Here is a 108442-nt window from a genome sequence, read left to right as displayed (position 1 = left end):
GGCCAATCCGGGAATCCCTAGAGTCCACAGGACCTAGGCGCCCCGCCATAAGAAAAACCGCCGCGGCAGCGCCACGGCGGTTCCATCCCGCGCAACCACCGAACCACCGGGCCTCGCGGCCCGGCGGCGGATCAGCCCTGGCGGGCCTTCAGGCGGGGGTTCTTCTTGTTCAGCACGTAGATGCGGCCGCGACGGCGCACGACCACGCAGTTCTTGTCGCGCGTCTTGGCGGATTTGAGGCTGTTGCGGATCTTCATGACGCGGACTCACTGATAGGCGAAAGGGTTGCGGCGGGCGCGAGGGCACCTGTCGGGGAGGGCGGGGGATAGGCGAAGCCCGGCGTCGAGTCAATCACGGGCGGCTCAATCCGCCGCCAGCCGCCCGGCATCCGCCGCGGCCTGACGGAGGAACCCGTCCCGCGTCTGCGGCAGCTTCCGCCCCAGGATCTGCTCCGCCACCTGGGTCCGCAGCACCTGGGCGGTGCCACCGGCGATGGCGAACATCCGGGCGTCGCGCAGGATGCGCTCCATCGGATTCTCCCGGCTGTAGCCGGCGGCGCCCCAGACCTGCAACGCGGCATTGGTCACCTCGATGGCGGCATCGGCCGCCATCACCTTGGCCTGGGCGGCGGCCAGCCGGTCCGGGAAGCCGTTCGGCCCGGCGCTGCGGGCGGCCCGCCAGACCAGCGCGCGGGAGGCCTCCAGCCTGATCGACATGTCCGCCAGCATCCAGCCGAGTCCCTGGAATTCGGCGATCGGCCGGCCGAACTGATGGCGCGTCCGGGCGAAGTCCAGCGCCCGCTCATAGGCGCCGGCGCCGAGGCCGAGGGCGACCGTCGCGGCGCCGACCCTCTGGCCGTTGTAGGCGTCCATCAGCTTGCCGAAGCCCCGGGCGAAGCCGCCCGGCGGGGCGAGCAGCATGTCGTCCGCGACACGCAGGTCCCGGAAACGGATCTCCGCTTCCGGCATGCCCTTCAGCCCCATCGAGGGGATACGGCGGTGGATCACCAGCCCGGCCGGGTCGCGCTCCCCGCTGCGGACCACCAGGAAGCCGCCGATGCCGAGTTCCCGCCCGTCCTCGAAGGCGCGGGCGAAGATCAGGTGCAGGCGGGAGATGCCTCCCCCCGTGATCCAGTGCTTCTCGCCGTTGATGACCCAGCCGTCGCCGCGCCGGTCGGCCCGGGTCGCCATCTCGGTCGCGGCCGAGCCGGCGCCCGGTTCGGTGATGCAGATGGCGGGCTTGTCCCCGGCCAGGACGAGGTCGGCGGCGATGCGCTTCTGCGCCGCCGTGCCATAGGCCATGATGGCGCCGAGCGCCCCCATGTTGCTCTCGACCGCGATGCGGCCGCAGACGGCGCAGGCCTTGGAAAGCTCCTCGATGACCAGGGCGGCATCGAAATAGGTCAGGCCGGGGCCGCCCCATTCGCGCGGAATGGTCAGGCCCATCAGGCCGGCGTCCCGCATGCGGGCGACCATCGGCCAGGGATACTGCTCGGTCCGGTCGGTCTCCGCCGCCTGGGCGGCGGCGGCCTCGGCCACCGCACGGGCACGGTCGAGCAACGCCTGCTGATCCTGCGTCAGGCCGTCATCCATGGCGTGCTGCCTCCCCGGGATTGCAATCCTGTTATGCCACCTGGATCGCAGCGGCAATGGCGGGGGCGAGGCTGCGGAATTCCGCGGCCCTCGGGCTGCGGGCCCGCCAGGCGAGGGCCAGGCTGCGGCTCGGAGGGGCGGTGGCCCCATCGGGCAGCGCCAGCGGCCGGACCTCCACCGCCGCCCCGGCGAGGACCCCGCCTTCCAGCGACAGCCGCGGCAGCAGGGTGACCCCGAGGCCGCTGGCGACCATCTGCACCAGGGTATGCAGGGAGGTGGCGGCGAAATTATCCTCGGCCGGCACGACCCCGCGCGGCAGGCCACAGGCATCCAGCGCATGGTCCCGCAGGCAATGCCCGTCCTCCAGCAGCAGCATGCGCTCCGCGGTCAGCGCCCCCACCGGCACCCGGTCCCGTGCCGCCAGCCGGTGCCCGGCCGGCAGCGCCGCGAGGAAGGGGTCGGCGGCGATCGGCAGGGTCTCGGCATCGCCGCAGGCGCAAGGCAGCGCCAGCAGCAGCAGGTCCAGCCGCCCGGCCTCGAGCTGCGCCACCAGCCTCTCCGTCTGGTCCTCCCGCAGCCACAGCCGCAACCGCGGGAAGGCGGAGCGCAGCGCCGGCATCAGCCGCGGCAGGAGGAAGGGGCCGATGGTCGGGATGACCCCGAGCCGCAACGGGCCCGAGAGCGGGTCGCGCGCCGCGGCGGCGGTCTCGGCCACCGCCTCCAGGGCCGACAGGGCGGTGCGGGCGCGGCTCACGACCTCGAGTCCCAGCGGCGTGAAGACCGGCCGCTTGGCGGTGCCGCGTTCCAGCAGATGCGCATCCAGCTGGCGTTCCAGGGCGATGATGCCGGCCGAGAGGGTCGACTGGGTGACCGCGCAGGCCGTCGCGGCGCGGCCGAAATGGCCCAGGTCGGCCAGTGCCAGGAGATAGCGGAGCTGCTGCGGGCTGGGCAGGGAGATCATCGGGCGGGGCGATCAGGCATGGGCGCTGCGCGTTGGGGGCGTCCCCAGGGCGCCATGGCGGGAAGCGACGCGCTCGCCTCCCCTTCGTGCCCGCCGGCCGCACGGTCGAGACGAGACTGCCTTATTGATCGATGCATTCAATCATAATGCCAAAAACTATTCATTAGACCGATGAGCTGGCGGAGTCCATATATGGTGCAGCGCAGTACGAGATGCGCGCCCACATCGAAGGGACCTCCTGCATGCTCACCGTTGGCGACAAGTTTCCCTCCTTCGCCCTGACCGCCGTCAAGGGCGGCGCCGAGGGCCTCAAGGGTCCCGGCGTCTCCTTCGTCGACATGACCAATGCGACCGATGCCGGCAAGTGGAAGGTCGTCTTCTTCTGGCCGAAGGACTTCACCTTCATCTGCCCGACCGAAATTGCCGCCTTCGGCAAGCTGGCCGGCGAGTTCGCCGACCGTGACGCTGTGGTCTACGGCGTCAGCACCGACAGCGAGTTCGTCCACCTGAACTGGCGCGTGCACAACGAGGACATCCGCAACCTCGAGATCCCGATGCTCGCCGACCTGAAGCGCGAGCTGTCCGAGGCCCTCGGCATCCTCGACAAGGACGCCGGCGTGCCGTTGCGCGCCACCTTCATCGTCGATCCGGACGGCACCATCCAGTGGGCCTCGGCCAATGGCCTGAACGTCGGCCGCAACCCGCAGGAAGTCCTGCGCGTGCTCGACGCTTTGCAGACCGACGAGCTCTGCCCCTGCAACTGGACCAAGGGCCAGGAAGCCCTCGACGCCCAGAAGCTGTTCGAAGCGGCCTGATCGCCCTTCCGACCGCCTCCTCCCGCGCTCCGGCGCGGGAGGGGTGCGCCGAGCCGGTCCGCCAGGCCGCCTCCGCCCACCCCGACAATCAGACCCCATTGGAAGGAATCCCGCCATGTCGCTGGAAGCCCTGCGCAACCGCCTGCCCGATTATGCCAAGGACCAGAAGCTGAACCTGGGCAGCCTGGCCACCGAGCCGACCCTGACCGAGCAGCAGCGGGCCGGCACCTTCATCGCCTCCGCCCTCGCCAGCCGCAACACCGAGGTGATCCGCGCCATCGTCGCCGAATTCGGCCCGAAGCTGAGCCCGGATGCGCTGACCGCGGCCAAGGCGGCCGCCTCCATCATGGGCATGAACAACGTCTACTACCGCTTCACCCATCTGGTGCCCGGCACCTACGGGACCATGCCGGCCAAGCTGCGGATGAACATCATGGCCAAGCCGGGCGTCGAGAAGGCGGACTTCGAGCTTTGGTCGCTCGCGGTCTCCGCCATCAACGGCTGCGGCATGTGCATGGAATCGCACGAGAAGGTCGTGGTCGGCCACGGCGTCTCGAAGGATGCGGTCCAGGCCGCGGTCCGCATCGCCAGCGTGGTCCACGCCGTGGCGGCGACGCTCGACGGCGAGGATGCGATGGCCGCCTGATCCCCGGCCCGGCAAGCCTTCCAGGCGCCGGCTCCCGAGGCTTAAGCCGGTCTTAACCCGCCTCCCCCATCCTTGGACCCGATCCGAGGATGGGGTGTTCAGATCGATGGTTTCCGACGCTGCGACCCTCGCTCCAGCGACGCAGCGCCGCGTGACAGATCGGGAACGCTTCCTGACCTTCGCCCTGGCCGCGGCCGAGATGCTGCTCGAAGCCTCGCCGGATGGCCGGATCGCCTTCGCCGCCGGCGCCTTCCAGAGCCGGCTCGGTCAGCCGCCGGAGGCCTGGATCGGCCACCACGTCCGGGAACTGGTGACCCTGCCGGACCGGGCCAGCTTCGACCTCGGCTTCCATACCCTGCTCGCCAGGGACCGGCTGGCGCCGACCGGCTACCGCCTGGCCAATGCCCAGGCCACGCCGGTCTCGATCGGCGGCCTGCGGTTGGTCGGCCCGGATGCCGACCGGCTCTGCCTCACCATCGCCGTGACGCCCGGCCATGGCGTCCGGCCGAACCTGGCCGATGGCCCGGCCTTGCGCGAGGCCGCGGAGGCGGAAGCCCGAGCCGACCAGCCGCGCGGCACCCTGGGCCTGCTCGAGATCCAGGCCGCCGGCCCCATGCCGGCGGCCGAGATCGATGCCGTCCTCCGTGGCAGCCTGGCGGACTGCCTGGGCTCGGACAGCCTGGCGGGGGAGTTGGGCGGCGGGCGCTTCGGCGTCGTCTGCGCCTCCGCCGCGGATGTCGGGGCGCTGGGCGAACAGGTCGCGCGGATTCTGGCCGATGGCGGACATGCCGCTGCCGTCGCCACCCGTGCGCTGCCGCTGGACGACAGCGGGCTGACGCCGATGCAGGCCACCCGCGCGCTGCGCTATGCCCTGGCCGCCTTCGCCAAGGGCGGCATGGCGAAGGTCGCCGCCGCCGGCTTCGACGACGGCCTCTCCGGCTTCGTGGCCGCCGCCTGCGCCCGCGGCAACTGGCTCCGCCGCGCCATCGCCGACCGGCGCTTCAGCCTGAGTTTCCAGCCGATCGTCGCGCTGCAGTCCGGCGACACCCACCACTACGAGGCCCTGCTGCGGCCGGAGGCTGAGCCCGATGCGCCGGTCCAGGACCCGCAGGACTTCGTCACCTTCGCCGAGACCATCGGCCTGTCCGAGGAGCTGGACTGGGCCGTGCTGGGGGCCGTCTGCGGCGCCGCCCGCACGGCCCGGGGCACCCGCATCGCCGCCAACCTCTCCGGCTTCTCCCTGCAGAGCCCGGGGTTCCGCGACCGTCTGCTGGCGCTGCTGGACGCCGAGCCGCTGCTGGCCCAGCGCCTGCTGCTCGAGATCACCGAGACCGCCGAGATCGACGACGAGGCGGAGGCGATGCGCACGGTCGCGGCCCTGCGCGAGCGCGGCGTGCCGCTCTGCATCGACGACTTCGGCGCCGGCGCCGCGGCCTTCCGCTACCTGCGCATCCTGCGGGTGGACTACGTGAAGATCGACGGCCTCTACGTCACCAATGCGATGCGCAGCAGCCAGGACCGCACGATCGTCGCCGCGATGGTCGACCTGGCCCGCGGCCTTGGCGCCAGGGTGGTCGCCGAGCACATCGAGACGCCGGAGGAAGCCGCGCTGATGCGCGACCTGGGGGTGGACTACGGCCAGGGGTGGCTCTTCGGCCGGCCGGCGCCGCTGCCGCCGCAGCGCTGACGCGGCCTTCCCGCCGCGGTCGCAGCAAGGCGCCGGTCAGGCCCATTCCGCCGCGACGTAGCGGTAGCCTTCGCCGTCGCGGGCGATATGCCCGGCCGCGGGGAAGGGGAAATGGTAGCCCACCACCTTCACCCGGTCCGTCGCCACCCGGTCGAGCACCCGGCGCCGCGCCGCCTCCGCCATGACGGCGTCGAATTCGAACAGCGAATGCAGCCCCGGCTGCCGGGCGAAGAGCTCCGGCCGGTGCGTGGTATCGGCCAGGATCGCCAGTTCCTCCCGCCCGTCGGCGACGTGGAAGACGCTGTGGCCGGGGGTGTGACCATGGGCCGGAATCGCATGGATGCCCGGCACCACCTCGGCATCCGGGGCGAAGCGGCGGATGCGGCCCCGGTAGGGGGCGAAGCGCTTGGCGACATTGGCGAAATTCACCCGCTGTCCCTCCGGGCTACGGGTCTCGTTGCCCGGGTCGGCCCACCAGTCCCACTCCCGATCTGCGATGGCGATCTCGGCGTGGGGGAAGACCGCCGTCCCCTCCCGCGTGGTCAGGCCATGGATATGGTCCTGGTGGCAGTGGGTGACGATCACCAGCCCGACCTTCGCCGGATCCAGCCCCGCCGCGGCCATGTTCGCCGGGACGAGGCCCGCGGTCGCGCTCATCTGGCCGCCGGTGCCGGCATCGAAGGCGATCAGCTGGCGCCCGGTGTCGACGAAGGTGACGGTATAGGCGCCGTCGTAGGTGTCGGTCGGCAGGAAGCTCTCCGCCAGCACCTCCCTCACCCGCTCGACCGGGGCGTTCCGCACCAGCCCCTGCACCGGGCGTCGGTTGAAGCCGTCGTAGACCGTGGTGACGGTGAAACCGCCGACCGCGAAGCGGAAGAAGCCCGGCGCCTGCGGCAGGGGCGCGGCCTGGGCCTGGGCCTCGGACCCCGTGGCCCGGATCAGCGCCGGCGCGGCAAGCGCCGCGGCCAGCGCAGTACGACGTGAATTCGGCATGCCATCCTCCCGCAATCGGCGAGAGGATGGCATGGTCCCGCCGGCCTAGGCCACCCGGTGCGGCGGCTCGGTCCCCTTCAGCAGCACCGCGTCGAGATTCTCGAGCGCCCGGTTGCCCATGGCGTCCCGTACCTCGATGGTGGCGCTGCCGAGATGCGGCAGCAGGGCCACGTTCTCGAGCGTCAGGTAGCCCGGGTTCACCTTCGGCTCGCCGTCGTAGACATCGAGGCCGGCGCCCCGGATATGGCCGGACTTGAGCGCGGCGATCAGCGACTCGTCGTGCACGGAGACGCCACGGCCGGAGTTCACCACCAGGCTGCCCTTCTTCATCTTGGCCAGCCGCGCCGCGTTCAGCCAATGGCGGTTGGCATCGCCGCCCGGCACATGCATCGAGATGATGTCGATGGCGCCGAGGAAGCTGTCCTCGTTGTCGTGGTAGATGGCGCCCTGCTCCACCTCGGGCGGCAGCTTCTGGATGTCGCGGTAGTGGATCTCCATCCGGAAGCCGCGCGCCATGGCCGCCAGCTCCCGGCCGATCCGGCCGAAGCCGAGGATGCCGAGCTTCTTGCCCTCCAGCGTCACGCCCAGCAGCTGGGTCGGCGCCCAGCCCTTCCACTGCCCGGCGCGGACCATCCGCTCCCCCTCCCCGGCCCGGCGGGCGGCCATCAGCATCAGGGTGAAGGCGGTCTCGGCGGTGGCGAAGCTCAGCACCTCCGGCGTGTTCACCACCGTGATCCCGCGCGCCTTGGCGGTGGCGATGTCGATATGGTCGAAGCCGACGCTGAAGGTGGCGATCACCTTCACGCTGTCCGGCAGGGCCTTGATGCAGGCGGCATTCAGCTGGTCGCCGGCGGCGCCGAAGACGCCGACGGCGCCGGCCTCCTTGGCCCGGCGGGCGATCTCCGCACCGTCGGTGGACCAGGGCTCATCCCGCGGGTTCAGCTTAGCGTCGTAATCGCGGGAGGCACGGGCTTCGATCGCCTCGGGCAGCTTGCGGGTCACCAGCAGGACGGGCTTCGCCATGGTTCGTCTCCTCGGATTATCCCCTGTCCTAGCAATCCGGCGGCCGTCTTGCCAGCCGGGGCGGCCGGAGGCAGGGTCGCGCCACGCATTACGGGAGCAGACGGACATGGATCTGGGATTGAAGGGGCGCCGCGCGCTCGTCATGGGCGGCACCAAGGGGCTCGGGCGTTCCATTGCCGATGCCCTGGCCGCCGAGGGCGCCAGCATCGTCATCAGCGGCCGCGACCAGGGGCGGCTGGATACGGCAGCGGCCGAGCTGAAGGCGGCGGGCGCCGCCGCCGCGAGCGGCGTGGTGGCCGACGTCGCCACCCTCGCCGACATGGACAGGCTGGCCGATGCCGCGGTCGCGGCACTCGGCGGCATCGACATCCTGGTGCTGAACCACGGCGGCCCGCCGCCCTGCACCGCGTCGCAGATCACGGTGCCGGCGTTGCAGGAATGGTTCCAGCACATCGTCGCCTCGCCCATCCACATCACCAACCGGCTGCTGCCGGCGATGCGGGAGCGCGGCTGGGGCCGCATCATCGTGGTCGGCAGCACCGGCATGCAGCACCCGATCCCGACGCTGGCGCTGTCCAACACGCTGCGCGCCTCGATCTGGGGCTGGCTGAAGACGCTCTCGGGCGAGGTCGCCAAGGACGGCGTGACCATGAACGTGCTGGCCCCGGGCACCATCCTGACCGACCGCGTCACCCAGACCACCACGGTGCGGGCGAAGCAGCTGAACGTCTCCTTCGACGAGGCGCTGGCCAAGGCCTCGGAGGAGATCCCGGCCGGGCGGCTCGGCACGCCGGACGACTACGGGCCGATGGGCGCCTTCCTCGCCAGCGAGAAGGGGGCCTATATCACCGGCAGCATGATCCGGGTCGATGGCGGCCGCGTGCGGGGGATGGTCTAGCCAAGGCTGCCACCGCGGCGCGGGTCTTGCTCGGCCCGCGCCGCCAGGAGACCAGAGATGCTGCCCAATCTGATGCCCGATGTCGAACTCGCGGAAAAGCTGTTTGCGGAGCTCAAGGCCCGCAGCTTCGACGGGGTCGGCATCACCCGCGAGGCCTATGGGCCGGGGGAGCGCATGGCGCATGCCCTGGTCAAGGATGCGGCAGAGGCGATCGGGCTGGAGAGCAGGGCCGACCCGGTGGGCAACCTCTTCCTGACCCTGCCGGGGACCGACCGCGCGGCGAAGCGCGTCATCCTCGGCAGCCACCTCGACAGCGTGGCGCAGGGCGGCAATTTCGACGGCGCGGCCGGGGTGCTGGCCGGGCTCGCGGCGGTCGCCGGCATGCAGCGGGCCGGCTTCACCCCGGCGCGGGACATCACCGTCATGGCGATCCGCGCCGAGGAAGCCGGGGCCTGGTTCCCCACCAGCTACCCCGGCAGCCGCGGCGCCCTCGGGACCATGCCGGCCGCCGACCTCGCGGTGCGGCGCATGGACAATGGCGTGCCGCTGCGCGATGCCATGCGGGCCGAGGGCTTCGACCCCGGCTTCGTCGAGCGCGGCGAGAAGAGCATCGGCCCGGAGAGCGTTGCCGCCTATCTCGAGGTGCATATCGAGCAGGGGCCGGTGCTCGACGCCGAGGAGATCCCGGTCGGCATCGTCACCGGCATCCCCGGCAGCCGCCGGCTCCGCGCCGGCCGCGTCACCGGCGAGTACAACCACTCCGGCGGCACCCCGCGCAAATATCGCAAGGACGCCGCCATCGCGCTCGCCGACCTGGCCGTGGCGCTCGACGATGCCTGGTGCCGGCTGGAGGCCCAGGGCCACCGCATGGTCTGCACCTTCTGCACCCTGGCGACCACCGCCGAGGCCGGCTTCACCAAGATCGCCGGCGAGGCCACCTTCATGCTCGATGTTCGGGCGGTGAACCTGCACAGCTGCGACCTGCTGTTCGAGGTGCTCTACGCCAAGGTCGCCGAGATCGAGGCGCGGCGCGGGGTCAAGTTCGACCTCGGGCCGGAGGGCGGCAGCCGGCCCAGCCCGATGGATGCGGGCGTGCAGGCCGGGCTCACCCGCGCCGCCGCGGCGCTCGGCATTCCGGCGCTGGTGATGGCGTCTGGCGGCGGGCATGACGCGGCGGCCTTCGCCCAGACCGGCATTCCCGCCGGGATGCTCTTCGTCCGCAACCAGCACGGCAGCCACAACCCGCATGAGGCCATGCGGATGGACGATTTCGGAAAGGCCTGCGCCGTCGCGCAGCGCTTCGCAGCGGAGTTCGGGATTTGAGCGCCAAGCTTGCCGTCGATATCGGCGGGACCTTCACCGACCTGGCCATCGAGGATGGCGACCGGCGCTGGACCGCCAAGGTGCTGACCACCCCCGCCGCGCCGGAGCTCGGCGTGCTGGAGGGCGTCCGCGTGGTGCTGGCCAATGCTGGCCTCGCCGCCTCGGACATCACCCTGGTCATCCATGGCACGACGCTTGCGACCAATGCCGTCATCGAGCGCAAGGGTGCGAAGACTGCGCTGATCACCACCGAGGGCTTCCGCGACGTCCTCGCCCTCGGCAACGAGAGCCGCTACGACCAGTACGACCTGAACATCGAACTGGCGCAGCCGCTGGTCCCGCGCCGCTGGCGCCTGCCGGTGACGGAGCGCCTCGACAATACCGGCCGCGTGCTGCTGCCGCTCGATGAGGCGGCCGTCGCGGCCCACGTCGCCTTCATGCAGGCGGAGGGCATCGAGGCCGTTGCCATCGGCTTCCTGCATGGCTTCGTGAACCCGGCGCATGAGAAGCAGGCGGCCGCCATCATCCGCCGGCTCTGGCCGGGGGTGCCGGTCTCGCTGAGCTGCGAGGTCTCGCCGGAGATGCGGGAATGGGAGCGCTTCAGCACGACGGTCGCCAATGCCTATGTGCAGCCGCTGATGGCCAGCTACCTGAAGCGGCTCGAGGTCGGGCTGCGGGAGGCAGGGCTCGGCTGCCCGCTCTTCATGATGCTCTCGGGCGGCGGGCTGACCACGCTGGAGACGGCGGCGCGCTTCCCGATCCGCCTGGTCGAGAGCGGCCCGGCCGGCGGTGCCATCTTCTCCGCCCATGTGGCCAAGCAGCGCGGGCTGACCAAGGTGCTCTCCTTCGACATGGGCGGCACCACGGCGAAGATCTGCCTGATCGACGATTACCAGCCCCAGGCCAGCCGCACCTTCGAGGTCGCCCGCGTCGGCCGCTTCAAGAAGGGCTCCGGCCTGCCGCTGCGCATCCCGGTGATCGAGATGGTGGAGATCGGCGCCGGCGGCGGCTCGATCGCCGCGGTGGATAGCATGGGGCGGATCACCGTCGGGCCGGAGAGTGCCGGCGCCGATCCGGGCCCGGCCTGCTACGGCCGCGGCGGCACCAAGCCGGCGGTGACGGATGCCAACCTGACGCTCGGCCGCTACGACCCGCTGCTGTTCGCCGGCGGCAACCTGCGGCTCTACCCCGAGCCCTCGCGCGATGCCCTCGCCGCCGAGGTCGGCGGCAGGCTCGGCCTCTCCGGCGAGATGGCGGCGCTCGGCGTGGTCGAGATGGTCGACGAGAACATGTCGAATGCCGCGCGGGTGCATGCGATCGAGAGCGGCAAGGGCTTCGGCGGGCGGACCATCATCGCCTTCGGTGGCGGCGGACCGGTGCATGGCTACCGGGTCGCGGAGAAGATCGGGGTGAAGCGGATGCTGGTGCCGAGCGGCGCCGGCGTCGGCAGCGCCATCGGCTTCCTGCGGGCGCCGGTCGGCTATGAGGTGGTGAAGTCGCTGTATCAGCGCTTCGCGTCCTTCGACGTGCCGGCGGTGAATGCGCTGCTGGCCGGCATGGCCAACGAGGCGGCGGCGGTGGTCGCAGAGGGCGCCTTCGGGGCGCCGACCCGCCAGATCCGCATCGCCTACATGCGCTACGTCGGCCAGGGCCACGAGATCGCCGTGCCCTTGCCACCGCGCGACCTGACCGAGGCCGATGTCCGGGACATCCGCGCGCTCTACGACGTCGAGTATTCCCGCTTCTACGACCGCCCGGTGCCCGGCAGCGACGTCGAGATCATGAGCTTCGCCGTCACCGTGGCGACCGTCGCCGAGCCGGTGGTACCCGCCGCCGCGGTGGAGGACGCCCCTTCCCCGGCGCCGATCCGCTACCAGGCGGTGCGCGACACCACCAGCGGCGAGGTGACGGACTGGGCGGTCTATGACCGCGGCCAGATGGCGCCCGGCTGCACCGTCCCCGGCCCCTGCATCGTGGCGGAGGCGGAGACCAGCACCCTCGTGGGCCGCGGCTGGGTGTGCCGCATGGATGGCCTTGGCTACCTCGACCTGACGCAGGAGGCTTGAGCATGAAAGATACCGGGGCCCTCGCCAAGATCCAGCGCCAGATCCAGTGGAACCGCCTGATCGCGGTGGTCGAGGAACAGGCGCAGACCATGATCCGCACCGCCTTCAGCACCACGGTGCGCGAAGCCGGTGACCTCTCCGCCGGCATCTTCGACCTGCAGGGCCGCATGCTGGCCCAGGCCGTCACCGGCACGCCCGGCCACGTCAATTCCATGATGGAGAGCGTGGGCCATTTCCTGGCCAAATTCCCGGCCAGCACGATGCAGCCGGGCGACCACTACATCACCAACGACCCCTGGCTCGGCACCGGCCACCTGCACGACCTGACGGTGGTCACTCCGGCTTTCCGGAACGGCCGGATCGTCGGCCTCTTCGCCAATACCGCCCATATCATCGACATCGGCGGCCTCGGCATGGGTCCTGAGGGCCGCAGCGTCTTCGAGGAGGGGCTCTACATCCCCATCGTGAAGTGCTTCGACCGCAACGTGCCGAACGAGACCTTCTTCGACTTCATCCGCGTCGGCAGCCGCACGCCGGTCGAGCTCGAAGGCGACATCTACAGCCTGTGTGCCTGCAACGACGCCGGCGCCAAGCGGCTGGTCGAGATGCTGGACGAGTTCAGCATGGACAGCCTGGACCCGCTGGCGGAGTACATCTTCTCGAGCTCGCTGCAGGCGACGCTGGAGGAGATCGCCAAGCTGCCGCGCGGCACCTTCAGCGGCTCCATCAGATCGGACGGCTACGAGTTCGAGGTGACGCTGCAGGCGGCGATGACCATCCAGGATGACCGCATCGTGGTCGACTACGCCGGCACCTCCGGCCTCTCGACCCGCGGCATCAACGTCCCCCCCGCCTATTGCCGGGCCTATTCCTGCTTCGGCATCAAATGCGTGGTCGCCCCCGAGGTCCCGAACAACTGGGCCTCGCTCAGCCCCTTCCACATGGTGATCCCGGAGGGCTGCATCCTGAATGCCCCCCGCCCCTATCCGGTCAGCGTCCGCCATGTGGTGGGCCAGCTGCTGCCCGACCTGATGATGGGCTGCCTGCACCAGGCGGTGCCGGCGCGGGTCAATGCCGAGGGCTCCTCCGCACTGTGGAACCCGCCGCTCCGCGGCGGCTCCCAGGTCTCCGGCCAGAATGCCGAGACCGAGGATTTCGAGATCATCACCTTCAACTCCGGCGGCACCGGCGCGCGCCCGACCAAGGACGGGCTGGACGGCATCGCCTTCCCCTCGGGCGTCCGTACCATGCCGGTGGAAGCCACCGAGAACGTCGCCCCGGTGATCTTCTGGAAGAAGGAGCTGCGCCCCGACAGCGCCGGCGCCGGCCGCACCCGCGGCGGCTTCGGCCAGATCATGGAGATCGGCGCCAAGGGCGATGCCGAATTCGCGGTGAACGCCATCTTCGACCGCGTGGCCAACCCGCCCAAGGGCCGCGAGGGCGGCGGCGAGGGCGCCGCCGGCTGGGTCGGGCTGAACGACGCCAATGGCACGCCGCTGCGGACCAAGGGCTTCCAGATCATCCCCAAGGGGAAGCGTCTGCTGCTGAAGCTGCCGGGCGGCGGCGGCATGGGCGACCCCAAGGCACGCGACCCGGCGCTGGTGGCGCGCGACGTGGCGGATGGGCTGGTGAGCCCGGCTGCCGCCCGCGACATCTACGGCGTGGATGCCTGACACCCGCGCCGTGAACCATCACCACCGGGCGCGGCCAGTCTAACGATACTTTGTTGTTACGACGCGCCGCATTCGTGCAGGATCATGGAGAACACTGCTGGGCCCCAGCGGATAGCCCGGCGATCGACCAGACCGGGGAGACCCGTCCATGATTGCGATTTCGCGCCGCGACCTAGTCCGTGCCAGCGCAGCACTGGCTTGCGTCGGTTTCGCCCGGGATGCGGCCGGGGCGACAACGCCCCGCATCGCCGCCCCGGTGGTGGACAGCCTCACGATCCAGGTGGTCACCGATGGCAACCACGACATCTTCATCAGCGGCGCCCAGGTGCCGGGGGTGCGGATCGAGCGGGTACGCGGGCAGGGTGGCCGCAACGAGCGCCGGGCATTGCGGAGCGAATGGGGCCTTTCGCTCTGGATGACATCAATGTGCGGGACGGAGCAGAAGCGGTTCCTGCTCGATTTCGGCTGGACCGGGGAGACGCTGAACAACAATCTCGAGCTGCTCGGCCTCGATCCGGCAACACTCGACGCGCTGATCCTGAGCCATGGGCATCTCGACCATTTCGGCGGCCTGGACGGTTTCCTCGAGCGGCACCGCCCGCGCATGAAGGAGGATATGCGCCTCTATCTCGGTGGGGAGGACGCCTTCTGCCAAAGGATGATCGCAGCCGGAAACGGCGCCTTCAGCACCTTCGGCCGGCTGGACCGGCCAGCCCTGGCCGCCGCTCGCATCCGGCCGATGCTCTCGGAAGACCCGCAGGTGATCGAAGGCCATGCCTTCACCACGGGTGCGGTGCCGAGGGTCAGCCAGGAACGCGTCCTGCCGAACAGCTATGTTGTCTTTGGCCAGCAGGATGGCCTCGGCTGTGATCCGGCCCAATACGCCGGCCATCATTTCACCCCGGCCGAGCTTGGCGGGCAGCCGCTTCCCGACCAGCACCTGCACGAGCATGGCACCTGTTTCAACCTGCGCGACCGAGGCTTGGTGGTCGTCACCTCCTGCGGCCATGGCGGCCTGCTCAACACCATCCGCCGCGCCCGGGCAGTGACCGGTATCGAAAAGGTGCATGCGCTGATCGGGGGCTTCCACCTGGCGCCGGCGCCGCAGCCCTATCTCGACAGCATCATGGCCGAGCTCAAGACGATGGATGTGGACCACGTCTTCCCCATGCACTGCAGCGGCCCGAATTTCCTCGAGACTGCGAAGCGCGAAATCCCGCAGGCTCTGGTGCTCTGCACCACCGGCAGCCGGTTCAGCTTCGGCGTCTGAACCGGCGATGGAGGCATAGCTGCCAAACATGTGCCTGCTGCGTCATCACCCCCGCCGCAGGCTCTCCACCATCGCCCCATAGACCAGGTTCTTCCAGATCATCCGGGTCCTGACCCGGTTGCTCGGCCCCTGCGCCATCAGGATCGCCACCAGCCCCTCGGCCCGGTCGATGGTGAAGCTGGTGCCCCAGGCGCCGGCCCACATCGCATCCCCGGCGCTGCCCGGCGCGGTGCCCATGCCATCGGCCAGCCGCACCGCGAAGCCCAGGCCGAAGCCATAGCCCGGCCCGGTCGAGGCCATCGGGCTGCCCGCCATCCCGACCGTATGGTTGGTCTGCATGAAGTTGACCACCGGCGCCGCCAGGTAGCGCCGCCCGTCCAGCGTGCCATTGTTGCCCATCATCAGGGCGAAGCGGGCGTAGTCGGCGGCGGTCGAGACCAGCCCGGCGCCGCCCTTGAGGTAGCTCGTCTCCCGCTCATCGCTCAGGATGCGATAGGCGCGCCACATGCTTTCCTTCTGCGGGTCGCTGTCCGGCGCTTCGGCCAGCCTTGCCCGCTTCGCCTCCGGCACGAACCACCCCGTATCCCGCATGCCGAGGGGGCCCAGCAGCCGTTCCTCCAGCGCCGCATCCAGCCGCTTGCCGGCCACCCGCTGCACCAGCAGCCCCAGCACGTCGACCGCGATGGAGTAAAAGAATGTCGTACCAGGCTGGAAGGCGAGCGGGATGGTGCCGAGCCGCTTCAGCATCTCGTCGCCGGTGATCGCCTCGCGCCCCGCCTCGATGTTGTTCTCCTCATAGGCCGACTTGATGGCCGGCGAGGGTGCCGCGTTGGAATAGACGAAGCCGGCGGTATGCCGCAGCATGTCGTGGATGGTCGGTGCCCGGCTTGGCGCCACCAGCTCCGTCTGGCCGTCGCGCGTCACCTCCACCTTCAGGTCGCGCAGTTCGGGCAGCACGCCGGCGATCGGGTCGTCGAGCTTCATGCGGCCTTCCTCGACCAGCATCATCGCCAGGGTCGAGACCAGCGGCTTGGTCATGGAGGCCTGAAGGAAGATCGAATCCCGCGCCATGCGCTTCGTCTTCGCCGCATCCTGGTGGCCATGCGCTTCGTGATGGATGATCTCGCCCTGGCGGGCGATCAGCGTGACGGCACCGGGGAAGGAGCCGCGCTCGGCCTCGGCCTGCATGACGCCGGCGATGCGGGCCAGGCGGTCGCGCGCGAAGCCGCGGACCAAGGGACTCGGCGGCATGGCGCCCGGCGGCCGTGGCAGGGCGGTCTGCGCCGCGGCCGGCAACGCGGCGGTGGCCAGGCCGGCCATAGCGCCGGCGAAGGCCGGGCGCCGACCGAGGTTGGTGGTGCTCATGGACGTCTCCTCTCCTGGCCGGGTCTGCGCCCCGCCGGGCATGATGCTGCGCCCGGCGGGGGTGCCGGGCAAGCGGGCTGGCGGCGGGACGCCCGCCGCCCGCTGCCCTCAGCCGCGCACCAGCGGGCAGCCGCCCTCGCCGATCGGGCGGAAGGCATCCTCCGCGCCGACGCTGCTGACCAGCTTGTAGTAGTCCCAGGCGCCCTTGCTCTCGCCCGGCGCCTTCACCTCGAAGAGGTGCGCGGGGTGGATCTTGCGGCCGTCCTCGCGCACCCGGCCGGGGCCGAAGCAGTCGTCGTCGGTCGGCATCGCCTTCATCCGCTGCACCACCTCGAGCCCGCTGGCCCTGGCCCGCTCGGCGCCGAGGTCGGCCACGGCCTTCAGGTAGTGCAGCGCCCCGGAATAGGTGCCGGCATGCTCCTGGTTCGGGTAGTTGGCCGGCGTCTTGGGCTTCACCCGCTCAAGGAAAGCGCGGGTGCGGTCGTTCATGTCCCAGTAGAAGGTCTCGCAGACCGTCAGCCCCTGCGCCACCTCGAGGCCCATGCTGTGGATGTCGGTGACGAACATCGGGATGCCGACCAGCCGGGCCCGTCGCGTCACGCCGAATTCGCGGGCCTGCTTGATGCAGTTGATCATGTCGCCGCCGGCCATCAGCAGCCCCACGACCTTCGCCCGGCTCGACTGCGCCTGCAGCAGGAAGGAGGAGAAATCCGCCGTGCCCGGGAAGGGGAAGCGCGTCCCGCCGACGATGCGGCCGCCGGCGGTGCCGACGAAGCGGGTCAGGTCGCGCTCCATCTGGTGGCCGAAGGCATAGTCGGCGGTGATGAGGAACCAGCTGTCGCCGCCGGCCTTCACCGTCGCCTGGCCGACCGAGTTCGCCAGCATCCAGGTATCGGCGGTCCAGTGGATGGTATTGGCCGAGCAGCGCTCCCCGGTGATCGCCGCGCTCAACGCGCCGCTGTTCATCTGGACCTTGTTCTTCTCCTGCACCAGCCCGGCCAGGGCGAGCGCGATGGAGGAGTTGTTCACCTCGCAGATCATGTCCACGCCGCGCTGGTCGATCCATTGCCGCGACATCGCCATGGCGACATCCGGTTTGTTCTGGTGGTCGCCCTGGATCACCTCGACCGCGATCCCGCGCGCGGCCAGGCCGCTGTCCTCAACCGCCTGCTGGACGCAGGCGACGGCGGTGGGGCCCGAGGTATCCCGGTAGGGGCCGGAGAAATCCGCCAGCACTGCGATGCGGATGGGCGCCGCGGCCTGGGCGCGTGCGCCGCCGGCGGTCAGGAGCGAAGCGCCGGCGGCGCCAAGGCCGCCCAGCAGTTGGCGGCGGTCAAGTTGCGTCATGATGGTTCGTTTTCTCCCTTGGACGGGGAGCTACCTGCCTTCGGCCGGGCGGGAATGGCAAGCGGCGATCCGCTGCGGCCTTTCCCCCGCAGGCGCGGCCGGGTAACCCTACAGCGGACCGATCCCGCCCGACCACCTTGCCAGGAGCCCCGACGCATGGCCCTCCGCTGCGACCTCATCATCCGCGATGCCACCCTCTTCGACGGCACCGGCGCCCGCCGCAGCGTCGGCGATGTCGGCGTCACCGGGGACCGCATCACCGCGGTCGGCGACCTCGGCGCCGCCAGCGCAGACCGCGAGGTGATCGCCACGGGCAAGGCGCTGGCCCCGGGCTTCATCGACGCCCATACCCACGACGACCGCGCCGTGCTGATGGGCTGCGAATGCCTGCGCTGCAAATCGAGCCAGGGCGTCACCACCGTCGTCGTCGGCAATTGCGGCGTCTCGCTCGCCCCTCTGGTCACCGACAAGCGCCCGGTCTCGCCGCTCGACCTGGTGGGGGAGGATGGCTGGTTCCGCTTCGGCAGCTTCGGCGATTATGCCGAGGCGGTGCGCCGCAGCCCGGCGGCCGTGAATACCTATGCCCTGGTCGGCCACCAGACGCTGCGCTACCGCGTCATGGGCGACGACCTCTACCGCCCGGCGCGGGACAACGAGATCGCCCAGATGCGCCAGATCGTCGCCGAATCCCTGGCCGAGGGCGCCTCCGGCTTCTCCACCGGCCTCTACTACAAGCCCAACATGCATGCGACGACCGAGGAGGTGATCGCCGTCGCCGAGCCGCTGCGCGCCGCGGGAGGCATGTACTTCACCCATATGCGGGACGAGGCCGACCACGTCTGCGCCTCGATCGAGGAGACGCTCAAGATCGGCAAGCGGCTCGGTGTGCCGGTGTGGATCAGCCACCACAAATGCTCGATGCCGGAGAACTACGGCCGCAGCGTGCAGACCCTGGCGCTGCTGGAGGCCTCGGTCGCGCTGCAGGAAGTCGCCTACGACATGTACCCCTACCCGGCCGGGTCGACCGTGCTGATGCCGGACCGGCTGCGGGACGACGTGCGGGTCATCATCACCTGGTCGGTGCCGCATCAGGAATTCGCCGGCAAGGACCTGTCCGAGGTCGCCCGCGGCTGGAACATGGACCAGCGCGCCGCGGCGGAGAAGCTGATGCCCGCCGGCGCCATCACCTTCCAGATGGACGAGGATGACGTCCGCCGCATCATGGCGCATCCGATGTCGGTCATCGGCTCGGACGGCATCCCGCATGACGCGCATCCCCATCCCCGCCTCTGGGGCACCTTCCCCCGGGTGCTCGGCCTCTATTCGCGCCAACTCGGGCTGTTCGACCTCGAGACCGCCATCCACAAGATGACCGGCCGCACCGCGGCGCTGTTCGGGATGGAGGATCGCGGCGTGCTGCGCGCCGGTGCCTATGCCGACCTCGTGCTGTTCGACCCGCACAAGGTCATCGACCGCGCGACCTTCGAGGACCCGAAGCAGGAATCCGAAGGCATCGAGGAAGTCTGGACCAATGGCGTCCCGACCTTCCGCGCCGGCACCGGCCTGACCGGCGAGGCCCCCGGCCGGCTCATCCGCCGCCACCGGGCGTGAGCCTGGCGCCCGGCCCGGCGCCGGTCACCGGTGCCGGCGGGTGACGATGCAGCCGCCCCCCCTGCCGCGCGCCCTGATCCTCCGCACCGGCCTCCTCGCCGCCGTGGCGATCCTCGCCTGGCTCGGCCACGGCGGCGTGGCGACCCAAGGGCGCCGATAGCGCGGCGGCTTGGCGATCCGGCGCGGCGGCGCTAGGCATCGGCAACCGAGGAGACACCCCGACCATGGCCACCGCAGCCGAACGCATCGTGGAATTCCTGGCCGCCCAGGGCATCGACCGCGCCTTCTGCGTGCCGGGGGAGAGCTACATCGCCCTCCTCGATGCGCTGCATGCCCATGCCAGCCTGGACCTCGTCACCTGCCGCAGCGAAGGCGGCGCCGGCTTCATGGCGGTCGCCGATGCCAAGCTCACCGGCCGCCCCGGCGTGGTGCTGGTCTCGCGCGGCCCCGGCGCCTGCAACGCCTCGATCGCCGTCCATACCGCCGAGCAGGATGCGGTGCCGCTGATCCTGCTGGTCGGCCAGGTGGAGAAGCGCGACCTGCGGCGCAACGCCTTCCAGGAGATCGACTACGCCAACATGTTCCGCGGCGTGGCGAAATGGGTGGGCGAGGTGACCGACCCCGACCAGGCCCCGGAGTTCATCGCCCGGGCCTATGCGCAGGCCATGGGCGGCGTGCCCGGCCCGGTGGTGCTCTCCCTGCCGGAGGACGTGCTGGCGATGGCCTGTGCCGCCCCCCTGATGGCCGCGACCCTGCCGAGCCCCCTGCCCCCGGCCCCGGCCGATGCCGCCCGCCTCGCCGCCCTGCTGCGCGGCGCCGCGCGGCCCATCCTGCTCGCCGGCCACGGCTTCGAGGCGCCGGGCGGGCGCGAGGCCTTGCTGGCCTTCGCCGAGGCCTGGCAGCTTCCCGTCGCCGTCTCCTTCCGCCGCCAGGATCTCTTCCCGAACGACCACCCGCTCTATGCCGGCGATCTCGGTCTGCGGAACCCGGATGCCCAGCGCGCCGCCTTCGCCGAGGCGGATCTTGTCCTGGCGCTGGGCACCCGGTTGACCGACATCACCACCCAGGGCTGGAGCTGGCCGGCGGCCGGCCAGCGCCTCGTGCATGTCTGCGCCGACCCACACTTCCTCGGTTGGCTCTTCCCGGCCGAGCTGGCCATCGCAGCCGATGCCCGCGCCACCATCGGCGCCCTCGCCGCCGAGGCCCCCGCCGCCGCCCCCGGCCGCGCCGCCTGGTGCGAACGGCTGCGCGCCCTCCATGTCGCCGATTGCGGCGTCGTCCCGCGCGACTTCGCCGATGGAATCGCCTTCGCGGAGGTCGCCAAGCTGATCGAGCGCGTCGCCGCGCCGGATGCCATCGTCACCCTCGATGCCGGCACCTTCGGCGCGCCCTTCTACCGCAAGGTCGGCTGGGTGCCGCCGCAGCGGCTGGTGGTGCCGGTCTCGGGCGCCATGGGCTTCGGCATCCCGGCCGCCGTCGCCGCGGCGCTGCGCTGCCCGGGGCGGCAGGTGATCGGGTTGGTCGGCGATGGCGGGGCGCTGATGACCGGCGCCGAATTCGCCGTCGCGGTGGCGCGCGGGGCGGCGGTGAAGCTCATCCTCTCCGACAACGGCAGCTACGCCAGCATCCGCATCCACCAGGAGAAGGCGCATCCGGGGCGGGTCTCCGGCACCAGCCTGATCAACCCGGACTTCGCCCAGTGGTGCGCCGCCTTCCGGGTGCCGGTGACGGTGGTGGAGAGCAAGGCGGATTTCCCGGCCCTGGAGGCGGCGCTGGCCGCGCCCGGGCCGGCGGCGGTGGTGGTGCGGACCTCGCTGGAGGCGGTGCTGCCGCAGCGGCTGGCCGCCGAATGAAGGCCGTGCGGCCAGGCATGCCCGGCCGCACGGCGTCAGTCCCGGATCAGGAGAAGAACCACTGCCCGGTCTCGGCGTAATTCGCCAGAACCCGCTCGGCGGTCGAATTCCAGTCGATGGTCTCGCCGAGCTGGAACTGCTCCAGCACGTAGCGGCCCAGCTCGGCTTCATCGGTATAGGTGCGCCCGCTACCGGCCACGGCCTGCCCCTCGGCATTCAGCACCACGTCGCGCTGGTCCGACAGGGCCAGCGTATCCTCGGCATTGGCGCCGGCGGTGTAGAGCGGCACCAACTGGTTCGAGTGGTTGTTGCTGAACCAGGCATATTCCGGCACGCCATCGCCATCCTGGTCCGGCAGCACGGACTGGTAGGGAATGGTGGCACCATCGGGGCCGAACAGCAGATGGTCATGGTCGGCGGTGACGATGAGCAGCGTATCCGCCCAGGTCGCGCGGCTCTCCCCCGAGCCGACCCAGTCGACGACGTACTGCACGGCATCGTTGAACTCGATGTATTCCTCGATCATGCGGCCGAAGTTGTTCGCATGCATCGCCCGGTCCACCGCGCCGCCCTCGATGGAGATGTAGAGGCCATCCTCATCGGCATTCAGCCGGTTGAGCGCCGCGGCCGAAAGCTCGGTCAAGGTGGGCGAGGTATCGAGCCGCGGCACGGAGAAGGGGATTTCCGTCTCGCCCGCCGGGCTGGCGCCGGAGCGGTAGAAGTTGCTGCCGGTGAAGGCCTGGACCAGCATCGCCAGGCGCTCGTCCGTCGGCTCGCCGCTGCCGGCGGCGATGATCTCCGCGCGGTCCTGCAGCAGATCCCACGTCCCGCCGTCGGAGGAGGCGTAGCTGCCGTCCCTCAACGCATTCCAGACCTCCGGGCCGACCCACTGGTAGTTCGGCGTCGCGCGGAGCTGGCCATCGTCGTTGTAGTCGGGATTGCCGGTTCCGGCGATCACGTCGAGGACGCCGGCGCCGAACATCTCGGCCGCGATATCCTGGGCGTTGGAGCGGGCTACGTTATGGGCGCCGCCACCCGCCGCGGGAGTCGCATCCGAGAACTGGACCGTGGACACGACGCCGGTCGCCTTGCCCAGCGAATGCGCCAGCTCCGCGGTCGAGCGCTGCGCATCGCCGCTGCCGTCGACGTTGATGGCGTTGTTGTAGGTCTTCTGGCCATCCGAGATCGCCGAGGCGGTGTTCCCGGAATCCGGATAGGTCGCACGGTTCCAGTCGTAACCGGCGAAGCCGCGCTGATAGCCGGCGGCATTGGTGCCGGCCACGGGCGTCGCATCGTAGTTCTGCGCCGGGTCGTAGACCACATCCGGGTTCTGCTCATCGCTGCCCGGCACCGTGCGGGTATCGAGCGGATAGACCGACTGCATGGCGTTGGTGAAGCCGGGTCCGTCGACGACCAGCGACCCCACCGCGCCGCCGCGCGCATCGCCGGGCTGCAGGCCCTGGAGGTAAAGCCGCGTGGCCTCCAGCGTATTGGCGCCGGCCCCGTCCGCAATCATCAGGATCACGTTCTTGATCGGGCTTAGCGTGGGAAATGCAATGTCCGCACCTGCGGTAGTGATGTCGCTCATGTCTGCTCCGGTTCGGTGCGCCATCCACGGGGCCTCCGAACCACTATTCATGGGAACAGCTGATCTAGTCTGACGAAGTTGATCCCGTGGCAGTTTTATGATGTTCCATGCTTGAACTATGGGAACTTGCTTCTTTGACTATCTTCAGTTGTATGTCCGGCCCCAAATTTAAATCCGGACTATTGCCGATGCACTGAATGCCGCTTCACCGAACAGCGCCCGAACCCGGTCGGGCCGCGGCCCTTGCCGCGAGCACCGGAGTCGCGGCGCCCCCGTCCCACGCGCGCCTTGCCCTCACCGCATCCCCCGCCAATCCCCCGCCGCCGCCCGCAGCGCCACCTCCTGCTCCAGCAGCCCCAGCACCACCGTCACCGCCCGGGACGGCACCCGGTCCGGCGGCAGTGCCAGCACCACCTCCCGCCGCGGCACCGGCCGCACCAGCGGCGCCACCCGCAGCCGCCCGGCCGCCTCCTCCACCCGGATGGCGGAGCGCGGCAGCACTGCCTGGCCCAGGCCACTCTCCACCAGCTCCTTCAGCACCCCGAAGCTATCGGCCTCGAAGGCCACGTTGAGCGCGATCCCGGCCCGCCCAGCGGCGGCCTCGACGATGCGGCGGAGGCCATGCTGGCGGCTCGGCAGCACCAGCCGTTGCCCGGCAAGCTCGACGAAGGGCACCGCCTCCGGCCCGATCCCGCTCCCGGCAGCGCCGACCAGCACCATCTCCTCGATCAGCAGCGGCATCACCCGCAGGTGCAGCGCCGGCGCCGGGCCATAGAGCAGGGTCGCATCGGTCACCCCGCGCTGGACCCATTCGATGAGGTGCCCGGTATAGCCCTCGACGATCCGCAGCGAGATGCCGGCATGGTCCCGCGCCACCCGGCGCGCCAGCGGCCCGGCGAGGACCGAGCTGATGGTCGGCATCATCCCCAGCGCCACCTGCCCGCTGACCGCGCCGGCAAGGCTGCGGACCTCGGCGATCGCGCCCTCGAGCTGCCGCACCGGCCCGTCGATCCGTTCCAGCAGCGCGCTGCCCGCCTCGGTCAGCTGCATCCCCCGCCCGTGCCGGGCAAACAGCGGCACCCCCACCTCCGCCTCCAGCAGGCGGATCTGCCGGGACAGCGCCGGCTGCGCCAGGTGCAGGCGGTCCGCCGCGCGGCTCAGCGAGCCCGCCTCGGCCACTTCGCGGAAGGTACGGAGTTGCTTCAGGTCCATAGGACCAAGGTATAGCAGCCGACTATAGGTGCTATCGGCGTTTTCGAATTCCTCGATGCCTCCAGAAAGCCCAAGGTGCGCTGCCTTGCCACCAGGGTGGCCCCGCCCTAATCCCGAAGCCGGAGGACACGCCATGGACCAGCACATCAGCACCGCCGATCCGCATGCCGAGATCCGCGAGGAGGTCGGCAAGCTCTGCGCCCGCTTCCCCGGCGAGTACTGGCGCCAGGTGGACCGTGACCGCGCCTACCCGACCGCCTTCGTCACCGCCCTGACCGAGGCCGGCTACCTCGGCGCGCTGATCCCGGAGGAGTTCGGCGGCGCCGGCCTGCCGCTGTCCGCCGCCGCGGCCATCCTCGAGGAGATCCACCGCTCCGGCGGCAACGCCGGCGCCTGCCACGCCCAGATGTACATCATGGGCACCATCCTGAAGCACGGCAGCCCGGACCAGAAGAAGCGCTACCTGCCGAAGATCGCGACGGGCGAGCTCCGCCTGCAGGCCTTCGGCGTGACCGAGCCGACCAGCGGCACCGACACCACCGCGCTGCGCACCTTCGCCAAGAAGGAAGGCGACAAGTACATCGTCAACGGCCAGAAGATCTGGACCAGCCGCGCCGAGCATTCCGACCTGATGCTGCTGCTGGCCCGCACCACGCCGCGCGGCGAGGTGGCGAAGAAGACCGACGGGCTCTCGACCTTCATCGTCGACATGAAGTCGGCGCTGGGCCGCGGCCTCACCATTCGCCCGATCCGCACGATGATGAACCACAACTCCACCGAGGTCTTCTTCGACAACATGGAGGTCCCGGCCGAGAACCTGGTCGGCATCGAGGGCAAGGGCTTCCGCTACATCCTCGACGGCATGAACGCGGAGCGGCTGCTGATCTCCTCCGAGAGCATCGGCGACGCCAAGTGGTTCATCAAGAAGGCGGTGGACTACAGCAAGGAGCGCGTGCTGTTTGGCCGGCCGATCGGGCAGAACCAGGGCGTTCAGTTCCCGATCGCCAAGGCCTATGCGCAGATGCGCGCCGCCGAGGCGCTGCTGCGGCTGGGCCTCGCCAAGTTCGAGGCCGGCCAGCCCTGCGGCGAGGAGGCCAACATGGGCAAGATGCTCTGCGCCGATGCGGCCTGGGCCGCCGGCGAGGCCGCCATCCAGACCTTCGGCGGCTTCGGCTTCGCCGAGGAATACGACGTGGAGCGGAAGTACCGCGAGGCGCGGCTCTATCAGGTGGCGCCGATCAGCACCAACCTGATCCTCTCCTACGTCGGCGAGCACGTGCTCGGCATGCCGCGGAGCTACTGAGCCATGGCGAGCCAACCGCTGAAGGGCCTGCTCGTCGTCTCGATGGAGCAGGCCGTCGCCGCGCCCTATTGCGCCAGCCGGCTCGCCGATGCCGGCGCGCGCGTCATCAAGATCGAGCGGCCCGAGGGCGACTTCGCCCGGGCCTACGATGCCGTCGCCCTCGGCCAGTCCAGCTACTTTGTCTGGCTGAACCGCGGCAAGGAGAGCCTCTGCCTCGACATCAAGGCCCCCGGCGACAAGGCGCTGCTGGAGACGCTGATCTCGAAGGCCGATGTCTTCATCCAGAACCTCGCCCCCGGCGCCATGGGCCGGGCCGGCTTCGGCAGCGCCCAGCTGCGGGAGAAATACCCGCGGCTGATCACCGTCGACATCTCCGGCTATGGCGACGAGGGCGAATACGCCTCGATGAAGGCCTACGACCTGCTGGTCCAGGCCGAGAGCGGCCTCGCCGCCATCACCGGCCGGGCCGAGGGGCCGGGCCGCGTCGGCGTCTCCGCCTGCGACATCGCCTGCGGCATGCACAGCCACGCGGCGGTGCTGGAGGCGCTGATCGAGCGCGGCATCACCGGCCGCGGCAAGGGCATCGCCGTGTCGCTGTTCGACGGCATGGCCGACTGGATGACGGTGCCGCTGCTGCAATTCGAGGGCACCGGCAAGACGCCGCCGCGCATCGGTCTGGCGCATCCCTCCATCTGCCCCTACGGCGCCTTCGAGACGAAGGATGCGCAGCTGGTACTGATCGCCATCCAGAACGAGCGCGAATGGGCCAGCTTCTCGGAACATTTCCTCGACGAGCGGGACCTGCCGAAGCAGGAGGGATTCCGCTCCAACAACGAGCGGGTGGCGCACCGGCCGATGGTGGACGCCCATATCGCCCGGATGTTCGCCAGCCTCGACCGCGATGCCTGCGCCGCCAAGCTCAAGCGTGCCAATGTCGCCTATGGCTTCGTGAACGACTGCGAAGGCTTGCGCGACCACCCGGCCCTGCGACGCGTGACGGTTGAGACTGAGCAGGGGCCTATCGCCATCGGCGCACCACCGGCTCGGCTCTCCGACGGGGCGCGCAACCTCGGGCCGGTGCCGTCCCTCGGCCAGCACAGCCTGGCCATCCGCGCCGAATTCGCGGCCTAACCGGTTGATTTCAGTAAGAAAAAAGACCCAAGGCCTGGGCGTCCCGACCTATGCGCTCATTCGAATGCTGCACTGCAAAAAGGCTCTTGCCAAAAGGCCGGGCCGGACCTAGATTGTGCATCGCAGCAACACGGCGGTTGCCGGGTTGTCTGTCTTTCTTGGACGTTTCCTCCCTAAACTCGGCGGTGGCGAAAGCCACCGCCCTTTTTTTGTCCGCAGACCGGGCTGCTCGGTGGCACGGCGCGGGCCCGGAGGCTCAGCGCAGGAAGCGCCAGTCCGCCGCCGCGAGCGTGGCGATCAGCCGGGTCAGATCCGCCTGCAGGCTCAGCATGCGGGGGAGCCGCTCGATCCGCGCCTCATCCATGTAGAGCGGCCTGGCGATCTCGATCTGCAGGGCATGCACGCCTTCGCGCGGACGGCCGTAGTGCCGGGTGACGTAGCCCCCGGCATAGGGGTCGTTGCGCCGCACCCGGTAGCCCATGCCCGAGAGGGCCTCCTCCACCAGCCGCGTCGCCCGGGGCGCACAGGCCGTCCCATGCGCATCGCCGAGCACGAAATCCGGCGGCGAAGCCGCCTGGGCCGGATGGGTCGGCATGGAGTGGCAGTCGATCAGCAGGCAGGTACCGAACTCCGCCCGGGTCTCGGCGATCAACGCCGCCAGCGCGGCATGGTAGGGCTGCCAGTACCGGCGGATCCGGTCCTCCGCCTCCTCGAAGCGCAGCTTGTGGCGATAGACGGGCTCCCCCGTCGCCACCACCCGGGCAATGGTGCCGAGGCCGGCGCCGACCCGCGGGCTGGCGGTATTCACCCAGGCCGGCAGCGGCCCGTCGAACATCCCGGGATCGAGCTCCCAGGGCTCGCGGTTCACGTCGCAGAAGACGCGGGGGAAGGTCGCCGCCAGCAGCGGCGTGCCATGCTCCGGCGCGGCGGCAAAGAGCTCGTCGACGAAGCCATCCTCGGACTTGCGCAGCGCCAGCGGGTCGAGCCGGGCGGCGGCGACGAATTCGGCGGGATAGGCCCGGCCGGAATGCGGCGAGGCGAAGATCACCGGGGCGCCATGCACGGCCGGGCGAGCCAGCCAATAGGGTGCCTGCCCCGCCTCGAGCGGTGGAATGCTGGTGAGATTGAGGGGAAGGTCCATTGGCACCCCGATCAAGCCACAGGTGCCGAGAACTGTCATCCTTTCTCGGCGGGAGTGGCTTGCCCCGGCGCAAAGAGCGGGCTAAACAGCCGCTCCGCGAGCGTGGGCGCATAGCTCAGCGGTAGAGCACTACCTTGACACGGTAGGGGTCACAGGTTCAATCCCTGTTGCGCCCACCACGCCGCGCTCTCCTTCCGACGTGGGCGTGGCCTAGCGGATCTGGCGGTCTGCGGCCGATCCCATTGGCATGGTGCCCGACCTGCTGCGGACCATCATCGCTTCCGCGGCAGCCATGTCCTGACGCCCTGCTCGCCCTGAAGACCAATTCCAGCGATCGGCTCTTCTTGCCCTGTTCGATTGCAGCAGGACTGGCGATTCCTAAAGGATACGGCAATCTATGGTTGTTTTTTAGAGATTTAGTTCGCGTCTACGCCCTGTCCGCGGTACACACCTCGCCAGGACATGGTCGGATCGTGACGATGCTCGCATCGACGACAGCGCAGGGCGGAACGGACGAGGCTCCACGCGGCGACCCGCTGCGGCGATGGCGCTGGGTCGTTCCCTCGCTCGCTGCCATCCTCATGCTCGGTGCGGCCGCGGCCACCTGGGGATACGTCGAGGCACAACGGATCGACGGCCAGGTCGACCAGGCGATGGCGGAGCGCGACAACGCCCGGCGCATCCTGCAGGCGGCCGTCGACCTCGAGAGCTCCTCGCGCGGCTTCCTGCTGAGCGGCAAGCAGGATCAGCTGGCCGACTACCACGCGGCGCTGCAGTTCTTCCAGCGCGAGCGCAACCAATCCATCGCCAGCATCGACCGCGGGCTGAACGAGCTGCGCGAGACCTCCCTGGTCGACGCGCTCGAGGTCGCCATCCGGACCCGGGCCCGGCGGATCGAGCACTACGCCTCCGGCGGCAGGGAGGCCGCGGTCAGCGGCACCCAGGCGGGCGAGGGCAAGCGGGCCACCGACGACATACGCCGCTTGGTTACCGTCTTCGTCTCCGACCGCGAGGCCAAGATCGCCCGGTGGCGCGCGGCGCTGGGCTGGCGGCAGACCGCGGTCGTCATCCTCGTGCTTCTCGGCACGCTGATCTCCATCGTCGCCCTCGGCGTCGCCCATCGGATCATCCGGCGCCGGCAGAGGGCGGCCGAACTGGCCCGCACCGCCTCGGACCGGCGCGGTCGCGAACTGGCGGCGCTGGTCGAGATGAGCGAGCTACTGCAGAGCGGGGTCGAAGCCAGCGACGTCCGCGCGGTGGTGGCCCATGCCGCCAAGCGTCTGCTGCCCGGCCTGTCCGGCTGGCTCTTCGCCTTCAACAACTCCCGCGACCGGCTGGACCTGGCCGCCTCCTGGAAGGGCGGCGACCAGCCCCTTGGCGTGGCCGCCTCCGAGCCGCCGGACCACTTCGCACCCTCCGAATGCTGGGCGCTGAAGCGTGGCCGGCCGCACCACGGCGACCCCTCCTCCGCCGACGGCGGGCTGGGCTGCGTCGCCTGTGCGGCCACCGGCAGCGGCCTCTGCGTTCCCATGGCGGCCCGGGGCGAGGTGCAGGGCGTCCTCCGAATCGCCTTCGGCGCCAATGCCCCGGCCCCGAGCGCCGAGCAGACGGCGCTCGCCACCGCACTGGGCGACAGCGTCTCCCTCGCCCTGGCGAACCAAGCGCTGCGGGAGCGGCTGCGCGGCCAGGCCCTGCGGGATGCGCTGACCGGCCTGCACAACCGGCGCTTCCTCGAGGAGGTGATGCCGCAGATCGAAGCGCAACTCGCCCGCGATGGCCAGCCCGTCGCCGTGCTGATGCTGGACCTCGACCACTTCAAGTCGATCAACGACACCCATGGCCATGCGGTGGGCGATGCCGTGCTGCACGCGGTCGGCGCGCTGCTGATCGACCAGCTCCGGCGCAGCGACGTCGCCTGCCGCTACGGCGGGGAAGAGCTGGCGGTCCTGCTGCCCGGATCCGACATCGAGCAGGCCGCGGAGCGGGCGGATGTGCTCCGCCAGGCGATCGCCGGGCTCAGCGGCTCGGCGGCACGGGCGCCGGGCAGCCTGCCCCTGCCCCCGATCACCGTCTCGATCGGCGTCGCCGCAGCCCCGCAGACGGCGCTCCGGCTGACCGACGCGCTGAAGGCCGCCGATGCCGCGCTGTACGAGGCCAAGCGCTCGGGCCGCAACAAGGTGACGGTGGCGACCGCCCGCAACGCGGTCACGCCGCCGCAACCCAAGCTCGGGATCGTCCGCAGCCTTTCGGCGGAATGACGCCCGGCCCGTGATGGATGGGCTTGCGGGGCAGCGCCGCTGGCGCCGCCCCGCCGCCCCTCAAGGCCTCTCGTTCGAGAAGACCACCGTGCCGCTGGCGCTGAACATGCCACCGACGCCATGGCAGACCGAGATCTTGGCACCCGCCACCTGCGCCGGTGCGGTGCCGCGCATCTGCCGCACGCTCTCCTGCAGGGCGAACATGCCGTACATCCCGGTATGGGTGTAGGACAGACCGCCGCCATTGGTGTTCAGCGGCAGCTTGCCGCCCGGCCGGGTATTCCCTTCGCGGATGAAGCCCGCCGCCTCGCCCGGCTTGCAGAAGCCGAGGTCTTCCAACCCGTACAGCGGCAGGTGGGCGAAGGCGTCGTAGATCATCAGGTGATCGACATCCTTACGGTCGATCCCCGCCGCCTCGATGGCCGTCGGCCCCGCCACGCGGAAGGCGCGCGAGGAGGAGAAGTCCTCCATCTGCGAGACCATGTTGGTCTCCACCGATTCGCCGGTGCCGAGGATGTAGACCGGCTTGGTCGGGAAGTCCTTGGCCCGGTCGGAGCTGGTCAGGATCAGCGCGCCGCCGCCGTCCGTCACCAGGCAGCACTGCAGGATGCGGAACGGGTAGGCGATCATCCGGCTGCCGAGCACGTCGTCGACGGTGATCGGGTCGCGGAACATGGCGCGCGGGTTCTTGCCCGCCCATTCGCGGGTGACGACGGAGACGGTCGCCAGGTCCTCGTGCGTCACGCCACGCGTCTTCATGTAGCGCAGCACCGGAATCGGGAAGAGCGTCGGCGGGCCGAAGGGGCCGTAGGGCACCTCGAACTGGCCGTTCAGGCTCTCCGGCTCGGGCGGGCGCGGCGTCGCGTTGATGCGCGAATTGCCGCTCTCGCCGTGGGTGATCAGGATGGTCTTGGCATAGCCCGCATGGATCGCCGCCGCGGCATGGCGGACGTGCAGCATGAAGGAGCAGCCGCCGACGCCGGTGCCGTCGACCCACTTCGGGGTGATGCCGAGGTAATGCGCGATCTGCTGCGGCATCATCGGGCCGACGCAGGCGACGCCGTCGATGTCGGACGGCTTCAGGCCGCATTCGGCCATGGCGTTCAGCGCCGCATCGGCATGCAGCATGATCTGCGACATGCCCGGCACCTTGCCGATCTTGGTCGATTCGGCGGCGCCGACGACGGCGATCTCTCCGCGACCGATCATCACTTGGACTCCTTCGCGGGCCGGAACAGCGGCAGGGTGATGGCCTCGTCCAGCGGCGTGAAGGCGACCTCCATCCTCATGTCGAGCACCAGCGCCTCGGGCGTTTGCGGGCAGTCGACGATGTTGGTCATCATCCGCGGCCCTTCCTCGAGCTCGACCACCGCGATGGCGTAGGGCGGGGTGAAGCCGGGCACCGGGCGGTGGTGGATGACGTAGCTGTGCAGGGTTGCGCGGCCCGAGGCCTCGAAGACCTCGACGTTGCGGGTTCCGGTATAGGGGCTGAAGGGGCGCGGCGGGAAATAGGCCTTCCCGGTGTCGCCGCAGCGCTGCAGCAGCAGCTTGCCGTCCTTGCAGCCATCCCAGAAATGCTTGGTTTCCGGCGTGGCCTTCGGCTTCGGCCGATCGGGTGCGAGCATGCCCGCGTTCCTCCTGTGGTTTGGTTGCGACGCGGCGCAGCCTGCCATGCCCGGCCGGGCGCGGCGAGGGGGCCACTGGGGATGCGGGGGTGCTACAGCGCGGTGGCGAAAGCCTCGGGCAGCATGGCGTAGCCTTCGCCGCGGCGCAGCAGATGCAGGAAGCCGGGGAAATGCATGTGCATCCCGGCGGTCGCCAGCCCGTCCGTCGCCACCATGTCGAAGACCCGCCGCCGCGTCGCCGCCGCCTGCACCGGGTCCACGTCGAAGGCCATGGTCACCTCGGGCCGCGGGATCTGGATCTCCGGCACATGGATGATGTCGCCCCAGATCAGCAGCGTCTCCCGGCCGGAGGCCAGCAGGTAGCCGCTGTGCCCCGGCGTGTGGCCCGGAAAGGGCATGGCGGTCACGCCCGGGAAGACCTCGCCGCCGGTGAAGGTCCGGGTGCGCCCGCGATAGGGTGCGGCCTGGTCCCGCGCCGCCTGGAAGTTCCGCTGCCGCCCCACCTCATCCGCCCGGGCCATAGCGGCGTCGTCATGCCAATGAGCCAGCTCGGCCGCATGCATCACCAGCTCGGCATTCGGGAAGAGTGCCTGCCCGTCCCGCGACAGCCCGTTGGAGTGGTCGGGATGCATGTGGGTCAGCAGCACGGTGTCGATGCTGCCCGGGTCGACGCCGGCCGCCGCCAGGTTGTCGAACAGCTTGCCGCCGGTCGCCGCCATCGCCGGGCCGCAGCCGGTATCGACCAGCGCCGTACGGCCGCCGGCATGGATCAGGAAGGTATTCACCGCGGTCCGCCGCGGCACCGGGCGGAAGGCGTCCCGCAGCAGCTGCGCCGCCTCCTCCGCCGGAATGTTCTGGATGACCGCCATCGAGCCGTCCAGGTGGCCGTCGCCGATGGCGGTGATGGTGATGTCGCCGACGCGGCGGTGATACACCGCCGCCACCTGCTGGGTCGGGATCGTCATGGGCTGCTTTGCGCCTCCTCCGGGAGGCGGCAGGCTAATCCGCCCTCCCGCTCCCGGCTATGCCCGGCGGATGTTGGCCAGGAATTCCCCGGCCCGCTGCCGCAGCGCCCCGGCATGGCCGGTCAGCCCTTCCGCCGCCCCCAGCAGCCCGGCCGAGGCCTCCCCCGTCTCCCGCGCGGCGCGCTGCACGTCCTGGATCCGCAGCGCCACGGCGGAGGTGCCTTCCGCCACCTGGCCGGCGCTGCGGGCGATCTCCTCGGTGGCGCTGCCCTGCTGCTCCACGGCGGCGGCGATCGCCGTGGTTACCTCGTTGATGCGCTCGATGGTGCCGCCGATCGACCGCAGCGCCGTCACCGCATGCCCGGTCGCCGCCTGGATGGCGCCGATCTGGCTGGAGATCTCCTCGGTCGCCTTGGCGGTCTGGCCGGCCAGCGCCTTGACCTCGCTCGCCACCACGGCGAAGCCCTTGCCGGCTTCCCCGGCCCGCGCCGCCTCGATGGTCGCGTTCAGCGCCAGCAGGTTGGTCTGGCCGGCGATGTCGCCGATCAGCCGCACCACGTCGCCGATCCGCTGCGCCGCCTGGGCCAGGCCCTGCACCGTCTCGTCGGTCGCCCGCGCCTCGGCCGCCGCGGCGCGGGCGACGGTCGCGCCCTCGGCCACCTGGCGGCTGATCTCGGCGACGCTCGCGGCCAGTTCCTCGGCGCTCGCCGCCACCGCCTGCACATCCCCGCCGGCCCGGTTGCCGGCCTCGGCCACCGCCCCCGCCTCCCGGTCGCTGGTCACGGCTGCGCCGGACAGCGCCTGGGCGGCGCCCTGCACCTGGGCCGCGGCCGATGCCACCGCCTGGACCACGCCGCCGATATCCGCCTCGAACCGGTCGGCCAGCCGGGCCTGGGCGGTGGCCAGGGACCAGACAAGCATGCTGCTGACGTAGTCGCCCCTGGCATCCCGGATGGGGCTGATCAGGAGATCGATCGTCTCCTCTCCCAGACGGATCCGCGCCTGGTGCGGCAGCCGGGCCGGGTCGGCGAGGATGCCGCGAATCCGCCCCGGGTGCCGGTGCATGACGTCGATGCTCTGGCCCAGGAGCTCGTGGGCCTTGCAGGGCAGCAAGTGCTCGATCGTCCCGAGCAGCGCCCGAGTCGCCGGGTTCATGCTGGTGACCCGGAAGTCGTCCCGCGGATCGGCGGTCATCACCGCCGAGGGCATCTGCTCCAGCATCTGCTGCTGGGCGAAGGCGCGCTGCACCGTCCCGCGCAGTTCCTCAAGCGCTCCGGCGATGCCGCCGATCTCGTCGGCGCGGTCCCGGTCCGGCACCACCACGTCGGCATTGCCGCCGGCGATGGCGCGGATGGTGCCCACCAGCCGCCGCAGGGGGGTGCCGATGGCCCGCGCATTGAGCCAGCCCGACAGCGCCAGCATCAGGGCGACCGCACCGCCGATCCAGAAGACGCTGCCCGCCAGGGCGGCGCCGCTCGCCGCGCTGGCCGCGGCCCGGGCCTGGGCCTCCGTCGCCAGCAGGGCCCCGACGTCGTTCACCGCCGCCTCGAGCCGTTCCCGCGCCGGGGTGCTGTGCGCGGTGCGGGCAGTGTTCGCCGCCTCCGCCAGCTGCACCATCCTGGTGGCCGATGCCGCCACCGCCGCGGCCACGGTGGTGATCCGCTGCAGGTCGTTGGCCGCGCCCGGCGCCACGGTGATGGAGCCCACCGCCCGCTGATGCACCCGCAGCTGCGCCGCCGCCCGCCGCACCCGCCGGGCCTGGCCTTCCTCCCCGGTGGCGAGGAAGCGCTGGGCGCCGAGCCGCACCTCGGCCACCACCGCATGGAAGACCGCCAGCCGCTGGCGCGCATCCTCCCGGGCCTCGGGCGGCACATCCAGCTCCATCATGCTGGAGACGGCCTCATAGGCCTGGTCGTAGTCGGCCCCGGCGCGGGCGAAGGTCTCGTCCCGCTCGGTGATGAGCTGCTGGCGCAGCGCCGACTGCTCCTGCGCCGAGGCGAGGTAGTCCGCCAGCGCCGTGGCCGCCTGCGCCAGCCTCTCCTGCACCGCCGGCTGCGGCGCCAGGCCCGCCGCCGCCGCCATCCGCCCCCGTGCCGCCTCGGCCTCCGCCACCATCGCCGCCGCACGGTCGTTCGCCGCCGCGACGGTCTGCGCCATCACCACCTCCCGCAGCAGGGTGGCGGTGCGGCCGGCATGGGTCGCGCCTTGCTGGGCGGCGAGCTGGGCTGCGGCGGCAGCCCGTTCCGCCTGCTGCTGTTCCCGGGCGGCATCGAGGTTGACGCTGACCAGGCCCACCATGCCCGCAAGCAGCAGCACGGCAAGGATGACGCTCGCGGCCAACTTCCGCCCGACCGATTGATCTCGCAACAGCCGCATGGATGGATCCCCTTGATTCGGCGACCCTGCACCTGGCCGCTTTAACAAGCGGCAAACGGCCACTCGACAGTGCTGCCGCCGCGCGGCACCTTCCGCCGCGCCGCCCATACCGCCAGAAGGACCTGTCATCGATGTTGTTCGACTTCGAGACGCTCTCGCCGCAGGACTGCTACAAGCTGGTCGTGTCCTCCGTGGTGCCCCGGCCGATCGCCTGGGTGGTGACGCAGGATGCCGCGGGCGTCACCAATGCGGCACCCTATTCCTTCTTCAACGCCTTTTCCTCGAATCCCGTGGTGGTCGGCATCGGCTGCGGCCCCAAGGCACCGGACGCGCTGAAGGACACCGCGGCGAATATCCGCGCCACCGGCGAATTCGTGGTCTGCCTGGTGCCGGAGACGGCGGTCCACCAGATGAACGCCACCGCGGTCGACTTCGAGCCGGGGGTGGACGAGATCGCCGAGGCCGGCCTCAGCCGCCTGCCTTCCGCCAAGGTCAAGCCGCCGCGCATCGCCGAAAGCCCGGTGGCGCTGGAATGCGTGACCTACCAGCTGGTTCCGGCGGGGGAGCATACCATCGTCCTCGGCCGCGTGGTCGCCGTGCACATCGCCGACGACTGCGTGCTGGATGCCGCCCGCTGCTACGTCGACACGCCGAAGATGAACCTGGTCGGGCGCATGCACGGCCGCGGCTGGTATGCCCGCACGACCGACCGCATCGAGGTGCCGCGCCTGTCGCTGGCGGAGTGGGAGGCGAAGAAGGCATCGCGCTAGCCGGCCCCGCCCTGCCGGCAGGCGCCTGAGGCTCGCCCGCGGTTGCCGAGTGCCCCCCTCGCCCCCGGAACGGCGCCCCGCGTGACAGCCAGCCATCCGCCGCGGCCTGCCGCGACCCGGGCGCCGCCCTGGGCGATGCTCGCCCTGCCGCTTGCCGGGCTTGTCGCCGCCCCGCTGCTCGCGGTCCTGGTCGCCGCCGCCGTGCCCGCGGGTGCGGTCTGGCGTCATATCGCCAGCACCACCCTGGCCGAGATGCTGGCCAATTCGGCCATGCTGGCGGTGCTGGTCGGGCTGCTGACGGCCTCCACCGGCGCCCTCGCCGCCTGGCTGGTCACCGCCTGCCGCTTCCCTGGCAGCCGGGTGCTGGAGCTGGCGCTGCTGCTGCCCATGGCCATGCCCGCCTATGTCTGCGGCTATGCCTATACCTGGGCCCTGGATGTCGCCGGGCCGGTGCAGACCGCGCTGCGCGACGCGACCGGCCTGCGCTGGGGCCAGTACTGGTTCCCCGAGATCCGCAGCCTGCCCGGCGCGGCCCTGGTGCTGGGCATGGTGCTCTACCCTTATGTCTACCTGCTCTGCCGCAGCGCATTCCAGCAGCAGAGCGGCGGGCTGATCGAGGCCTCCCGCACCCTCGGCCAATCCTTGACGGGGTGCTTCCTGCGCCTGGCCCTGCCCATGGCCCGGCCGGCCATCATCGGCGGCATGGCCCTGGCGCTGATGGAGACCCTGGCGGATTTCGGCACCGTGCAGCACTTCGGCCTGCGCACCTTCACCACCGGTCTCTACGAGGCCTGGTTCGGGCTCGGCGACCGCGGCGCCGCCAGCCAGCTCGCCGCCTGCCTGATGGGGCTGGTGACGCTGCTGCTGCTGCTCGAGCATCTCTCGCGCGGCGGCCGGCGCTTCCATCCCACCACCAGCCGCACCGCAGCGCCGCGGCCGGTGGCGCTGCGGGGCTGGCCGGCCGCGGCCGCCTTCGCCGCCTGCGCCCTGCCGGTCGCGCTCGGCTTCCTGGTCCCGGCCGGCGTGTTGCTGGTGCTGATGCTGCAGGTCGGCGACCCGCTCGCCCCCGGCCGCTTCCTGCCCTTCGCCCGGAACTCGCTGCTGCTGGCCGCCGGCGCCGCGACGCTGGCGGTCCTGCTCGCCGCGCTGCTGGCCTGGGCGGCCCGGCTGCACCCGCGCCCGGCGCAGCGGGCGGCGCTGCGCCTGGCCGGCCTCGGCTATGCCATCCCCGGATCGGTCATCGCGGTCGGGACGCTGGTGCCGCTCGGGCTTTTCGACAATGCGCTGGATGCCTGGATGCGCCACCATCTCGGCCTCTCGACCGGGCTGCTGCTGTCGGGCGGGGTGGCAGCGCTGATATTCGCCTATCTCGTGCGCTTCCTCGCCGTCGCCCTCTCCGCCGTCGAGGCCGGCCTGGCCCGCATCCGGCCCAGCCTGCGGGAGGCTGCCCGGGTGCTCGGCGCGACGCCCGGTGCCGCCGTGCTGCGGGCGGAGCTGCCGCTGGCCCGCGGCAGCCTGCTGACCGCCTTCCTGCTGGTCTTCGTCGACACCATGAAGGAGCTGCCCGCCACCCTCATCATCCGCCCCTTCGACTTCGACACCCTGGCCGTCCGGGTGCATAGCCTGGCAGCCGACGAACGCCTGGCCGAGGCCAGCACCGCGGCGCTGCTGATCGTCGTGACCGGACTCCTGCCGGTGCTCGCCCTGACCCGGGCGATGCGGCGCGGCTGAGAGGGAGGCAGCCTCCTGGCGCGGGCGCCAGGATCCCAGCGATCAATTCGCCCTGCACCATTCTACTTTTTGTTGCCATACCGATCCGAGTGCGGCATTCAGCCTTGTAACAGTTCGGATAGTTAAAGCATCGGTGCTTGTTTTGGTGGTTTACTCGCGCTTAGGTTGTGTCCGGTTTGGGAGTTGAAGCAATCTGGGACGTTTCATCAGACCTGTACTGAACGGTGGTGCCCAACCCCATGCCCAACCTGGCGACAGATTTCAGCTTTGGCCTATTCAACGTCGATTCCCTGGCCCCGCATGGCGTCTGCCTGCTCTGGCGGCCAGAACTGATCTGGCTGCATTTGGTCTCGGATGCGCTGACGGGCCTCGCGTACTGGTCCATCCCGATCGTCCTCCTCGTTGTCGCCATCCGTCGCCGCGACCTCGTCCTCCCCTGGGCGATCGAACTCTTCGCCCTGTTCATCCTGGCCTGCGGCGCCACCCACTTCCTGTCCATCTGGACCCTCTGGCATCCGGATTACGGCGTGCAGGGCGCGGTGAAGGCGATCACCGCCCTGGTCTCCGTGGTGACCGCCATCGCCCTTTGGCCGATGCTGCCGCGGGTGCTGGCGCTGCCCTCCTCCGCCGCCCTCGCCGCCGCCAACGCCGCCCTCTCGGCGGAGATCGCCGAGCGTCAGGATGCCGAGAGGCGCCTGGCGGGCTTTTTCGAGCATTTGTCCGACGCGCTCTTCGTGGTGCGCGAGGACGCCGGCGGTTTCCTCTTCGAGACGGTGAATCCCAGCTTCTGCCGCCTCTTTGGCACATCGCGCGAGGCGATCGAGGGGCGCGAGCCGGCCCGCCTGCTCGAGGACGCGGCCGCCGCCGAGCTGCTGGCCGCCTTCGCCGGCTGCCTCGCCTCCGGGATGGCGCGGGATTGGGACAGCACCGTCGCCACCGCCTCCGGCACCCGGCATTGGCACACCGTCCTGGTGCCGCTCCCGGCCACCGAGGGCGAGCCGAGGCGCCTGCTCGGCAGCCTCCGGGACGTGACCGCCGTGCGCCGGCTCCAGGCCGACCTGGTCGAGGCCGCCCGCCGCGCCACCATCGGCGCCATGTGCGCCGGCGTCGCGCATGAGATGAGCCAGCCGGTCAATATCATCAGCCTCTGGGCCGACCGCGCCCGCGGCACCATGGATGCGGCGGCCGACCGCCCGCGCAAGGCGATCGGCGTCATCCTCGGGCAGACCCGCCGGCTCGGCGCGCTGCTGGAGCGCATGCGCGAGCTGTCGCGCGAGACGCCGGGCGAAGCCGGGACCTTCGATGCCGCCGTCGCCGCCGGCGCAGCGGTGGAGGTGGCGCGCCGCGCCTGGGCCCTCGACCGGGTCGAGATCAGCTACGAGGCCACGGGCCCGGTGCCGGTGCATGGCCGCGCCGCGCAGTTCGAACAGGCGTTGCTCAACCTGCTGGAGAATGCCAAGGACGCGGTCCTGCGCCGGCGCCGCAGCGAGCCGGAAGCCCCGGCCCAGATCCAGGTCACCCTGCAGGCCGGTCCGCAGCCGGGCCAGGTCACCCTGGCGGTGCAGGACAGCGGCGGCGGCGTGCCGGCTGCGCTCGGCAGCCGCATCCTCGAGCCCTTCGTCACCTCGAAGGACCCCGGCGAGGGCACCGGGCTCGGCCTGCCCATCGCCGCCGGCATCCTCCGCGACATGGGCGGCCGGCTCGGCTGGCTCAACCGCGGCGCCGGCGCCGTCTTCCAGGTGGCGCTGCCCCTGGCGACACCGCCCGAGGAGCGTCCGGCATGATGACCCCGTTGCGCGTGCTCATGGCCGAGGACGAGTGGCTCGCGGCCGAGGTGATCGAGGAGGGGCTGGTCGATGCCGGCTTCGAGGTCCTGCCGGCGCAGGACGGCGAGGCGGCGATGGAGCTCGTCTCCGCCGGCGCCGGCTTCGACGTGCTGCTCACCGACCTGCGGATGCCGCGGCTGGACGGGCGGGAGCTGATCGCCCGGCTGCGGGCCAGCCGGCCCGACCTGCCGGTGGTGGTGATGACCGGCTATCCCCCCGTCGGCGGCACCGCCGGACTGCACGACGGCAGCGCCCCGCTCACGCTGCTGACCAAGCCCATCGAGCTCGGCACGCTGATCGATGCCCTGCGCTCGGTGGCCGGTCAGGGCTGACCCGGCCGGCCGGAAGGCCTCAGTGCTGGTCGGGAGCCGGGGCGCTGTTCAGCAGGATGTAGCGCTCGATCCCGATCAGCTTGATCAGGTCGAACTGGCGGTCGAGGAAGTCCACGTGCTCCTCCTCGTTGGCCAGGATCTTGAGCAGCAGGTCGCGGGAGACGAAGTCGCGCACGCTCTCGGCGTAGGCGATGCCCTCGCGCAGGTCGGCGGTCGCCTTGTCCTCGATCGCCAGGTCGGCGCGCAGGATCTCCTCCACCGACTGCCCGACCATCACCTGGTTCAGCCGCTGCACGTTGGGCAGGCCGCCGAGGAAGAGGATGCGCTCGATCAGCCAGTCGGCGTGATGCATCTCCTCGATCGATTCCTTGTATTCATGCTCGCCCAGCTTGGTCACGCCCCAATGGCGGAGCACGCGGGCATGCAGGAAGTACTGGTTGATCGCGGTCAGCTCATTGGTGAGCTGGGTGTTCAGATGCTCAATGACCTTGGGGTCGGCTTTCATCGGGGTCAGCTTTCACGGCGGGGCCGGTACGAATTGAAGCCACGGGCGACGCGGCCCGTGGCGATGGTGGCACCTTAGCAGGCGGCGGCGCTCAGGAGGCCTGGGATTGCGCGGCCGTACCGTTCGTCGCGAGGTCGCGGATCATGCCGAGGATCATCCGGGTGCAGGTGCCGCACTGCGCCTTGCAGGCGCAATGGGCATAGACGTCGCGCGGCTTGCGGGCGCCCTTGGCCACCGCATCCGCCAGCTGCGTGTCGCTCAGGGCATTGCAGAGACAGAGGATCATCGGCTCGTCTCCCGCCCGCTCAGCGCCAGCCCGCGCGCTGCATGATCTGCAGCGCCGGCCCGGCATTGGTGTTGGTCCGCTCGGCATCCACCGGCTCGGGCCGGAAGCTGCCCATGGCGGCGAGCGCCGGGTGCAGCGGCGCGGCGGCCACCGCCGGGTACTCCATGTTGCCCAGGGCAAAGGTCGCCTGCGCCGAATCGCCGGTGAGATACTCGAGGAAGCGGGTGGCCGCCGCCCGGTTCGGCGCCGTCTTCACCAGCCCGGCGCCGGAGACGTTCACGTGGGTGCCGCGGTCCCCCTCGCCCTGGTTCGGGAAGATGACCCCGATCCGGGCGAACAGCGCCTTGTCCTCGGGCCGCTCGGAAGCGCCGATGGCGGCGAGGTAGTAGGTATTGGCGATGGCGAGCCGGCACTGCCCGGCCGGGAGGGCGCGGAACTGGTCGCGGTCGCCGCCCTGCGGCGGGCGGGCCAGGTTGGCGGCGAAGCCGCGGGCCCAGGCCTCGGTCCGCTCCGCCCCGTCGGCGGCCAGGATCGAGGCCGCGAGGCTGGTGTTGTAGGGATGGCTGGAGCTACGGACGCAGATCTGCCCCTTGAAGCGCGGCTCGGCCAGATCCTCGTACCGCGTCAGCCCTTCCGGGGCACCGCGCTCGCGGTCGTACATCACGACGCGGGCCCGCTTGGAGACGGCGAACCACATGCCCTCGGGATCGCGCAGCCCGGCGGGGATCCGCGCCTCGATCACGCCGGAGCGGAAGGGCGCCAGCACGCCGGCATTGGCGGCCCGGGCCAGCCGGGCGGCATCGACGGTGATGAAGACATCGGCCGGGCTGTTGGCGCCCTCGTTGCGGATGCGCTCGATCAGCTGGTCGGCATCGCCCTCGATCAGCCGGACCCGGATTCCGGTCTCCTTGGTGAAGGCCTCGTACAGGGCCCGGTCCGAGTCATAATGCCGGGAGGAGTAGAGGTTCACCTCCCCGGCCGCCGCGGCGGGGCGGGCGCCCCAGGCCAGCAGGGCGGCGGCGGCGAGGCCGAGCAGGCGGCGCGGCGGACAGGCGGGCATGCAGTCTCTCCGGGCTGATGCGGCAATTGATAAAGCTAATGAGAACCATTCGCAAGCGCTTCCCGCCGTCCAGGGCAGTATGCGGACCGGGACCCTCGCCGCCCGGATTGGCCCGGCGCAGGCCGCGCCTCAGCCCGGATGCAATCCCCGCAGGAAATGCGACCGCCCGGCGGCGGCGGCCATCAGCAGGGTATGGTCGGACCCGCTCAGCAGGAACCGCGCCCCGAGCCGGACATAGGCGGCCGCCCAGGTCTCGTCGTAGACCCCGCCCATGCCCATCACCTTGCCCGCCCCGGCGCAGGCCGCCGCCACCGTGGCATAGGCGGCCTGGACATCGGGGTGGCCGATCTGCCCGGCGATCCCCATGGAAGCCGTCAGGTCCGAGGTGCCGATCAGCAGCACGTCGATTCCCGGCACCGCGGCGATCTCGGCCGCATTGGCCACCGCCTCCGGCGTCTCGATCATGCAGGCGACCAGGATGTTCCGGTTCAGCTCGGCCTGCGCCTCGGCGGTGCCCGGCGGCCGCAGGTTGTAGGCGAAGGGCGGGCCGCCCCAGGACCGGGTGCCGAGCGGCGGGAAGCGATAGGCCGCGGCCACCACCCGCGCCTCGGCCGCGGTATCCACATGCGGCACCACCACGCCCATGGCGCCGTTGTCGAGCGCCCGGGTGCCTTCGAACAGCGCATCCTTGCAGCAGCGGACGATGGGGGTGATGCCCTGGCCGAGCGCGGCGATGGCGATCTGCGTCGCCTCCTGCACCGAGGTCGCGCCATGCTCCATGTCGATGAAGAGCCAGTCGTAGCCGGTGGCGGCGGCGATCATGCCGACCGCGCTGCCGCGCAGGTGGTGCACCCCGAAGCCGAGCGCCAGCTCACCCGCGGCCAGCCGCAGCTTGGCGTGATTGGGCACGATGGCCATGGCGGTTCCCCCGTTCGTTGGGGGAAGCGCACCACGCAGCCGGCGCCGCGTCAATCGGCCCCCTCGGGCCCCGGCCGGTCAGGCCGCGCGGCGGCGCTTGCCGAGCCGCGCCACCCCCGCCAGCCGGCGGTCGAGGAAGGCCATGGCCGCGGCGATGTCGGGATCGTCGTCGCGGGTCCAGAAGGCGAGGGTCGCGCCATAGACCGCGGCCAGGGTCGCCCGCCGGGTATACCAGGAGAAATCGGCCGAGCTGTCGCCGGCGGCATGCCACATGGCATCCACCGTCGCCGCCGTGGTCCGCAGCGCGACCGGGGCATTCCAGGGCAGCGCCAGCAGGCTCAGCGCCCGGCGCAGCGCCGGCTTATGCGGCGCGGTGGCGGCCAGCCGGAGCTCGACCACCCTTCGGATGCGCGCGGGCACCCGCAGCGCGGCGACGTCCTCGGCCGCCGCGGCGGCGGCCATGTCCCGGTTCGCCAGATCGATCCAGCCGGCGACGGCACCGGTGGCGCCGGTCGGGAACCAGCTCTCGGCCAGGGCCGGATCCTCGCCGGCGGCGGCCAGGCCGGCGCGGATGGTCGTCCAGTTCCACCCCTCCGTCCCGGCCAGCGGCAGCATGGCGCGGATGGCGGCATCGCGGGCGGGGCTGCTCTCGGTCATCGCGGCTGGCTCCCGGCCGCCCGGGCCAGTTCGTCGGTGAAGCCGAAGAGCGACAGGTCGGGCATGCGCATGGGGTAGAGGATGCCGTCGAGATGGTCGGTCTCGTGCTGCATGACCCGGGCGGTCATCGCCTCCGCCTCGCCCTCCACCGGCTCGCCCTCGGCATCGAGTCCGCGGTAGCGGATCCGCCGCGGCCGCAGCACCGAGCCGCGCAGGCCAGGGATGGACAAGCAGCCCTCCCAGGCCTGCTCCGTCTCCTCGCCGACCGGCGTCAGCTCCGGGTTGACCAGCGCGGCGACCCCGGTCGGCCCGCGCCAGACGAACAGCCGCAGCGGGACATGCACCTGCGGCGCCGCCAAGCCGATTCCGGCGGCATCCAGCATGGTTTCCGCCATGTCGGCGATCAGCCGGCGGATCTCCGGATGGGTCGGGTCGTCCACCGCCTCCGCTTCCCGCAGCAGGACCGGGTGCCCCATGCGGGCGATCTTCAGTATGGCCAAGGCGCGCCTCCGTGCGGCAGCAGGTGGCAGCAAGTTAGGGATGCCGGGCAGACTGCGGGAGGGGGCTTCCACCGCCACCGGCACCTATGTTAGGCTCAACCTCTCCGCATCAGGGTGGGGATGGCGAAGGTGGTCCGGGTGATCCGGGCCGCCTGCAGCTGCGCTCCTGACGCGGCGATTCTTATTTCCCGCCAAGCCACAGGAGGTTGGGCCGCGTGCAAGTCGTCGTCCGTGACAACAACATCGACCAGGCGCTGAAGGCGCTCAAGAAGAAGCTGCAGCGCGAGGGTGTGTTCCGCGAGATGAAGCTGCGCCGGCACTACGAGAAGCCGTCCGAGCGCCGCGCCCGCGAAGCCGCCGAGGCCGTCCGCCGCGCCCGCAAGGTCGAGCGCAAGCGGCTGGAACGCGAAGGCTTCTGAGCTTCCGACGCGGCGCGAGCCGGGTCCTGACGACGACTATGCAACCGCGGCACGGGGCAACCCGGGGACCGCGGTTTTGCATGTTCGGGCTGCTGCTGGCCCTGGCCGGACCCGCTGCCGCCGAGCCGCCTCTGACCGGCTACCTCGTGCAATCCGCCTGCCTCGACGAGGCCGGCACGCCCATCCCCGGCCGGCTGCCCTTCGAGCCCGGCTGCGACCGGACCCGGCCGCTGCGCATCGGCGAGCCCCTGCCCTACCGCAAGCACGACTGGCCCGGCACCGCCGAGGCCGCCCTGCCGCAGGGCTACCAGGCCAGCGACTCGCTGCTGGGAAGCCTGCGCGGCGTCCCGGCGGCCATCCAGACCTTCGACTTCGGCAATGCGCCGCGCGCCTTCGGCCGCCAGGACCCGGGCGACGGCGGCCAGGTGATCCCGCTGCCCCCCGGCGGGGAGGCCGCCGTGGCCATGACCGAGGACGGCGGCGGCGGCGCCCAGTGGTTCCAGTCGGCCGAATGCCGGCCCGGCTGGCTCGTCGCCATCCCGCCGCTCCCGACGGAATGGCAGCAGCGGCTGGTCGGCCTCGCCATCACCACCGGGCCGGAGGCCTGTCCCGCCCGCGTCAACCCGAGCCTCACCCGCTGGCGCCGCGCCGCCATCGACCTGCCCTGGCGCGAGGCGGCCGATGGCCGCACCGGCGCCGCCCGGGTGGAGGTGCTGGTCTCCGAGCATTTCAGCGGCACCGCCATCCCCCTGGCCGATCACCTCGAGCGCTTCTGGTTCGCCCAGGGCCTTGGCCTGGTCCGCTGGGAGCGCTGGGAGAATGCCGCCCGCAGCGCCCTGGCCGGCCGGGACGCGATGGCCGAGCTCATGGCCCGCTCCCGCCGCTGCCCGCCGATCGCCCATGGCGAGGCGCCCGATGCGCGCTGGCAGATGGTCGATTGCCGCAGCTGGACAAACATGGTGCGGGCGCCCTCCGCAGCGCTGGACTGGCCGGCGCCGGAGCTCCGCTGACGGGCGCCGCGGCAGCGGGGGCTTCAGTTGGGGGGCCATGCGGGGCAGAGTGTCCCGGGGACTCCAGGAGAAGCAGATGTCGGCATCGCAGGCGGCCATGCAATTGCATTGGTCCTCCCGTTCACCCTTCGTGCGGAAGGTCATGCTGGCGGCGCATGAGCGCGGCCTAGCGGACCGGATCGAGCGCATCCCCACCGTGGTGGCCCTGACCCGGACCGACCGCGAGCTGCTGCCGCGCAACCCGCTCGGCCGCATCCCGACCCTGGTGCTGCCGGATGGCCGCGTGCTCTTCGACAGCGTGGTCATCTGCGAATACCTCGACACCCTCGGCGAGGCGCCACCGCTGTTCCCGGCCGGCCCGGGACGCCTCGACGCGCTGCAGCGCCATGCGCTCGGCACCGGCTTCATGGAGATGCTGCTGCTCTGGCGCGGCGAGGTGCTGCGCGAAGTGCCCTCCCCGATCATCATCGAGGGCTTCGGGCTCAAGCGCGACGCGGTGCTGGCGGCGCTCGAGCCGATGGTCCCGGTGCTGGAGGCGACGCCCTACGACATCGGCCACCTGACCATCGGCGCCAGCCTCTCCTACCTCGACTTCCGCTGGCCGGAGGCCGGCTGGCGCGCGACGCATCCGGCGCTGGCTGCCTGGCACGCCGGCTTCAGCGCCCGCCCCGCCGTCGTCGCCACCGCCCATATCGACGCCTGAGGAGCCACGCCGTGCAGGAGCTGCGGATCGGCGACGTCACCATCACCAGCATCGTCGAACGGGACGGTCCCTGGCGAACCCCGGACAGCATGTTCCCGGCCTACGACCCCATCATCGGCGCCCGGCACCTGGCCGAGATGGACCCTGTCGTCTTCGACCAGGCGAGCGGCCGCATGGTCATCACCTACCAGACCTTCGTCATCCGCACCCCGAAGCACACCATCCTGGTCGATACCTGCACCGGCGAGGACAAGGGCTATCCGCCGCCGATGGACTTCCCGAAGCAGCCCTGGCTCGACGGCTTCGCCGCCGCGGGACTGCGCTTCGAGGACATCGACTACGTCTTCTGCACCCACCTCCACATCGACCACTGCGGCTGGAACACAAGGCTGGTGAACGGCCGCTGGGTGCCGACCTTCCCACGCGCGAAGTATGTCTTCCACAAGGGCGAATACGCCGCCTGGGAGGAGGCGACGGCGCGCGGCGCGCAGCCGCCCGGCAATGTCTGGACGTACAATTGCGAGCCGGTCGTCGCCGCCGGCCAGGCGCTGCTGGTCGACGATGATTTCTCGCTCGACGATACCGTCTGGCTCTCCCCCACCCCGGGCCATTCGCCCTGCCATTGCTGCGTGAACATCTCCTCCGGCGGCCAGCGCGCCGTGGTCACCGGTGATCTGATGCATCACGCGCTGCAGGTCCGCGAGCCCGGCTGGTCCACCATCTTCGACTGGGATGCGAAGCAGGCCGCCGAGAGCCGCCGCGGCTTCCTCGCCGAGGTGGCGGAGACGCCGGTCGTGGTGCTGCCGATCCACTTCCCCGGCGCCACCGCCGGCCGGGTCAGCGCCGGCGCCGACGGCTTCCGCTACAATTTCCTGAAACCATAAGAAGCGAGGAAACGCCCATGGCCCGCCTGCCCTACCTGGAGAAGGCCGACCTCAAGCCCGAGGACCAGGGGCTGCTGTCGCGCGACATCAACCTGTACAAGACGCTGGTCCACAACCCGGATGCGATGCGGGCCTTCTCCGGGCTCGGCCAGTACATCCGCTACAAGACCAAGCTGGATGCGCGGCTGCGCGAGCTCGCCATCCTGCAGGTCGGCTGGCTGGCGCGCTCGCCCTATGAATGGTCGCATCATGTGAAGATCGGCTACGACTTCGGCGTCACCGATGGCGACATCGAGGCCCTGATCCTCGAGAGCGGCGGCGGCACCAGCGGCCTCGAGCCCCTGGCGCGGCTGGTGCTGAAGGCGGCGCGGGAGATCCACGACGGCCCCGGCGTCCACTACGACACCTTCGCCGCGCTGCGCGCCGAGCTGCCGAACGACTGCATCATGGACCTGGTGGTCACCTGCGGCTTCTACTGCGCCGTGGTCCGCACCCTCGCCTCCTTCGAGATCGACGTGGAGGAGAGCTACATGCCCTATCTCAGGAAGTACCCCTTCCCGGTCTGAGGCCGGGCTGCGGGGGCGCCTCCCCCCGGGCAATTCTTCCCTGGGCAACCGCCGCAAGCCATGGGATGACCAAGCACCGAAGCCGTACCCCAAGGGAAATGGACGCCATGAGCGCGACGCAGCCTGCCCGGAAGCCCCGAGGCCGCCAGTTCTTCGCCAATCCCGGTCCGACCAACATCCCGGATTCCGTGCTGCTCGCCGGCGCGCACCAGACCATGGACTTCAACGACCCGAACTTCATCGAGGTCTACGACGGCTGCATCGCCGGGCTGAAGCGCATCCTCAAGACCGAGCAGAACATCTTCCTCTACACCGGCTCCGGCCACGCCGCCTGGGAAGCCTGCCTAGTCAACCTGCTCTCGGCCGGCGACACCATCCTGATCATCGAGAGCGGCTACTTCTCGATTTCCTGGGCCAAGATGGCCGAGGACCTCGGGATGGAGGTCCGCACCGTCGAGGCCGACTGGCGCCGCGGCGTCGACATCGCCGCGGTGAAGGCGGCGCTCGCCGCCGACACCGGCCATGCCATCAAGGCGGTCTGCGTCGTCCACAACGAGACCGCGACCGGCATGATGATCCCGGTACCCGAGGTCCGCGCCGCGATCGACGCCGCCGGCCACCCGGCGCTGCTGATGGCCGACACCATCTCCTCGCTCGGTTCGCTCGACTTCCGCATGGATGAATGGGGCGTCGATGCCGCGGTCGGCGGCAGCCAGAAGGGCCTCATGCTGCACACCGGCATGAGCTTCAACGGCGTCTCGAACAAGGCGATGGAGGTCCACAAGACCTCGAAGCTGCCGAAGCACTACTTCAACTGGACCAACATGCTGGCCCGGCCGCACAAGAGCTTCGTCGGCACCGTGCCGATCAGCTTCTTCTACATGCTGCAGGAAGCGCTCCGGCTGATCGAGCAGGAGGAGGGGCTGGAGAACGTCTTCCTTCGCCATTCCCGCCTGGCCCGCGCGGTGCGCGCCGCGGTGCAGCACTGGTCCGGCAACAACGGCCCGCAGCTCTTCTGCCTCAACCCAAGCCGCTACTCCGACAGCGTCACCGCCATCATGATGCCCGAGGGCGTCAACGCCGATGCCCTGCGCGCCATCGCCCTGCAGAAGTACAACGTCTCGCTCGGCGGCGGGCTGGGGCCGCTCGGCGGCAAGGTCTTCCGCATCGGCCACCTCGGCGACCTGAACGAGCCGATGATCCTCGGCACCCTGGCGACGGTGGAGCTGGCGATGAAGGTCGCCGGCGTGCCGCATGCCCCGGGCGGCGTGGCGGCGGCGATCGCGTCGCTGGCGGAGTAAGTTAGGGTCGGGGCGGGACCGGTATTCCCGCCCCGACCTGTCCGCTCACTTCAGCACGAAGTCCTTCATCACCTCCGGCTTGAACGCCAGCCCATGCCCCGGCGTCTCCGGCGCGGTGATCATGCCGTTGCTGATCTTCGGGTGCCTCACCCAGAGGTCGTCCAGCAGCCCCATCTGCTCCGCCCAGATCCCGTTCGGGATGCTGGCCAGGATGTGCACGTTCAGCTCCGGGAAGAGGTGCGGCGCCATGGTCATGCCCCAGGTCTCGGCGACCGTGGCGATCTTCCGCAGCTCGGTCAGCCCGCCGCGCATCGGGTCCGGCTGCAGGATGGGCAGGCGGGGGTTCTCGAAGAAGGGCTTGAGGTCGGCGCGGCCGAAATGCGTCTCGCCGCCGACCACGCGCAGGTCCAGCGCCTCGGCGCAGCGGGCATAGCCGGCGAAGTCGTCGGCCAGCACCGGCTCCTCGAGCCAGTAGACGTCGAACGCCTCGAAGGCGCGGCCGGCGAGGATGGCGGTATCGGCGCTCCAGCCCATGTTCACGTCGATCATGATCTCGACGTCGGGGCCGACCGCATCGCGCATGCGGCGGACGTTGTCGATGTCGGTGCGGACGTCGCCGACATGGGCGACCTGCATCTTGATCGCCCGGTAGCCCTGCTCGACGTAGTATTTCGCCTTGGCGATCATCCCGTCGCCCAGCGCGCCGCGGAAGCAGCCGCTGCCGTAGATCGGGATCTCGCTGCGGTAATGGCCCCAGAGCCGGTGCAGCGGCAGCCCGGCGGATTTGCCGACCGCATCCCAGAGCGCGATGTCGATCGCCGACTGCGCCATCATCGCCACGCCGCCGCGGCCGCCCGTCAGCGTGGTGCGCCAGAGGTCGCGCCAGATCGCCTCCACGTCGGTCGCCTGCCGGCCGATGATGCGCGGCGCCATCGCCTCGGCGATGCAGGCGCCGATGGTGCGCTGCAGGGGCAGGCTCAGCAGGTGCAGGTAGCCCATGCCGGTGATGCCGGAGGCGGTGACCACCTCGACCACCACCAGGTCCCGCGTGGCGCCCAGCGCATGGCCGAACAGCCAGGGGTCGTCCTGCCACGGGAGTTGCAGCAGGGTCGTGCGGACGTCCTTGATCGTCAGGTCATTCATTGGCCGTTGCTCCCTGGATAGGTCGCCACAGCCTGCGCGTGAGCAGCATGGCCAGCAACCCCTCCGCCCCGCTGATGACGCAGGCCCATTGCGCCCCGAGCGCATCGGCCAGCAGCCCGATATGGACGAAGCCGATCGGCCCCAGCCCGATGCAGACCGAGAGCAGCCCGAGCACCCGGCTCCGCACCTCCGCCGGCGCCAACAGGTAGACCAGCGTCGCTTGCATGATGCTGAACCCGGCCTGGCCAAAGCCGGTGAAGAACAGCGCTCCCCCCGCCAGCAGCGGATGCGGCGCCAGGGCGAAGGCGACCTGGGTGGCGAAATAGATGCTCACCCCGCCGAGGTAGCAGCGGGCGTAATTGGTGGGCTTCGCCCAGGCCGCCATGGCCAGCGCCCCGGCGAAGGCGCCGACGCCATCCATGCTGGCCAGCAGGCCGATCCCCTGCGGCGCCAGCAGCAGGTGGTCCTGGCCGACCACCGGGATCAGGCTGGTGAAGGGCCAGCCGAAGATGTTGAAGATGACGGTGACGGCGAGCGTCCCGACCAGCCGCGGGTCCCGCCGCACCACCGCGACCCCTTCGGCGATGCGGGCGAGGACGCCCTCGCCGCCCGCCGGCTGCACGCCGCTGCGGTAGCGCAGCCGCCAGGCGGCGACCATGCCGAGGCCATAGAGCAGCACCGAGACGACGAAGGCGCCCTCGATCCCGACCGTGGCGAAGATCAGCCCCGACAGCGTCGGCCCCAGCATCCGGCTGGCGTTGTTGCTGCCGACGTCGGCGGACATGGCCGCGCCCATCCGCGCCGGGCCGACCACCTGGCCGATCATCATACGTCGCACCGGGTTGTCGGCCGCCCAGCCGAGCCCGTTGATGAAGCTGGCCACCGCCAGGTGCCAAACCGCCAGCATCCCGCCCCAGGCGAGGCCGGCCAGCACGAGCGAGGTCAGCAGGCTGGCGAGAACGATGCCGAGCAGCGCCGTCCGTGCCTCCACCCGGTCCGCCACGGCCCCCAGCAGGGCGCCGAAGAGCCCCATCGGCAGGATGCGCAGCATGCCCATCATTGTGACGAGGAAGGCCGATCCCGTCGCCTGGTAGACGAAGAGGCTGACCGCCAGCAATTCCAGCCAGCGCACCAGGAAAACGACCAGGCCGACGCACCAGAGGCGGCGGAAGTCGGGCACGTCGATCAGGCGCGGCGATGCCGCCGCGGATGCGGTCACTCCGGTCGTTTCCCCCAGGTCTTGCCCGCAGGATGGCGCCAAACCGCGGCCGCGGCCATAGTCGCCCGACCAAGAAGAGGGAGAAACGAGCCATGCGGCCATTCGAGGGCATCCGCATCATCGATATCACCCATGTGCTGGCCGGCCCCTTCGCCGCCTACCAGCTGGCCCTGCTCGGCGCCGACGTGATCAAGGTCGAGCATCCCGACGACCCGGACCAGAGCCGCGACAGCGGCCCCGACCTCGCCGGCAACCTGGCCAACATGGGCAGCTACTTCGTCACCCAGGGCGCCAACAAGCGCTCCGTCACCCTCGACCTCAAGACCGAGGCCGGGCGGGAGGTACTCCGCAGGCTGGTGTCGACCGCCGACATCCTGGTCGAGAATTTCCGCCCCGGCGCCTTCGACACCCTCGGCCTGGGCTATGACGTTCTCTCGGCGCTCAACCCGAAGCTGATCTACTGCTCGATCTCGGCCTTCGGCCATGGCGGCCCGCGCGGCAGCCAGACCGCCTATGACCACGTTATCCAGGCGACCTCGGGCATCATGGCGGCGACCGGCACGCCGGAGGTGCACCCGATCAAATTCGGCGCCCCGGCGATCGACTATGCGACCGGCACCATGGGGGCCTTCGCGCTGTCGGCCGCGCTGTTCCAGCGGGAGAGGACCGGCCGCGGGCAACGCATCGACCTCGCCATGCTCGACGTGGCGCTGATGATGCAGGCGAGCCACGTCGCCGCCTTCCTCCGCACCGGCAAGGGCGCCAAGCCCTCCGGCAACAAGCATGTCCATGCCACCAACAGCGCCTACCAGACCAGGGACGGCATGGTGATGCTGGGCGCCAGCAACCTGCGCCAGCAGAAGCGGCTATGGGAGGCGCTTGGCCGCCCGGAGCTGACCAAGGCCGACAACCCCGCCCGCACCGCCGACCGCGACCGGGAGGAAGCGGTGCTGGCCGACATCATGCTGACCCGCACCGCGGATGAATGGGAGACCTACCTGCAGTCGAAGCACGTCCCCGCCGCCCGGGTCCGCCGGATGGAGGAGACGCTGGCCGACCCCCACCTCGCCAGCCGCGGCGTGGTGCACATGTTCCCGGATGGCGCACCCGGCCTGCCCGGCCCCTTCGGCGTGCCGGTCGCCGCCTTCAAGCTGGCGCATGGCGGCCCGCGGGTGGACAGCCCGCCGCCGGTGATGGGCGCCGACACCCAGGGCGTGCTGCAGGAGCTCGGCTACGGCCCGGGCGAGATCGCGGCGCTGCAGGCGCAGAGGGTCGTCTGAGGCGCCTCCCCGGCCCGGCGCCGCCGGGCCGGGCCAGGCCCGGCCGGCTGCCTATTCCGCCGGCACCGGCTTCCGCCGCGGCTGCTCCAGTGCCGGGTCGTGCCCCATCGCCAGCACCAGGAACCCGGCCGCCATGGGCAGCGCGGCCAGCACCAGCAGCGCCAGCGGAAAGCTGCCGGTCGCCTCCCGCACCCAGCCGACGGCATAGGGGCCGACGAAGCCCGAGAGGTTGCCGATCGAGTTGATCAGCGCGATGCCCCCCGCGGCGGCGGTGCCCGACAGCAGCGCGGTCGGCAGGGTCCAGAAGGGCGGCAGCGCGCCGAAGATGCCGAGCGCGGCGAAGCAGAGCAGCGCCATGGTCACCACCGGGCTGACGCCCAGCGCCCCGGCCCCGAGTCCGATGGCGGCGACGAAGGCCGCACCGGCGGTATGCCAGACCCGTTCCCCCTTACGGTCCGAGTGCCGGCCCCAGAGGACCATCGCCACGGCGCCGAACAGGTAGGGCAGCGCGGTGACGAAGCCGGTCGCCACGTTCGAGAGGCCGAAGCCCTTGACGATCTGCGGCAGCCAGAAGGACAGGCCATAGTTCGAGGCGACGATCCCGAAGTAGACGAAGCCCAGGCCGATCACCCGCGGATTGCGCAGCGCCTGGCCGAGGGTGAAATGCACCACGGATTCCTTGGTGCGCCGCTCCTCCTCCAGAGTCCTGGCCAGCCACTGGCGCTGGTCAGGCCGCAGCCATTCGGCCTCGCTCGGGCGGTCGGTCAGGAAGGTCAGCACCACGACAGACAGCAGCAGGGCCGGCAGCGCCTCGATAATGAACAGCCACTGCCAGCCGGCCAGCCCGGCCAGGCCGTCGAGCCCCAGCAGCATCCCGGAGACCGGGGCGCCGATGACGGTCGAGACCGGGATCGCCACCATGAAGGATCCGACGATCCGCGCCCGGTAGGCGGCCGGGAACCAGTAGGTGAGATAGAGGATGATGCCGGGGAAGAAGCCGGCCTCGGCGATGCCCAGCAGCGCCCGCACCGAATAGAGGCTCCAGGGGCCGACCACGAAGGCCATGCAGCCCGAGAGCAGGCCCCAGGTGAACATGATCCGGGCGATCCAGCGCCGGGCGCCGACCTTCTCCAGGATGACGTTGCTCGGCACCTCGAACAGGAAGTAGGCCAGGAAGAAGACGCCAGCGCCCCAGGCATAGACGGTGGGCGACAGGCCCAGGTCGCGGTTCATCTCGAGGGCGGCGAAGCCGACGTTCACCCGGTCGAGATAGGCGATGAAGTAGCAGAGAATGAGAAAAGGGATCAGGCGGCGCGACACGCGCGCCATGGTTTCCTTCTCGATGGCCGAAGCCGTGGTGGCAGACATTCCTGGTTCCCTCCGGTGGTCGCGCGGCAACGCACGAGGCCGGGGAATGTTCGCCGCCGGCTACTCGCCCCGGATGCCGGCCTGCGCCGCCGTCGCCCGGGTCCGTGCCCGCTCCTCGCGCAGCCAGGCGGCGAGCCCGGCCGGGGACCGCACCGCCGCCTCGGAGAGCTGCGCCCCGACCTCGGCCTGGCGCGCCTGGTAGGAGGGATCGGCCAGCGCCGCATTCGCCGCGGCCGCCAGGGTCCGGATCGCCGCCTCCGGCGTGCCGCCCGTCGTCATCAGCGCCGCCCAGCTACCGCCGTCGAGCCCGGGAAAGCCCTGCTCGATGAGGGTGGCGACATCCGGCACCAGCGGCGAGCGGGTCAGGCCGGTGGTCGCCAGGATGCGCACCAGCCCGCCGCGCCAGACCGGCGTGGTGGTCGAGACTTCCCCCATCACCACCTGCACGTTGCCGGCAATGAGGTCCGGGATGGACTGGCTGCTGCCGCGGTAGGGGACATGGGTCAGCCGGATCCCGGCCGCGGCCATGAATTGCTCGATCAGGAAATGGGTGGCGCTGCCCTGGCCGGAGGAGCCGATGGTGATCTCCCCCGGCTTCGCCTTCGCCGCCGCCACCAGCTCCGCCAGGCTGCGGATCGGGCTGTCCGCCTTCACCGCCAGGGTCAGCGGGCTGCGGCTGACCAGGGCGATGGGCGCCAGTTCGGTGTCCACGTCGTAGGGCATGCGGGGCTGGATGACCGGGTTCACCGTCAGCGGCCCATTCGAGCCGAGCAGCAGGCTATGGCCATCCGGCCGCGCCTTGGCCACCGCCTCGGCCCCGAGGGTGCCGCCGCCGCCGGCGCGGTTCTCCACCACGACCGGCTGGCCCAGCGTCTCGCCCATGCGGCTGGCGATCAGCCGGCCCTGGATATCCGAGCTGGTCCCGGCGGCGAAGGGCACCACCAGCCGCAGCGGCCGGTCGGGGAAGGCCGGCTGCGCCCGGGCGGCCAGCGGCAGGGCGGCCCCGGCCAGCAGCAGATCTCGACGCCGCATACGGCCATCCTCCCCGGTCTGGTCGCGGCATCCTGCGACGCGGCCGCCGCCCGGTCCAGCCGGCCCCGGGCCCGAGCATCGTCAACGCCTTCTTCAGGACTTGGCGCCTAGGTTGGTGGTTGCGGTCGGGGCCGCGCCCACACGCCAGCGAGTACCGATTGAGGCATGTCCGGACCGACCGATGAGGTGAAGAGCTGGATGACCATGTTCCGCTGGATCGTGAAGGTCATCCGCGACGAATACGGCATCGACGAAGCCCGGCTGACCCGCCATGCCGCGCTCGAAACCGAGATCGGCCTCGGGCCGGAACAGGTCGAGGATGTCCTCGGCATCATCGGCCAGAGCTTCGGCATCCGCTTCCCGCCGGACACCCTGGACGAGGTGCTGAGGCTCGAGGAGCTCTGCATGCTCGCCAGCTGGCTGAAGGGCCTCTACAGGCGCCCCGAATTCATCTCGGACCGCTTCGCGGCGGCCTGCGACGCCGCCAATCCGGGGCCGGGCTAGGGCGTCGGGCGGATCCCCATGGCGATGGTGCGCTCGTCCATCCGCGGCTCGTGCCGGAGGCCGCGCCGATGCGCCCAGGTGTTCACGTACTGCACCAGCTGGATCATGGGCATCTGCTCGGCATAGAGCGCCACCGCCTCCCGCCACACCGCCTCCCGCGCCGCATCGTCCATGGTCGCCGCGCCCCGGGCCAGCAGCGCGTCGAAGCGCGGGTCCGAATGCCGCGTCATGTTGGAAGCCCCGGTGAGCTTCTGCCGGTCGTAGGTCGAGACGATGGCCAGCAGGTAGTTCGACCCCTCCCCGCTCGAGCTGCCCCAGGCGCCGAGCTGCATCGCATGCTCCTGGCGGGAGCGCTTCGGCACGAAGGCGGCGAAGGGCATGGCATCCACCTGGGTCCGCACGCCGATCCGGGTCCACATCTGCGCCACGGCCTGGGACAGCCGGCTGTCGTTTGGCCAGCGGTCGTTCGGCGTCGCCAGGGTCAGGCGGAAGCCCTCGGGGAAGCCGGCCTCGGCGAGCAGCGTCCGGGCGGCCTCAGGATCGAAGGGCGCCGGGCGCACCTCCGGGTTGTAGCCGAAGGCGCCGCGCGGCAGCCACTGGCCGGTGGCCTTGGCCGCGCCCTCCATCACCCGCTCGACCAGCGCCTCGCGGTTGATGGCCAAGGACAGCGCGCGGCGCACCCGGACGTCGAGGAAGGGGTTCTTCGGCAGCGGCACGCCCGCATTGTCGGTGACCAGCGGCGATGCGCCGGGGCGGGAGTAGTCCGGGGAGAGGAACACCGTCCGCACGCTCGGGATATCCGTCACCACCAGCTTCGGGTCGCGCCGCAGCCGCGCCAGGTCGCTGGTCGGGATCTGCTCGATCAGGTCGACGTCGCCGGCCAGCAGGGCCGCGGTGCGGGCGCCGTCGTTCAGCAGGAAGCGGACATTGACCCGCGCCCAGGGCTCCTTCTCGCCCCAGTAGGCCTCGTTGCGCACCAGCTCGACCCGGTCGCCCGACCGCCAAGCACCGAGCCGGTAGGGGCCGGTGCCGATGCCGGCGCGGCCGCCGTTGTACTCCTCGGTCGCCGCGCCCTCGGCGGCATGCCGGGCGATGATGCTGACCGAGGCGAGGTCGAGCGGCAGCAGGGGATGCGGCTGATGGGTATGGATGCGCAGGGTATGGCTATCCACCACCTCGGTCCGGGCGATGGCGCGCAGGAAGCCGCCGAAGCCGCCGGGGCTGTTCGGCACGTCGGGCGCGCGGCCGAAGGTGAAGACGACATCATCCGCGGTGAAGGGCTTGCCGTCGTGCCAGGTGACGCCCCGGCGCAGGCGGAATTCCCAGAGCGTGTCGCTGAGCGCGCGGTAGCTCTCGGCCAGCGAGGCATAGGGGCGCGCCGCCCCGTCCCGGTCGACCAGCCGGTCGAAGACCTGCATCCCCAGCGCGTTGTTGGGGCCGAGGTTGTGGTAGTGCGGGTCGATGGTGGTGACCACGGCGGCATTGCCGATGGTCAGGGTCTGGGCACCCGCGACCGGCGCCCAGAGGGCACAGGTCGCCAGCAGGATGGATCGCAGCATGGAACGCTCCCGGGCTTTTGCCCGGGAGCCTACATCAGATCATCCCGCATGCCAGCAGCATGGGCGCCAGCGGCCTCAGCTCTGGCGTTCGACCATCATCTGCTTGATCTTGCCGATCGCCGCCGCCGGGTTGAGGCCCTTCGGGCAGGTGCGCGAGCAATTCATGATGGTGTGGCAGCGGTACAGCCGGAACGGATCCTCGAGGTTGTCGAGCCGTTCGCCGGTCGCCTCGTCGCGGCTGTCGGCGATCCAGCGATAGGCCTGCAGCAGCACCGCCGGGCCAAGGTAGCGGTCGCCGTTCCACCAGTAGGACGGGCAGGCGGTGGAGCAGCAGAAGCACAGGATGCATTCCCACAGCCCGTCGAGCTGCACCCGCTCCTCCTTCGACTGCCGGCGCTCGGCATCCGGCGGCGGCGGGGTCTCGGACTTCAGCCAGGGCTCGACGCTGCGGAGCTGGGCATAGAGCTGCGACAGGTCGGGCACGAGGTCCTTCACCACCGGCAGGTGCGGCAGCGGGTGGATCTTCACCGAGCCGACCGAATCCTCGATCGGCTTGAGGCAGGCCAGCGTGTTCAGCCCGTCGATGTTCATCGAGCAGGAGCCGCAGATCCCCTCGCGGCAGGAGCGCCGGAAGGTCAGGGTGGTGTCGACCTCGTTCTTGATCTTGATGAGCGCGTCGAGGACCATCGGGCCGCACTTGTCGAGATCGATCTCATAGGTATCGGTGCGCGGGTTCTCGCCGCTGTCCGGATCCCAGCGATAGATCTTGAAGGACTTCAGGTTGGTCGCGCCCGCCTCGGCCTTGTAGGTCTTGCCCGGCTGGATGGTGGAATTCTTCGGCAGCGTGAAGGTGGCCATCTCGGCTTCCCCAAGCGGGCCCGGTCGGGCCCGCGCTAAAACAACAGGCGGTTCGGACGGAAGCGGCGACTAGTAGACCCGCGCCTTGGGCGGGAAGACCTGGACCTCGTTCGTCAGGGTCCGCATCTTCACGTCGCGGTAGTCGAGCTTCACGTCACCATTGTCGCCGACCCAGGCCAGCGTGTGCTTCATCCAGTTGACGTCGTCGCGCTCGGGATGATCCTCGTGGCTGTGCGCGCCGCGGCTCTCGTGCCGGGCATCGGCGCCGACGATGGTCGTCACCGCATTGCCGATGAGGTTGTCGAGCTCGAGCGCCTCGACCAGGTCGCTGTTCCAGATCAGGCTGCGGTCGGCGATGCGGATGTCGCCGTAGCCGGCCTGGATGGCCTTCATCTTGTCCACGCCCTCGCGCAGCAGGTCCGAGGTGCGGAACACCGCGGCATGGGTCTGCATGGTGCGCTGCATGTTGGCGCGGAGGTCGGCGACCGGGGTGCCGCCCTTGGCGTTGCGGACGCGGTCGAAGCGGTCGAGCGACTTCTCCCCGGCGCCGGCCGGCAGCGCCGGCTGCGAGGCGCCCGGCTTCAGCTTCTCCGCCGCGCGATGCGCCGCGGCACGGCCGAACACCACCAGGTCGAGCAGCGAGTTGGTGCCGAGCCGGTTGGCGCCATGGACCGAGACGCTGGCCGCCTCGCCCACCGCCATGAGACCCTGGACCACGCGGTCCTGGTCCCCGGGGATCGGGTTCAGCACCTCGGTGTGGATGTTCGTCGGGATGCCGCCCATGTTGTAATGGACGGTCGGCAGCATCGGGATCGGCTCCTTGGTCACGTCCACGCCGGCGAAGATCTTCGCCGTCTCGGAAATGCCCGGCAGGCGCTCATGCAGCAGGTCGGCGCCGAGGTGCTCGAGGTGCAGGTGGATGTGGTCCTTCTGCGGCCCGACGCCGCGGCCTTCGCGGATCTCCATCGACATGGCGCGGGAGACGACGTCGCGCGAGGCGAGGTCCTTCGCGGTCGGGGCATAGCGCTCCATGAAGCGCTCGCCCTCGGAGTTGGTGAGGTAGCCGCCCTCGCCGCGGGCGCCCTCGGTCACCAGGCAGCCCGAGCCGTAGATGCCGGTCGGATGGAACTGCACGAATTCCTGGTCCTGCAGCGGCAGCCCGGCCCGCAGCGCCATGGCGTTGCCGTCGCCGGTGCAGGTATGGGCCGAGGTGCAGGAGAAGTAGGCGCGGCCGTAGCCGCCGGTCGCCAGTACCACCTGCTGGGCGCGGAAGCGGTGGATGCTGCCATCCTCCATGCACCAGGCGGTGACGCCGCGGCAGACGCCTTCCTCATCCATGATGAGGTCGAGGGCGATGTACTCGACGAAGAATTCGCAATTGTGCTTCAGCGACTGCTGATAGAGCGTGTGCAGGATGGCATGGCCGGTGCGGTCGGCCGCGGCGCAGGCGCGCATCGCCGGGGTCTTGCCGTAGTTCTGCATGTGGCCGCCGAAGGGCCGCTGGTAGATGCGGCCATCCTCGGTGCGGCTGAAGGGCACGCCGTAATGCTCAAGCTCGATGATCGCCGGGATCGCCTCGCGGCACATGTATTCGATGGCGTCCTGGTCGCCCAGCCAGTCCGACCCCTTGACGGTGTCGTACATGTGCCAGCGCCAGTCGTCCTCGCCCATGTTGCCGAGCGCGGCGCCGACGCCGCCCTGGGCCGCCACGGTGTGGCTGCGGGTCGGGAAGACCTTGGTGATGCAGGCGGTCTTGAGGCCGGAAGCCCCCATCCCGAAGGTGGCGCGCAGCCCGGCGCCGCCGGCACCGACCACCACCACGTCATAGGTGTGGTCGACGATCCGGTAGGCACCGCGGCTTGGCATGGTGATGGCGTTCATCGCATCGATCCGTTCATATCCAGGGCGCCCGTCAGACCGCGATCTTCAGGACCGCGAGCGCCGAGGCGAGCGCCAGCATCATACAGATGGCCTTGATCGCCAGAATGCCACCCACTTTGACCCATTCCACGTTGGCATAATCTTCCATCACCACCTGCAGGCCGGAGGCGGTGTGGTGGAAGGTCAGCCCGATGGTGGCCAGCAGCAGCACGGCATTCCAGGGCCGGCCGATCCAGGCCACGGTATCGATATAGGAAGCCCCTGCCAGGGATGCCGCGGCCAGGGCGAACCAGATGGTCAGCGGCAGCAAGGCGATCGAGGTGACCCGCTGCAGCCACCAGTGATGGGTGCCGCCCTTGGCGGAGCCCAGGCCCCGGACCCGGCCGAGCGGGGAGCGGAGGACGGTTTCAGCAGTATGTTCGTTGGTAGCCACGGTCGTGCTCCTCAGGCCCAGGCGATGACGGCGATGACCCAGGTCAGCACCGTCAGCACAGCGGTGCCGATCAGCACCATGCGACCGGAGCGGTAGGTGGTCGGGATGTCGTAGCCGTAGCCCGCATCCCAGGCCAGGTGGCGCACCCCGTTCAGGGTATGGAACCAGGCCGCCGCGGTCATGCCGAACAGGCCCAGCAGCCCCAGCCAGGACGACATGAACCACTGGACCCGGGCGAAGGCCTCGGGGCCGCCGGCGGCGGCCACCAGCCACCAGACCAGCAGCACCACGCCGAACGACCAGGCGATGCCGGTGATCCGATGGCTGATCGAAAGCGCGCTGGTCATCTGCAGCATGTCGTAGACCTGCAGATGCGGTGACAGGGGCCGCTTCACCGCCGAGCCGTCCGACCGGCGGCCGGCCATGGTCGCCTCGCGATTGTCCTTCATGATGGACATAGGGTGATCCACTCCGGGGGTGCAGGGCGCCGCTTCGGCTGCGGCGCGCCTCGTCTTCCGGGTATTTATTGTGCCCTGCGGCAAAGCGTCAATTGCACGGGACCGTGGAAGGAAGACTGGCCTAGCAGGCTATAGGAATGTTATCCTTTTCCCATGGCCGATTCCCCGTCTTCCCAGCCGCCCCGCCGGCCGCTGTCCCAGCGCCTGCAACCCGTGCTGGACGTGCTCTACAAGCTGCTGGTCGCCAGCGCGGCGGCGATCGCGGTCTGGAAGGGCCTGCGGTGAGCCGAGGCCCACCCTTCCACCGGCCTAGCCCGAGAGCTTCAGCCCCGCGACTCCGGCCAGGATGAGCGCCAGGCAGAGGATGCGCGCGGCGCTCGCCGGGTCGCCCTCCACCGCCATGCCCCAGATGGCGGTGCCGGCGGCGCCGATGCCGACCCAGACGGCATAGACCGTGCCCATCGGCAGCAATTGCAGCGCCCGGGACATGCAGTAGAAGCTGACCGCCATGGCCGAGACGGTTGCCAGGCTCGGCCAGAGCCGACTGAACCCTTCGGTGTACTTCAGCAGCACCGCCCAGACGACCTCCAGGCTGCCGGCGATCGCCAGCCACACCCATGCCATATCATTCGTACCCCGGCTTGACAGGCACCCCCGGCCGGCGCGCCCTGATGCGACAGCAAACGCAGCGCGGGGCCGATGACCACTGCCATTTTCTTCGCCCTGCTCTGCAACCTGCTCTATGCCATCGGCTATGCCCTGGCGAAGCTGCTCACGGCCGAGCTCGACCCGCTGGAGATCACCTTCCTCCGCAGCGCCCTGGTGCTGGCCACGGCCGCCGGGCTGTCGCTCGGCCGGCCCGCCCCGGCCGCCGCCTGGGCCCATGCCGCCGCCCCACCGCGGGCCTGGGACCAGCGGCTGGCGGCGCTGGCGCTGATCGCCTCCACCACCATCAGCGTCTTCGGCTATGCGCTGCTGCCGGTGACGGAAGCCTCGGCGCTGGGCTTCTCTGGCCCCATCATCCTCACCGCCTGCGGCGCCCTGCTGCTGCGGGAGGCGGTGCCGCCGCGGCGCTGGCTGGCCGTCGGCCTCGGCTTCGCCGGCATGCTGGTGATGCTGCGGCCGGGCGGCAGCCTGTTCGGCTGGCCCGCCCTGGTGCCGATCGCCGCGGCGCTGTCCTATGCGCTCTACCAGGTGCTGGTCCGCCGGCTGCGCGGCGTGGCGGATGCCAAGGACGCCATGGTCCAGGGCGCCATCGCCGGCGTGGTGCTGCTGGCCCTGCCCGCGCTGGTGGTCTGGCGCTGGCCCGCCTGGCCGGTGCTGGCGCTGGTGCTGGTCTTCACCGCGGTGCAGACGGCGGCCCTGGCGGCGCTTTCGGCCGCGGTGCAGCGGGCGGAGGTCTCGGCCATCGCCCCCTGGCACTACTCCCGGCTGGTCTTCGCCCTGGCGATGGATGCCATGCTGTTCGGCCGGCTGCCGCCGCCGGAAGCGCTGGCCGGCGCCCTGCTCATCGCCCTCGGCGGGCTGCTGCTGCTGCGGCGCTCCGCGCCCGGCTGAGGCGGCCGGCGGTCGCTTCTCCGCGTCAGGCGACCTTCTCGGGCTCGGGCGCGCCGAACTGGGTTCGGACCAGCCGGGCATAGAGGCCATCCTCGGCCATCAGCGCCGCATGGCTGCCCTGCTCCACCGCGCGGCCCGCCTGCATCACCACGATCCGGTCGGCCTCCCTGACGGTTGCCAGCCGGTGGGCGATGACCAGGGTGGTCCGCCCCTGCCGCAGCCGGGCCAGCGCGGCCTGGACCAGCGCCTCGTTCTCCGCATCCAGGGCGCTGGTCGCCTCATCCAGCAGCAATACGCGGGGGTCCCGCAGCAGCGCCCGGGCCAGCGCCACCCGCTGCTTCTGCCCGCCCGAGAGCCGCCCGCCGGCCGGGCCCAGCGGCGTCGCGTAGCCCTGCGGCAGCGCCGCGATGAAGTCGTGCGCGGCCGCCGCCCGTGCCGCATCCTCGACCTGCGCCTGGGTCGCCCCCGGCCGGCCGCAGGCGATATTGGCGAAGACCGTGTCGTCGAACATCACCGCATCCTGGCCGACATAGGCGATGGCATCGCGCAGGCTCGCCAGGGTCACCCCGCGCAGGTCGGCGCCATCCATCCGTACCGCGCCCGCGGTCGCGTCGTGCAGCCGCGGCACCAGCGCCAGCGCCGTCGACTTGCCGGCGCCGGAAGGCCCGACCAGCGCCACCGTCTCGCCCGGCTCGGCGACGAAGCTGAGCCCTTCCAGCGCCGCCTCCGCCGTGCCCTCGTAATGGAAGCCGACTTCGGCGAATTCGACGCGGCCCCGCCCGGCCGGCAGCGGCTGCGCCCCCGGCGCATCCAGCACCCGCCGCGGCGTATCCATCACTGCAAACACCCGGGACAGCCCGGCCAGCCCCTCCTGCAGGGCCGCATTCAACGAACCCAGCGCCCGGACCGGGCGGGAGGCGATCAGCAGCGCCGCGACGAAGCCGGTGAACTCGCCGACCGTCCCCTGCCCCTGCGCCACCCGCCAGCCGACGAAGGCCAGCACGCCGGCGACGGCGATGCCGCCCAGCGCCTCCAGCATCGGGTCCAGGCTGGCCCGCGTCCGGGCGATGCCGAAGAGCGCCTCCCGCAGCTGCGCGAAGGTCCGCCCGGCCCGGGCCTCCTCCTGCGCCTCGAGCCGGTAAGCGCGGACGACACGGGCGGCGCCGAAGCTCTCGGTCAGCTCGGCCGCGGTCTGGCCCATCCGTTCCTGCATGCCGCCCGAGGCGCGGCGGATGCGCTTGCCCAGCTTGAGGATCGGCACGATGGCGATCGGGTAGAGCACGGCTGCGATCAGCGACATCTGCCAGTCGAGCCAGACCATCGAGGCGATCAGCCCGACCACCGTCAGCACGTCGGCCGCGCCGTTGATGGACTTGGTCAGCGCCTCCCGGATGGCGGAGGCATCCACCGTGAAGCGGCTGGCATGCCGGGCCGGGGCATCGCGGGTGACGCTGGCGAGGTCGGCCCGGGTCAGCGCCCGGAACAGGTCGCCCTGGATGCCCTCGATGACCCGCAGCACCACCGCCTGCACCGCGACGGCCTGGCCGTATTGCGCCAGCGCCTTGAGGCAGGTGACCACGATGATCACCGGCGGGATCAGCCAGGCGATCGAGGTGTCCCCGGCGGAGAAGCGGTCGAAGCCCTGCTGGATGACGATGGGATAGAGCGCCGTCAGCCCCGCCAGCGCCAGGGTGCAGACCACGGCGAGCGCGATGCCGCGGCGGTGCCGGGCCAGGTAGTCGCGCGCCAGGCGGGCGATGAGGAGGCGGGAGGAGGCAGGGTCGAGGGCCATGCCGCCGGTTTAGCCGGATGGTTCGGCGGCGGCCAATTCGCGGAGCTTGGCGAGGCAGGCCTCGCGCGGGGCGGTGCCTCCACCGGCTTGCCACCAGGCCTCGAGCGCCTTGAGCAGCCGGCCCACCTGCGGTCCGGGACCGATGCCGATGGCCAGCGCGTCGCGCCCCATCACCGGCAGCCGCGGGAAAGGGGTCTGCTCGATCCAGCGCCGCAAGGCGGAGCGATCCTGCTGGTCCCGCGCCTCGGCCAGCCATGCCTCGAGCAGGGCCATTCGCTGGCTTGTCCGGGTCGCATACCATTGCCGGCGCATCGGCTCGGTCCGGTCGGGGATGAAGGGACGCGATGCCAGCTCCGTATGGAGGTGGACCAGATCGTCCCTTTCCTCACCCGACAGGCGCAGGCGCCGGGCGATGTCGCCCGCCAGATCCGCCGTCGCCGGCGGCAGCAGGACGGTCAGCCAAAGAACGGGCTCGTGCGGCGCCGCGGCGCGCACCAGGCAGCCCAGGTCCTGCAGCTGCGGCGGCTGGGCCTCGGGCAGCACCGCGCCCAGCACCCCGGTCTCGGCCATCAGCGCCACCGCCTCCCGCGGGTCCGGTGCCGCCAGCAGCCGCTTCAGCTCCATCCAGACCCGTTCGACCGAGAGCCGCGCCAGCCCGGGCACCGCCGCGCGGATCGCCGCCACCGCCTCCTGGTCCGGCGCGCCCCGGCCGTAGCGGGCCTGGAAGCGGAAGAAACGCAGCGCCCTAAGATAATCTTCCTGCAATCTTATGCAAGGCTCGCCGACGAATCGCACCCTGCCGGCCGCCAGATCCGCCCGGCCGCCGAAATAGTCCCAGAGCGCGCCGCCGGCCGAGAGCGACATGGCGTTGATGGTGAAGTCCCGCCGGGCCGCATCCTCGCGCCAGTCCTCGGTCCAGGCGACCTCGGCATGGCGCCCGTCGGTGACCACGTCGCGCCGCAGGCTGGTGACCTCGACCGGCTCGTGGTCCAGCACGGCGGTGACGGTGCCATGCGCCAGCCCGGTCTCGAAGACCTTCAGCCCTGCGGCCCGCAGCCGGGCCGAGATCTCCTCCGGCGGCAGCGGCGCGGCCACGTCGACGTCGTGCAGCGCCAGCCCGGCCAGCGCATCCCGCACCGCGCCGCCCACCGCCCGGGACCCGGGGAGGGCGGCCAGCACCGCCGCCGGCGCGCCCTGGCGCAGCGCCACGGGCAGCGCGATCCGCGCCACCGGCGGATCTCCCGCCGGGCCGCAGGCCGCATCGCCGGTCACCGCGGCGGCGCCCCGCGCCCGGGCACCACCCGCCCATCCACCCCGAGCCGGGCCGGCACATAGGTCTCATCGGCCTCGATGCGGACCGAACGGGCATAGAAGACCGCCCCCGCCATGCCCAGGCCGACGCCGGCCAGCAGCAGCCAGACCACGGCCCCGGGCACCTCGCGGCCCGGATTCAGCTTCCGCCACAGCCCGAAGCCGGCGAAGGGCGTCAGGAACAACAGAAACTCGATGAGATAGGGCAAGGCACCTCCGGCATCCGACGCAACGATTCAGCCCCGCAGCACCCGGGCCAGGTTCACCAGGATCGCCGCGGTGGCCCCCCAGATGTAGTGCCGGTCATGCGGCCATACCCAGAATTCCCGCCGCTGGCCCTTCCATTCGCCATGCCGGCGTTCCGGCGCCGCCGGATCGAGGATGAGCGAGAGCGGCACCTCGAAGGGCTCCTCGACCTCGCCGGCGTCGGGGGTCAGCAGCAACGGCGCCGGCACCAGCCCGACCACCGGGATGATGCGGAAACCGGTGCCGGTCGCATGTTCGGGCAGCCGCCCGAGCAGCTCCGGCAGCCGCGGGTCGAGACCGACCTCCTCGGCCGCCTCCCGCACCGCGGCCGCCTCCGGCGTCTCCCCGGCCTCGATCCGGCCACCGGGGAAGCTCACCTGGCCGCCATGCGCGGAGAGCCTGGCCGAGCGGAGGGTCAGCAGCACGGTCGGCTGCGGATGCAGCACGATGGGCACCAGCACCGCGGCGGCGATCATGCGCTCGGGGCGCAGTGCCCAGGCGCCGTCGGCCTCGCTCGGGCCGGCCAGCGCCAGGGCGGCCGGGTCGCGCAGCCGGCCGGCGATCTCGGCCGGAGTCACTCGGCGGCGGTATCCAGCGCCCGGGTCTCGTCGATCGGGAAGAAGACCCCCTCGGACCAGACCCCGAGCATCTCCCGCCCGTCGACCATCTCGGTCTCGCCCAGCGCGACCAGTTCGTAGAAGACGGCGCGGTTGATCTTGGCCTCGAGCCCCGGCCGGATGGTGATGTAGGGCCGCGGCTCCCGCGTCTTCGGGCAGAGGTGGATGCGGATAGGATGCTCCGCGTTGGCGGTCACGATCTCATCCAGGTTGGTGCGGAAACTCAGGCACTGGCTGGCCCGCCCGTCGCCGCAGTCGCAGTGCTTCCAGCACATCTCGACGGCGACGAAGGGCGCGTCCTCCACCTCGATCCGGCCACGCTCGACCGGCGTCTCCAGCCAGTAGCTGCCGTCCGGCTCGCGCCGCAGCACGCTGGCGAAAAGGCAGACCAACTCCTTACGGTTGATCGGACTGCCCTGATAATACCAGGTTCCGTTGCGGTCGATCCGCATCCGGAAGTCCTGCGGCTCGGGCCTCGGCCGGGCCTTCCCGCGCCCGGCCGGACCGCGTCCGCCGGGGCCATGCCCTTCCGGGCCTTGCACGACGGCCTGGCCGATCACCCCGTCCTGCATGCCACCCTCCCTATGGCCCGGCCACTCGCGGCCATGACCCTCAGTCCATTCACTGCCCAAGGTCATTCACTGCTTTGTCCATGCCCTGCGACGCCATAGGCTGACCCGAACTCCTGCCCCGTGAACCGGTCCGGGGACGCCTTCGGACGCCGGGCGAATGCCATCTCGTCTTCGGTGCGCGGAAAGCCATATAGGGATCATGCCTGGGATGATTGAAGTGGCGGACGCAGCATTGGGCGATAATGACCCTGCAACCATGGTGGCGGAGGTCGAACGGCTGGGCGAAAGGCTGGGCCAGGTCCGCCGATCTGTCGGCCGTGTCATCTTCGGCCAGGAAGCCGTGGTCGAGCACACGCTCATCACCCTGCTGTCCGGTGGCCATGCCCTGCTGGTCGGCGTCCCCGGCCTCGGCAAGACCAAGCTGGTCGAGACCCTGGGCGCGGTGCTGGGCCTCGATGCCAAGCGGGTGCAATTCACCCCGGACCTGATGCCGGCCGACATCATCGGCTCCGAGGTGCTGGACGAGGTGCCCGGCGAGGATGGCCGCGGCCAGCGCGCCTTCCGCTTCCTGCCCGGCCCGGTCTTCTGCCAGCTGCTCATGGCCGACGAGATCAACCGCGCCAGCCCGCGCACCCAGTCCGCCCTGCTGCAGGCGATGCAGGAGCACCGCGTCGCGGTCGCCGGCCAGGTCCATCCGCTGCCGGGCCCCTTCCACGTGCTGGCGACGCAGAACCCGATCGAGCAGGAGGGCACCTATCCCCTGCCCGAGGCCCAGCTCGACCGCTTCCTGCTGGAGGTCGAGGTCGGCTACCCGGACGAGGCGGCCGAGCGCGCCATGCTGCTGGCCACCACCGGCGCCCGCGAGGCCCGCCCCGCCCAGGTGCTGAACGGGGCCGAGCTGATGGCGGCGCAGGCGCTGATCCGCCGCATCCCGGTGGGCGAGAGCGTGCTCGACGCCATCCTCACCCTGGTCCGCGGCGCCCGGCCGGAGACCTCGCCGGTCGAGGCCATCCGCCGCCAGCTCGCCTGGGGCCCCGGCCCGCGCGCCGCCCAGGCGCTGATGCTGGCGACCCGCGCCCGGGCGGTACTAGACGGCCGCCTCGCCCCCTCGGTCGAGGACGTGCTGGCCCTGGCCGAGCCGGTGCTGCGCCACCGCATGGCGCTGACCTTCTCCGCCCGCGCCGACGGCATCCAGCTCGCCGAGGTGATCGCCACGCTGAAGGGCCGGATCGGCTGACCGCGGCCGGGACCCTCCGCGCCGAGGCACTCGGCGCCCGGCTGCCGCCGCTGGTCGTCGCCGCCGACCGGGTGGCGGCGACGGTCCTCCAGGGGGTCCATGGCCGCCGCCGGTCCGGACAGGGCGATGCCTTCTGGCAGTTCCGGCCCTTCCTGCCGGGCGACAGCGCCACCCGGATCGACTGGCGGCAGAGCGCCAAGTCGGACCGCCTCTTCATCCGCGAGACCGAATGGGAGGCGGCGCAGACGGTCGCGCTCTGGTCCGATGCCTCCCGGTCGATGGAATGGACCTCCGCCCCCGGGCGCCCGTCGAAGCGGGACCGGGCCGACCTGCTGCTGGCGGCGCTTGCCTCCCTGGTGCTGCGCGGCGGCGAGCGGGTGCGGCTGATCGGCGGTCCCGGCCGCAGCCATGCCGGCCGCGCCGGCCTGACCTCGCTGGTCGAGACGGTCACGGCGGTCAGCAAGTCGCGCTCCCTGCCGCCCAGCGATCCCAGCCTGCCGCGGCACGCGCGGGCGGTGCTGATCGGCGATTTCCTCGCCCCGCTCGAGGAGATCCACCAAGCGGTCGCCGCCCTGGCCGCCCGTCCGGTGCGGGGCCATATCCTGCAGGTGCTGGACCCGGAGGAGGAAACCCTCGGCGAGAGCAACCGTAGTTACAGCGGCCGCGTCCTGTTCGAATGGGCCAGCGAGGCTGGCGTGCTGGTCCCCCGGGTGGAGACGGTGCGCGGCGCCTATGCCGAGCGGCTGCGCCAGCACCGCGCCGGGGTCGCCGCCATCGCTGCCGCGGCGGGCTGGGGCTTCCTGACGCACCGGACCGACCAACCGGCGGCACAGGCCTTGCTGGCGCTGTGGCAGGCCCTCGCACCGGAGTGATAGGCACCAGATGGTGGATGTGATGCCGAGCGCCGCCCCGTGAGGCCCGCATGCTGAGTCTGGGTCCCGTCGCCTTTGCCGCCCCCTGGTTGCTGCTCGCGCTGCCGGCCCTGCCGGTGCTGTGGTGGCTGCTGCGGGTCACCCCGCCGGCGCCGCGCCGCATCGCCTTCCCCGCGCTCCGCCTGCTGCGCCACCTCCCGGTCGCCGAGGAGACCCCGGCGCGGACCCCCTGGTGGCTGCTGCTGCTGCGCATCCTGGCCGCCGCCCTGCTCATCCTCGGCCTGGCGCAGCCGGTGCTCGGCCCTGGCGCCGGCGCCGGCGGCGAGGGGCCGCTGCTGCTGGTGATCGACGACGGCTGGGCCGCGGCGCCCGACTGGCCCGCCCGGATGGCCGCCGCTGGCGGTGCGCTGGACCGGGCCGGGCGGGAGGGCCGCCGCGCCGCCCTGCTCGCCACCGCTCCCGGCGAAACCGCCGAGCCGCCCCGGGTCCTCGGCCCGATGCCCGCCGAGGACCTGCGCACGCGCCTCGCCGCGCTGCGGCCGAAGCCCTGGGCTCCCGATCATGCCGCGGCGCTGGCCGCGCTGCAGGCCTGGCGCGCGGCCAACCCCGGCGGCATCGCCAGCCTGCTGGTCGGCGACGGGGTCGAGCATGGCGCCGAGGCCGCCGGCCCGCTGCAGCGCGCCCTGGCCGAAGCCGGCCCGCTGACCCTGGCCCGGGCCGAGACGCAGCCGCTGCGCCTGCTGCCGCCGCCGGTGGCGGAGGCCGACCGGCTCCGCCTCAAGCTGCAGCAATTGCCGCTGCCGGTCGCCACCGAGGCCGCGGTCCTCGCCCGCACCGGCGACGGCCGCGCCCTGGCCCGCGCCGCCATCGCCATGCCGGCCGGCGCCACCGAGGGCGAGGCGGCGCTGGAGCTGCCGCTCGAGATCCGCAACCAGGTGGTCCGGCTGGAGCTGGAGAACGAGGCCGGCGCCGGCGGCGTGGTGCTGCTGGACGAGCGCTTCCGCCGCCGCCCCGTCGGCCTGCTGCCGGGGGTCGAGGACAGCGCCGACGCGCCGCTGATCGGCGATCTGTTCTACCTCGACCGCGCCCTCGGCCCCTTCACCGAGCTGCGCCGCGGCCCGCTCGACCGCCTGCTCGCCCGCCCGCTGGCGGTGCTGGCGCTGGCCGACCGTCCGGTCGCCGACCGCGCCGAGCGCGACCAGCTCACCCGCTGGGTCGAGGCCGGCGGCACGCTGCTCCGCTTCGCCGGCCCCCGGGTCGCCGAGCACGCCGACAGCCTGCTGCCGGTGCCGTTGCGGGCCGAGCGCCAGCTCGGCGGCTCGCTCTCCTGGGAGCAGCCGCAGCATCTGGCGCCCTTCCCGGAAACCTCGCCCTTCGCCGGCCTGCCCATCCCGGCCGAGGTCACGGTCGAGCGCCAGGTGCTGGCCGAACCCTCGCCGCGGCTGAGCGAGCGGACCTGGGCCCGGCTCACCGACGGCACGCCGCTGGTCACCGCCGAGGCCCGCGGCGCCGGGCGCATCGTGCTGTTCCACGTCACCGCCAATGCGGAATGGTCGAACCTGCCGCTCTCGGGGCTGTTCGTGCAGATGCTGCGGCGGATCGTCGCCCTCTCGGCCGGCATCGCCGGGGCGGAGGGCGAGGCGCCGCTCGCCCCGCTCGAGACGCTGGACGGCTTCGGCCGGCTCGGCCCGGCCGCCCCGGCGGCGGCGGCGGTGCCGGCGGCGCAGATCGAGGCCACCCTGCCCTCCCCGCGCCACCCGCCGGGCTGGTACGGCACGCCGGGCCAGGATGCGGCGTCGCTGGCCTATCGCCGCGCCCTCAACCTCGGCGGCAGCCTCCCGGCCCTGCGGGCCGCCCCGCCGCCGCCGCCCGGCACCGCCCTGCTCGCCATCGGCGGCGTACCGGCGGAACGGGACCTCGGCCCCTGGCTGCTGGCCGCGGCGCTGCTGCTGCTCGCGGCCGACCTGCTGATCGGGCTGCGGCTGCGCGGGCTGCTGCGGCCGGGGCTCGCCGCCCTGCTGCTGCTGGCGCTGGCCCAGCCGGCCGTCGCCCAGGGCCGGGCCGAGATGGCCGACCCGGCGCTGGCGACCCGGCTCGCCTATGTCGCAACCGGCGATGCCCCGCTCGACGAGACCCAGCGCATGGGCCTGCTCGGCCTGTCGGATTTCATCAACCGCCGCTCGGCGGCGGCGCTGGCCGACCCGGCCGCGGTGGTGCCGGGCAGCGACGACCTCTCGCTCTTCCCGCTGCTCTACTGGGTGGTGACCGCCGAGGCGCCGCAGCCGGACGGCCAGACCGTGGCCGCGCTGAACGCCTTCATGCGCAACGGCGGCATCATCCTCTTCGACACCCGCGACGAGGGCTCGGGGGAAGGCTTCGCCCCGGGCGCCCGGGCCGCGCTCCGCCGGGTGACCCGCGACCTCGCCATCCCGCCGCTGGCCCCGATCGGCGAGGATCATGTGCTGAAGCGGTCCTTCTACCTGCTGCCGGAGCTGCCCGGCCGCTTCGCCGGCGGCCAGGTCTGGGTGGCCCGCGACCAGGACCGAGCCAATGACAGCGTCTCCCCGGTCATCCTCGGCGGGCATGATTGGGCCAGCGCCTGGGCCATCGATGCCCGCGGCCAGAACCCCTTCGCCGCCATCCCCGGCGGCACCCGGCAACGGACGCTCGCCTATCGCTTCGGGATGAACCTCGTGATGTACGCGCTGACCGGCAACTACAAGGGCGACCAGGTCCATGTGCCCGCCATCCTGGAGAGGCTGGGCAATTGATGACCCAAGCCCTGGCGGGGATCGACTTCGCCCCGGTCCTGCCGCTCTGGCTGATCGCCGCGCTCGGCGTGGTGGCGGTGCTGGCGCTGGTGCCGGCCTTCCTCCGCCGCGCCCGCGGCGCCGCGCTGCGCGCCCTGGTCTTCGGCCTGCTGCTGCTGGCGCTCGGCAATCCCCGGCTGGTCGAGGAAACCCGCGAGACCCGGCCCGACATCGCCCTGCTGGTGGTGGACCGCAGCGACAGCGCCCGCATCGGCCGCCGCGCCGCGCAGCTCGAGGCCGCCCGTGCCGCGGTCGAGGCCCGCGCCGCCCGCCTCTCCGACCTCGAGCTGCGCACCATCGAGGTGCCCGAGGGCGGCAACCAGGGCACCCGGCTCTTCGCCGCGGCGGAGCGCGCGCTGGCCGAGATCCCCCGCGCCCGGCTGGCCGGCGTCATCGCCCTGACCGACGGGCAGGTGCACGACGTCCCCGCCCAATCCCCCGTCGCCGCGCCCTTCCACGCCCTGCTGCCGGGCCGCCCCGGCGAGGTGGACCGGCGGCTGCGGGTGGTCGAGGCGCCCGGCTTCGGCATCGTCGGCAAGTCGGTCGAGCTGCGGGTCGCGGTCGAGGACCTCGGTGCCGCCGGCAGCGGCGCCGCCCGCCTGTCGATCCGGCGCGACGGCGCCGCGCCACGGATCGAGAGCGTGCCGCTCGGCCGCGAGCACCGCATCGCCATCCCGATCGAGCGCGGCGGCCCGACCGTGGTCGAGCTTGCCGCCGAGGCCCGGCCCGGCGAGGTCTCGGAGCTGAACAACCGCGCCGTGGTCACCATCACCGGCGTCCGAGACCGGCTGCGCGTGCTGCTCGTGAGCGGCGAGCCGCATGCCGGCGAGCGCACCTGGCGGCGGCTGCTGAAGGCCGACCCGGGCGTCGACCTGGTGCATTTCACCATCCTCCGCCCGCCGGAGAAGGACGACCTCACCCCGCTGAACGAGCTGGCGCTGATCGCCTTCCCGGTGCGCGAGCTGTTCCAGGTGAAGCTGCGGGAATTCGACCTGGTGGTCTTCGACCGCTTCGCCAATCGCGGCATCCTGCCGCCCGCCTACCTCCGCAACATCGCCGACTACGTCCGCGGCGGCGGTGCCCTGCTGCTCTCGGTCGGCCCCGAGTTCGCCGGCCCGACCAGCCTCGCCGCCACCCCGCTCGGCGCCGTGCTGCCGGCCCGCCCTGCCGCCGGCGCCGGCCAGCCCGCCGCCGCCGAGGGCGCCTTCCGCCCCCATGTCACCGCCCTCGGCGCCCGCCACCCGGTCACCGAAGGGCTGACCGGGGCCAATCCGGACGAGGCGGCCGAGGCCCGCTGGGGCCGCTGGTACCGCAGCATGCGGGCCGATGCGCGGGCCGGCGCGACGGTGATGGAGGCCGCCGGCGGCGCCCCGCTGCTGGTGCTGGACCGGGTCGGCGAGGGCCGCGTCGCGCTGCTGCTCTCGGACCATATCTGGCTCTGGTCGCGCGGCCACGACGGCGGCGGGCCGCAGGCGGAACTTCTCCGTCGTGCCGCGCATTGGCTGATGCGCGAACCCGAGCTGGAGGAGGAAGACCTGACCGCCCGCATCGATGCCGGCCAGATGACGGTGCAACGGCGCAGCGTGGAGCCGGGCCCGCCGCCCGAGATCAGCATCACCGCGCCCGACGGCGGCAGCCGCCGCCAGGCGCTGGAGTCCGGGGCCGGCGGCCATGCCACGGCGCGGCTGCCGGCCGACCAGCCCGGCGTTTGGCAGGTCTCGGACGGCCGCCGCACCGCCTTCGCCGCCGCCGCCGCCGCCAATCCGCCGGAAGTGGCCGACCTCCGTGCGGATCCGGCCCGCCTCGCCCCCATCCTGGCCGCCACCGGCGGCGCCGCGCGCTGGCTGGGCGAGGCGGCCGAGCCGGCCGTCCCGGAGCTGCGCCGCGTCGCCCCCGGGCGCGATACCCAGGGCGGCGACGGGCGGACCGGCTGGATCGGGCTGCGCCGCAACGGCGACCATACCGTGACCGGCATCGCCGCCATGCCGCTGCTGCCGCCCTGGCTGGCCCTGCCGCTGGTGCTCGGGCTCGCGGTCCTCGGCTGGCGGCGGGAGGGACGCTGATGCGCCGGCTCGCCGCAGTTCTGACGCTCACCGGGCTGCTGTCCGCCGGCTGCGCCACCGGACCGGGGATCGAGGCGCGCCTCGCGCCGCTGGTCGGCGGCACCGAGGCGGCGCTGGTCGAGGCCCTGGGCGTGCCGACCCGGACCCACGAGGCCGGCGGCCTGCGCTTCCTGCAATACGAGGAACGCCGGCAGGTGCTGCACCAGGTCGACCCCTACCCCTACTACGGCCGCCCCTACCGGCGCTTCGCCTCGCTGCCGCTGGCCGGGCCGGTGCTGCTGACCCGGAGCTGCGACATCACCTTCACCCTGCGGGATGCCCGGGTCGAGGGCTTCACCCTGCGGGGCGACGACTGCCGCTGACCGCGGCCGGGCCGCCGCGCAGCACGCTGGCGGCCCGGCCCGTCACGGGCTAGCTTCGCGTCATGCGCCGTATCGCCCCGACCGTCCCGCCCCTCGCCCTGCTCGCCGCCCTGCTGCTGCCCGTGCCGGAGGCGGCCGCGCAGTTCCGCGGCGGCGGCGGCGGCGGCATGGGCCCGCCGCCGACCGATGGCGCCGCCACACGGCCGCCGCCGGCCGCGCTGCCCGGCCTGCAGTACCGCCAGGCACCGGCCCCGATCCCGGCCGACCCGACCCAGAACCTGTCGCCGAACGCGGCGCTCTTTGATGCGATCAACCGCGGCGACCTGCCGGCGGCGCGGGAGGCGGTCGGCCGCGGCGCGGATATCGAGGCCCGCAACGTGCTCGGCCTGACCGCGGTGGACGCCGCCGTGGACCAGGGCCGCAACGAGATCATGTTCTTCGGGATCTCGGCCCGCGGCAGCAGCCGCCGCGGACCGCCCCCCGCGGCCGAGCCCGAGCCCCCCGCCCCGCCGCCGGGCCGCCGCAACGCCGCCGCCCGCCCGGCGACCGGGCCGCAGGCCGAGCGCAGCCTGCCGGCCGCGCCGCACCAGGTGGCCAATCCCCGGCTCTGGGCCGGGGATGGTGGCGCCCCCCAGCCGCAGATCGGTTTCCTCGGCTTCGATGCCGGCCGCCCGGAAGGCGCCCAGCCGCCGACCGCCTTCGCCCCCTCGCCGCGGCCCGGCCGCGCCGGCCGGGGCTGATGGACCTCAACCTCGCCGGCCGCGCTGCCGTCGTCAGCGGTGCCAGCCGCGGCATCGGCCTCGCCATCGCCCGGCGGCTGGCGGCGGAGGGCATGCGGGTGCTGCTGGTGGCACGCTCGGCCGAGGCGATCGAGGAGGCCGCCGCCGCCCTGCCCGGCTGCGCCGCCTTCGCCGCCGACCTGCGCCAGCCGGAGACCGCGGCCCAGGCGGTGGCCGAGGCGCTTGCCCGCTTCGGCCGGCTGGACCTTGTGGTGAACTGCGCCGGCGCCACCCAACGGGGCGACTTCGCCACGCTCGGCGACGAGGCCTGGGAAGATGGCTATGCGCTCAAGCTCTTCGGCGCCGTCCGGCTGACCCGCGCCGCCTGGCCGCACCTCCGCGCCACGGGCGGCAACGTCGTCATCATCGCCGGCGTCGGCGGCAAGGTGGCCCGCGCCGACTTCAGCATCGGCGGCTCGGTCAATGCGGCGCTGATGAACCTGACCAAGGCGCTGGCCGACAAGGGCGTGGCCGAGGGCGTGCGGGTCAACTGCATAAACCCCGGCAGCATCCGCACCGGCCGCCTCACCGGCCGCATCGCCACCGTCGCCGCCGAGCGCGGGCTGGACGACGAGGCGGCCGGCGCTGCGCTGGCCAGGGACACCGGCGTCGCCCGCTTCGGCGAGCCGGGCGAGATCGCCAGCATGGTCGCCTACCTCGCCAGCGACGAAGCCGGCTATGTCCAGGGCGCCATCCTCGACATCGACGGCGGCTGGGTGCGCTCGACCTGATGCCGGCCGGGGCATGCCGCGCCGGCTGAAGGATCGGGCCCGCGCGATCAGGCGGGACGCCCAGGCTCTCTGGCTGGCGGCACGCGACCCCCGGACCCCTCGCGGGCGAAGGCGCTCGCCCCGGGCATCGCGGCCTATGCCTTGTCGCCGATCGACCTGATCCCCGATTTCATCCCACTGCTCGGCCTGCGCGATGAAATCATCCTGTTGCCGCTGGCGATCATGCTGGCGGTGCGGCTGGTGCCGGCCGACCTCATGGCCGAGCACCGGGAGGCCGCCGCGCAGGCGGCGGGCCGGCCGGTCAGCCGCGCCGGCGCCGCCGCGGTCGTCGCCATCTGGCTCTCCGCTGCGGCCCGGCTGCTATGGTGGTTCTGGCCGCAGGCCGCGGGAGGCGGCCGACCCGGCGACAGCCATCGCGCGGACTGAACCCCGGCTCAGCCCCTGCCGGGCAGGGTCGCCAGCGCGGCCTGGAAGGCCTCCAGGGTCTGCGCCACGTCGCGCGCGTCGTGCGCCAGCGAGATGTAGTACTTGCTGTCGCCCTTCAGGATGCCGCTGGCCCGCAGGTGCTGGTTGACGTGCTTCTGCACCGCGGCATCGGCGCGCAGCGTGCCGCGGTAGTCGCGCACCGCCTCGGCGGTGAAGACCACGTCGAACAGCGGCGGCTCGCCGATCACCTGCGCCGGCACGCCCGCCTTGGCCAGCATCGCCGCCATCTCCCGCATCATCGTCCGGCCGGTCTCGAACACGCCCTCGTAGGCGCCGGGCCGCCGCAGCACCTCCATGGTCGCCAGCCCCGCCACCGCCGCCACCGGATTGCCCGAGAGCGTCCCCACCTGCATCAGGAAGCCGTCGTCGCCGACGATGCCGCGGTCGAAATGCGCCATGATGTCGGCCCGCCCGGCGATCGCCGCCAGGGCGAAGCCGCCGCCGATGATCTTGCCCAATGTGCAGAGATCGGGCGTCACGCCGTAGTAGGTCTGGGCGCCGCCATAGGCGAAGCGGAAACCGGTGACGACCTCGTCGAAGATCAGCGGGATGCCGTATTGCGTGGCGATGTCGCGCAGCCCCTGCAGGAAACCGGGCGCCGGCGGGATCAGCCGCTGGAAGGGCTCGACGATGATGGCGCCGAGTTCGTCGTGATGCTCGGCGATCAGGCTGCGCGCCGTCTCGAGGTCGTTGAAGGGGGCGACCAGCACCTCCTCCCGCACGGATTTCGGGATGCCGGCGCTGTCCGGCACCGCATTCGGGAAATTGGCCAGATGCTTCGGCGCCAGGCTCATCAGCCCCCAGTCGGACATGCCGTGGTAGCCGCCCTCGAATTTCAGGATGCGGTCGCGGCGGCGGAAGGCGCGGGCCACGCGCAGCGCGTACATGTCGGCCTCGGAGCCGCTGCTGACGAAGCGGACCTGCTCGGCGCAGGGCAGCGCCTCGACGATCTCCTCGGCCAGGCGGATGCCGTGCTCGTTGTTGGCGAAAAAGGTGGTGCCGAGCGGAATCTGCGCCTGCACCGCGGCGATCACCTCCGGATGGCCATGGCCGATGAACATCGGGCCGGAACCGAGCAGGTAGTCGACGTACTCGTTGCCCGAGACGTCCCAGACCCGCCCGCCGCGGCCCTCGCGCAGGATGATGTCCGAGGCGAAATTGCCGAAACCGCCGGCCGGCAGCACGCGCCGGGCGGTCTGCACCAGGGCCTGTTCGGTCTCGCTGCGGGCCATCACGTTCATCGGGCGAACTCCTGTGCTGCGGTGCGCCCAGCCTATGCCCCCGCCGCCACCGGGGCCAGCGGGCTGGGCCGGGTTCAGCCGCGGTGCGGGTCGTCCCGCGGCAGGATCGGCCGGATGTAGTCCCGCCCCTTCCACTCCGGCGCCAGCTGGCTGCCATCCTCGCGCGGCAGGTAGGGCGAGGCCGCCCCGCCCGCCAGATCCGGCACGTAGCGCGGGCAATTCGGGAAGATGTCCGTCACCGCCACCCGCACCAGCCGCCGCGCGCCCGGGATGGCGGCCAGCCGTGCCGCATCCTCGACCAGTGCCGCCCGGCCGCGCAGCCGCAGCCGCAGGGACCTGCCGTCGAAGGGGACGAAGAGCATGCCGATGCTCGGGCTCAGCCGGATGTTCCCCAGGCTGAGGTACATCGAATTGCCGTCATAGTCGGGAAACTCCAGCTCGGCCGGCCCGGTGACACGGACGAAGCCGGGCGGCCCGCCCTTGAAGCTGCAATCCACCGCGCCTTCCGCCGCGGTGGCGAGGAAGAAGAAGGGCGCCGTCGCGATGAGCGCGACATGCTCGGGCAGGAAGGCCTCGGCCCGGCGCCGCGCCTCGAGCGTATCGGCCACCCGGCGGCCGTCGTAGCGATCCTGCAATTCGCGGTTGCCGGCATGGAACAGGCGCGACATGGCAGCTCCCCGAGTGTTCGGCCAGCCTAGGCTGCGGCGCGGCCCCCTAGAGATCAAGTTCGGTACCGAGCGGCGACAGCAGGAACCCCGCCAGGCGCCCATCCGCCCCCGGCGCCGCGAACAGCAGGGCGCCGACCGGCATCCCGCCATCCATCCCCGCCCGCACCGTGGCGATGGGCCCGCCCAGCACCGTCAGGGGAATGACGAAGGAGGGGTCGCCCGTGGTTGCCGCCTCCGGCGCCACATCGGGCGCTGCCGGCACGAGCAGCACATCCTCCGGCCCGAAGGTGGCCCAGAACGCCTGCCGGTACCCCGCCAGCGCCCGCAGCCCGGCGTGGTACTCCGCCTCGGTCGTCGCCAGCCCCGCCTCGATATCCGCGGCGATCCGCGCGGAGACCAGGTGCCGCGGCGCCCGCGCATGGGTCCGCCCCAGCTCCGCCACCATCACCCCGCGATGCGTCTCCAGCATCGCCTGGAGGGGCACCGGGGAGGCCGCCCGCCGCACCGCCAGCCCCGCCGCCTCCAGCCGCGCCACCAGCCCCGCCACCGCACCCGCCGTGCCCGGCCGGGCCCTGTCCGCCACCATCGCATCCTCGAGCACGACGATCCGCGGCGTGACCGGCGCCGGAGCCCGCAGCCCGAGATGATCCGCCGCATAGCCCGCCGCGCAGAGGGCCGCATCCTGCGCCGAGCCGCCGAAGGCCCCGACCGTGTCGAAGGAAGGCGCCAGCGGCACCACCCCGACCCCGCCGATGGCGAGCGTCGAGGGCTTGAAGGCCCCGACGCCGGTATAGGCCGCCGGCCGGTTCACGCTGCCCGCCGTCTGCGTCCCCAGCGCCAGCGGCACCGTGCCCGAGGCAATGGCGGCCCCCGACCCGGCCGAGGAGCCGCCCGGCGTCCGCGTCAGGTCCCAGGGATTGCGCGTCGGCGGCAGCGAATTGAAATAGGCATATTCCGTGGTGTGGACCTTGCCGAGGATAACCGCCCCCGCGACCCGCAGATGCGCGACCACCGTCGCATCCGCCGTCGCCGGCGCGATCTCCGCCCGGCTCGGGCTATTCGCCCGCGTCGGCAGCCCGGCCACGTCGATCACATCCTTCACCGCGATGGGGATGCCATGCAGCGGCCCGCGCACCACCCCCGCCGCCCGCTCCGCATCCAGCGCCCGGGCGGTGGCCAGCGCCTCCTCGGCCAGCACATGCACCCAGGCCTGCACCTGGCCATCCACCGCCGCGATCCGCGCCAGGCAGCGCCGCACCAGCGCCTCCGCGGTCAAGGTCCCGGCGGCCATGGCCGCGGCCAGGTCGCGCACCCGCCCCGCATCCTCGATCAACCCGCCCATCCGCCGCCCTCCGTTCCGGCACGTGGTTTGCAATCCCCATGCCGAACAACAGCGGGAACGAGACCATGCCGGACATTTACGCGCAACGCGGCTATGGCAGCCGCCCCCTGGGTTTCGGCGGCAAGATCGGCGTCGTCGTCGTCGTCGATTTCCAGCGCGGCTTCGTCGACCCGGACTTCCCCATGGGCGGCGCGCCGATGGTGGAGGAGGCCGTCCGCGCCACCGTGCCCGTGATGGAGGCCGCCAGGCGCGCCGGCCTGCCGGTGATCGCCTGCGTCAACGGCTACGACAGCCCACGCGCCGCGCCGCATTGGAAGGTCGCCCCGGTGCTGGACCTGCTGGCCGGCACCGCCGCGGTCGAGCTTGACCCGCGCATCGCCGCCGCCGGGCCCGACGTGGTGCTGATGAAATCCGCCCCCTCGATCTTCTTCGCGACGCCAGCCGCCGCCATCCTGACCAGGGAGCGGGTGGATACCGTCATCGTCACCGGCTGCATCACCTCCGGCTGCGTCCGCGCCAGCATCAACGATGCCTTCTCCCTCGGCTTTCGCGTCATGGTGCCGCATGATTGCGTCGGCGACCACGACCAGGCCGCGCATGACCAGAACCTCAAGGATGTCGAGCGGCGCTATGCCGACGTCATCGACGGGGCCACGGCCATCGCCGCGATCGAGCGCTGGGGCCGCGCCAACGACAAGGGATAGGAACGATGCCCAAGGAAATCCTCTGCGCCTTCAGCATCCATTGCGATGCGGTGGCCGGATGGCTCGGCAGCTACATGGGCGAGGACAGCCCGGGCGACATCAGCCGCGGCGTCTTCGCCGCCGAGGTCGGCATGCCCCGCCTGCTAAAGCTGTTCAGCCGCTTCGGCCTGAAGCAGAGCTTCTTCATCCCCGGCCATACCATCGAGAGCTTCCCTCGCCAGACCGACATGGTGGTGGAGGCCGGCCACGAGATCGGCCTGCACGGCTACAGCCACGAGAACCCCCTCGCCCTGTCCCGCGAACAGGAGGAGGCGATCTTCGACCGCTGCATCGGGCTGATCCAGAAGCACTGGGGCCGCCGCCCGGTCGGCTATATCGCCCCCTGGTGGGAGGTGAGCGAGGCCAGCATGGAGATCCTGCTCGCCCAGGGCATCCGCTACGACCACAGCCTGATGCACCACGACTGCATCCCCTACTACGTCCGCACCGGCGACCAATGGACGCCCATCGATTACGCCAAGCCGGCCGAGAGCTGGATGCACCCCTTCACTAAGGGCACCGAGACGGATCTGGTCGAGATCCCCGCCGGCTGGCACCTCGACGACCTGCCGCCGATGATGTTCGTGAAGAAATTTCCTAACAGCCACGGCTATGTCGCGCCGCAGGTGATGGAGGGGATCTGGCGCGACCATTTCGATTACGTCTACCGCGAGCACGACTATGCCGTGGTGCCCATCGCCATCCACCCGGATGTCTCAGGACGGCCGCAGGTGCTGCTCGCGCTTGAGCGGCTGATCGCCCACATGATGAAACACCCCGGCGTGCGCTTCGTCACGCTGGAGGAGATGGCGGAGGACTTCCGCCGGCGCGTCCCTAGGCCAGCGGCCCGATGACCGCAGGGCCACTTGGCCCGAAGGTCTGGATCGGTACGCCCTACAAAAGCGCCGTAGCGATCGCCTGCCACTCCGCCTCCAGCGTCCCCGCCGGCACCGGCTTGCCGGCGCGCCGGTACCAGTAGCCGGCGTTGGACAGGTCGCCCTCCTTGCGGTGCAGATAGGCATGCACCCAGGCGCTGGTGGCATCCTCGCCGGCCTGCGCCGCTTCATGCGCCGCGGCCCAGTCGCCGCGGGCATCCCACCACAGCGCCAGCAGCGGCGGAGCCAGGGTCGGCGGCGGACCCTCGGCCCGCGCCAGTTCATCGGGGGTCATCCCAGCAGCTTAGCCGCAGCGCGTCGCCGCGCAATGGCCACGCCGAGGAAGCTGAGCCCAATCACCGCCACCGAGACCCCGGTCGTCACCGTCCCCAGCGCATAGATCTCCGGCGTCGTCACCGTGCTGGTCAGCCCCTGCAGCTCCAGCGGCAGGGTATTGAGGTCGCCCAGCGCCTGGGAGGACCGGGCGATCTCGTCCCAGGACAGGGTGAAGCCGAAGAGCGCCACGCCCACCAGGCTCGGCGCCACCAGCGGCAGCACCACATGCCGGAACACCTGCCAGGGCGAGGCGCCGAGGTCCCGCGCCGCCTCCTCCAGCTCCCCGGGGAAGCGGTTGAAGACCGCGAACATGATCAGCAGTCCGAAGGGCAGGGTCCAGGTGAGATGCGCCCCGAGCCCCGAGGTGAAGAGCCCCATCGCGGAGTTGTAGCCCTCCGCGAGCCAGGCGAGCTCATGCGCCTCGGCATAGGCCTTCACCGCATCGTCGATCAGCCGGAATTCCAGCGCGATGCCGAGCGAGACCACGATTGAGGGCACGATCAGGCTGGCGATGGTCAGGTTGAACAGCAGGTCCTGCCCCGGGAACCGCCGGCGGAAGGCATAGCCCGCCAGCAGCGAGATCACCGTCGTCAGCACCATCACCACCAGCCCGAGCCAGGCCGAGCGGCGGAAGGAGGCCCAGATGTCGATCACCCCGGTCCCGCGCCACAGCGTCTCGAACCAATGCGTGGACAGGCCGCGCAGCGGGAAGGTCAGCCCACCCTCCGGCCCCTGGAAGGACAGCACGAAGATGGTCAGCGTCGGCCCGTAAAGGAACACGACGAAAAGCGTGAAGATCGCCGCCAGCACCCAGAAGGACAGCGGCCGCCGGGTCTCGTCCATCACAGCTCCCGCCGGATATCGATCAGCTTCGTCATCGCCGCGATGACCAGCAGCACCAGCCCGAGCAGCACCACCGCCTGCGCCGCCGCGGCCGGGAACTGCAGGTAGGACATCTGCACCTGGATGATCTTGCCGATGGAGGCGATCTGCTGCCCGCCCATCACCCCGATGGTCACGAAATCCCCCATCACCAGCACGATGACGAAAATCGAGCCGATGACGAGCCCCGGCTTGGTCAGCGGCACCACCACATGCCACAGCGTCTGCCAGCCGGAGGCCCCCGCATCCTGCGCCGCCTCCAGCAGCCGCCGGTCGATCCGCATCATGCTGTTGAAGACCGGCACCACCACGAACAGCGTGTAGAGATGCACGAAGGCCAGCACGACCGAGAAATCCGAGAACAGCAGCCAGTCCTGCGGCGCATCCACGACGCCGCTGCCGACCAGCGCCTGGTTCACCAGCCCCTCCCGCCCCAGCAAGGGCAGCCAGGAGATCATGCGGATGACGTTGGAGGTGAGGAAGGGCGCCGTGCAGACCAGGAACAGCGCCATCCGCACGGTGTCCGAGCGCACATGGAAGGCGAGGAAATAGGAGACGGTGAAGCCCAGCACCAGCGTGCACAGCCAGACCAGCCCGCACAGCCGGAGCGTCGAGATATAGGTGCGAAAGGTGGTGCAGAGCCCATCCGAGAGGTTGCCGCAGCCCTCGAACATCTCGGCGTAATTCCGCGAGGTCACGTCCGGCACCAGAGAGTATTCGGTGTAGTTCCACAGGCTGACCACCGCGGTCGCCACCAGCGGGAAGACGAAGAACAGCAGCAGCACCAGCGCCAGCGGCGCCGCCTGCAGCAGCGGCGCCCAGTCGCGCCGCTGCGTCATCCTGTCCTGCATCACAAGGTCAGGCGGCGATGAACTCATTCCATTTCCTGACCATGTAGTCGTTCTCGTCCATCACGGCGTTCCAGCAGGCGACGGCGCCCATCCGCGCCTCGTAGCTGCCGCCGTCGCGCACCGCGCCGGCCTTCTCCAGCACCGTGCCGTCGGGGGCCTTGATATCCTGCGCCGCCGGCTTGCCGAGCATCCAGAAGTCCCACTCATAGGCTTCCATGCTCTTCTGCGCCGTGGACAGCACGGCAGAGTAGTAGCCCTGCCGGTTCAGGTAGGCCCCGGCCCAGCCGGAGAGGAACCAGTTGATGAAGTCGTAGGTCGCATCCAGCTTCCGCCCCGTCAGCGTCTTCGGGATGCCGAAGCCGGCCGCCCAGGCGCGGTAGCCTTCCTTCAGCGGCTGGTAGGTGCAGGGGATGCCGCGGCTCCGCACCGCCGTCACCGCCGGCGACCACATGGACTGGATGACCGTCTCGCCCGAGGCCATCAGGTTGACGCTCTCGTTGAAGTCCTTCCAGAAGGCGCGGAACTGCCCGGCCCGCTTGGCCTCGGTCAGCACCTTCATGGTCAGGTCGATCTCGGCCCGGGTCATGTTGCCCTTGTCGGCGTATTTGTGCTGGCCGGTCGCCTCGACCACCATCGCCGCGTCCATGATGCCGATGCTCGGGATGTTCAGCAGGCTGGCCTTGCCCTTGAACTCCGGGTTCAACAGCTCCGCCCAGGAGGTGATCGGGCGGTTGATCTTGTCCGGCCGGATGCCGAGCGTATCGGCGTTGTAGGTCGTCGGGATCAGGGTCAGCCACTGGGTCGGGCTGGTGGCGAAACTCTTGCCGTTCTGCGTCGGCAGGTAGCTGACCTTCATCGGCGCGGTGCCCTGGTCGCCGATCTTCTTCCCCGCGATCTCGCCCTTGGTGAAGACCGGGGTGATCTCGTCGACCAGCTTGATCCGCCGCGCATCCATGCCCTGCAGGTTGCCCGAGGGGATGATCTTCTTCAGCATCCAGTATTCGCTGTCGAGCACGTCGAAGCTGTTCGGCTGGGTCACCGCGCGCCGCACCACGTCGTCCGAGGTGACCGGGACGTATTCCAGGGTAATCCCGAGGTCTTCCTTGACCTTGTCCTTGATCTCCTTGGATTGGTTCACCGCGGTGCCGACATAGCGCAGGGTCACCGCGCCCTGCGCATGCACCGCCGGCGCCGCCAGCCCGGCCGCGGCAAGACCTGCCGCGCCCTGCAGAAGCTGGCGACGGCCAGCGCGAATTGTCGTGTCCATGCCTGGATTCTCCTTGTCCGTCACGCCGCTGCCGCCAGATGGCGGACGTCGACCTCATCCCAGCCGAGCCCTGCGTCCTGCCCGGCCTCCCATGGCTGTGCCCGCAGCGCCGCCTCGCTCAGCAGGGCCTGCCATTCCTCGCCCCGCGGCCCCGCCAGGGCCACGGCGAAGCCCGTTCCGGTGTATTCGATGCCGCGGATGGTCGCCGCCACCGCCCCCTCGGCCACCGGCAGCAGCCGCGTGCGGTCGGTGCGCACCGCGACCAGGCCACCCGGCAGGCCGATGACATTGTGCCCGCCCATGAAGCGCGCCGCGAAGGCGGTGCGCGGGGAATCGAAGACCTCGAGCGGCGTGCCCTGCTGCTCGATCCGCCCATCCCGCATCAGCACCACCAGGTCGGCCAGCGCCAGCGCCTCGTCCTGGGAATGGGTCACGTGCACGAAGGTGATCCCGAGCTCGCGCTGGAAGCGCTTCAGCTCCGCCCGCACCCGGCCGCGCAGGAAGGGATCGAGCGCCGAGAGCGGCTCGTCCAGCAGCAGGGCCGAGGGATTGGTCACCAGCGCCCGGGCCAGCGCCACGCGCTGCTGCTGCCCGCCGGAGAGCTGCGCCGGCAGCCGGTCCGCCAGCGCCTCCAGCTCCACCAGCGCCAGCATCCGCCGCGCCTTGGCATGACGCTCGGCCTTGGCCACGCCGCGCATGCGCAGGCTGAAGGCCACGTTGTCGAGACAGCTCAAATGCGGGAACAGCGCATAGCTCTGGAACATCATCGCGGTGCCGCGCTGCGCCGGCGGCAGCCCGCTCACCTCGTGGTTGTCGAGCAGGATGTCGCCGCTGCTCTGCCGCTCATGCCCGGCGAGCATCCGCAGGCTGGTGGTCTTGCCGCAGCCGGAGGGGCCGAGCAGGCAGCAATAGGTCCCGGCCGGGATCTTCAGCTCAAGCGCATCGACCGCGACCGAGCCGCCGAAGCGCTTGGTCACCCTGATGAACTCGATGGCGCCGCGGCTGGCGCCGCGCAGGGTGCTGGTATCGGGCAGGCTCGCTTCCCTCCGGGGCGCTGATGGAAGCGGGAGCCTGCGGCAGAAGGCGGCCCCGCTTCAAGCGCCGACGGCAGCGCTTGGCGCCCCTGCCGCACCGAAACCGCCCATCGAACGGGCGCCCTGACCAATAGCGCGGCAGTCAGGCCAGTGCCGGCACCATGCGCGCGGCCGCGGACACCCCGGGCGACCGCCTGCCATCCGCCTGCAGGGTGCCGCCGCGGACCACGCCGGCTGCCGTGTCGCCCCAATAGGTCTCGAATCCGGGCGGCAGCGCCCGGCTGCCCGGCATGGCCAGCCAGAGCCGCAGCAGTAGCCGCTCCTGCCCCGCCGCGGCGTCGTTCTCGTAAGCGGTGCGGCCGTGGTAGACGACATGGTTGTTCAGCAGCTGGATGTCGCCCGGAGCGAAGGGCGCATGCAGGCAGCTCGCCTCGGCGATCTCGGCCAGCAGGTCCAGCGCCTCGTCCTGGGCCGCGGTCAGCCGGGGGATGCCCGGGTCCTCCTGCGCCTGCTCGACGAAGGTGCGGGAATACTGGCTGGTCAGCTGGCCGTCCCGCAGCCCGAAGACCGGCAGGGCGACGAAGCGGCCGAGCTTCGCAGCCTCGATATCCTCCGCCCGGCGCCGCCAGTAGGGCTGGAACAGCAGCTCCAGCAAATCGGGCCGGCGGCGCAGCATCTCGTTGTGGATGGTCTTGATGCTCGCCAGCTTGCTGATGCCGCCGGCCTTGCTGTTGCGCGCGGCCAGCAGCGCGATGACGTCGCAGCGGTCGGTGTGGAAGCGCAGCGGCCCGGTCGAGCGGGCCCGGGCGCGGGAGTCGAGCACCTTGCCCGGCGCCGGCATCGTGCCGCCCTCGTCGCGGACCGCGCCCATGATCTCGCCCTGGCTGTTCTGGTAGAGCGCCACGCCGAGATGCGCGCCGATCCCCCAGAAGATCCGCCGCAACGCGGCCTCGTCGTACCGCTCGACGTCCAGGCCCTGCAGCCGCACGGCGCCGCAGCCCGTCTCCAGCTCCCCGGCCACCTCCGCCAGCAGCGTCGCGGTGCGGTCGAGCGGGAAATCCGCCCGGCCGAAGCCGGTCTCCGGCAGCCCCGCCGCCGTCACCGCCGCCAGCGCCGCGGCGATCTCGGCCCGGTGGCCGTCGTCGAAGGCGCGCAGCCATTGCCCGCTGCGCTCCAGCTTGGCGCCGGTCCAGGCGCCGGGGAGCGGGGTGCGGCTCATGCCACGGTCTCCCCCGCCTGCTGCCGGTGGGCGAAATTGGTCTGATTCAGCTTCCGCCGATGGTCGAGGTAGCGCAGCGGCGCGTATTTCGCCGGCTCCGTCTCGCTCACGCAGCTCGGCACCGGGGTGATGACCGCGTCGTTGCCCGGGCCGAAGAAGAAGGGGATGGCGTAGCGCATCTGGTTGCTCGCATTCACCACCCGGTGCGGCGTCGGCGCGAAGCGGTCGTTGGAATAGCGGCCGAGCATCTCGGCGGTATTCACGACGAAGGTCCCGGGGATCGCCGGCGGCCGCAGCCAGGTCCCTTCCCGCGTCCGCACCTCGAGGCCCGGCAGCGCCGATTGCGCCAGGAAGGTGATGAAATTCGTGTCGATATGCGGGGCGAAGCCGAAGCGGTTGTCCTCCGCCTCCGGCTGCGGCTGGTAGCGGATCAGCCGCAGGGTGCAGCTCGGGTCGGTGAAGTCCTCGGCGAAGTAGTCGGGCGCCAGGCCCAGCGCCACGGCGAAGGCCGGCAGCATCCGCTGCGCCAGCGCCTGCATGGCGGTGTAGTAGGCCATCGTCGCCTCCCGGAAGCCCGGCAGCCCCGGCGGCCAGCGGTTCAGCCCGATGAAGGGCTTGCCCGCGACGATGTCGGGATCGTCCGCCGCATAGTCGCGGGAGATGTAAAAGCTCTCGTTCAGGTTCGGCTTGGTGTTGTGGTTGACCGTGGAGGTCCGGATCACCTGCGCCCCGGTCGGCAGGAAGCCGAGGTTCAGCATCCCCACCTTCAGCGCCAGCTTCTCCTCCTCCGGCAGCGCGAAGAAGCGGGCGGCGGCCTCGAAGCAGCCATCCGCCAGCGCCTGCGGCACGCCGTGGTTGGCGAGCACGAGGAAGCCGGTGTCCCGGCAGCTCCGGGCGATGCTGGCGGCCAGGGCATCCATCGCCCCCGGCACCCCCTCCAGCATCGGCCCCACATCCAGCACCGGGATCCGGCCCTCGACGGTCTGGTTCATGCGACGAACTCCCGCGCTACGGCGGCACAGTCCAGCACGCCCGGCGCCGGACGGCCAGGGATCCCGGTTGACCGCTGGGCGGCCGGGCAGGACAGTCCCGCCACCATCGGGCGGGGACGACAATGCGGCTGATCGATCTGGCGCGGGTGATCCGCAGCAAGAATGCCGGGCCCTTGCACCTGACGCTCGACATCCTCTTCGCCGATGCCGCCGGCTACGACCGCGCGGCGCGATCCCCGGCGCTCGCCGCCCCCGCCATCGCCAGCCTCTACGGCGTCGATCCCGCGACCGTCGCGGTCATCCCCTTCCCCGCCGCCCATGCCCTCAAGGTGGTGCTGGACCGGCCGATCGTCGCCGGCTCGCCGGGCGACGCGGATGTCTACGGCGCCCAGCAGCACCGCCCCCTGCTCGGCGTCATCCTGTGAGCGTCGTCGGCAGGCTGCTCGACCGCCGCCTCGGACCCGGCCAGCCGCTCCGCGTCCTCTCGGCCTCCGGCCAGCTCGGCAACGGCATCCCCGAGGCGGCGCTGCAGGCCGGGCTCGCGCGCGAGCCGCATGTCATCGGCTGCGACATGGGCTCCATCGACCCCGGCCCCTACTACCTCGGCGCCGGCCGCATGGCGACCTCGCCCGCCATCACCCGGCGCGACCTGCGGCTGGCCATCCTCGGCGCCCGCCAGGCCCGGGTACCGGTGCTGATCGGCACCGCCGGCACCGCCGGCGCCGCGCCGCATGTCGCGGCCACGCTCGACCTCATCCGCGGCATCGTGCGGGAGGCCGGCATCAGCCTCCGCATCGCCGTCATCCACGCCGACATGGACCGCGCCTGGCTGAAGGCGATGGCGGCCGCCGACCGCATCCGCGCCATAGGTGCGATCGGTGCGCTGACCGCGGCGGAGATCGACGGCGCCGCCCATATCGTGGGCCAGATGGGCACCGAGGCCTTCCTCCGCGCCCTGGCGATGGAGCCCGACGTCATCCTCGCCGGCCGCGCCTGCGACACCGCCGTCTTCGCCGCCGTCCCCCTGCTGCTCGGCTACCCCGCCGGCCCGGCGACGCACATGGCCAAGATCATCGAATGCACCTCGCTCTGCTGCACCCCCGGCGGCCGCGACGCCATGCTCGGCACGCTGCATGGCGACCACTTCGACCTCGAGAGCATGAACCCCGCCCGCGCCGCCACGCCGCTGACCGTCGCCGCCCATAGCCTGTATGAACAGGCGGACCCGCTGCACGTCCAGGAACCCGCCGGCACCCTCAACGTCGCCGCCGCCCGCTTCGAGGCGCTCGACGACCGCCGCGTCCGCGTCCACGGCGCCACCTGGACCCCGGCCACCCAGCCCAGCATCAAGATCGAGGGCAGCAGCTGGATCGGCGAGCGCGCCGTCCTGCTCGCCGCCACCTGCGACCCCCGGGTGATCGAACACCATGCCGGCATCACCGAGGGCGTCCGCCGCATCGTCGCCGAGATCATGCCGGGCGAGACCTACGACCTCCGCTTCCGCGCCTATGGCAGCGGCGCCACCAGCCTCTTCCCCGGCGCCGCCCCCATGCCGACCCCCGGCGAGCTGTTCTTCCTGGTCGAATGCATCGCCGCGACCGCAGAACTGGCCAAGGCCGTGGTCGGCGTCGCCAAGCAGAACCTGCTGCATTTCGGCTTCCCGGGCCGGCTCTCGACCGGCGGCAACATCGCCTTCCCCTTCACCCCGCCGGAAATCCCCGCCGGCCCGGCCTATCGCTTCAGCGCCTACCACATCGCCGACTGCGACGACCTCGCCAGCGCCTTCCCCATCACCCTGGAAACCCTGCGTTGATCGATCCGCCCGCCGGCTACCTCCGCCTGCCCGACCACGCCCTGCCCGTCTTCAACAGCCTCGTCGGCCCCTTCTGGCTGAAGCCGGAGGGCGAGGGCATCGCCTATGGCTTCCGGGTCGAGCTGCGCCACTGCAACCCGGTCGAGCTCTGCCATGGCGGCATGCTGGTCGCCTTCGCCGATATCGTCCTGACCGGCGGCTGCAACCACGTCGCCGGGCTCAGCCGCTTCCTCACCACCATCACCCTGGCGACCGATTTCATCGCCCCCGCCCGCATCGGCACCTGGCTGGAGGCGCGGCCGGAGGTGCTGAAGGTCACCCGGAGCATGGTCTTCGGCCAATGCCTGGTCCTTGCAGATGGCGAACCCGTGCTGCGCGCCAGCGGCACCTTCCGCTATACCGGCGAACCCGACCCCCGCTTCGACCGCATCCGCCGCCTGCTCGCGGCCCATAATCTCGAGGAAACAAAGCCATGAACGCCCCTGTCTCCACCACGGATACCCCCGACTGGACCCGCTACGTCGCCGGCGCCATAGTCGAGACCTTCGCTGACGCCACCCTGGTCGCCGGCGCCCGCACCCCCTTCGTCGACTTCAATGGGGCGCTCTCCGCCATCTCGCCCACCGACCTCGGCATCCACGCCGCCCGCGCCGCCATCGCCCGCGCCGAGATCGACCCCGCCCGCCTCGGCCTGACGGTCGCCGGCAATTGCATCCAGGCGAGCTTCGACAGCCTGTTCTTCGCCCGCCACATCGGCCTCTACGCCGGGATGCGCGACGACAAGCCGGCGCATGGCGTCCAGCGCCTCTGCACCACCGGCTTCGAGGCCATCGCCCAGGGCGCCCGCGCCACCAGCAGCGGCCAGGCGGAAGCGGCGCTCTGCGTCGGCACCGAGAGCATGAGCCGCGCCCCGGTCGCCAGCTTCACCAGCCGCGGCGGCTTCGGCCTGGGCCAGGTCGAGTTCAAGGACTTCCTTTGGGAGGCGCTGTTCGACACCGGCTGCGCCACCGCCATGGGCGGCACCGCCGAGAACCTCGCCCGCCTGCACCACGTGACCCGGGAGGAGGTGGATGCCTATGCCGCCGCCAGCTTCACCCGCGCCCTCGAGGCCGTCGCCGCCGGCCGCTTCGCCGAGGAGATCGCCCCGGTGGTCGAGGCGACCTACGAGGGCCCCGGCCTCAAGACCCGCAAGCTGAAGCTGCCGCGCAAGGTCACCGAGGTCGCCCAGGACAGCCACATCCGCCCGACCCCGATCGAGACCCTGGCCAAGCTCGCCCCGGTCTTCGGCGGGGTGCAGACCGGCGGCAACAGCAGCGCCATCGTCGACGGCGCCGCCGCGGTCATCCTCACCACCGCGAAGGTCGCGGCCGAGGGCGGCGGCACCAGGCTCGGCCGCATCACCGCCGCCTCGGTCGCCGGCGTCCCCGGCGATGTCATGGGCATCGGCCCGGTGCCCGCCGTGCTGGCGCTGCTGGGCAGGCTCAACCTGACCGCCGCCGACATTGACCTGTTCGAGATCAACGAGGCCTTCGGCGCCCAGGCGGAATCGGTCCGCCGCGTGCTCGGCGTGCCGCACGACCGCTTCAACGTGAACGGCGGCGCCATCGCCTTCGGCCATCCGCTGGCCGCGACCGGCATCCGCTGCGTCCTCTCGGTGGCGATGGAGCTGAAGCGCCGCGGGCTGAAGCGCGGCATCGCCGGCGCCTGCGCCGGCGGCGGCCAGGGCATGGCGGTGCTGGTGGAGGTCGATTGAACGACTTCTCCCGCCGCTTCCTCGTCCATTGGAACGACTGCGACCCCGCGCGCATCGTCTTCCACGCCAATTTCATCCGCTGGATGGACGAGGGCTTCACCGACATGACCCGGGCCTGCGGCGTCGACTTCGTTGCGCTTGCGGAGGCCGACCCCTGCTTCCGCGGCGCCCCGCTGGTCGATGTCCACTGCGCCTTCCGGGCACCGGCGCGTTTCGGCGACATGCTGGACCACCGCATCGCCCCGCCGGAGTTCGGCGCCGGCCGCGCCTTCGTACTGCGCCACCGCTTCCTGCTGCCCGATGGGCGGCTGGCGGCGGAGGGCGAGCAGACCCGCATCTGGGGCCACGACGCCGGCGAGGGCCTCCGCGCCGTGCCGATGCCGGCCGCTATCGCGGCGCGGTTGGGGGCCGCGGGCTGACCCGCAGAGCCAGGGCGGCGGCCAGCAGTGCCGCCGCCGTCACCCCATAGACCAGCGCGGCCGGGACCAGCGGCAGCAGCACCCCGGCCACCAGCGGCCCCGCCCCGGCGCCGAGGTCCCGCCAGGTCGCCAGCCGCGCCAGCGCCGGCACCCGCCCCGGCCCCGGATGCATCGCCGCCACCACCGGCGCCGGCAGCGGCTGCAGCAGCCCGCGCAGCAGCACCACCGCCAGCGCGCCCACCCAGAGCGCCCCGCCGCCCAGGCCGATCAACGCCAGCCCCGCCGCCGAGGCGCAGGACAGCAGCACCAGCATCCGGAGCGCCCCATACCGCTCCGCCAGCATCCCCCCCGCCGGCCCGAGCGCGATCTCCGAGGCATAGCGCAGGGCCAGGGCCCCACCCGCCGCCAGCGCCGCCCCCTGCACCGCGACGCCGCCGACGGCACCACCCAGCGCCGCCGATGCCAGCACCGCCAGGCCGAGGACGAAGACCCCATCCAGCGCCATGCCCTGCACGAAGGACCAGACATCGATCCGCGCCGGCAGGCCGAAGCGCGGCGCCCCCCGCACCGGGTCCCCCTGCCCCGCCGGCAGCCGCAGGGCGAAGGGCAGCCCCAGCAGCGCCACCCCGGCCAGCAGCAGGAAGACGACGTGCGGCCCCCAGGCCTCGGCGATCAGCGCGCCGCCGATCAGCCCGACCATCGGCCCGCAGGCGATGATGGCGCGGGACCGCCCGCTGCGGCGCGCCGCCCCCTCCGGCAGCGCCGTCGCCAGCGCCTGGGTCGCGATGTTCATCACCGCGAAGGACAGGCCCCAGACCAGCCGCGCCGCCAGCAGCCACCAGATCCCGGGCAGCAGCGCATAGCCGAGCGACGAGGCCGCCGCCCCCAGCACCGCCACCACGCAGGCATGGCGCGGCCCGCTTCGCTCGTAGCTGCGGGCGACCCAGCCATAGCCGATGATGCGCACCAGCCGGTTGGCCGCCAGCAGCAGCCCCGCCTCGGCGAAGCTGACGCCGAAGGCCGCCGCATGCAGCGGCAACAGCAGGTACAGCACGGTATCGGTCGGCAGGGTCAGCCCGAGGGTGAGCGAGGCGTCGCGGGAGGCGCGGTCGGCGCCGTCGGGATCCGGTGTGTGCATCGGACCAGGCTGCTCGCTGCCAGACCATTAGACAACCGGATGACAAAGCAAGTGGTGGAATTGGAAACGGGCCCGACGCCTCCCGGCGTCGGGCCCGTCCCTGCCGGCCTATTCCGGCCGGATCAGCCCTTCACATCCATCGCCTGGCGCAACCCGTCACTCAGCAGGTTGAAGCAGATGGAGGTGACGAAGATGCAGGCGCCCGGCAGCACCGCGACCCAGGGCTGCACATAGATCGCCGTGCGCAGCGTGTTCAGCATCAGCCCCCATTCCGGCTCCGGCGGCTTGGTGCCGAGGCCGAGGAAGCTGAGGCCCGAGGAGAGGATCATGCAGACCGAGATCAGCCCCGTCGCATAGACGAAGATCGGCCCCAGCACGTTGCCCAGCACATGCACCCGCACGATGGTGAAGCCCGAGGCGCCCGAGGCCCGCGCCGCATCGACGAAGTCGAGGTTGCGCACCCCCTGCGTCACGCTCTCGGCCACCCGGATGATCTGCGGGATGAAGACCAGGGTCAGCGCCAGGATGGCATTGAAGATGCCCGCGCCCAGCGCGCCCGAGATGGCGACCGCCAGCAGCACGGAGGGGAAGGCGTAGAAGATGTCGGTGGTCCGCATGATCGCCATGTTGACCTTGCCGCCCATGAAGCCGGCGGTGACGCCGAGCGTCGTGCCGATGACGAAGGCGAAGATCACCGGCACGATGCCCATGAACCAGGACAGCCGCCCGCCGTAGAGCAGCCGGGTGACGATATCCCGCCCCAGCTCATCCGTCCCCAGCGGGTAGCCGAGCGTGCCGATGCCGCGCAGGCGCCGGATCATGCTGCCCTGGTAGGGGTCGTGCGGCGCGATCAGCGGCGCGAAGACGATCGCCAGCAGCATCAGCAGCAGCAGCGCGCCGCAGACGATGGTGACCGGGTCCCGCCGCACGCGCTTGAAGACGCCGGCCCAGTAGCCGAGGGACTTCGTCTCGGCCTGGCGGGACTGGACCGCGAGTTCGGCTTCCGCAGCCGTCGGAGTTGTCGCTGTACTCATCGCTCAGGCCCTCCTCAGGCGCGCTTTATCCGGGGATCGAGGGCGGTCTGCACGAGGTCGACCAGCAGGTTCAGCGCGACGAAGAACATCGCCAGCACCAGGATGGTCCCCTGCAGCACCGGCAGGTCGCGCTGGAAGATGGCGCTGTTCAGCAGCAGCCCCGTCCCCGGCCAGGAGAAGACCGTCTCCACCAGGATCGACCCGCCCATGAGGTAGCCGAGCTGCAGCCCCATGACGGCCAGCGCATTCGGCGCCGCGTTCTTCACCACGTGGAAGAAGACGCCCGAGCGCGTCAGCCCCTTGCCGCGCAGCGCGGTGATGAACTCCTGGTTCATGATCTCGGCCACGATGCCGCGCACGGTGCGCGTCACGATGCCCATCGGGATGACCGAGAGCGTCACCGCCGGCAGCACGAGGTGCTTCATGTGGTCCCAGTCCCAGGCCCAGTCGGAGGAGCCGCCCGGCCCCGCCCCCATCGCCGGCAGCCAGTTGAGCTGCACCGAGAAGATCACCACCATCACCATGCCGAGCCAGTAGTGCGGCACCGAGACGCCGGCCACCGCCACGCCCACCGCCGTCCGGTCGATGAAGGTGCCGCGGAAGGTCCCCGCCAGCCCCCCCAGCACGCAGCCCAGGATGAAGCCGAGCGAGGAGGCGGTAAAGGCCAGGGTCAGGGTATTGGCGATCGCCGTCCGCAAATCCGACCACACTGGCCGCCCGGTCGCCAGCGACCGCCCGAGGTCGCCCACCACCACCTTCGACAGCCAGAGCGCGAATTGCACCGGCAGCGGCTTGTCGAGGCCGTAGTCCTTGCGCACCTGCTCGACCACGTCGGCCGGCGCATCCGGCGGGACGATGGCGTTGATCGGGTCGCCCGGCGCGATCTGCACCAGCATGAAGCAGACGAAGCCCACCGCCAGCGCAATGGGGATCGCATAGACGATGCGCCGCAGCAGATAGAGGATCATGCGATCATCCCAATCGGGTTACTGGACATAAGGCAGCCGCAGGTCGACGAACCAGCTCTGCGGCTGGACATAGCCGCGAATGCGCGGCGTCATCGCCCGTGGCGAGACGTCATGCGCGATCCAGATGAACAGCGCCTCGTCCACCCCGGCCGCGTGCAGCTTCGCCAATGCCGCATCGCGCGCCGCGGGGTCGAAGGTGCTGCGCGCCTCGCGGATCATCGCGTCGAAGCGCGGGTCGCTGAAATGGCCCCAGTTGTTCGAGACCGGCGGCGCCATCCGGCTGTCCCAGAAGCGGACCATGGCGAAGAAGGGGTCCATGGCGGCGAAGGACACATTGGTCGCATGCGCGCCGCGCGCCGAGGCCGCCTGGCAGCCCTGCCGCCAGTTGGTGAACAGCGTGTTCCAGTCCACCACGTCGAACTCGATGTTGACGCCGACCTGCTTCAGGTCCTGCTGCAGGAACTCGTTCATCGGCAGCGGCTGCATCTGGCCGGAGCCGGAGGCGCTGATCTGGATTTTCAGCGTCAGCGGCCGCTGCGCGGTGTAGCCCGCCTCGGCCAGCAGGCGCCGCGCCTCGGCCTTGTCGGTGCGGATCTGGAAGCTCGGGTTGCCCCACCAGGGATGCCCCGGCGCCACGGTGCCCACGGGGGCCACCATGAAGCCGCCGAGCAGCTGCTTCAGCCCCTCGCGGTCGATGGCGAGGTTCAGCGCCTTCCGCACCCGGACATCGGCCATGGGGTTGCCGGCGGTGAAGCAGGGCTGCCAGGGCCAGACATGCGGCTGCAGGTTCTGGGTGATGACCATCTGCCGGCTGCGGAGCTGCGGCACGGTATCGGGCGCCGGCGCCTCGATCCAGTCGACCTGGCCCGAGAGCAGCGCCGCGGTGCGGGCATTGGCCTCCGGGATCGGCAGCAGCACGATGCGGTCGGCCTTCGCCTTGGTGCCCCAATAGGCGTCGTTGCGGACCATCTCCACCCGCTCGCGCGCGACGAAGCGGGTCAGCTTGAAGGGGCCGGTGCCGGCGGGCTCGCGGGCGAAGGTGTTCCAGGCGGTCTCGGCATTGGGGCTGGCGGCGCGGTGCTTCTCCCACTGGGTGGGGCTCGCCATGAAGAGGTTGGTCAGGTTGATCGGCAGCAGGCTGTCCGGCTCGCTGGTGATCAGCGCCACGGTGAGGTCGTCGATCTTCTCGGCCCGGCGCAGCGCCGGCATGCGCGTCGCGGTCAGCCCGACCTGGCGCGGGTCGTAGTGCGGCGCCTCGCGGTCCAGCACCTTCCGCACGTTCCAGACCACCGCATCGGCGTTGAAGGGGCTGCCGTCGTGGAAGACGACGCCCGGGCGCAGCCTGAAGACCCAGCGGGTCTTGTCCGCCGCGTCCACCGCCCATTCGGTGGCGAGGCCCGGGATGACGGCGGAGGGGCGGTCGGCGGCCGAGAGGTCCCAGGCGGTCAGCGCGTCGTACAGCGGGATGCCGGTGAAGCGGTTGCCCTCGAAGCCCTGGTCCGGCTGGCCATGGGTGAGCGGGATATCGGCCGCGGTCATGCCGATGCGGATGGTCCCCTGGGCATGGGCCGGGCCGGCCAGCAGCGCCAGCAGGCCGCAGGCCGCCAGCAGGCGGCGGCCCGGCGTCGGGGCGCCCGTGGCGGTGGCACGTGTCGTCATGGCGGAGGCAGGCATGGCGGTTTCTTCCCGGCAGGCGGAGGGGTGGCGGGCCGCAGGTTGGCAAGGCCCGTGCCATCCGCCGCCGCGGCCGCCGGGCGACCCCCGGCACGGGCCCGGGCCGGCCGGGCCGGGCCGGACCTGCCCAGCCACCTGCCCAGCCACCGGGCAGCCTGCCTCCCTTCCAGGCTGTTCCCGGGCCACCGCCGCGGCTTAGCCCCGCCTTAAGCCCTCCCCCGGCAGAATGCCGGCCTCGGAGCGGGTGGGCATGGCAGGCAAGGGCAAGAACGCGGGCGTCACCATCGTCATCAAGCGGGAGGAAGGCGGTGAGGCCGGGCACCATGGCGGCGCCTGGAAGGTCGCCTATGCCGATTTCGTCACCGCCATGATGGCCTTCTTCCTGCTGATGTGGCTGCTCAACGCCACCTCGGAGGAACAGCGCCGCGGCCTGGCCGACTACTTCTCCCCGAGCAACGTGCTGGCCCGCGCCGCCTCCGGCAGCGGCCAGCCCTTCGGCGGCCGCACCCCGAATTCCGAAGGCACCGCCGTCTCCGACGAGGGCGCCATCCGGGTGGAGCGCGGCCCCGCCCCGGTCCGGCTCGACCTCGACGAGGAGGGCGAGGCCCCGCCCGAGGGCCAGGCCGACCCCGGCCGCCCGCCGGCCGAGGCCACCTCCGCACCCGCCGCCCTGCCCCCCTCCCCCGGGACCGAGGCCGCGGCCCAGCCCGGCCAGCCCGCCGAACTGAACCCCGCCGCCATCCCCGACGGCGAGCTCCGCGCCGAGCTGGCCCGGCGTGAGCGCCAGGCCTTCGACCGCGCCGCCGAGGATATCCGCGCCGCGGTCCGCGACGACCCGGCCCTGGCCGAGCTCGCCCGCCAGCTGGTGGTGGAGCAGGTGCCGGAGGGGCTGCGCATCCAGCTGCTCGATGCCGAGCGCCGGCCGATGTTCCCGATCGGCGGCACCGCCCCGAACGAGCGCGCCCGGGCGCTGCTGCAGAAGGTGATCGGCATCGCCGCCCGCCTGCCCAATGCCCTGGCAATCGCCGGCCATACCGACGCGACGCCCTTCCGCGGCCAGGACCGCAGCAACTGGGAACTCTCGGCCGACCGCGCCAATGCGGTCCGCCGCATCATGGTCGAGGGCGGCATCGCCGAGGGCCGGCTCAGCAGCGTCACCGGCCATGCCGACCGCAGCCTGCTGCTGCCGGACGAGCCCACCAACCCGGCCAACCGCCGCGTCGCCATCACCCTGCTGCGCGCCCTGCCGGAGAGCGCCGCCCCATGACCACGATCGGCGGCCTGGTCTTCCTGCTGGGCTGCGTCTTCGGCGGCTATGTCATGGCCGGCGGCAAGTTCGACATCATCCTGCATTCGCTGCCGCACGAGATGATCACCATCGGCGGCGCGGCGATCGGCGCCTTCGTCATGTCGAACAGCGTGCACGACATCAAGCACGTGCTCGGCGGCTTCGGCAAGATCGTCAAGGGCTGCCGCTTCCACAAGCACGAATACGTCGAGCTGCTGACCCTGCTCTACTACTTCGTCCGGCTCGCCCAGTCGAAGGGCGCCATGGCGCTCGAGCCGCACATCGAGAAGCCGGAGGAGAGCGCCGCCTTCCAGAAATTCCCCAAGATCGCCAAGGACAAGGCCGCGACGCTGATGATCTGCGACTACCTGCGGATGGTGGGCATGAACGCCGACGACCCGCACCAGATCGAGGACATCATGTCGAAGGAGCTGAAGAAGGTCGCGGTCGAGGAGATGCACGCCTCGCACGCGCTGCAGGCCATCGCCGACGCGCTGCCGGCGCTCGGCATCGTCGCCGCCGTGCTCGGCGTCATCAAGACCATGGCCAGCATCGACCAGCCGCCCTCGGTCCTCGGCGGCATGATCGGCGGCGCCCTGGTCGGCACCTTCCTCGGCATCCTGCTCGCCTACGGCATGATGGGCCCCATGGCCGCGCGGCTGAAGGGCGTGGTCGACGAGGACTGCAAATTCTACGAGGTCATCCGCGCCGTCATCGTCTCCCACCTGCACGGCAACGCCCCGCAGGTCGCGGTCGAGGCCGGGCGCAAGGCGGCGCCCAGCCACTCCATGCCGAGCTTCCAGGAGCTCGAGGCGGCGCTGCAGGACATCCAGATCTGAGGCCGCTTGACGCGCCCGCCGCCGCCCGGCAGGCATCCGCGATGGAAACCCCGGACTTCCCCAATTCCGACAGCCCCTACCACCGCCACCTCGGCGTCACCGTCGCCGCCTGGGAGGACGGCTTCGCCCGGCTCGTCTGCGACACCGTCGAGCACCACGCCAACCGCTCCGGCATCGTCCATGGCGGCGTGCTGCTCTCGATGATCGACCAGGCGGCAGCCTTCGCCGGACTCTATTGCCCCTTCCCCGGCCGGGTCCGCCGGGCGGTGACGCTCGACCTCGACTGCCGCTTCACCGGCCAGGCCCGCATCGGCCTGCGGCTTTCCGCCGAGGGTCGGGTGATGACCGCCGGCCGCAACGTCTTCTTCGCCCGCACCGAGGTCTTCGACGAGGCCGGCACGCTCGTCGCCTTCGGCGCCTCCACCCACCGCTACCGCGCCGGCAGCGGCGACCGGCAGGGCGTGCCGCTGGACTAGCCCCGGCCCAGGGCCGCCGCCGCCACCTCCGGCCCGGCGAGGATCTCGAGGCAGCGGGCCAGGTCGATCCGCCGCAGCGCCCCGGGCCGGTCCCGCGGCGGCAGCAGGGCGGCGATCCGCCGGGTCATCTCCTGGGTCGCCCAGTCGTAGTGCAGGCCGCCGCCGAGCCGCCGCCCCGCCGCCTCCAGCGCCCGCAGGTGCCGTGCCGCGGTCTCCATCGCCGCCACCTCCGCGTCCTGCACCTGCGGCGCGGCACCGAGCCGGGCCGCCGGCGCCAGCATGTGCTGCTCCACCAGCGCCATGTAGTGGCTGCGGAAGGCGAGCTCCGCCCGCTGCCGGGCGGCGGCCAGGCGCTTCGGCCGGTCGCCGGTCAGCAGCGGGCATTCCGCCAGGTCGTCCAGCTGGGCGGCCAGCGCCTGCGCCGTCGCGGCGAGCTGATGCGGCCGCAGCTCGACGAAGGGCGGCAGCGCCCCCGCCAGCATCCCGTCCAGCGCCTGCTGCGCCACCCCGCGCGCCTGCGGGTGCAGGGCCGAGGCCGCCTGCAGGAGCCGCCCCGGCGCCGTGGCCCGCTGCAGCAGGGTCGCCAGCGCCAGGGCCAGAGCCTCCGGCCCGGCCGGCGTCACCGCCTGCAGCGCCGCCCGCGCCAGCGCCTCCGGCGGCCCCTCCGCCGCCGCGGCCAGCGCCGCCCAGAGCGCCGTCCCGGCAGCCCAGAGCGGCCGGCAGAGCGCGGCGATGCCGGCGTAGTCCCCGGCCGAGAGGCCGCACTCGGCCCAGCCCGGCGGCGGCGCCTCCGGCAGCAGCCGCGCCTCGGCCGGCCAGACCCGCGCCCCGCAGGCGGCGACCTGCGCGGCCTCCTCGGTGGTGCATTGCGCGGCGGTTGCCGCGATCGCCGCGCCCTCCGGCCCCATCGCCCGCTGCACCGCATCGGCCAGCACCCGCAGCGCGCTGCGCGGCAGCAGCGGCGCGCCGCGGCTCCAGTCCTGGGCGGAGACGATGCCGCCATCCAGCGGCAGGAACAGCAGCCGGGCGAAGCGCAGCCGCCGCGGCGTGCCCAGCCCGCGCAGCCGCGGCCGTACCGGGTCGATGATCCGGTCGAGCTCGCCCCGGTCCACCAGCCCGTCGAGGAAGCCGACGATCCGCGTCACCGCCGCGTCGTCGGCCAGGGCCGTGGCCTGGCCGAGGCTGCGGACCTCCCGCAGCGGGTTGCGGGCCGGCGCCTGCGGCGTCATGCGGCCGCCGCCCGCAGCCCCTCGTTGCGGGCGATGAGCTCGAGGCTGCGGCCGGTCATCCCGTCCTGGCCCGGCGGCAGCGTGCGGCGCCACTGCGCCTGGGCGGCCAGCAGCGCCTCCCGCTCGGCACCGGGGTCGAAGCCGGCATCGGCGCCGCACCAGTCGTCGAGCTCGGCCGGCAGCAGCGGCACCATCGCCGCCATGTCGGGCAGCACCAGGCCGCGGCGGGCGGGCTCGGCGCCGCGCCAGAGGCCGCAGACCAGGTCCCAGCCGTCCAGCAGCCAGTCCAGCCGGGCGGTGCGGAGCGCGAGGTCGCGGTCGCGGCCGGGCCGGGCGCGGCCCTCGGCGCCGGGCGCGGCACGCCAGTGGCGCAGCAGCCCCGGCAGGTCGGCCAGCGCCGCATGCGCCCCGGCCAGCACCGGCCGGCAGCAGCGCAGGGTGAGCCGGGCGCCCTGGGCGATCAGCCGCGCGCAGCCCTGCTCCGGCCCGGCTTCCGCGGCGATGTCCCGGCCCAGGGCGCCGATCGCCGCCATGAGGGCCGGGGCCGGGGCGGCGGTGGGGTCGCCCGGCAGGCCGCAGAGGCTGCAGGCCGCGGCCAGCTCGGCCAGGGCCTCGAAGGCGGCAAGCGGCGCGACCCCGGTGCCCGGCTCCTGCAGCACCGACCGGGCGCGCGCCTCCAGCGCCGGCAGGCTCTCCCGCTCGGGCGGCGGGCCGGCCTCCCGGCCAGTCTCCCGGCCCATCTCCCCTTGGCGGACCAGCTCGAGCAGCAGGTGGTACTGGGTGCGGGTGCGTCCCTGCAGCGCCTCGGCGAAGGCGACCTCGGCGGCGCGGGCGGCGGGGCGGCCGGCATAGCCCTCGGCGGCGACGCCGCGGGCGGCCTCCCGGACGGTGCGGGGCGCCAGCACCGGCAGCCGGGCGATGCGCTCCCAGAGCACGCGGTCATGCAGCGTCGGCATGCAGCTGTCCGGCAGCGCCGACCAGGGGATGACATAGGCCCCGTCCTCCCCGACCGGGTTGGCCAGGACCAGCTCAGGCTCCGACCGGTCGCCGGGGCGGATCCGGCCACCCAGCAGGTGCGGCGTGGTGAAGGGCACCGCCACCCCGCGGCGGAGGAAGGTCGCTGGCCGGTACTGGCCCGATTCGAACTGCGCCGCTCGGGCGATGGGATGGGATGCGGGCATTCCGGCCAGCCTCCCACCGCCGGCTGAAGCTTCGGTTAAGCCGGCGGCCCGTGCGGCTTGCCCATCCTATTCCGCCCGCAGCGCCGCCCGCCGCGCGGCATGGCCGGCCGGGTCCGCCAGCGCCGCCAGCCGCACCGCCGCCAGGGTGGCGAAGCGGTGCAGCAGGGCCCGCCGCCGCGCCGGCGCCAGCGGATGCGCCGGCGCCTCGCGCAGCCGCACCGCCTCGCCGCCCTCGGCCACCAGCAGCCCCGCCGCCTCCGGCAGCAGCGCCTGGGGGAAGTCGAGGTCCACGGCGAAGTAGAGCCGGTCGCAATAGTCGCGGTACTCCGGCCACTTGCCGTCCGCCAGGTAATCCCGGGCGCAGGACTTCACCTCGATGATGACGAAGCCGCCATCCGGCAGCAGCGCCAGCAGGTCGGCGCGGCGACCGTTCGGCAGCGGCATCTCCCCGACCACGGCCCAGCCGCTGAGGGCGCAGTAGCGGCTGGCCGCCAGGGTGATGCGGGCGGTCCGGGCCGCCGTCGCCGGCGGCAGCCCGGAGACCTCATCCAGGGGTTGCGCCAGGCCGGGGTCACTCACGAAATTATTGCTCCGCCTGCGGTGACCATATGGTCATCACCGTACTGACCTGCGATGGTGGCGCAGGGTACATTCCAAAGCATGATCGCAACGCGCTTCTCCGTCGGCCTCCATATCCTCGTCCTGGTCGCCAGCGACCCACCCGGCGATGCCACCAGCATCCGCCTCGCGGCCAGCATCGGCACCAACCCGGTGGTCGTCCGGCGCATCGCCGGCCTGCTGTCCCGGGCCGGGCTCATCACCGTGCAGCGCGGCCCCGGCGGTGCCAGCCTGACCCGCGAGGCGGCGGCGATCAGCCTCGCCGATGTCTGGCGGGCGATCCACCCGGAACGGGAGCGGATGATCAGGGTGCATGGCCGGACCAACCAGGAATGCCAGACGGGCCGGCGCATCCCGGCCTTGCTGCGCAGCCGCTTCGACGCCGCCGAGGCCGCGGTGCTGGCCGACCTCGCCCGCACCAGCATCGCCGAGCTGGTCACCGAGGCCGGCCGGGACTGAGCGGGGGCGGCCGGCCGCCGGCCAGCAGGCCGTCGATCGCCCGCGCCAGGCGGACGTCCCGCTCCGAGAGCCCGCCCGCGTCATGCGTGGTGAGCAGGATGTCCACCCGGTTCCAGACATTCGACCACTCCGGGTGATGCTCCTGCTGCTCCGCCAGCAGCGCCACCCGCGCCATGAAGCCCCAGGCGGCGGAGAAGTCGGCGAAGCGGAAGCGGCGCTCGATCGCATCCCGGCCGGCGGCCATGCTCCAGTCCGGCAGCGCCGCCGCCAGCGCCGCCCGCCCCGCCGCATCCAGTGTCTCGACCATCGAACCCTCCCTTCGCCGCCGCGCCGTCCCGCAAGCCCCTTGACGGGGCCCGCCGGGCAGCCTCCGGTGCGTCCATGCGCCACACCACCCCACCCAGCCTCGACGACATCCTGGAGATGGCCGAGCAGGCCTTCGCCGCAATCCCCGCCACCCTCCGCGACAAGGTGCGCGGCACCGCCATCGTGGTCGAGGAGACCGCCGACGACGAGGTCCTGGAGGCGATGGGGATCGAGAATCCCTGGGAGCTCACCGGCCTCTATCGCGGCACCCCGCTGACCCAAAAAAGCGTGCTCGACGTCCCGCTCGAGCCCGACACCATCCTGCTGTTCCGCGAGCCCATCCTGCTCGAATGGGTCGAGACCGGGGAGGAGCTGTTCAAGCTGGTCCGCAACGTGCTGATCCACGAGATCGGGCACCATTTCGGCCTCTCGGACGCCGACATCGACCGGCTCGAGACCGAGGACTAGCCCCGCCTCACCGCAGCCCCGCCCGCACCGCCGCCGCCGGCACCGCCGCCCCCATCGCCACCCGCAGCACCGCGGTCGAGGCGACCCCGGCCACCGCCCAGGACCCGTCCGCCCCGCGCGCCAGCAGCGGCGCGCCGCTGACGCCGCGGGTGCCGGCGCAGTCGTGCACCAGCATCCCCGCCGGCCCGGCCGCGGCGAAGCCCAGCAGCCGGCAGGCGGAATCGGCCAGGATCACCTCCGGCCGGTCCTGCTGGTAGCCGCCGAGCGCCAGCGCCGCGCGGGGCGCCGGCGCCGTCTCCAGCAGCGGCAGCAACCGGTCGGGGGTGCCGAGGGGCCTGTCCAGGGTCAGCACCGCCCAATCCGCCGCGGCCGGGCCGCCGCCGCCCGGCAGGTAGCCGTCGCCGACCCGGAAGCCGGTGACCTCGGCATGGCCGAGATGGCTGCCGCGGTCGTAGCCGAGCAGGAAATGCACCGAGCCCGGCTGCACCAGCACCGGGGTCCGCCGCGCCACCAGGCAATGCGCCGCGGTCAGCACCAGCCGCGGCCCGATCAGCGTGCCGGTGCAGCGGGTGCCGAGCTCCGTCTGCACCCGCCCCAGCCCGCGCCAGGGCGGCTGGCCGCGGTCGACCGGCCGGCGCGGATCCTCGCGGCCGAGTCCCGGCAGCACCGAGGGCGGCACCGGCTGCGCCACCGCCAGCCCCGGCAGCAGCAGCAGCAGGGCGGCGGCGAGCTGCCTCAGGGGGTTGGCCCGCGGGCGCCGGCGGCCATTACGTGCAGCATCACCTGCGCCTCGCCGGCCCGCTCGAAGCGGAGCGTCAGCGGCACCTCGCCGCCCTGGACCAGCGCCGCGGTCAGGCCGATCAGCATCACGTGCAGCCCGCCCGGCCGCAGGGTGACGGTCTCGCCCGGCGGCAGGGCGATGCCCTCGACCGGCCGCATGCGCATCACCTCGCCGTCGCGCACATGGGTATGCAGCTCGACCTTCCGCGCCGCCGGGGAGCTGGCCGAGAGCAGCCGGTCGGGCGCGGTGCCGCCGTTGCGGATGGTCAGGAAGCCGGCGCCGGTGCCATTGGCCCCGGCGGCGCGGGACCAGGGCTGGGTGACCGAGATGGCGCCGACCTCGGCATCATGCGCGGCGGCGGCGACGGGGATGGCGGCCAGCAGCCCGAGCAGGGCGCGGCGGTACGGGTGGGTCATGGGCATGTCCTCAGCGGGCGGCCTGGCGCGCGGGCCAGATCGCCGGGGGTTCGGGAAGCCGGGCCTCGATCCGGCCGGCAAGGCGCGTGAGGCGGATCGCCTCCTGCGCCCCGGCCTCGGGGTCGCCGGTCTCGCAGGCGGCCTCGGCCAGGGCGCCGGCGCGGGCGATGGCGGCGGCCTCGGCCGCGGTCGCCTGCGGCGCGAGGTCGCGCAGCAGGGCCAGCGCCGGGTCGAGGGCGGCACGGCAGACCAGGGTGAGCTGGCTGTTCAGGTAATCGGTGTCGCAGGCCCGGGCCAGCGGCGGGGCCAGCAGCAGGGCGGCGGCGAGCAGGGCGATCCGCATGTCACTGCGCTCCGTCGCGGCCGCGCGCCGGCAGCAGCCGGAGCGAGGGGGCGGGCATCCGATAGTCGGTGACGCGCCGGCCGGGCTCGGGGATCTCGGCCCAGGCGGCGGTGCCGCCGCCGGCGCAGGCCTGGATCGCCGGCAGGTGCAGCGTCTCGCCCGGCCGGTCGCCGAGGTGCAGCATCAGGACGAATTCCTCGTACTGCTCATCCGGCAGCGGGCCGCCGGACCAGGTGATCTCGCTCACCCGCTCGGACAGCATGCCGCCATGGCCGTTCGGGACCGGCGCCTCCAGCGGCAGCCGGGCGATGGCCAGGGTCCAGCCCGGCTTGGGCATCGGCCGGGCGCCCACCACGCCCTCCGGCAGGCGGATGGTCAGCCGCTCGGTGGCGGCGCCGGCGCAGCCGTGCGGCACCCGGAAGGCGGCGCGGACATAGGCCCCGGCCGCGGCCTGGGGCGGGTCGAGGGTGACATGGGCGGCGGCGGGCGGGACGAAGGCGGGGGCGGCGAGGAGGCAGCCGCCCAGCAGGGCGGCGTGGAATGGCGGGCGCATGGCGGTCTCCGGCGACATCGGGAAACGCGTGGCCGGGACCGGCCGCGCGGGATGCGTCAGGAGAGCGCGGGAGGAGCCCTGGCCCCGCCGGGCGGGCCGCGGATGCCGGACGGCAGGCTCGCCGGGGCGGCGGCCGGCGCCGCCAGGGCGACCCAGGCCGGGGCCGGCAGCGCCGGCAGCGCCAGATCGGCGCCCTGCGGCAGGGCGTGGCAGGCCTGGCAGGCACCGTCATGGCCCGGCCCGGCCGGGGTGCCGTCCGGCGCGGCATGGAGGGTCCGCAGCCCCTCGGCGGTGCAGATCTCGACCGCCAGCGTGGCCTGCCCGGCCGCCAGGTACAACGACGGCGCCAGCACGGCCTGCAGCAGCAGGACCGCGGCGAGGAGGCGTCGAAGCGGGGCCGGCAGCCGGTGGATCACCCGGCGACCTTAGCCAGCCCGGCCGCCGGGGGCAAGGCGAGGTCGTATTCCACCTCCGGCACGTAGAAGGCCTGCTCCTTGCCGAGCAGCGAGGAATAGAGCGTGAAGTGCTCGACCGGCATCGGCGGCGCCCGGAACAGGTTGTGCGCCTGGACATAGGCGATGAGCTTGTCCGGCGGGGCGCGATCGGTCCGCGCCAGGGTCACGTGCGGGGCGAAGCGCTTGCGCTCGGGCTCGAGCCCGATGCGCTGCAGCGCGGTCTCGACCTTGGACTGCAGGAAGGCGAGCGGATCGGTCTTCTCGACCCCGACCCAGAGGGCGCTGATCCGCCCCGCCTTCTCGAAGGTGCCGAGGCCGCGCAGCGAGAGCTCGAAGGGCCGGGCGCGGATATTGGCCAGGGCGTCGTCCACGTCCTGGGCCTGCCAGGATTCCACCTCGCCGATGAAGCGCAGCGTCAGGTGGTAGTTCTCCGGCGGCACCCAGCGGGCGCCGGGGATGCCGCCCGCCAGCAGGGCCAGCTGGGCCTTGATCGCGGCGGGCAGGGCGAGGGCAACAAAGAGGCGGATCATGCTGGGATCTCCTCGGGAGGCGACGGCTCAGGCGGGAGGCACGCGGTCCAGCAGGGTCTCGACCATCGGCAGGATGCGCCTGACGATGATGGCGACGCCCTGCGGATTGGGGTGGATGCCGTCCGGCTGGTTGAGCGCCGCATCGCCCGCCACGCCGTCGAGGAAGAAGGGATAGAGCAGGACCTCGGGCCGCGCCCGTGCCAGCTCGGTGAACATGGCGGCGAATTCGCGGCCGTAGTCGGCGCCGAGGTTGGGCGGCGCCAGCATCCCCGCCAGCAGCACCGGGAGCTTCGCCGCGGCCAGCTTGTCCAGGATGCCGGCCAGGTTGGCGCGGCTGTCCCGCGGCGGCAGGCCGCGCAGCCCGTCGTTGCCGCCGAGCTCGACCAGCGCCGCCTGCGGCCGGTCGGCCAGGGCCCAGTCCAGCCGGGCGAGGCCGCCGGCGGTGGTGTCGCCGGAGACCCCGGCGTCGATGATGCGGACGGCGCGGCCGCGCGCCGCGAGGGCGGCCTGCAGCCGGGGGGCGAAGCCCTGGCCCTGCGGCAGGCCGTAGCCGGCGGCGAGGCTGTCGCCCAACACCAGCAGGCGAACCGGCTCCGCGCCCTGCGCCGCCGCCCGGCGCAACACTCCGACACCCGAAAGCCCTATGCCAATGGCCGCCCGGCGCCCATATGGCCTGGCATCCCGGAACCCGCACGGACCCATGGACACCATCGCAAGCCACTCCCGACCCCTGACGTCCCGACCGATCGACGAATCGCTCATCACCGCCAGGGGCCTGGGCTTCAAGGTGGTGGGGGCGGCGGGCGAGGTCAACATCCTGCGCGGGGTGGACCTCGAGGTCGGCCGCGGCGAGGCGGTGGGGCTGGTCGGGCCCTCGGGCTCCGGCAAGACCTCGCTGCTCATGCTGCTGGCGGGGCTGGAGCGGGCGACCGCCGGCACCCTGCGGGTCGCCGGCCAGGCGCTCGGCGGCATGGACGAGGATGCGCTGGCGCGCTTCCGGCGGGAGCATGTCGGCATCGTCTTCCAGGCCTTCCACCTGATCCCGACCATGACCGCGCTCGAGAACGTCGCGGTGCCGCTGGAATTCGCCGGCCGCCGGGATGCCTTCGCCCGGGCCGAGGCGGCGCTGGCCGCGGTCGGGCTCGGGCACCGGATCGGGCACTACCCGGGGCAGCTCTCGGGCGGCGAGCAGCAGCGGGTGGCGCTGGCCCGGGCGACCGTCGCCGAGCCGCCGCTGCTGCTGGCGGACGAGCCGACCGGCAACCTCGACCGCGAGACCGGACGGCAGGTCATGGACCTGCTGTTCGGCCTGCGGGAACGGCTGGGCACCACCCTGCTGCTGATCACCCACGACCAGGCGCTGGCCGAGCGCTGCGGCCGGGTGGTGCGGATGGAGGACGGGCTGGTGGTGCCGGCCTGACCGATAGGACCCAGGGAGAGACAGGATGCGGATGGTTCTGGTGATGATCGCGGCGCTGTCGCTGACCGGCTGCGGGCTGGTGGCGCTGCCCTTCCGGGTGACCGGCGACGTGATCTCGGTGGTGCCGGTGATCGGCAAGCCGCTCGGGGCGCCGATCCATGCGGTGGGCGATGTGATCGACTAAATTCGCCTCAAAACGGCTCAATTCCGCTCAATTTCCCTCAATCCTCGAGGGCCAGGCCCTTGATTGGCCTGGGTTTCCCCCGGCCGAATTTTAGAATTGAGGATTGAGCGACAGGTCCCCGCGGAAGCCACCCGGACCGGTGCCCGCGGCCTTGTTAAGGTATCGCAACGGCCGCGGGGATGCAAGCCGCTCAGCGCGGCGTGGCATCCGCCCGGCGCCGCTCGATCTCCCGCCAGCGGGCGACGTTGCGGTTGTGCTCCTCGAGCGTGCGGGCGAAGGCATGGCCGCCGCTGCCGTCGGCGACGAAATACAGCTCGTCGGAGGCGGCCGGCCGGGTCACCGCCCGCAGCGCCGCCAGCCCCGGGGCGGCGATCGGCGCCGGCGGCAGGCCGCGCAGCCGGTAGGTGTTGAAGGGATGCTCGCGCTCGAGGTCGGCGCGGCTCAGCGGCCGGTCGAGCGGGACGCCGTTGCCGGCGGCATAGGCGACCGTCGGGTCGGACTGCAGCGGCATGCCCTGGCGCAGCCGGTTGAGGAAGACCGCGGCGATGCGCGGACGCTCCTCGGCCAGCGCGGTCTCGCGCTCGACGATGCTGGCGAGGATGAGCGCCTCGCGCGGGCTGGCCAACGGCAGGCCCTCGGCCCGGACGGCCCAGCTCTCGGCCAGGGCCTGGGCCATGGCCGCCTCGGCCCGGCGCAGCAGGGCGGCACGGTCGTCGCCCCACTGGTAGGCGTAGGTCTCCGGCAGCACGGCGCCCTCGGGCAGCGCCGGGGCCTCGCCGACCAGCCCTTCGGCCTTGGCCAGCAGCGCCGCGATCTGCCAGGTGGTCAGCCCCTCCGGCAGGGTCAGGCGGCGCTGCACCGGGCGGCCGTGGCGCAGGATGGCCAGGATCTCGGCGACCGAGGCGCCGGGGGGGAAGGCGAATTCGGCGGCGCGCAGCGGCCCCTCGCCGCGGGTCGCCAGCGTCGCCAGGGCGAAGACCCGCGGGTCGTCGATGGCGCCCGCCGCCTGCAGCGCGGCGGCGATGGCCTCGGTGCCGCCGCGGGGGATGACGAGCTGCGCCGGGGCCGCCAGCGGGCCCGGCGCCTGGTAGAGCCGCAGCGCCTGCCAGGCGCCGGCGCCGGCCAGCAGCGTCAGGACCAGCAGCGCCGCCCCGGCCCGCCTGAGGCCGCGCCTCAGGACACGGCCGCCCGCACGGAAGCCACCCCGGCCGCCGCGTCAGATGGCGCGGAAGACGATGCTGGCATTGGTGCCGCCGAAGCCGAAGCTGTTCGACAGCGCCACCTCGA

At 71.9% G+C, this 108442-nt stretch carries 111 protein-coding genes and 1 tRNA gene (1 of these 112 cut by a window edge); 50 read left to right on the top strand and 62 right to left on the bottom strand.

Annotated features, from left to right (window positions below; translation table 11 throughout):
- Positions 1-131: 131 nt before the first annotated feature.
- The 3 genes from ykgO to QWZ14_RS26180 all read right to left on the bottom strand — a co-directional run bounded on the left by ykgO (position 132) and on the right by QWZ14_RS26180 (position 2553).
- Positions 132-257 (bottom strand): type B 50S ribosomal protein L36, encoded by a 126-nt coding sequence (ykgO, locus tag QWZ14_RS26190; RefSeq protein WP_133287551.1) that lies wholly within the window; start codon positions 255-257, stop codon positions 132-134.
- Between the two features lie 105 nt (positions 258-362).
- Positions 363-1592, bottom strand: coding sequence for a 3-sulfinopropanoyl-CoA desulfinase (acdA, locus tag QWZ14_RS26185; protein ID WP_290319956.1), 1230 nt, complete (start codon positions 1590-1592; stop codon positions 363-365).
- 31 nt (positions 1593-1623) lie between these two features.
- The gene (locus QWZ14_RS26180; protein WP_290319955.1) at positions 1624-2553 is read right to left on the bottom strand and encodes a hydrogen peroxide-inducible genes activator; all 930 of its coding nucleotides are present in this window, start codon (positions 2551-2553) and stop codon (positions 1624-1626) included.
- A 242-nt stretch (positions 2554-2795) separates the two neighbouring features.
- Here QWZ14_RS26180 and QWZ14_RS26175 point away from each other — a divergent pair, with 242 nt between their 5' ends.
- From QWZ14_RS26175 to QWZ14_RS26165, 3 genes are all read left to right on the top strand, one after another.
- Positions 2796-3368 (top strand): peroxiredoxin, encoded by a 573-nt coding sequence (locus tag QWZ14_RS26175; RefSeq protein WP_290319954.1) that lies wholly within the window; start codon positions 2796-2798, stop codon positions 3366-3368.
- Between the two features lie 115 nt (positions 3369-3483).
- Positions 3484-4014, top strand: coding sequence for a carboxymuconolactone decarboxylase family protein (locus QWZ14_RS26170; RefSeq protein WP_290319953.1), 531 nt, complete (start codon positions 3484-3486; stop codon positions 4012-4014).
- Positions 4015-4165: 151 nt separating this feature from the next.
- Positions 4166-5701 (top strand): sensor domain-containing phosphodiesterase, encoded by a 1536-nt coding sequence (locus QWZ14_RS26165; protein WP_290319952.1) that lies wholly within the window; start codon positions 4166-4168, stop codon positions 5699-5701.
- 36 nt (positions 5702-5737) lie between these two features.
- Here the strand turns inward: QWZ14_RS26165 and QWZ14_RS26160 are convergent, their stop codons facing one another.
- Positions 5738-6694 carry an MBL fold metallo-hydrolase gene (locus tag QWZ14_RS26160; RefSeq protein WP_290319951.1) on the bottom strand — a complete coding sequence of 319 codons (957 nt, stop codon included), beginning with the start codon at positions 6692-6694 and terminating at the stop codon, positions 5738-5740.
- Between the two features lie 45 nt (positions 6695-6739).
- Positions 6740-7717, bottom strand: coding sequence for a 2-hydroxyacid dehydrogenase (locus QWZ14_RS26155; protein WP_290319950.1), 978 nt, complete (start codon positions 7715-7717; stop codon positions 6740-6742).
- Between the two features lie 106 nt (positions 7718-7823).
- Between QWZ14_RS26155 and QWZ14_RS26150 the strand changes: the two genes are divergently transcribed.
- From QWZ14_RS26150 to QWZ14_RS26130, 5 genes are all read left to right on the top strand, one after another.
- The gene (locus tag QWZ14_RS26150) at positions 7824-8615 is read left to right on the top strand and encodes an SDR family oxidoreductase (protein ID WP_290319949.1); all 792 of its coding nucleotides are present in this window, start codon (positions 7824-7826) and stop codon (positions 8613-8615) included.
- 57 nt (positions 8616-8672) lie between these two features.
- Complete coding sequence (locus QWZ14_RS26145) at positions 8673-9938, top strand: hydantoinase/carbamoylase family amidase (RefSeq protein WP_290319948.1); 1266 nt, start codon at positions 8673-8675, stop codon at positions 9936-9938.
- Positions 9935-12004: a hydantoinase/oxoprolinase family protein gene (locus tag QWZ14_RS26140; protein ID WP_290319947.1), complete on the top strand. Its 2070-nt coding sequence runs from the start codon at positions 9935-9937 to the stop codon at positions 12002-12004. The genes QWZ14_RS26145 and QWZ14_RS26140 overlap by 4 nt, the downstream gene beginning before the upstream one ends.
- Before the next feature lie 2 nt (positions 12005-12006).
- The gene (locus QWZ14_RS26135) at positions 12007-13677 is read left to right on the top strand and encodes a hydantoinase B/oxoprolinase family protein (protein WP_290319946.1); all 1671 of its coding nucleotides are present in this window, start codon (positions 12007-12009) and stop codon (positions 13675-13677) included.
- A gap of 148 nt (positions 13678-13825) precedes the next feature.
- Positions 13826-14947, top strand: a complete 1122-nt coding sequence (locus QWZ14_RS26130) for an MBL fold metallo-hydrolase (protein WP_290319945.1) — start codon at positions 13826-13828, stop codon at positions 14945-14947.
- Positions 14948-14992: 45 nt separating this feature from the next.
- On the opposite strand, the gene QWZ14_RS26125 is transcribed toward QWZ14_RS26130, so the two are convergent.
- Both QWZ14_RS26125 and QWZ14_RS26120 read right to left on the bottom strand, forming a co-directional pair.
- Positions 14993-16312: a serine hydrolase domain-containing protein gene (locus tag QWZ14_RS26125; RefSeq protein WP_290319944.1), complete on the bottom strand. Its 1320-nt coding sequence runs from the start codon at positions 16310-16312 to the stop codon at positions 14993-14995.
- A 108-nt stretch (positions 16313-16420) separates the two neighbouring features.
- Positions 16421-17659: an ABC transporter substrate-binding protein gene (locus QWZ14_RS26120; protein WP_290319943.1), complete on the bottom strand. Its 1239-nt coding sequence runs from the start codon at positions 17657-17659 to the stop codon at positions 16421-16423.
- A 156-nt stretch (positions 17660-17815) separates the two neighbouring features.
- Between QWZ14_RS26120 and QWZ14_RS26115 the strand changes: the two genes are divergently transcribed.
- Both QWZ14_RS26115 and QWZ14_RS26110 read left to right on the top strand, forming a co-directional pair.
- Positions 17816-19270, top strand: coding sequence for an N-acyl-D-amino-acid deacylase family protein (locus tag QWZ14_RS26115; protein ID WP_290319942.1), 1455 nt, complete (start codon positions 17816-17818; stop codon positions 19268-19270).
- A gap of 224 nt (positions 19271-19494) precedes the next feature.
- Positions 19495-21123 carry a thiamine pyrophosphate-binding protein gene (locus QWZ14_RS26110; protein WP_290319940.1) on the top strand — a complete coding sequence of 543 codons (1629 nt, stop codon included), beginning with the start codon at positions 19495-19497 and terminating at the stop codon, positions 21121-21123.
- Positions 21124-21169: 46 nt separating this feature from the next.
- Here QWZ14_RS26110 and QWZ14_RS26105 read toward each other — a convergent pair whose 3' ends face one another.
- Both QWZ14_RS26105 and QWZ14_RS26100 read right to left on the bottom strand, forming a co-directional pair.
- Positions 21170-22711 carry an alkaline phosphatase gene (locus QWZ14_RS26105; protein ID WP_290319938.1) on the bottom strand — a complete coding sequence of 514 codons (1542 nt, stop codon included), beginning with the start codon at positions 22709-22711 and terminating at the stop codon, positions 21170-21172.
- Positions 22712-23005: 294 nt separating this feature from the next.
- Positions 23006-23923 (bottom strand): LysR family transcriptional regulator, encoded by a 918-nt coding sequence (locus tag QWZ14_RS26100; protein WP_290319937.1) that lies wholly within the window; start codon positions 23921-23923, stop codon positions 23006-23008.
- A gap of 133 nt (positions 23924-24056) precedes the next feature.
- On the opposite strand from QWZ14_RS26100, the gene QWZ14_RS26095 reads away from it, so the two are divergent.
- Complete coding sequence (locus QWZ14_RS26095; protein ID WP_290319936.1) at positions 24057-25226, top strand: acyl-CoA dehydrogenase family protein; 1170 nt, start codon at positions 24057-24059, stop codon at positions 25224-25226.
- Between the two features lie 3 nt (positions 25227-25229).
- The gene (locus tag QWZ14_RS26090; protein WP_290319935.1) at positions 25230-26357 is read left to right on the top strand and encodes a CaiB/BaiF CoA transferase family protein; all 1128 of its coding nucleotides are present in this window, start codon (positions 25230-25232) and stop codon (positions 26355-26357) included.
- A 256-nt stretch (positions 26358-26613) separates the two neighbouring features.
- Here QWZ14_RS26090 and QWZ14_RS26085 read toward each other — a convergent pair whose 3' ends face one another.
- Positions 26614-27498, bottom strand: coding sequence for an N-formylglutamate amidohydrolase (locus tag QWZ14_RS26085; RefSeq protein WP_290319934.1), 885 nt, complete (start codon positions 27496-27498; stop codon positions 26614-26616).
- Positions 27499-27602: 104 nt separating this feature from the next.
- Here QWZ14_RS26085 and QWZ14_RS26080 point away from each other — a divergent pair.
- Positions 27603-27677: transfer RNA gene (locus QWZ14_RS26080), tRNA-Val, on the top strand.
- Positions 27678-27977: 300 nt separating this feature from the next.
- On the top strand, positions 27978-29756 hold the full coding sequence (locus QWZ14_RS26075) for a diguanylate cyclase (protein WP_290319965.1): 1779 nt from the start codon (positions 27978-27980) through the stop codon (positions 29754-29756).
- A 60-nt stretch (positions 29757-29816) separates the two neighbouring features.
- Here the strand turns inward: QWZ14_RS26075 and QWZ14_RS26070 are convergent, their stop codons facing one another.
- From QWZ14_RS26070 to QWZ14_RS26055, 4 genes are all read right to left on the bottom strand, one after another.
- Positions 29817-30965: a thiolase C-terminal domain-containing protein gene (locus QWZ14_RS26070; protein WP_290319933.1), complete on the bottom strand. Its 1149-nt coding sequence runs from the start codon at positions 30963-30965 to the stop codon at positions 29817-29819.
- A complete protein-coding gene (locus QWZ14_RS26065; RefSeq protein ID WP_290319932.1) occupies positions 30965-31381 on the bottom strand; it encodes a Zn-ribbon domain-containing OB-fold protein in 417 nt (138 codons plus the stop codon). Before QWZ14_RS26065 ends, QWZ14_RS26070 begins: the two co-directional genes overlap by 1 nt.
- Positions 31382-31473: 92 nt before the next feature.
- Positions 31474-32346: an MBL fold metallo-hydrolase gene (locus QWZ14_RS26060; protein WP_290319931.1), complete on the bottom strand. Its 873-nt coding sequence runs from the start codon at positions 32344-32346 to the stop codon at positions 31474-31476.
- Positions 32347-32403: 57 nt separating this feature from the next.
- Positions 32404-34722, bottom strand: a complete 2319-nt coding sequence (locus QWZ14_RS26055; protein ID WP_290319930.1) for a methyl-accepting chemotaxis protein — start codon at positions 34720-34722, stop codon at positions 32404-32406.
- Positions 34723-34853: 131 nt separating this feature from the next.
- Here QWZ14_RS26055 and QWZ14_RS26050 point away from each other — a divergent pair, with 131 nt between their 5' ends.
- The 4 genes from QWZ14_RS26050 (at position 34854) to QWZ14_RS26035 (ending at position 39381) form a co-directional block, all read left to right on the top strand.
- Positions 34854-35492 (top strand): flavin reductase family protein, encoded by a 639-nt coding sequence (locus QWZ14_RS26050; protein ID WP_290319929.1) that lies wholly within the window; start codon positions 34854-34856, stop codon positions 35490-35492.
- 81 nt (positions 35493-35573) lie between these two features.
- Complete coding sequence (locus tag QWZ14_RS26045; RefSeq protein WP_290319928.1) at positions 35574-37223, top strand: ABC transporter permease; 1650 nt, start codon at positions 35574-35576, stop codon at positions 37221-37223.
- 227 nt (positions 37224-37450) lie between these two features.
- Positions 37451-39007, top strand: a complete 1557-nt coding sequence (locus QWZ14_RS26040; RefSeq protein WP_290319927.1) for a sensor histidine kinase — start codon at positions 37451-37453, stop codon at positions 39005-39007.
- Positions 39004-39381, top strand: a complete 378-nt coding sequence (locus QWZ14_RS26035) for a response regulator (RefSeq protein WP_290319925.1) — start codon at positions 39004-39006, stop codon at positions 39379-39381. The genes QWZ14_RS26040 and QWZ14_RS26035 overlap by 4 nt, the downstream gene beginning before the upstream one ends.
- 19 nt (positions 39382-39400) lie before the next feature.
- Here QWZ14_RS26035 and bfr read toward each other — a convergent pair whose 3' ends face one another.
- From bfr to def, 6 genes are all read right to left on the bottom strand, one after another.
- On the bottom strand, positions 39401-39886 hold the full coding sequence (gene bfr / locus QWZ14_RS26030) for a bacterioferritin (RefSeq protein ID WP_290319924.1): 486 nt from the start codon (positions 39884-39886) through the stop codon (positions 39401-39403).
- Between the two features lie 91 nt (positions 39887-39977).
- Positions 39978-40172 (bottom strand): (2Fe-2S)-binding protein, encoded by a 195-nt coding sequence (locus QWZ14_RS26025; protein WP_290319923.1) that lies wholly within the window; start codon positions 40170-40172, stop codon positions 39978-39980.
- Between the two features lie 19 nt (positions 40173-40191).
- Positions 40192-41232: an extracellular solute-binding protein gene (locus QWZ14_RS26020; RefSeq protein WP_290319922.1), complete on the bottom strand. Its 1041-nt coding sequence runs from the start codon at positions 41230-41232 to the stop codon at positions 40192-40194.
- A 129-nt stretch (positions 41233-41361) separates the two neighbouring features.
- Complete coding sequence (locus tag QWZ14_RS26015; protein ID WP_290319921.1) at positions 41362-42150, bottom strand: HpcH/HpaI aldolase family protein; 789 nt, start codon at positions 42148-42150, stop codon at positions 41362-41364.
- Between the two features lie 78 nt (positions 42151-42228).
- Positions 42229-42807 (bottom strand): COQ9 family protein, encoded by a 579-nt coding sequence (locus QWZ14_RS26010; RefSeq protein ID WP_290319920.1) that lies wholly within the window; start codon positions 42805-42807, stop codon positions 42229-42231.
- Positions 42804-43307, bottom strand: coding sequence for a peptide deformylase (gene def, locus QWZ14_RS26005; RefSeq protein WP_290319919.1), 504 nt, complete (start codon positions 43305-43307; stop codon positions 42804-42806). Before def ends, QWZ14_RS26010 begins: the two co-directional genes overlap by 4 nt.
- Positions 43308-43522: 215 nt before the next feature.
- Here def and rpsU point away from each other — a divergent pair, with 215 nt between their 5' ends.
- The 6 genes from rpsU to QWZ14_RS25975 all read left to right on the top strand — a co-directional run bounded on the left by rpsU (position 43523) and on the right by QWZ14_RS25975 (position 48190).
- A complete protein-coding gene (gene rpsU / locus QWZ14_RS26000) occupies positions 43523-43726 on the top strand; it encodes a 30S ribosomal protein S21 (RefSeq protein ID WP_007006360.1) in 204 nt (67 codons plus the stop codon).
- Positions 43727-43806: 80 nt separating this feature from the next.
- A complete protein-coding gene (locus QWZ14_RS25995; protein WP_290319915.1) occupies positions 43807-44736 on the top strand; it encodes a hypothetical protein in 930 nt (309 codons plus the stop codon).
- A 76-nt stretch (positions 44737-44812) separates the two neighbouring features.
- Positions 44813-45439 (top strand): glutathione S-transferase family protein, encoded by a 627-nt coding sequence (locus QWZ14_RS25990; protein ID WP_290319914.1) that lies wholly within the window; start codon positions 44813-44815, stop codon positions 45437-45439.
- A gap of 11 nt (positions 45440-45450) precedes the next feature.
- Entirely contained in the window at positions 45451-46323 is an 873-nt protein-coding gene (locus QWZ14_RS25985; protein WP_290319913.1) for an MBL fold metallo-hydrolase, read from the top strand.
- A 17-nt stretch (positions 46324-46340) separates the two neighbouring features.
- Complete coding sequence (locus QWZ14_RS25980; RefSeq protein WP_290319912.1) at positions 46341-46889, top strand: carboxymuconolactone decarboxylase family protein; 549 nt, start codon at positions 46341-46343, stop codon at positions 46887-46889.
- A gap of 107 nt (positions 46890-46996) precedes the next feature.
- Positions 46997-48190, top strand: a complete 1194-nt coding sequence (locus QWZ14_RS25975) for a pyridoxal-phosphate-dependent aminotransferase family protein (protein ID WP_290319911.1) — start codon at positions 46997-46999, stop codon at positions 48188-48190.
- 45 nt (positions 48191-48235) lie between these two features.
- On the opposite strand, the gene QWZ14_RS25970 is transcribed toward QWZ14_RS25975, so the two are convergent.
- Positions 48236-49333, bottom strand: coding sequence for a mandelate racemase/muconate lactonizing enzyme family protein (locus QWZ14_RS25970; protein WP_290319908.1), 1098 nt, complete (start codon positions 49331-49333; stop codon positions 48236-48238).
- Entirely contained in the window at positions 49326-50552 is a 1227-nt protein-coding gene (locus QWZ14_RS25965) for an MFS transporter (protein WP_290319907.1), read from the bottom strand. The genes QWZ14_RS25970 and QWZ14_RS25965 overlap by 8 nt, the downstream gene beginning before the upstream one ends.
- 92 nt (positions 50553-50644) lie before the next feature.
- Between QWZ14_RS25965 and QWZ14_RS25960 the strand changes: the two genes are divergently transcribed.
- Complete coding sequence (locus QWZ14_RS25960) at positions 50645-51832, top strand: CaiB/BaiF CoA transferase family protein (RefSeq protein WP_290319906.1); 1188 nt, start codon at positions 50645-50647, stop codon at positions 51830-51832.
- Positions 51833-51883: 51 nt separating this feature from the next.
- On the opposite strand, the gene QWZ14_RS25955 is transcribed toward QWZ14_RS25960, so the two are convergent.
- Both QWZ14_RS25955 and QWZ14_RS25950 read right to left on the bottom strand, forming a co-directional pair.
- Positions 51884-53200, bottom strand: a complete 1317-nt coding sequence (locus QWZ14_RS25955; protein WP_290319905.1) for an MFS transporter — start codon at positions 53198-53200, stop codon at positions 51884-51886.
- Positions 53201-53260: 60 nt separating this feature from the next.
- The gene (locus QWZ14_RS25950) at positions 53261-54232 is read right to left on the bottom strand and encodes a Bug family tripartite tricarboxylate transporter substrate binding protein (RefSeq protein WP_290319904.1); all 972 of its coding nucleotides are present in this window, start codon (positions 54230-54232) and stop codon (positions 53261-53263) included.
- A 165-nt stretch (positions 54233-54397) separates the two neighbouring features.
- On the opposite strand from QWZ14_RS25950, the gene QWZ14_RS25945 reads away from it, so the two are divergent.
- Entirely contained in the window at positions 54398-54736 is a 339-nt protein-coding gene (locus QWZ14_RS25945; protein ID WP_290319903.1) for an acyl carrier protein, read from the top strand.
- On the opposite strand, the gene QWZ14_RS25940 is transcribed toward QWZ14_RS25945, so the two are convergent.
- From QWZ14_RS25940 to sdhC, 5 genes are all read right to left on the bottom strand, one after another.
- On the bottom strand, positions 54733-56295 hold the full coding sequence (locus QWZ14_RS25940; RefSeq protein WP_290319901.1) for an ABC transporter substrate-binding protein: 1563 nt from the start codon (positions 56293-56295) through the stop codon (positions 54733-54735). The genes QWZ14_RS25945 and QWZ14_RS25940 overlap by 4 nt on opposite strands.
- Before the next feature lie 75 nt (positions 56296-56370).
- The gene (locus QWZ14_RS25935; RefSeq protein WP_290319900.1) at positions 56371-57153 is read right to left on the bottom strand and encodes a succinate dehydrogenase iron-sulfur subunit; all 783 of its coding nucleotides are present in this window, start codon (positions 57151-57153) and stop codon (positions 56371-56373) included.
- Positions 57154-57222: 69 nt separating this feature from the next.
- The gene (gene sdhA / locus QWZ14_RS25930; RefSeq protein ID WP_290319899.1) at positions 57223-59034 is read right to left on the bottom strand and encodes a succinate dehydrogenase flavoprotein subunit; all 1812 of its coding nucleotides are present in this window, start codon (positions 59032-59034) and stop codon (positions 57223-57225) included.
- A 31-nt stretch (positions 59035-59065) separates the two neighbouring features.
- A complete protein-coding gene (gene sdhD / locus QWZ14_RS25925) occupies positions 59066-59467 on the bottom strand; it encodes a succinate dehydrogenase, hydrophobic membrane anchor protein (RefSeq protein WP_290319898.1) in 402 nt (133 codons plus the stop codon).
- An 11-nt stretch (positions 59468-59478) separates the two neighbouring features.
- Positions 59479-59925 (bottom strand): succinate dehydrogenase, cytochrome b556 subunit, encoded by a 447-nt coding sequence (gene sdhC, locus QWZ14_RS25920; RefSeq protein WP_290319897.1) that lies wholly within the window; start codon positions 59923-59925, stop codon positions 59479-59481.
- 153 nt (positions 59926-60078) lie between these two features.
- Here sdhC and QWZ14_RS25915 point away from each other — a divergent pair, with 153 nt between their 5' ends.
- Positions 60079-60210 (top strand): hypothetical protein, encoded by a 132-nt coding sequence (locus QWZ14_RS25915; protein WP_290319896.1) that lies wholly within the window; start codon positions 60079-60081, stop codon positions 60208-60210.
- 24 nt (positions 60211-60234) lie between these two features.
- On the opposite strand, the gene QWZ14_RS25910 is transcribed toward QWZ14_RS25915, so the two are convergent.
- The gene (locus tag QWZ14_RS25910; RefSeq protein ID WP_290319895.1) at positions 60235-60549 is read right to left on the bottom strand and encodes a DMT family transporter; all 315 of its coding nucleotides are present in this window, start codon (positions 60547-60549) and stop codon (positions 60235-60237) included.
- A 75-nt stretch (positions 60550-60624) separates the two neighbouring features.
- Between QWZ14_RS25910 and QWZ14_RS25905 the strand changes: the two genes are divergently transcribed.
- On the top strand, positions 60625-61482 hold the full coding sequence (locus tag QWZ14_RS25905) for a DMT family transporter (protein WP_290319894.1): 858 nt from the start codon (positions 60625-60627) through the stop codon (positions 61480-61482).
- 25 nt (positions 61483-61507) lie between these two features.
- Here the strand turns inward: QWZ14_RS25905 and QWZ14_RS25900 are convergent, their stop codons facing one another.
- From QWZ14_RS25900 to QWZ14_RS25880, 5 genes are read right to left on the bottom strand one after another with little or no spacing between them, the layout of a single operon-like run.
- Positions 61508-63274, bottom strand: a complete 1767-nt coding sequence (locus QWZ14_RS25900) for an ABC transporter ATP-binding protein (protein WP_290319893.1) — start codon at positions 63272-63274, stop codon at positions 61508-61510.
- 9 nt (positions 63275-63283) lie between these two features.
- Positions 63284-64504, bottom strand: a complete 1221-nt coding sequence (locus QWZ14_RS25895) for a CCA tRNA nucleotidyltransferase (protein ID WP_353959345.1) — start codon at positions 64502-64504, stop codon at positions 63284-63286.
- 38 nt (positions 64505-64542) lie between these two features.
- A complete protein-coding gene (locus QWZ14_RS25890) occupies positions 64543-64794 on the bottom strand; it encodes a hypothetical protein (RefSeq protein WP_290319892.1) in 252 nt (83 codons plus the stop codon).
- Positions 64795-64821: 27 nt separating this feature from the next.
- Entirely contained in the window at positions 64822-65409 is a 588-nt protein-coding gene (locus QWZ14_RS25885; RefSeq protein ID WP_290319891.1) for a CoA pyrophosphatase, read from the bottom strand.
- The gene (locus QWZ14_RS25880) at positions 65406-66020 is read right to left on the bottom strand and encodes a DUF1285 domain-containing protein (protein ID WP_353959344.1); all 615 of its coding nucleotides are present in this window, start codon (positions 66018-66020) and stop codon (positions 65406-65408) included. The genes QWZ14_RS25885 and QWZ14_RS25880 overlap by 4 nt, the downstream gene beginning before the upstream one ends.
- A gap of 208 nt (positions 66021-66228) precedes the next feature.
- Between QWZ14_RS25880 and QWZ14_RS25875 the strand changes: the two genes are divergently transcribed.
- The 8 genes from QWZ14_RS25875 (at position 66229) to QWZ14_RS25840 (ending at position 75300) form a co-directional block, all read left to right on the top strand.
- Positions 66229-67257, top strand: a complete 1029-nt coding sequence (locus tag QWZ14_RS25875; protein WP_290319890.1) for an AAA family ATPase — start codon at positions 66229-66231, stop codon at positions 67255-67257.
- Between the two features lie 71 nt (positions 67258-67328).
- The gene (locus tag QWZ14_RS25870; RefSeq protein ID WP_353959343.1) at positions 67329-68129 is read left to right on the top strand and encodes a DUF58 domain-containing protein; all 801 of its coding nucleotides are present in this window, start codon (positions 67329-67331) and stop codon (positions 68127-68129) included.
- 50 nt (positions 68130-68179) lie between these two features.
- Positions 68180-70900, top strand: coding sequence for a DUF4159 domain-containing protein (locus QWZ14_RS25865; protein WP_290319889.1), 2721 nt, complete (start codon positions 68180-68182; stop codon positions 70898-70900).
- Positions 70900-73002, top strand: a complete 2103-nt coding sequence (locus tag QWZ14_RS25860; protein ID WP_290319888.1) for a hypothetical protein — start codon at positions 70900-70902, stop codon at positions 73000-73002. Before QWZ14_RS25865 ends, QWZ14_RS25860 begins: the two co-directional genes overlap by 1 nt.
- Positions 73002-73364 carry a hypothetical protein gene (locus tag QWZ14_RS25855; RefSeq protein ID WP_290319887.1) on the top strand — a complete coding sequence of 121 codons (363 nt, stop codon included), beginning with the start codon at positions 73002-73004 and terminating at the stop codon, positions 73362-73364. Before QWZ14_RS25860 ends, QWZ14_RS25855 begins: the two co-directional genes overlap by 1 nt.
- Positions 73365-73426: 62 nt before the next feature.
- Positions 73427-74104, top strand: a complete 678-nt coding sequence (locus tag QWZ14_RS25850; protein WP_290319886.1) for an ankyrin repeat domain-containing protein — start codon at positions 73427-73429, stop codon at positions 74102-74104.
- Positions 74104-74874, top strand: coding sequence for an SDR family oxidoreductase (locus tag QWZ14_RS25845; protein ID WP_290319885.1), 771 nt, complete (start codon positions 74104-74106; stop codon positions 74872-74874). The genes QWZ14_RS25850 and QWZ14_RS25845 overlap by 1 nt, the downstream gene beginning before the upstream one ends.
- Positions 74875-75015: 141 nt before the next feature.
- Positions 75016-75300 carry a YkvA family protein gene (locus QWZ14_RS25840; protein ID WP_290319884.1) on the top strand — a complete coding sequence of 95 codons (285 nt, stop codon included), beginning with the start codon at positions 75016-75018 and terminating at the stop codon, positions 75298-75300.
- An 8-nt stretch (positions 75301-75308) separates the two neighbouring features.
- Here QWZ14_RS25840 and QWZ14_RS25835 read toward each other — a convergent pair whose 3' ends face one another.
- The 3 genes from QWZ14_RS25835 to QWZ14_RS25825 form a co-directional block, all read right to left on the bottom strand.
- Positions 75309-76601, bottom strand: coding sequence for an aspartate aminotransferase family protein (locus tag QWZ14_RS25835; RefSeq protein WP_290319883.1), 1293 nt, complete (start codon positions 76599-76601; stop codon positions 75309-75311).
- Positions 76602-76675: 74 nt separating this feature from the next.
- Positions 76676-77269: a pyridoxamine 5'-phosphate oxidase family protein gene (locus QWZ14_RS25830; protein WP_290319882.1), complete on the bottom strand. Its 594-nt coding sequence runs from the start codon at positions 77267-77269 to the stop codon at positions 76676-76678.
- 46 nt (positions 77270-77315) lie between these two features.
- A complete protein-coding gene (locus QWZ14_RS25825; RefSeq protein ID WP_290319881.1) occupies positions 77316-78611 on the bottom strand; it encodes an amidase in 1296 nt (431 codons plus the stop codon).
- 65 nt (positions 78612-78676) lie between these two features.
- Here QWZ14_RS25825 and QWZ14_RS25820 point away from each other — a divergent pair, with 65 nt between their 5' ends.
- Both QWZ14_RS25820 and QWZ14_RS25815 read left to right on the top strand, forming a co-directional pair.
- The gene (locus QWZ14_RS25820; RefSeq protein WP_290319880.1) at positions 78677-79315 is read left to right on the top strand and encodes an isochorismatase family protein; all 639 of its coding nucleotides are present in this window, start codon (positions 78677-78679) and stop codon (positions 79313-79315) included.
- Between the two features lie 5 nt (positions 79316-79320).
- Positions 79321-80208 carry a polysaccharide deacetylase family protein gene (locus QWZ14_RS25815; RefSeq protein WP_290319879.1) on the top strand — a complete coding sequence of 296 codons (888 nt, stop codon included), beginning with the start codon at positions 79321-79323 and terminating at the stop codon, positions 80206-80208.
- Positions 80209-80248: 40 nt separating this feature from the next.
- Here QWZ14_RS25815 and QWZ14_RS25810 read toward each other — a convergent pair whose 3' ends face one another.
- The 7 genes from QWZ14_RS25810 to QWZ14_RS25780 all read right to left on the bottom strand — a co-directional run bounded on the left by QWZ14_RS25810 (position 80249) and on the right by QWZ14_RS25780 (position 86810).
- The gene (locus QWZ14_RS25810) at positions 80249-80524 is read right to left on the bottom strand and encodes a hypothetical protein (protein ID WP_290319878.1); all 276 of its coding nucleotides are present in this window, start codon (positions 80522-80524) and stop codon (positions 80249-80251) included.
- Positions 80521-81408, bottom strand: a complete 888-nt coding sequence (locus tag QWZ14_RS25805; protein WP_290319877.1) for an ABC transporter permease — start codon at positions 81406-81408, stop codon at positions 80521-80523. The genes QWZ14_RS25810 and QWZ14_RS25805 overlap by 4 nt, the downstream gene beginning before the upstream one ends.
- Positions 81408-82325 carry an ABC transporter permease gene (locus tag QWZ14_RS25800; protein WP_290319876.1) on the bottom strand — a complete coding sequence of 306 codons (918 nt, stop codon included), beginning with the start codon at positions 82323-82325 and terminating at the stop codon, positions 81408-81410. The genes QWZ14_RS25805 and QWZ14_RS25800 overlap by 1 nt, the downstream gene beginning before the upstream one ends.
- The gene (locus QWZ14_RS25795) at positions 82306-83565 is read right to left on the bottom strand and encodes an ABC transporter substrate-binding protein (protein WP_290319875.1); all 1260 of its coding nucleotides are present in this window, start codon (positions 83563-83565) and stop codon (positions 82306-82308) included. Before QWZ14_RS25795 ends, QWZ14_RS25800 begins: the two co-directional genes overlap by 20 nt.
- 20 nt (positions 83566-83585) lie before the next feature.
- Positions 83586-84542, bottom strand: a complete 957-nt coding sequence (locus tag QWZ14_RS25790; protein ID WP_290319873.1) for an ABC transporter ATP-binding protein — start codon at positions 84540-84542, stop codon at positions 83586-83588.
- A gap of 199 nt (positions 84543-84741) precedes the next feature.
- The gene (locus QWZ14_RS25785) at positions 84742-85818 is read right to left on the bottom strand and encodes a TauD/TfdA family dioxygenase (protein WP_290319872.1); all 1077 of its coding nucleotides are present in this window, start codon (positions 85816-85818) and stop codon (positions 84742-84744) included.
- On the bottom strand, positions 85815-86810 hold the full coding sequence (locus QWZ14_RS25780; RefSeq protein WP_290319871.1) for an isopenicillin N synthase family dioxygenase: 996 nt from the start codon (positions 86808-86810) through the stop codon (positions 85815-85817). The genes QWZ14_RS25785 and QWZ14_RS25780 overlap by 4 nt, the downstream gene beginning before the upstream one ends.
- A gap of 122 nt (positions 86811-86932) precedes the next feature.
- On the opposite strand from QWZ14_RS25780, the gene QWZ14_RS25775 reads away from it, so the two are divergent.
- The 5 genes from QWZ14_RS25775 to QWZ14_RS25755 are packed head-to-tail and all read left to right on the top strand — an operon-like array spanning position 86933 to position 90795.
- The gene (locus QWZ14_RS25775) at positions 86933-87235 is read left to right on the top strand and encodes a DUF4387 domain-containing protein (protein WP_290319870.1); all 303 of its coding nucleotides are present in this window, start codon (positions 86933-86935) and stop codon (positions 87233-87235) included.
- Positions 87232-88623, top strand: a complete 1392-nt coding sequence (locus QWZ14_RS25770; protein ID WP_290319869.1) for an acyclic terpene utilization AtuA family protein — start codon at positions 87232-87234, stop codon at positions 88621-88623. Before QWZ14_RS25775 ends, QWZ14_RS25770 begins: the two co-directional genes overlap by 4 nt.
- Complete coding sequence (locus QWZ14_RS25765; RefSeq protein ID WP_290319868.1) at positions 88620-89099, top strand: PaaI family thioesterase; 480 nt, start codon at positions 88620-88622, stop codon at positions 89097-89099. The genes QWZ14_RS25770 and QWZ14_RS25765 overlap by 4 nt, the downstream gene beginning before the upstream one ends.
- Positions 89096-90376, top strand: coding sequence for a thiolase family protein (locus QWZ14_RS25760; protein ID WP_290319867.1), 1281 nt, complete (start codon positions 89096-89098; stop codon positions 90374-90376). Before QWZ14_RS25765 ends, QWZ14_RS25760 begins: the two co-directional genes overlap by 4 nt.
- A complete protein-coding gene (locus QWZ14_RS25755; protein WP_290319866.1) occupies positions 90373-90795 on the top strand; it encodes an acyl-CoA thioesterase in 423 nt (140 codons plus the stop codon). The genes QWZ14_RS25760 and QWZ14_RS25755 overlap by 4 nt, the downstream gene beginning before the upstream one ends.
- On the opposite strand, the gene QWZ14_RS25750 is transcribed toward QWZ14_RS25755, so the two are convergent.
- From QWZ14_RS25750 to QWZ14_RS25735, 4 genes are all read right to left on the bottom strand, one after another.
- Complete coding sequence (locus QWZ14_RS25750; RefSeq protein ID WP_290319865.1) at positions 90764-91933, bottom strand: MFS transporter; 1170 nt, start codon at positions 91931-91933, stop codon at positions 90764-90766. The two genes, QWZ14_RS25755 and QWZ14_RS25750, sit on opposite strands and share 32 nt — an antisense overlap.
- A 122-nt stretch (positions 91934-92055) precedes the next feature.
- Positions 92056-92967 (bottom strand): ABC transporter permease, encoded by a 912-nt coding sequence (locus QWZ14_RS25745; RefSeq protein ID WP_290319864.1) that lies wholly within the window; start codon positions 92965-92967, stop codon positions 92056-92058.
- A 14-nt stretch (positions 92968-92981) separates the two neighbouring features.
- Positions 92982-93935 carry an ABC transporter permease gene (locus tag QWZ14_RS25740; protein WP_290319863.1) on the bottom strand — a complete coding sequence of 318 codons (954 nt, stop codon included), beginning with the start codon at positions 93933-93935 and terminating at the stop codon, positions 92982-92984.
- 18 nt (positions 93936-93953) lie between these two features.
- Positions 93954-95609: an ABC transporter substrate-binding protein gene (locus QWZ14_RS25735; RefSeq protein WP_290319862.1), complete on the bottom strand. Its 1656-nt coding sequence runs from the start codon at positions 95607-95609 to the stop codon at positions 93954-93956.
- A 250-nt stretch (positions 95610-95859) separates the two neighbouring features.
- On the opposite strand from QWZ14_RS25735, the gene QWZ14_RS25730 reads away from it, so the two are divergent.
- The 3 genes from QWZ14_RS25730 to QWZ14_RS25720 are packed head-to-tail and all read left to right on the top strand — an operon-like array spanning position 95860 to position 98212.
- Positions 95860-96876 carry a flagellar motor protein MotB gene (locus QWZ14_RS25730; RefSeq protein ID WP_290319861.1) on the top strand — a complete coding sequence of 339 codons (1017 nt, stop codon included), beginning with the start codon at positions 95860-95862 and terminating at the stop codon, positions 96874-96876.
- Positions 96873-97736 (top strand): flagellar motor stator protein MotA, encoded by an 864-nt coding sequence (gene motA, locus QWZ14_RS25725; protein WP_290319860.1) that lies wholly within the window; start codon positions 96873-96875, stop codon positions 97734-97736. Before QWZ14_RS25730 ends, motA begins: the two co-directional genes overlap by 4 nt.
- A gap of 41 nt (positions 97737-97777) precedes the next feature.
- On the top strand, positions 97778-98212 hold the full coding sequence (locus QWZ14_RS25720; RefSeq protein WP_290319859.1) for a PaaI family thioesterase: 435 nt from the start codon (positions 97778-97780) through the stop codon (positions 98210-98212).
- Here QWZ14_RS25720 and QWZ14_RS25715 read toward each other — a convergent pair.
- From QWZ14_RS25715 to QWZ14_RS25705, 3 genes are all read right to left on the bottom strand, one after another.
- On the bottom strand, positions 98209-99441 hold the full coding sequence (locus QWZ14_RS25715; RefSeq protein ID WP_290319858.1) for a hypothetical protein: 1233 nt from the start codon (positions 99439-99441) through the stop codon (positions 98209-98211). The genes QWZ14_RS25720 and QWZ14_RS25715 overlap by 4 nt on opposite strands.
- Positions 99438-100622 carry a hypothetical protein gene (locus tag QWZ14_RS25710; RefSeq protein ID WP_290319856.1) on the bottom strand — a complete coding sequence of 395 codons (1185 nt, stop codon included), beginning with the start codon at positions 100620-100622 and terminating at the stop codon, positions 99438-99440. The genes QWZ14_RS25715 and QWZ14_RS25710 overlap by 4 nt, the downstream gene beginning before the upstream one ends.
- A 66-nt stretch (positions 100623-100688) precedes the next feature.
- Positions 100689-101201, bottom strand: coding sequence for an MmcB family DNA repair protein (locus QWZ14_RS25705; protein WP_290319854.1), 513 nt, complete (start codon positions 101199-101201; stop codon positions 100689-100691).
- Between the two features lie 81 nt (positions 101202-101282).
- Here QWZ14_RS25705 and QWZ14_RS25700 point away from each other — a divergent pair, with 81 nt between their 5' ends.
- Positions 101283-101699 (top strand): Rrf2 family transcriptional regulator, encoded by a 417-nt coding sequence (locus tag QWZ14_RS25700; protein WP_290319852.1) that lies wholly within the window; start codon positions 101283-101285, stop codon positions 101697-101699.
- On the opposite strand, the gene QWZ14_RS25695 is transcribed toward QWZ14_RS25700, so the two are convergent.
- Complete coding sequence (locus tag QWZ14_RS25695) at positions 101677-102006, bottom strand: 4a-hydroxytetrahydrobiopterin dehydratase (protein WP_290319851.1); 330 nt, start codon at positions 102004-102006, stop codon at positions 101677-101679. The two genes, QWZ14_RS25700 and QWZ14_RS25695, sit on opposite strands and share 23 nt — an antisense overlap.
- Positions 102007-102080: 74 nt before the next feature.
- Between QWZ14_RS25695 and QWZ14_RS25690 the strand changes: the two genes are divergently transcribed.
- A complete protein-coding gene (locus QWZ14_RS25690; RefSeq protein WP_290319850.1) occupies positions 102081-102473 on the top strand; it encodes a metallopeptidase family protein in 393 nt (130 codons plus the stop codon).
- 7 nt (positions 102474-102480) lie between these two features.
- On the opposite strand, the gene QWZ14_RS25685 is transcribed toward QWZ14_RS25690, so the two are convergent.
- From QWZ14_RS25685 to QWZ14_RS25655, 7 genes are read right to left on the bottom strand one after another with little or no spacing between them, the layout of a single operon-like run.
- Positions 102481-103164 (bottom strand): trypsin-like serine peptidase, encoded by a 684-nt coding sequence (locus QWZ14_RS25685; protein ID WP_290319849.1) that lies wholly within the window; start codon positions 103162-103164, stop codon positions 102481-102483.
- A gap of 44 nt (positions 103165-103208) precedes the next feature.
- Positions 103209-103670: a copper chaperone PCu(A)C gene (locus QWZ14_RS25680; protein ID WP_290319848.1), complete on the bottom strand. Its 462-nt coding sequence runs from the start codon at positions 103668-103670 to the stop codon at positions 103209-103211.
- A gap of 10 nt (positions 103671-103680) precedes the next feature.
- The gene (locus QWZ14_RS25675; RefSeq protein WP_290319847.1) at positions 103681-104013 is read right to left on the bottom strand and encodes a hypothetical protein; all 333 of its coding nucleotides are present in this window, start codon (positions 104011-104013) and stop codon (positions 103681-103683) included.
- A gap of 1 nt (position 104014) precedes the next feature.
- On the bottom strand, positions 104015-104566 hold the full coding sequence (locus tag QWZ14_RS25670; protein WP_290319845.1) for a YcnI family protein: 552 nt from the start codon (positions 104564-104566) through the stop codon (positions 104015-104017).
- A 56-nt stretch (positions 104567-104622) separates the two neighbouring features.
- Positions 104623-104982, bottom strand: a complete 360-nt coding sequence (locus QWZ14_RS25665) for a DUF2946 family protein (RefSeq protein WP_290319844.1) — start codon at positions 104980-104982, stop codon at positions 104623-104625.
- Entirely contained in the window at positions 104979-105551 is a 573-nt protein-coding gene (gene thpR, locus QWZ14_RS25660) for an RNA 2',3'-cyclic phosphodiesterase (RefSeq protein WP_290319843.1), read from the bottom strand. Before thpR ends, QWZ14_RS25665 begins: the two co-directional genes overlap by 4 nt.
- Before the next feature lie 27 nt (positions 105552-105578).
- Positions 105579-106175, bottom strand: a complete 597-nt coding sequence (locus tag QWZ14_RS25655; RefSeq protein WP_353959342.1) for an arylesterase — start codon at positions 106173-106175, stop codon at positions 105579-105581.
- 76 nt (positions 106176-106251) lie between these two features.
- On the opposite strand from QWZ14_RS25655, the gene QWZ14_RS25650 reads away from it, so the two are divergent.
- Both QWZ14_RS25650 and QWZ14_RS25645 read left to right on the top strand, forming a co-directional pair.
- Positions 106252-106971 (top strand): ABC transporter ATP-binding protein, encoded by a 720-nt coding sequence (locus QWZ14_RS25650; protein WP_290319842.1) that lies wholly within the window; start codon positions 106252-106254, stop codon positions 106969-106971.
- Between the two features lie 25 nt (positions 106972-106996).
- Complete coding sequence (locus QWZ14_RS25645) at positions 106997-107155, top strand: DUF6726 family protein (RefSeq protein WP_290319841.1); 159 nt, start codon at positions 106997-106999, stop codon at positions 107153-107155.
- A 190-nt stretch (positions 107156-107345) separates the two neighbouring features.
- On the opposite strand, the gene mltG is transcribed toward QWZ14_RS25645, so the two are convergent.
- Together mltG and fabF are read right to left on the bottom strand one after the other, a co-directional pair.
- Positions 107346-108149, bottom strand: a complete 804-nt coding sequence (gene mltG, locus QWZ14_RS25640) for an endolytic transglycosylase MltG (RefSeq protein WP_353959346.1) — start codon at positions 108147-108149, stop codon at positions 107346-107348.
- A 222-nt stretch (positions 108150-108371) separates the two neighbouring features.
- Positions 108372-108442, bottom strand: the 3' end of a protein-coding gene (gene fabF / locus QWZ14_RS25635) for a beta-ketoacyl-ACP synthase II (protein ID WP_290319840.1). It continues 1210 nt past the right edge of the window; the window shows 71 of its 1281 coding nt (coding positions 1211-1281); its start codon lies beyond the right edge, outside the window — the gene reads right to left on this strand; the stop codon is at positions 108372-108374.

This window comes from Paeniroseomonas aquatica (assembly GCF_030409335.1).
Lineage (GTDB): Bacteria > Pseudomonadota > Alphaproteobacteria > Acetobacterales > Acetobacteraceae > Belnapia > Belnapia aquatica.
This window is presented reverse-complemented; position numbering and strand designations above follow the sequence as displayed.

Excerpts from the sequence above, each read along its gene's own strand:
- ykgO (WP_133287551.1), bottom strand. The coding sequence starts at position 257 with ATGAAGATCCGCAACAGCCTCAAATCCGCCAAGACGCGCGACAAGAAC.
- acdA (WP_290319956.1), bottom strand. The coding sequence starts at position 1,592 with ATGGATGACGGCCTGACGCAGGATCAGCAGGCGTTGCTCGACCGTGCC.
- QWZ14_RS26180 (WP_290319955.1), bottom strand. The coding sequence starts at position 2,553 with ATGATCTCCCTGCCCAGCCCGCAGCAGCTCCGCTATCTCCTGGCACTG.
- QWZ14_RS26175 (WP_290319954.1), top strand. The coding sequence starts at position 2,796 with ATGCTCACCGTTGGCGACAAGTTTCCCTCCTTCGCCCTGACCGCCGTC.
- QWZ14_RS26170 (WP_290319953.1), top strand. The coding sequence starts at position 3,484 with ATGTCGCTGGAAGCCCTGCGCAACCGCCTGCCCGATTATGCCAAGGAC.
- QWZ14_RS26160 (WP_290319951.1), bottom strand. The coding sequence starts at position 6,694 with ATGCCGAATTCACGTCGTACTGCGCTGGCCGCGGCGCTTGCCGCGCCG.
- QWZ14_RS26155 (WP_290319950.1), bottom strand. The coding sequence starts at position 7,717 with ATGGCGAAGCCCGTCCTGCTGGTGACCCGCAAGCTGCCCGAGGCGATC.
- QWZ14_RS26150 (WP_290319949.1), top strand. The coding sequence starts at position 7,824 with ATGGATCTGGGATTGAAGGGGCGCCGCGCGCTCGTCATGGGCGGCACC.
- QWZ14_RS26145 (WP_290319948.1), top strand. The coding sequence starts at position 8,673 with ATGCTGCCCAATCTGATGCCCGATGTCGAACTCGCGGAAAAGCTGTTT.
- QWZ14_RS26135 (WP_290319946.1), top strand. The coding sequence starts at position 12,007 with ATGAAAGATACCGGGGCCCTCGCCAAGATCCAGCGCCAGATCCAGTGG.
- QWZ14_RS26130 (WP_290319945.1), top strand. The coding sequence starts at position 13,826 with ATGATTGCGATTTCGCGCCGCGACCTAGTCCGTGCCAGCGCAGCACTG.
- QWZ14_RS26125 (WP_290319944.1), bottom strand. The coding sequence starts at position 16,312 with ATGAGCACCACCAACCTCGGTCGGCGCCCGGCCTTCGCCGGCGCTATG.
- QWZ14_RS26120 (WP_290319943.1), bottom strand. The coding sequence starts at position 17,659 with ATGACGCAACTTGACCGCCGCCAACTGCTGGGCGGCCTTGGCGCCGCC.
- QWZ14_RS26115 (WP_290319942.1), top strand. The coding sequence starts at position 17,816 with ATGGCCCTCCGCTGCGACCTCATCATCCGCGATGCCACCCTCTTCGAC.
- QWZ14_RS26110 (WP_290319940.1), top strand. The coding sequence starts at position 19,495 with ATGGCCACCGCAGCCGAACGCATCGTGGAATTCCTGGCCGCCCAGGGC.
- QWZ14_RS26105 (WP_290319938.1), bottom strand. The coding sequence starts at position 22,711 with ATGAGCGACATCACTACCGCAGGTGCGGACATTGCATTTCCCACGCTA.
- QWZ14_RS26100 (WP_290319937.1), bottom strand. The coding sequence starts at position 23,923 with ATGGACCTGAAGCAACTCCGTACCTTCCGCGAAGTGGCCGAGGCGGGC.
- QWZ14_RS26095 (WP_290319936.1), top strand. The coding sequence starts at position 24,057 with ATGGACCAGCACATCAGCACCGCCGATCCGCATGCCGAGATCCGCGAG.
- QWZ14_RS26090 (WP_290319935.1), top strand. The coding sequence starts at position 25,230 with ATGGCGAGCCAACCGCTGAAGGGCCTGCTCGTCGTCTCGATGGAGCAG.
- QWZ14_RS26085 (WP_290319934.1), bottom strand. The coding sequence starts at position 27,498 with ATGGACCTTCCCCTCAATCTCACCAGCATTCCACCGCTCGAGGCGGGG.
- QWZ14_RS26075 (WP_290319965.1), top strand. The coding sequence starts at position 27,978 with ATGCTCGCATCGACGACAGCGCAGGGCGGAACGGACGAGGCTCCACGC.
- QWZ14_RS26070 (WP_290319933.1), bottom strand. The coding sequence starts at position 30,965 with ATGATCGGTCGCGGAGAGATCGCCGTCGTCGGCGCCGCCGAATCGACC.
- QWZ14_RS26065 (WP_290319932.1), bottom strand. The coding sequence starts at position 31,381 with ATGCTCGCACCCGATCGGCCGAAGCCGAAGGCCACGCCGGAAACCAAG.
- QWZ14_RS26060 (WP_290319931.1), bottom strand. The coding sequence starts at position 32,346 with ATGACGATCCCGACCCAGCAGGTGGCGGCGGTGTATCACCGCCGCGTC.
- QWZ14_RS26055 (WP_290319930.1), bottom strand. The coding sequence starts at position 34,722 with ATGCGGCTGTTGCGAGATCAATCGGTCGGGCGGAAGTTGGCCGCGAGC.
- QWZ14_RS26050 (WP_290319929.1), top strand. The coding sequence starts at position 34,854 with ATGTTGTTCGACTTCGAGACGCTCTCGCCGCAGGACTGCTACAAGCTG.
- QWZ14_RS26035 (WP_290319925.1), top strand. The coding sequence starts at position 39,004 with ATGATGACCCCGTTGCGCGTGCTCATGGCCGAGGACGAGTGGCTCGCG.
- bfr (WP_290319924.1), bottom strand. The coding sequence starts at position 39,886 with ATGAAAGCCGACCCCAAGGTCATTGAGCATCTGAACACCCAGCTCACC.
- QWZ14_RS26025 (WP_290319923.1), bottom strand. The coding sequence starts at position 40,172 with ATGATCCTCTGTCTCTGCAATGCCCTGAGCGACACGCAGCTGGCGGAT.
- QWZ14_RS26020 (WP_290319922.1), bottom strand. The coding sequence starts at position 41,232 with ATGCCCGCCTGTCCGCCGCGCCGCCTGCTCGGCCTCGCCGCCGCCGCC.
- QWZ14_RS26015 (WP_290319921.1), bottom strand. The coding sequence starts at position 42,150 with ATGGCCATCGTGCCCAATCACGCCAAGCTGCGGCTGGCCGCGGGTGAG.
- QWZ14_RS26010 (WP_290319920.1), bottom strand. The coding sequence starts at position 42,807 with ATGACCGAGAGCAGCCCCGCCCGCGATGCCGCCATCCGCGCCATGCTG.
- QWZ14_RS25995 (WP_290319915.1), top strand. The coding sequence starts at position 43,807 with ATGTTCGGGCTGCTGCTGGCCCTGGCCGGACCCGCTGCCGCCGAGCCG.
- QWZ14_RS25990 (WP_290319914.1), top strand. The coding sequence starts at position 44,813 with ATGTCGGCATCGCAGGCGGCCATGCAATTGCATTGGTCCTCCCGTTCA.
- QWZ14_RS25980 (WP_290319912.1), top strand. The coding sequence starts at position 46,341 with ATGGCCCGCCTGCCCTACCTGGAGAAGGCCGACCTCAAGCCCGAGGAC.
- QWZ14_RS25975 (WP_290319911.1), top strand. The coding sequence starts at position 46,997 with ATGAGCGCGACGCAGCCTGCCCGGAAGCCCCGAGGCCGCCAGTTCTTC.
- QWZ14_RS25970 (WP_290319908.1), bottom strand. The coding sequence starts at position 49,333 with ATGAATGACCTGACGATCAAGGACGTCCGCACGACCCTGCTGCAACTC.
- QWZ14_RS25960 (WP_290319906.1), top strand. The coding sequence starts at position 50,645 with ATGCGGCCATTCGAGGGCATCCGCATCATCGATATCACCCATGTGCTG.
- QWZ14_RS25955 (WP_290319905.1), bottom strand. The coding sequence starts at position 53,200 with ATGTCTGCCACCACGGCTTCGGCCATCGAGAAGGAAACCATGGCGCGC.
- QWZ14_RS25950 (WP_290319904.1), bottom strand. The coding sequence starts at position 54,232 with ATGCGGCGTCGAGATCTGCTGCTGGCCGGGGCCGCCCTGCCGCTGGCC.
- QWZ14_RS25945 (WP_290319903.1), top strand. The coding sequence starts at position 54,398 with ATGTCCGGACCGACCGATGAGGTGAAGAGCTGGATGACCATGTTCCGC.
- QWZ14_RS25940 (WP_290319901.1), bottom strand. The coding sequence starts at position 56,295 with ATGCTGCGATCCATCCTGCTGGCGACCTGTGCCCTCTGGGCGCCGGTC.
- QWZ14_RS25935 (WP_290319900.1), bottom strand. The coding sequence starts at position 57,153 with ATGGCCACCTTCACGCTGCCGAAGAATTCCACCATCCAGCCGGGCAAG.
- sdhA (WP_290319899.1), bottom strand. The coding sequence starts at position 59,034 with ATGAACGCCATCACCATGCCAAGCCGCGGTGCCTACCGGATCGTCGAC.
- sdhC (WP_290319897.1), bottom strand. The coding sequence starts at position 59,925 with ATGTCCATCATGAAGGACAATCGCGAGGCGACCATGGCCGGCCGCCGG.
- QWZ14_RS25915 (WP_290319896.1), top strand. The coding sequence starts at position 60,079 with ATGGCCGATTCCCCGTCTTCCCAGCCGCCCCGCCGGCCGCTGTCCCAG.
- QWZ14_RS25910 (WP_290319895.1), bottom strand. The coding sequence starts at position 60,549 with ATGGCATGGGTGTGGCTGGCGATCGCCGGCAGCCTGGAGGTCGTCTGG.
- QWZ14_RS25905 (WP_290319894.1), top strand. The coding sequence starts at position 60,625 with ATGACCACTGCCATTTTCTTCGCCCTGCTCTGCAACCTGCTCTATGCC.
- QWZ14_RS25900 (WP_290319893.1), bottom strand. The coding sequence starts at position 63,274 with ATGGCCCTCGACCCTGCCTCCTCCCGCCTCCTCATCGCCCGCCTGGCG.
- QWZ14_RS25880 (WP_353959344.1), bottom strand. The coding sequence starts at position 66,020 with ATGCAGGACGGGGTGATCGGCCAGGCCGTCGTGCAAGGCCCGGAAGGG.
- QWZ14_RS25875 (WP_290319890.1), top strand. The coding sequence starts at position 66,229 with ATGATTGAAGTGGCGGACGCAGCATTGGGCGATAATGACCCTGCAACC.
- QWZ14_RS25865 (WP_290319889.1), top strand. The coding sequence starts at position 68,180 with ATGCTGAGTCTGGGTCCCGTCGCCTTTGCCGCCCCCTGGTTGCTGCTC.
- QWZ14_RS25860 (WP_290319888.1), top strand. The coding sequence starts at position 70,900 with ATGACCCAAGCCCTGGCGGGGATCGACTTCGCCCCGGTCCTGCCGCTC.
- QWZ14_RS25855 (WP_290319887.1), top strand. The coding sequence starts at position 73,002 with ATGCGCCGGCTCGCCGCAGTTCTGACGCTCACCGGGCTGCTGTCCGCC.
- QWZ14_RS25850 (WP_290319886.1), top strand. The coding sequence starts at position 73,427 with ATGCGCCGTATCGCCCCGACCGTCCCGCCCCTCGCCCTGCTCGCCGCC.
- QWZ14_RS25845 (WP_290319885.1), top strand. The coding sequence starts at position 74,104 with ATGGACCTCAACCTCGCCGGCCGCGCTGCCGTCGTCAGCGGTGCCAGC.
- QWZ14_RS25835 (WP_290319883.1), bottom strand. The coding sequence starts at position 76,601 with ATGAACGTGATGGCCCGCAGCGAGACCGAACAGGCCCTGGTGCAGACC.
- QWZ14_RS25830 (WP_290319882.1), bottom strand. The coding sequence starts at position 77,269 with ATGTCGCGCCTGTTCCATGCCGGCAACCGCGAATTGCAGGATCGCTAC.
- QWZ14_RS25825 (WP_290319881.1), bottom strand. The coding sequence starts at position 78,611 with ATGGGCGGGTTGATCGAGGATGCGGGGCGGGTGCGCGACCTGGCCGCG.
- QWZ14_RS25820 (WP_290319880.1), top strand. The coding sequence starts at position 78,677 with ATGCCGGACATTTACGCGCAACGCGGCTATGGCAGCCGCCCCCTGGGT.
- QWZ14_RS25815 (WP_290319879.1), top strand. The coding sequence starts at position 79,321 with ATGCCCAAGGAAATCCTCTGCGCCTTCAGCATCCATTGCGATGCGGTG.
- QWZ14_RS25810 (WP_290319878.1), bottom strand. The coding sequence starts at position 80,524 with ATGACCCCCGATGAACTGGCGCGGGCCGAGGGTCCGCCGCCGACCCTG.
- QWZ14_RS25805 (WP_290319877.1), bottom strand. The coding sequence starts at position 81,408 with ATGGACGAGACCCGGCGGCCGCTGTCCTTCTGGGTGCTGGCGGCGATC.
- QWZ14_RS25800 (WP_290319876.1), bottom strand. The coding sequence starts at position 82,325 with ATGAGTTCATCGCCGCCTGACCTTGTGATGCAGGACAGGATGACGCAG.
- QWZ14_RS25795 (WP_290319875.1), bottom strand. The coding sequence starts at position 83,565 with ATGGACACGACAATTCGCGCTGGCCGTCGCCAGCTTCTGCAGGGCGCG.
- QWZ14_RS25785 (WP_290319872.1), bottom strand. The coding sequence starts at position 85,818 with ATGAGCCGCACCCCGCTCCCCGGCGCCTGGACCGGCGCCAAGCTGGAG.
- QWZ14_RS25780 (WP_290319871.1), bottom strand. The coding sequence starts at position 86,810 with ATGAACCAGACCGTCGAGGGCCGGATCCCGGTGCTGGATGTGGGGCCG.
- QWZ14_RS25775 (WP_290319870.1), top strand. The coding sequence starts at position 86,933 with ATGCGGCTGATCGATCTGGCGCGGGTGATCCGCAGCAAGAATGCCGGG.
- QWZ14_RS25760 (WP_290319867.1), top strand. The coding sequence starts at position 89,096 with ATGAACGCCCCTGTCTCCACCACGGATACCCCCGACTGGACCCGCTAC.
- QWZ14_RS25750 (WP_290319865.1), bottom strand. The coding sequence starts at position 91,933 with ATGCACACACCGGATCCCGACGGCGCCGACCGCGCCTCCCGCGACGCC.
- QWZ14_RS25745 (WP_290319864.1), bottom strand. The coding sequence starts at position 92,967 with ATGAGTACAGCGACAACTCCGACGGCTGCGGAAGCCGAACTCGCGGTC.
- QWZ14_RS25740 (WP_290319863.1), bottom strand. The coding sequence starts at position 93,935 with ATGATCCTCTATCTGCTGCGGCGCATCGTCTATGCGATCCCCATTGCG.
- QWZ14_RS25735 (WP_290319862.1), bottom strand. The coding sequence starts at position 95,609 with ATGCCTGCCTCCGCCATGACGACACGTGCCACCGCCACGGGCGCCCCG.
- QWZ14_RS25730 (WP_290319861.1), top strand. The coding sequence starts at position 95,860 with ATGGCAGGCAAGGGCAAGAACGCGGGCGTCACCATCGTCATCAAGCGG.
- motA (WP_290319860.1), top strand. The coding sequence starts at position 96,873 with ATGACCACGATCGGCGGCCTGGTCTTCCTGCTGGGCTGCGTCTTCGGC.
- QWZ14_RS25720 (WP_290319859.1), top strand. The coding sequence starts at position 97,778 with ATGGAAACCCCGGACTTCCCCAATTCCGACAGCCCCTACCACCGCCAC.
- QWZ14_RS25715 (WP_290319858.1), bottom strand. The coding sequence starts at position 99,441 with ATGACGCCGCAGGCGCCGGCCCGCAACCCGCTGCGGGAGGTCCGCAGC.
- QWZ14_RS25710 (WP_290319856.1), bottom strand. The coding sequence starts at position 100,622 with ATGCCCGCATCCCATCCCATCGCCCGAGCGGCGCAGTTCGAATCGGGC.
- QWZ14_RS25700 (WP_290319852.1), top strand. The coding sequence starts at position 101,283 with ATGATCGCAACGCGCTTCTCCGTCGGCCTCCATATCCTCGTCCTGGTC.
- QWZ14_RS25695 (WP_290319851.1), bottom strand. The coding sequence starts at position 102,006 with ATGGTCGAGACACTGGATGCGGCGGGGCGGGCGGCGCTGGCGGCGGCG.
- QWZ14_RS25690 (WP_290319850.1), top strand. The coding sequence starts at position 102,081 with ATGCGCCACACCACCCCACCCAGCCTCGACGACATCCTGGAGATGGCC.
- QWZ14_RS25680 (WP_290319848.1), bottom strand. The coding sequence starts at position 103,670 with ATGACCCACCCGTACCGCCGCGCCCTGCTCGGGCTGCTGGCCGCCATC.
- QWZ14_RS25675 (WP_290319847.1), bottom strand. The coding sequence starts at position 104,013 with ATGCGGATCGCCCTGCTCGCCGCCGCCCTGCTGCTGGCCCCGCCGCTG.
- QWZ14_RS25670 (WP_290319845.1), bottom strand. The coding sequence starts at position 104,566 with ATGCGCCCGCCATTCCACGCCGCCCTGCTGGGCGGCTGCCTCCTCGCC.
- thpR (WP_290319843.1), bottom strand. The coding sequence starts at position 105,551 with ATGATCCGCCTCTTTGTTGCCCTCGCCCTGCCCGCCGCGATCAAGGCC.
- QWZ14_RS25650 (WP_290319842.1), top strand. The coding sequence starts at position 106,252 with ATGGACACCATCGCAAGCCACTCCCGACCCCTGACGTCCCGACCGATC.
- QWZ14_RS25645 (WP_290319841.1), top strand. The coding sequence starts at position 106,997 with ATGCGGATGGTTCTGGTGATGATCGCGGCGCTGTCGCTGACCGGCTGC.